This window comes from Mucilaginibacter sp. (assembly GCF_965225845.1).
Classification (GTDB): domain Bacteria; phylum Bacteroidota; class Bacteroidia; order Sphingobacteriales; family Sphingobacteriaceae; genus Mucilaginibacter.
This window is the reverse complement of sequence record NZ_CBDDBL010000001.1, coordinates 287,949-403,291: the sequence shown is the minus strand read 5'-3', so window position 1 is coordinate 403,291 and position 115,343 is coordinate 287,949. Positions and strand designations below refer to the sequence as shown.

The following is a 115,343-nucleotide window of genomic DNA, read 5'->3' as shown; positions in this document are numbered from 1 at the left end:
ATACATGAGACTCGAGGCCAACCGCGTTTAGCTTGTCGTTGCAGCTTTTAATTTCTTTTTCAAGGGCTGCAATCTCTGTTTCCAGTGTCTCCAGCTCCTTTGTTTCCTTAAAGCTTAGCTTACTTTTTTTAGGTTGAGTTGAAGTGTTTGTCGCGACAGGAGCCGGGTTTAGTCTTTGCTTACGTGCTTCTTCCTGTTCAATTCTGTAGGAAGAGTAGTTGCCGTTATATATAACCACATGACCTTTTTCCTCCACAATAAATAATTGATCAGTTAATTTATCCAACAAATACCTATCGTGAGAAACCATCATTAATACCCCGCCATAGTTGGTTAAAAATTCTTCGAGCACATTTAGGGTGTCAATATCTAAATCATTGGTGGGCTCATCCAGGATCAGGAAGTTAGGGTTCTTCATCAGGATGCTCATTAACTGAAGTCGCTTTTTCTCCCCGCCGCTTAAATTGGCAATAAACCCATATTGTTTTGCAGGTGGAAATAAGAATAATGTAAGCAGGGCAGAGGCAGAGATCATTTTGCCATCGGCCATAGTGATAAATTCAGCAACATCTTTTACTACATCAATAACTCGTTGATCATCCTTAAATACAATTCCTGCCTGGTGAAAATAACCTAATACGGTTGTCTCGCCACGCTCTATGATGCCCGAATCCGGTTGCAGGCTATCTGTGATCATGTTTAGCAGGGTAGATTTTCCGCTTCCGTTTTTACCGGCAAGGCCTATACGATCACCTTTTTTAAACACATAACTAAAATCGTCAGTATAAGTAATGCCATTAAAAGCTTTGCTTATATGATGCAGTTCCATGATCTTATTGCCTTGTCGGGCTGTTTTAACGCTTAGTTCTACTTTTTCTTTAGCGCCACCACCTTTGGTTTTCTCTTCCAAATCATAAAAAGCGTCAATCCTCGCCTTTGATTTAGTTCCGCGAGCTTGCGGCTGACGACGCATCCATTCCAGTTCTTTCTTTAAAAGATTTGAATTCTTTTGAAATTGTTGCTCATCAACAGCTTCACGCTCGGCTTTCTTTTCCAGGTAATAGCCATAATTACCTACATAGGGTATCATCTTTCCGCGGTCAATCTCAATAATCTCGTTACAAACGTTATCCAGGAAATACCTGTCGTGCGTAACCATGAGAATTGTTTTTGCGCCATCGGTCAGTAACTTTTCCAGCCATTCGATAGTATCAATATCCAGGTGATTGGTTGGCTCATCTAATACATAGATATCCGGATCTTCAATTAACAATCTTGCTAATGCAAGCCGCTTTTTCTGTCCGCCCGATAAAGTATTAATATGTTGGTTTAAATGATGGATATCCAGTCTGCCCAAAATAGTCTTGATCTTATATTCATATTCCCAGGCATCAACGTCTCCTAATTCTTCCATTGCTTTATCAATCGCTTTGGCATTATTAGGGTGGTTTTCTAAAAGCTCTTCGTATTTACGGATAGCCTGCTGTTGCACATTATCCGCATGAAAGATATAATCGCTTATAGTAACGGCATTCTTAAAATGGGGATCTTGCTCCAGGTAGCCTAAACGAAGGTCGCGGCTGCGCACAACTTTACCTTCGGTAGGCGAAAATTCGCCAGCCAGTAATTTTAAAAGCGTTGATTTCCCGGCGCCATTTATGCCAACCAAGGCTACACGGCGACCGCGGTTTATGCCTATGGTTACATTTTTAAATAACCATTTATCATGAAAAGAATGGCCAAGATTTTCGGCAGATATATAAGTGCTCACGCTATTTGTTTTATTTGATCGGAGGCGTGTATGAAAATACCCTCGTCACTATTAATTGATTGTTTGTACATGGCCATAGCCACGGTTTTTGCAGGTATGCTCCTGTACTTTTTAAGGCTGCCAATAAGCAGGGGATTGATGAGATACATTAATCCATTCACAAATTTCTCCATTGGCCTGTGATCTTTTCTGTCGCCTGATAATATTGATGGGCGATAGATGTGGAGAGTCGCCAAATGCAGCTGTTGTAAATTATATTCTGTTTGACCTTTAAACTTAGTATAGTAAGCAGAAGAATTTTTATCAGCACCAATAGACGAAACATAATGATATTGTTTAACGCCATTTTTATCAGCTAATTGTCCTAACGTAACCGGGTAATCGTGCTCTATTTTAAAGTAATCAGTTAGATCAGGTGTTTTGTTTTTGGTGGTACCGATGCAACAAAATAAGGCATGTCCATTAATGTCTCCGGTATAATCATCAAGCTTATCAAAATCAACCAAAATCTCGGTTAACTTTGGGTGTGTGATCCCGGTTTTCTTTCTGACTAAAACAGTAATTTCAGCATAGGAAGGCTCATTTAGCAGGATAGTTAATAAACTACTGCCAATAAGTCCGCTTGCGCCCGCTATTATTGCTTTATATTCCATTATACCTTAAGAATTTGCAAAAATACGCATAATTAATTTGTGGAATAAAAATTGAATGTTTAAACACATAAATTTAGATAAATGTTTATGAAAAGTATTATTCAGCAGAAGACCGCGGAAAGAATGACATCGGCTGGTTAAAAGCTAATTTCTCCTTCAGTTTTGGGCCCTATTATAACCCGGAGAAAATTCACTTCGGTGCGCTTAGGGTAAATGATGATATTATTAAAGGAAATACTGGCTTTGGTACGCATCCTCATGATAATATGGAAATCATTACCATTCCGATTAAAGGTGCTTTGGAACATAAAGACAGCATGGGGAGTGTAGGTGTTATACATGCAGGAGAGGTTCAGATCATGTCGGCAGGGACAGGCGTTACTCACTCAGAGTACAATCACTCTAAAACAGAGGATGCGAATACTTTGCGGATATGGTTGTTCCCAAAGGAAAGGAACATTAAACCAAGGTATGATCAGAAGAACTTTAATGAGGTTTTGAAACCGAATCAATTAGCAACTTTGATATCGCCGGATAAAGATGCGGATACGTTGTGGATAAACCATGATGCTGTATTTCAATGGGTGATTTTGAGCCGGGACATACCATAAATTATGATGTAAGAATATCCGGCAACGGCTTATACATTTTTGTAATTGAAGGCGCTGTCAAAATAGACGGGCACACATTAAACAAAAGAGATGCTTTAGGTGTTTATGATTTAAGTTCACTTACAATTGAAACCAAAGCGCAGTCCCGATTGCTTTTGATGGAAGTACCGATGATGTAAACAGGCTTTAGCCTCGGCGATATTTATTTGAACTTACTTAAACAAATAGTTAATTATTTGTTTTACAACCAATTAGTAAACATGTTTTATGGCAGAGCAGGAATTAGAACTAACCGGCTGGAAAAAATGGTTTGCCGAAATAGGCGACCAGTGTTTATTTTTCACCGGATTTATAAGAAATATATTTAGAGGTGGCTTCGAATGGTCGGAATTTGTGCGCCAGTGTTACGAGATCGGTTACCGGTCGATGATGCTGGTGGGTATAACTTCTTTCATTATGGGAGCCGTTTTAATTTTACAGCTAAGGCCCAACCTTGCATCTTTTGGCCAGGAGGGTATGCTGCCTAAAACACTGGCGGTTTCATTAATAAGAGAAATAGGCCCTGTAATTACTGCCTTAATATGTGCCGGAAAAATAGCATCAGGTATAGGGGCAGAGCTTGGTAGTATGAAAGTTACCGAGCAAATTGATGCCATGGAGGTATCGGGCGCTAACCCGGTGCAATATTTAGTGGTAACAAGGATACTGGCGGTAACAATTATGGTTCCTTTGCTAACATTAATAGGCGATGTGATCGGGCTAATTGGTGGTTTTATCGCGCTTAATATTACTGACAGTGTGAGCTGGGCGCTATATTTTAACAAGGTAGTAGCTTCGATAGATTATTCCGACTTTTTACCGGCGTTTGTTAAAACTATATTCTTTGGATTCGCGATAGGGTTTGTAGGATGTTATAAAGGCTTTAAATCAAACAAGGGTACCGAAAGTGTAGGTATAGCGGCAAACTCGGCTGTGGTAACAGCCTCGCTTTGGATTTTTGTAATAGATGCCTTCGCCGTTCAGTTAACCAGTATTTTATTCTACAGATAATGGAAAAGGTTGAGGAACGTAAACAGGTGCCTGAAAAATCAAAAGAAGAGATAGTTATCAATATCAAGCACCTTAAAAAATCCTTTGGAAAAAAAGAGGTCCTTAAAGATATAGACCTTGAAGTGCATAAAGGCGAAAACGTAGTGATTTTAGGTAAATCAGGCCAGGGAAAATCGGTGACGATACAATGCCTTGTTGGGTTGCTTACGCCTGATTCGGGATCAATAAAGGTTTTTGGTGCCGAGGTTACCGATATGAAAGAGGATGAGTTAAAACAACTCCGAATGAAGATTGGCTTTTTGTTTCAAAGCGGAGCGCTATTTGACTCGATGACCGTCCGCGAGAATCTGGAGTTTCCACTTACGCGGATCTTAAAAATGAAAGACCAGCATGAGATTGATGAGCGAATTAGCGAGGTGTTGGAGGGCGTAGGGCTTCCCGATGCTATAGATAAACTACCGTCAGATCTTTCGGGCGGGATGCGCAAACGCATCGGGCTGGCAAGAACATTGATTATAAAGCCTGAAATAATGCTTTATGACGAGCCTACAACAGGCTTAGATCCCATTACATCGCGGGAGATAAGCGAGCTGATCCTGAATATGCAAAAGAAATACAAAACCACATCAATCATCATTACGCATGACATGGAATGCGCCCGCATAACATCGGACAGGATAATGATCATGAACGATGGCATATATGTAGATGAGGGGACATTTCAATCGCTTCACGAATCAACCAACGAATTAGCAAAAGAATTTTTTAAAGATATATCATGAAAACAACGGCATCACAAAAAATAAAAATAGGCCTTTTCACCTTTTTGGGGGTGTTGGTACTTGCGCTTATGGTCTTTTTTATAGGGAATAAAAGAAACTTGTTTAGTTCAACATTTAACCTTTATGGCACATTTAAAAATGTTAACGGGCTTAACGTTGGCAACAATGTTCGTTTTGCAGGTATAAACGAGGGCGTGGTAGAGGCAATTACCATTTTAAACGATACAACAGTTCGTGTTGATCTTACTATGAATGACGATGTTAAAAAGTTCATTAAAACAGATGCAAAAATAAGTATAGGTAGTGATGGATTGGTGGGAGACAAGCTGATCATTATTTCTCCGGGAGGCGTAACCAGCACTCAAACTGTAAAAAATGGTGATAAATTAGAAACAGTGGCCCCTTTTGATGCCGACAAATTAATAGCCAAATTAACCGGCATAGCAGATAATGCCGGCACACTAATCCAAAATTTAGCTTCAATTACCGGCAAAGTCAATAGTGGTAAGGGTAGCCTTGGGCGGTTGTTAAATAATGATAGAATGGCAAATGATTTAGATGCTACTGTTAAACAAGCTCAAACCACAATGGCCAATGTTCATAAAACAACGTCGACGCTTAATGAGGACTTAACCGCAGCGCAACATAACTTTTTGCTTAAAGGCTTTTTTAATAAAAAGAAGAAAGCAGAAAGAGCCAAACGGGATTCAATTAAAAAAGCACAGCAGGCAGCCGGGCAACAATAACAGGCATAAAAAGAGCCGCAAATAATTTGCGGCTCTTTTTTATGTAAATAAATTATAAATATTTAGTCAGTTCCGGAGACATTGGGGTTACCGGTGAACGGAAACGGTGAATCAATTTACCATTCTCATCAATCAGGAATTTTTCAAAATTCCATTTGATTTCGCCTGTAAAATCAGGGTTTGGTGCTTCTGTTAAATATTTAAATATCGGTGCGATATCATCACCCTTAACACTTACCTTTTCGCTAAGCGGGAAGGTAACGCCAAAACGTTTCTGACAAAAGGTTTTAATCTCTGAATTTGTACCAGGATCCTGTTGCGCGAAATTATTTGCGGGGAAACCAATGACAACAACTTTGTCTTTATAGGTATCAGCCAATTTTTGTAATTCAGCATACTGTGGGGTGTAGCCACATTTTGAAGCTGTATTAACGATCAGGATCTTTTTGCCTCTATATTGAGCCAAATCAAAATTCTGGCCGTCGATATCTTTAAGTTTAAACTTGTAAAGCTCGCTGCTTGAGGTAACGAACATTAATGCGAATATTAATGTTAATGTTTTCATAATAATAATAAAGGGTTAAGAGATTCAACAGCAGTAAAATTAGCTAATAAAAGCGCGCTTGCTTAAGTAGAAATCTTCTTTTTGTGTCATTTTTTGCTTGTCGGCAGGCAACTTGTCTTTGTAGCCTAACAAATGTAACGCGCCATGGATAATTACCCGGTGAAGCTCATCTGTTTCAGATACATGAAACTTTAAGGCATTTTCGCGAATGCGCTCTATAGAGATGAAAATATCGCTGATGATCTTACTTTCTTCTTCGGAATTGTCAAAGGTTACAATATCGGTATAGGTATCGTGATCCAGGTATTGCTGGTTGATCTGCAATAAATAAGCGTCGGAACAAAAAATATAATTAAGCTCCTTAAGTTTAAAACCCTCGGCAATAATGGTATCCGTGATCCACTGTCGCACAAGGGTTTTATTTTTTAGTTTGAAGTTAATGTCTTCTTCAAAGAAACTAATTGCAGGCATTATAGTTTAAAATGCAGTTCAACTTCGTTACCTGATGTATTAAATATACACTGATCAGCAAGGTGTTTCATAATAAATACACCACGGCCTGTCTCTAATTCCAAATTTTCAGGTGCTGTTGGGTCAGCCAGGTGAACATAATCGAACCCATCACCCTCATCGGTTACAGTCCAAATGATTCTTTTAGTGTCAACCTCGGCATTAACAATAACTTTTTTATCGGGAGAAAATTTATTACCGTGCTTAATCGCATTAATTAATGCTTCGTTAAGGCAAGTCATCATATTGGCAAAGGTATCCTCGCCTACATTATAGGCATCAGATAAATTTTCTATCAATAACTCCAACTGCGTTATACTTTCCTCTTTTGAAGGCAGCTGTAACGTGTAAAGTTTTGTTTCCTGAACATTTGCCTCTTCCATACTATTTGGCATTGATTTGATCAAAGTAAATATCAATTTTTTGTTTGTAATATAAATTAAGCGCCGGTGTTTCAGTTTTGATCTGCTCTGTTTGTTTTGCCTTCACTTGCTGATAGTCCTGTAACGCTTTTATATATCCGGGAGGCATGTCCTTGCCAGTGTTACTTTCCCTTTTCTGATCCTGGTCTCGTTGTTGCTCAGCTTTTTCTGCTTCTAACAATCGTGACTGGATCTGCTCCTGCCGCTTTAACGCCTCGTCGGTAATATGCTTGTTTACGAGATCGCGCTCGTTTTGTTCCATTTGTTGCGAAATTTTATCAAGGTTGCCCAAATTATTGGTACCATCTTTATTATCCTCCGCGTTTATCTGCTGTAATGTTTCACGTATCAATTGCTGTTCTCGGGCCATGCGGGCTAATTGCTCACTCATCGGGTTTTGCTCGCTTTGTTTTTGCCCGTTCCCATCTTGCTTGCCCTGTTTCTGCATTTGGTCACGGGCCTTTTGCATATTTTGGTTTAGCTGCTCCTGCATTTTGGCCAACTCGCTTAACGATTGTTGTTTGGATTTGCCATTGCCTGAACCATTTTTTGATTTTTGTAATTGATCAAGCGCATCAATCAACATTAGTGCCAAATTATTCATTGCCGTCATGGCGTATTGCTGATTACTGGTTGCTTGTGGTGTTTGCCTGTCGCCAAGGTTTTGCAAGGCTTCATCAATATGATCATTTATACCACTGATTTCTTTGTTAACAGTCGACTGTATTTGTGGGATGCGTTTACTTAAAGCATAGAGGGTATCTTCCGCTGTTTTTAAGTTATCTTTTATATCTTTTTGCTTTTGCGCCAGCGCGATATAGTTAGGGTCAGTCGTATTGGTTGTTTTTAAAGTCTGCATTACTTTTTCTTCATCAAAAGAGCTGTTAACCAGGTTTTTAAGCAAAGCGCGTAATTGTTGGGTATCAATACTAGTTTGATTATCTTCCCCCTCTTGGTTTTGCTGCTTCATTTTGTTGGCCATTTGCTGCATTTGCTGCGCGGCCTGCTGTTGTGATTGAGAAGCTTTTGAGCTGTTGTTATTTTGCAACTCATCGCTGCTTTGCTGCATTTGCTGATCTATGTTTTTTTCTTCCTTCTCCGGATTTTCAAAATCCATCTTACGGTCATTCTGGTCGTTCTCTTTATTAAGTTCGTCCAATGATTTTTTTACTTCTTTAAAATCATCGCTCAACTTTTTTTGTTGCTTCTGTGCTGATTTTGGGTCGATTGCCGAAGTTTTTGTCTGATCCGACAGCTTTTGCTGTTGTTTTGCCAACTGATCCAGCTGCTTTACATTTTGATCCAGTTTTTGATCGAACGCCAGTTTTTTGTACAGATCCAACATTCGATCTAACTCTTTTTTGAGCGATTTGTTGTCTGATTGCATCTTTGACAAATCCTGGCGGGTTGCATCTTTCTGGTCTTGCTGTAACAATTGCTGCAGATTTTGAAGTAATTGCTGTGTTTTCGGATCGAGTACACTATTGAACAGTTTCTCCATTTCCTTTTGCTTTTCGGTTATGGATGGATCCTGCTGCAGGTTTTCCTGGCGGTTAAATTCGTTTTTATGGTTCTCGTCCTGTATTTGTTTTACCAAATCGTCCAAATCCTTTTTCTTTTGCATCAGGTCCTCAATCTGCTTTTTTTCATCAAAAGATAGTTCAGCTTTATTAAGCAGCAGCTCATCCAGTTTTTGCGATTCTTTTTCAACCTGCCCTGCCAGCTTAATTGCCGATTGCATTTTTTGCTTTACAACCTCGGTGCCGGTGTTTAGTTGCTTGTTGAGTTCTATAGCATCCGGGACATTTAAGGTGTGCTCCTGGGAGCGTACTTTTTTATAACCATTTATCGCATCATTATCGGCAACCTCAAAATAGTAGGTTACCTGGTCGCCGGGTTTTATGGCTAATTCTTTTAAATTCCAGTAGTAAAAAAAGTCCGATTGTGTTTGGTTCAAATCGGCTTTAACCTGTTTAGAAAAAACATGCGCCTGCTTATCATTCCCTATTTTATAAAAAAATTGTAATGAAGAAAAGCCATGATCATCCTGGATCTTGCCATTAAAATAGATGGCCTTCATGCTCACCGAATCCGGCTTTTCAGCCACGCTAATCAATGGAGGCTCATCGGCAATCACATTGATGCGATAGCTAGCTGAATCCGTGTTTTTTACTAATATGTTTTGCGGTTTTATTTTGTAGGCAGAAGTTTTAACAACTCTTGTGCTATGCTCAAAAAGATCTGGTGTTATTGGCTTAAGCAAATCGCTTTTATCACCCAGAGAAAAATATAAGCCATTAGCGTTTTGTGTATGAAAAGACCATTTTACGACAGTCCCAGCCGGGATGGTCAAATCGCCTGCGTTATCAATGGTTTCATTCTTTTTATGCAGATAGGCCGGATAGCTCAAGCTCACATCAAAATGCAATAATGACGGACGTAGGTTTACTTTGATCTCGTAAGGTGCCGAGCTAAAGCCATTTGCTGTTAACCTGAATGAGGTGTTTTGTTGCAGGTTGCTGAGTAAATAATTAAACTTACTGATGTTTTCTTTAGTTAATTTAAACGTATTGCCGCCGGTTTCTAAATAAACATCTGCCGGTAACTTGTCACCGGTTAATTTTACATCGAGTTTAAAGTCCTGGCCCTGTATAGTTGATAATGTTTGATTTTGAAGCACAAATTGAAATGGCGCAACAGGCGCAAAATATTCATTATGCTTGATCAGTCTTTTGGTGCTTTCCGTAAGTACCGATGGTGCTGCTAATGCAATTACACAAATAAGGGCAACCGGTGTAATTATCCATTTTAGGTACTTGCTGTTTTCGCGAATGTTAATTGCTGACGGAAAGCTAACCGGTTTTAAAAGCGCAATTTTTTGATCAATACTCGCTTCAATCAACGCGCGGTGCCTTTCATCCTGTACAGCCTGTTTTTTTAACTGGAGCGTATTCAGCAATTTATCATTAACGCTGCTGAAATGTTTGCCGATGATCTCGGCTGCTTCATCATGCGTTAACGTTTTACTAAGCTTTAACCAGGCTAACAGCGATGGGATGATCAACCAAACAATTAATCCTATGTTGAGTAAGATGAAAGCGTAAAACAGGATCGTTCTGAACGCAGTATTGAAATTGCCGAAATATTCACAGAGGGCAATGACGACATACGCTGAAAATAAGCCCGCACCTAAAAATATCAATCCCCGCAAAAGATTGTTTAAATAATATTTGCGGATAAAGACATTGATCTTGCTGATTAAAAGCTCGTAATTTTCAGAAGCATTCATTTGGCAGCGTTATTCCAGTGAAACATATACGGAAATACTCCGTGTGTGTTATAAGGACGTTCAAGATAGAGAAATATTGGCGTTAGCTAAAAACATTTTAAAATTATATAACATTAAGATGATAAGTGCTTATTGTAAAATAATCCAAACATGTATACCTTTATAAGGTAAACTTATTAGTTTAAATTACTAAAATGATCAATAAAGAAATTCAGTTTGTTTCGGACCTGCGCACTGTAGTTACCCGGCTGGTAAAAAAGCTGCGAAACCAGGTTGTTACAGGGCAGCAGTTATCGCTTACAGAGCGCTCTACGCTAGCGCTGCTATTAAACAGTGGCAAGAGCTGGTTACCGAGTGAACTTGCTTCGGCAGAAAAGATCACTAATCAATCCATGTCGCAAATACTAAACAAGTTTTTAGCGATAGGTTATATTACGCGTACCGCATCAGAAACAGATAAGCGAAAAGTACTGATAGCTATTACCGAAGCAGGTATAGAGATGGTTTCACAGGCAAGAAATGAAAGAGACGAGTGGTTAGGTAAAGCGATTTTACACAGTTGTTCTGCCGAAGAAAAAGAGATATTAAAAAAAGCTATTGGGCCATTGACCAAACTGGTGGACTTTGAATAATTATTTTGGGGTTTAAGAGAAAAGGATTAGATGAATATCAGCACATTCAGAGCATTTAAAAGCAGGAATTATAGGTTATATTTTAGCGGTCAATCGGTATCTTTAATTGGTACCTGGATGCAAAAAACCGCGGTAAGCTGGGTTATTTATACCCTTACACATTCTACATTAATGTTAGGAGTTACGCTTTTTGCTAGTCAGTTCCCATCATTTTTATTGTCACTTTACGGCGGCGTCGTTTCCGATAGGTACAACCGTTACAAGGTGTTGCTTACAACGCAGGTACTATCACTAATACAAGCGGTTTTGTTGGCAGTGCTAATATTGCTTAAACATTATGAAGTTTGGGAAATACTGGCACTGAGTGTTTTTTTAGGTGTGATCAATGCTTTTGATGTGCCGGCAAGGCAATCATTGGTTTATGAAATGATAGATGATAAGGATGACTTGCCAAATGCCCTGGCTTTGAATTCATCTATGGTGAACCTGTCCCGGTTGATAGGCCCCGGTATTGCCGGAATTATACTGGAAAAGGTTGGCGATGGCGCTTGTTTTTTATTAAACGCGCTAAGCTTTGTTGCCGTTATTACCTCATTACTCATGATGAGGTTGCCTAAATACATAAGTAAACCGCATACAAAAAACGCTTTTGGTGAATTAAAAGAAGGTTATGCTTACATAAAGCGGACGCCCGAAATTATGTTTGTTATTATTATGCTGATGTTTATCAGTTTGTTTGTATTGCCTTACAGTACTTTGATCCCATTTTATGCACGTGATGTATTTCATGGTACGGCATCAACCTTTGGGATAATTGATAGCTTTATTGGTTTAGGCGCTTTTTCAGGAGCGATCTTTTTAGCTTCTATTAAACCGGGGCATAACCTGAAAAAGATCCTTGCCATAAATACTTTAGTTTTTGGTGCCGGGTTGGTGCTGTTCTCGCACGAAAATCATTACGTGCTTGCATTGGCATTCTCGGCGCTCGCCGGTTTTGGTATGATGTCGCAGATCACCATAAGTAACACCATTTTGCAAACAACAGCCGAAGCCAGCATGCGCGGGCGTGTGATCAGTTTTTATGCGATGGCATTTTTTGGGATGCAACCTTTAGGCGGATTGGTTATTGGATGGGTTTCCAAATGGATCGGCACAAAAGATACCATGTTGGGCGAAGGCCTTGTTGCGTTGATAATTGGTGTGATACATATTGTATTTTTACGAAAGGCCAAACAAAAAGCGAAACAACCCCCAATAATTGAACCTGTAGGTGTTGATGCCGCGCACGCGACCGCATAATTATAGATTAATACATTGGCGGCAGTACGTAGCTGTAAAAATGCTGTTAGTAATGATGCTAAAATGTACTAACTATAATTATATTGCATGCCAATTATAGCCTATAATTAATTAGCCGAAAATTAACCCATCATGCAAAACATTAAAACCAATAAACTTTTTGTTGCGAGCTGTTTATCCCTATTGGTAACGTCACTGTCTTTTGGCATTCGTGCCGGAATAATGGGGCAGTTAGGCACCGACTTTAATTTAAATGCCTCCGAATTATCAACTATAACAGCCACTGCATTTTGGGGGTTTCCGTTGGCGGTTGTGATCGGTGGATTTATTGTAGACCTTATTGGTATGAAAAGGTTGCTGGTTATGGCCTTTGTATTTCATCTGCTGGGTATTGTACTAACTATTTTTGCGCAGGGCTATTGGACGTTGTTTTTCTCAACTTTACTCATCGGCATAGCTAATGGAACTGTTGAGGCTTCTTGTAATCCATTGGTTACAGCATTATATCCCGAAAATAAAACAACGCGCTTAAATTATTTTCATTTGTGGTTTCCGGGAGGTATAGTGATAGGTTCTTTGTTAGTTTTGTTATTCACCCATCTCGGTTTAAACTGGCAAATACAGGTTGGTGTAATGATCGTCCCGACATTGATTTACGGCTATTTATTTTCTAAACTCGATTTCCCGGTTACAGAGCGTGTTGCTGCCGGCTTTACTACAGCGGATATGTATAAAGGTGTTCTAAACCCGCTTTACATTTTTATGTTTGTTTGTATGTGCGGCACGGCTATTACGGAATTATTTACCAACCAATGGACAGGGGTTTTATTTAAGGCCGTTACCAATAATGCTATTTTGATATTGACTTTTGTAGCTACCATACAAGTAATTTGCAGGGCATTTGCGGGACCAATAGTTCATCGCCTGGCGCCACAGGGTGTTTTATTGATCTCCACTATCCTATCGGCATTAGGGATTTTTCTTTTAGTTACACTACAGGGAAATGCCATCTTTTTCGCGGCAACGGTGTTCGGACTTGGTGTGGCGTTCTTTTGGCCTTGTATGATTGGTTTTGTGGCCGAAAATATTCCGCAATCAGGTGCATTGGGTATAAACCTATTGGGCGGCGGTGGTATGCTGGCTGTATCGTTCTACACCATTTTTATGGGTGGATTTTATGATAACCATACCGTAAAACATTTAGCTGCCGGGGCAAGTTTAACCGATTACCAAAAAGCGGCGGCGGATACGCCAATGGCAAATGAATTAGCTCGCGCGCAAAGCCTTGCCGGGTTTGACGTTTTGCATACTACACTGCTTATTCCAATAGTGCTGATAGTTGCATTTGGAGGGCTTGTATTTTATATGAATACACAGCGTAAAAAAGCTGCAGTGGCTAATTAATTGTAATAATATTGCGATAACTGGCAAAAATACCCGTTTAAACAGGTAATGGTATAATTTACAGAAAACAAGATCGTTATACAAGCGTTGTTGGGATATTGTTATAGGAAAATTTGTTTCTTAAAAAAGATATCTATAATTTCACATACTACTTGTGTAACATGAATAAATCTACGAAAAAGATTGTCATATTTGATGACGATGAGGACATTCTTTCAATATGTGTTTACATTTTAGAAGAACAGGATTGGGAAGTACATACCTTTACTAATTGCAACAATATTATTGAACGTATTAATGATATAAAACCCGATGTTATTTTAATGGATAACTGGATACCGGATGAGGGTGGAATTATTGCTACTCAAACATTAAAAAAAGACGCCGAACTACAAAATATACCTGTGATTTACTTTTCTGCAAATAGCGATATTCAAATACTTGCTGAACATGCCGGAGCTGATGGCTATCTGGCAAAACCATTTGATCTTGAAGAACTTGACAGGGTAATTGGTACAGTATTAGTTAAATAGAATTTATTTATTCAAAAATAAAAAGAGGCTCAACAATTAGTTGAGCCTCTTTTGTTATGTAGCTTTTACAGTATTAAAAACCTGGGCCGCCACCCGGTCCGCCACCGCCCCCGGGCCCGCCACCACCAGGCCCGCCACCACCAGGGCCTCCGCCATTATTTCTTCTGAAATTACGCATTGATGGGTCTTGCGTTGGTGCTTTGCCGGCAAACTTTTGAAGGCGTATTGTAAGCGTTGCCAAGTAATAACGGGCCAGTCTGTTTACGTGAGTTTCTGTATTTGAACTTGCTGTTGAAACGTCAGTAAAGCCAGTATTTTGATTAAATAAGTCAAACGCTGATAAGCGTATGGTTGCGCGGTTTTGCTTTAAAAACCTGCGCTCAACATATACGTTTAAAATATTAGGGTTGGTAGCATCTACAGATGTTGCGTAGCCATAATTTATTGTTTTGGTATAATCATAGCTGAAGGTCCAGTCGCCAAAATAGTTTTTACCAACAAGTTCCAAGGTCCAGGTACGAATGTTTGATGTTCCCTCAGTAAGTGCATTATTTACTGAGTTGTCTGTACGATTGATAGCATAATTGGTTAAAAACTGGGCATCAATTACATCAGTAATGTCAGTTCTAAATTTCATTCCCGGTGTAAACTGTAAGTTTTTGGAAATGTTTTTTTGCATATCCTGTTTATAAGTGGTTGAATCTACGCTGGTTAAATAACCAATGTTATTAGCATAAGTAATGTTACCAATTAATGATAACGTATATTTTCTATTATCCCACGGTTTTGCGTAAACAATGCCGGCCGATGCGGTATAATAGCCGTTAGTGTTTAAATATTGTGTTAAAATAGTGTTTTGCAAACTAGGGTCAAGCGTATATACTTTTGGATAGGTAATGGTATTGGTTACCACATCATTTTGTATGGATGAGAAACTAAAATTAGTAAATAACACATTTCCCGTTTCAAAACTGAATGCATTATATCTAATAGAAAGATTGTTGGTAAATTCCGGTTTTAAATTAGGGTTACCTTGTACAGGATATAAAGCGTTTGAAAAGTCAGTAACAGGCTGTAGTTGCTGGAATGTTGGCTGGCTGCTTGAGCCGTTATAATTTATACTTAAGTTATGGCTACGCGAAAAATTGTAAACATAACGAGCCGTTGGAACGATATCAAATGTACTTACGTGGGTATGATATCCTGTTATTGGATCATTTCCATCTAAAACAGCGGGCTGCACTCCAATACCTAAAGTATAGTTATATTTTTTCTCAACAACGCGGTAATTAACACTAAAAAGATTGGTTGTAAATGTATAATTGTACTGGTTGCTTAAAGCAGAGTCACGGTGAAACTGATCATAATAGGTTAAAGAGTCTGTTTCCTTATTATTGTCAGTAATGGAATAATTATAAGTATAATTAAATTGCAAATACGATACGCTGCCTACTGGTAAAAGGTAAGAGAACGTTGCCCCATAGCTATTTGTGCGGCTATTGGTATTAATTACTTGGTTTATAGGTGCAGTTGGTGTTCCCGCAGTATAGTTATAAACCGGGTTTTGATATTGATAACTTGGCGCAGATGAAAAAGTTAGATTAACACTTAAATTGTGGCGATGGGCAAATTTGTGATTGTATAACGCAGTTAATCCATATGTAGGTGCTGAAGAAAAGGCATAAGTACTATCCGTATAAGCAGAATATATTGATCCATTTCTGCGGGCAACGTTACTTTCATTATCATAAGTATTTACGCTGGCATAAGAAAAGGTTGGAGTAACTTTTAAATAATTAATGGTATCCGGCGTATACTCCATATTCCATGTAACACGGTGATTAATATTTCTGTCGCTTTCAGTGCTTGTTTGGTTATTGGTTGTAGGAGAGCCAACAGAATTGTTGGTCTGCTGAATAATATTATTAGTTACAACAGTATTATCCGCAACGGAATAGCTTCCGTAAACGGCAAGGTGTTTTCCCCATTGATCGCGAAAGTTAAAACCTAACGAGTGGGCATCACTAATACCATTTTGCGGCGTTATTAAACTGCTGTTGCCGCCACCCCCTCGTGCTGCATTACCACGGCCGCCCCCGCTAAAACCCCCGCCCCCGCCGCCACCAGAGGTTGAGCCAAACGAAAATGTGTTGACGTTTGTGTTATTGATACTTCCCAGTATTGCCGTTTGCTGGTCGCCGTTAAAAGTAAATCCATTAATTGTACCAAGGTATCGATTCGCATCAGGTATACCCTGGCTTGCGGGTAACAGATCCGCGCCGTCGCCGCCTGTTGCTTGAAGTGTATAACCATAGTTCTTATCCTTACGGATAGTTATATTCATGATTTTGTTTGGCTCACCAGTTTTTACCCCATCTAAATTGGCCTGATCGCCATAATCATCAATCATTTGAATATTCTCCACTACGTCTGCAGGCAGGTTTTTAGTAACGCTTTGCACATCACCGCCCATAAAGTCCTTTCCGTTTATACGAACTTTGGTAACCTGTTTGCCTTGTGTGGTAATATTTCCATTTACGTCAACATCTACTCCGGGAAGCTTTTTAATCACATCCTCAACAGCAGCATTGTCGCGTACTTTATAATCGCTGGCCCTGTATTCAGTTGTATCTTCTTTAAAAGTTACCGATTGGGTTGCCACAATATTAACGGTAGCCAATGTATTGGATTCAGCTTTTAATATAATTGGCGCCAATACTACAGGTGTGGTTCCGGCATCAAAAGAATAGTGCCTTTTTATAGCCTGAAATCCTATAGACGAAATGCTTAAAGTGAATTTGGTGCCTGTAACGGATGGAAAATTAAATTTTCCGTTGGGATCGGCGGCGGTTAATGAGCTATCTCCTTTATCGGATATCACCTTAACCAAAGCACCGGGAATAGAAAGTTTAGTGGAATCTAAAATTGTTCCGCTTACCGCCCGGCCATTTTGAGCGAATACGCATTGTGCGGAAAGTAAGATTACAGAGAGTGCGAGTAAAAACTGTTTCATAAGTTTAATTAAGTATTATTCAATGGTATTACTACAATTTTAAACTACAAAGGTTGTATTTTAAACTTATAATTGGTTAATAATCATAGTATTGTTACAGGCAAAACAAAAAAGGGCCGGATATTATCCGGCCCTTAAATAAATTCATTACTGACTATTAGTTACTTAAACCAAGGTATGATGTTACGCTGCTTAAGCTGTTAACGTTAATTCCGGGGTGTGTTAACTCAAGATTAGTGAGCGAAGTTCCTGGTATTACAACCACTCTGAACTGCGCGCTGTTGTTTGTAATATTTTGATTAGCTTCAAGTATTACATATCCGACACCATAAGAGTCAAATGATATTGAAAGGCCGGAATTGTTGGTGAAAGGCAGAGAAGAGTAAGCAGCACCACCCATTGGCCTGTAATATACTAACACTACACCCTCGTCAACAATTGCTTGTGTTATACCCGGAATCGAATATGGGGCAGACACAGTAGAAATATTTTGATTGGAAAGTACATAGCTTGCGGCTCCTGCACCGGTAGCACCTGTTGCTCCAACAGCACCCGTTGCGCCTGTTGCGCCAGCAGCGCCTGTTGCACCTGTCGCTCCCGCTGCGCCATTTGATCCGTTGCTGCCGTTAGCGCCGGCAGCACCTGTTGCGCCGGTAGCTCCATTTGTCCCAGCAGCACCTGTTGCGCCGGTAGCTCCAGCGGCACCATTTGATCCGTTGCTGCCATTAGCCCCATTAGCACCTGTTGCGCCGGTAGCACCCGCAGCGCCATTTGATCCATTAGATCCGTTTGCACCTGTTGCGCCGGTAGCACCTGTTGTTCCATTAGTGCCGTTTGCACCAGTAGCACCTGTTGCGCCCGTTGCGCCGGTAGCACCTGTTGTTCCAGCGCCGGTAGCACCTGTAGCACCAGTAGCGCCCGTTGCTCCTGTACTACCAGTCGCACCGGTATTCCCGGTAAATCCAGTATCAGCGCCGGTCGCACCTGTAGCGCCAGTAGCTCCTGTGTCTCCCTGTGGTCCGGGAGTTTTGTCTTTACGGCATGCACCCACGGTGAATGCAATTACACATAAAATTGATAAAGTAAGTCTTAGTTTTTTCATAGCTCTAATTATGGCTTAATAGCGTGTTTTACGACGCGCGCTTATAATTAGTTACAATTTTTTAATATTGATTAAATTTAAATCAAAGTTTTCAACAACTTGCTTCACAATTGTTTGTAATTGGCTTGCCAATAGATTAAAACTATTCTGTATAAATTTCGTTTATGTAAATAAAAAATTAACCTATGAATAATGTACAAGCAAATTTGCACGCACGTGTGCATAACTGGGCTGATAGCATTGGCTTTAGGTTAAATGCATCGCAAACCAATAAAAAAAGTAAAATTATTACTAACCATTACTTTTTTGAGACATTTAATTTTTTTGAAAAGGCGCGAGAAAATGATCTCAATCATTCAAAATTTTTATGTTTTGATATGTATGGCGAAAAAGTAAATGTGAATTCATTATTAGATTTACAGGCAGCTTTCTTTGAAAATATAAGTCAGCTTAAGTAAATCTTACAAAGGGACTATATTAAATACGTCGCTTTAAGTTCAGCACACTTCATAGTATCTGCCATGGCAGAATATTTGTACTAATATTCCAATCCTGTCTTTTGATTTAAAAAGAGTATCAATTTGATCAAGATCCATTTGTGAAACAGGTCTATTACCGATAGCTTTAGAGGTTACAACGATTTAGAAAAAACTTTTGAGCATACCAAAGTAAAACATGTTGACGGAAACTACATTACAGAGGGTGATAAACACACTAATTCAATAGAGGGTTTTTGGAGCCAGTTGAAAAGAGTATTGTAGTCACGTTTCATCAGGTTAGCCCAAAACATTTACACCGCTATTGCCATGAGTTTGGCTACAAATACAATACCCGTAAAACTACTGATGTTATCCGTTTTGAGGACAGCATCAAAAATGTTAACGGCAAACGTTTAACTTATGCTAACTTAATTTCTTAACTTTATATTATGGCAAAGAAAAGAAACAGGCAGAACAAAAGACACGCCCTGAAAAGTACGAGAAAAGCGATCTCGCTATTAACGGCACGTTTGACGATGCTATGAAAGTGTTTTTTATTAAACCCGATAAAAAGGATAAGAAAATGAGGCCTATAAATGAGGCTTTTTTTTATATTCGTTCTTACTTACACCAAAGCGATGAAAAACTTAATTATTGTAACCTTTTTATTCATCTCTACTTATGTTTTATTTGAAAGTAAACAACAAAAAGCAGAACATACTGTCAAAGATTACATTCATTTAAATAATCCAAAAGCGAACTTAGATAGCATTAGGTTTACCGCATTAGATACTATTAAAAATGTAATAGCTGTTTTAAAAATGAAAATGATTCATGACAATCAGAATCGCCCTGTTTTTATCGGTTTGTTGTATTATCAATTAAATAAAGATTTAACAAAAATTGAAGCCGTTTACACTAATTAAGATAGTTTTATCCCAACTGGTATCTAGTTACCTAAAAAAAATTAAATACCAATCAAATGATAATAACCAGGAATTTGCAGGCTATAAATGGTTAAATGCTTATTCCGGCTTTTGTAAGTTTCCTTTAATATCCGGATTTTGCGGAGGCAGCTTCGTAACCACCATCTCAATTTCGGTTTGTTTCACAGCTACGGCATATTCAGCCGGCTCTATCTTGCTGCCGATTGCTTCGGCATAAACCTGGGTAAACTCGGCTCCGATATATAATATGGCCGATGTATAATAAATCCATGTTAATATTACAATAATTGAGCCCGCAGCGCCGTATGCAGAACTGTTTGCAAAATATTGGATGTATAAACCAATAAGATATTGGCCAAGCATAAAAAGTATTGCCGTGAATATTGAACCTGAGCGCACATCTTTCCAGCTTATCTTTACATCTGGTAACACCTTAAAAACTATAGTAAACAGCACGGTTATCACTACAAATGTGATGGCGAGATTAATTACAAAAATAATAACGGTAACTCCGGGAAAGAAATATTGTATTTTATCGCTAAGCGCAGAAACCAAAATGTTAACCACTAACGACACCAGTAATAGAAAACCAAGACTCGCTATCAACGAAAAAGATAGAAACCTGTTTTGTATTAACTTTAACCAACCTCTTTTAGGTTTAGCCTTAACCCGCCATATAATATTTAGCGAATCCTGTATTTCTACAAACATGCTGCTTGCGCCAATTAGTAATATAATTCCACCTGAAATTAATGCTGCGACACTTTTAGCATGCACCGCATAATTTTTTATAATATCCTTTATTTGTGTTGATGCCTGCATACCCATGTAATGCTGTATTTGTACATAAAGTAATTCGCGGTTTTGTGCATCCCGCAAAAACAAGCCAATTAGCGCTAAAATCAATACTAATAATGGGGCAATTGAAAATATGGTATAATAAGCAAGAGATGCGCTTAATTTAAGGCCATTATCATTTATAAAGCTCATAAATGTTGCCAGGATAATTTTCCACCAGCGGTTTAAATATTCTTTTTTAAAAATCTTCATACTTATCGAATATATTTGTAATAAAGGGGTTATGTGTTTAAAATAATCCACTAACCTTAATATCGTAATGAAAAAAGTTATTTATAATACTAAGCCATTATTCTTGTTAATGTTTGTTTTTTTAGCAAGCAATTTTAATGCCTTTGCGCAAAAAACTAATGTGTGGGTTGTATGTAATGCCGAAAAGGAGAGAGGAGCAGATGCTTTATCCGACACGGGAAGAGACAGGGCTATTGCTCTTTTTAAAGCATTAAGGCATGATGATATCCAGGTTATTTATATAACGCCTAAACATTTATCGGCCCAAACAGCTGAACCTTTGGCAACACACAAAAAGATATTGCCCCGCGTATATACAGACAGTGTTCGAAAATTTGCACAGATCATCAGATTAAATTTTATTGGAAAAAATGTACTGATCATAGCAAACTATGACACGGTTGTACCGTTGGTTGCTGAGCTTGGTGGTGAATCCCCTTTTGATGCTTTAGACAAAAATGACCACGACCAGTTATTTTGCCTTACATTAAAAACATCAGGCGATGTGGATTGCATTGTGCGTTATTACGGAAAAAAGCATCATGTGAACGATATTCCGCAGCAGGATATTTTAGATAATTATTCGCAGGGCGTGCCCGGGCGTTAATTAAAGAGCAGCAAACGGAACATCCAATAATTCATAATTTTTCCAGCCGTTATAATCAAAATGCCACCATTCGGTTGGGAGTTCGGTAAAACCATGCGCTTGCATAACACTTTTTAATAAAGCGCGATTGATTATTTCCTGTTTAGGCAAATCGATATAATTTGACGCGGCTTTTTTGCTGAAACTATCAAAACCTGTAGGCATATCCAGTTCTTTACCTGTTTTAAGGTATATGATGGTTAAATCGATAGCGCAACCGCGATTGTGTTTTGATCCTTTTTCCGGATCAGCAACAAAGTCAGTATCTCGGATCAGTTCATAAAATTTCACAGTTACAGCATACGGGCGATAGGCATCGTATATTTTCAAGCCCAAACCTTGTAATTTTAAAGCAGCTTCAACTTGTTTTAACGCCAAAACCACAGGTTGCCTGGCGAAACCTCTTGCTTGCGGATACATTTGATGATGCGCGAAATTATTAGTGGTCGCATAGCGGATATCAAGCGCGATTCCGGGTATAACCTTTTTTATTTCTACAAGTTTTTTATCGGGGTCTTGTTTTACCTCGTCATAATAAGCGGCAGTATTACTTACATCGGGCCTTTTGCTATTGTCTTGATAATTAATGCCTGAAAAAAGCAGGATTAATAACAAAACATGGCGTATCATATTACCGGTGTGAAACGATTAACAGATCAAGATCTTTTGTTGGGATAGAAAACCGTTCGCCGATATATTTACTGGTTAAATGCCCTTGGTAAATGTAAACAGCATTCCGAACACCTGCATTCTGCCATATCACATTTTTAAGGCCGCCATGCTCGCCGATATCTAATAAAATTGGGGCGAAGATATTGGTTAATGCATAGGTGGCTGTCCGGGCTACCCGCGAAGCGATGTTCGGGACACAATAATGTATCACATCGTACTTGCGAAACACGGGATGTGTATGGTTGGTTATTTCTGATGTTTCAAAACAGCCGCCCTGGTCAATACTTACGTCAATAATAACAGAGTCTTTTTTCATTTTGCTAACCGTAGTTTCGGATATGATGCATGGGCTGCGTCCATCTTCAGCACGCATGGCGCCAATGGCAACGTCGCAAGTGGTAACCGCTTTTTCCAACACGATAGGCTGAACCACCGAAGTAAACACCCGTGTACCTATATTATTCTGTAATCTGCGAAGTTTATAAATGGAAGGGTCAAAAACCTTTACCTGTGCACCCAGGGAAATGGCGGTTCGTGCGGCATATTCGCCTACAGTTCCGGCACCTAATATTACAATCTCTGTTGGGGGAACGCCAGTTATGCCTCCGAGCATTAAACCTTTACCCTCGAAAACGTTGCTCAAATATTCGGCTGCTATTAATATGGATGTAGCTCCCACAATTTCGCTCATGGCACGCACAACGGTTAATGAGCCGCCTTCATCCTGTAAATGTTCAAAGCAAAGTGCGGTGATCTTCTTATTAAGAAGCGCCTGAAGGCAATCATGCTTAAGCGTAGAAATTTGCAACGCAGATATTAATATCTGGCCCGGTTTCATCATTTCTATCTCGGCGAGTGTTGGCGGCGCTATTTTTATAATGATGTCAGCCTCGTAAACCTTTTGCGTATCGTAACAGATTAAGGCACCTTGTTCACTATAATCTTTGTCAGAAAAATTAGCAGCCTGGCCTGCATTGCTCTCCAGCATTACATTGTGTCCATTGTTTATTAACAAAGCCACTGATAAAGGTGTTAGTGGAATCCGGTTTTCCTGGAAGGAAACTTCTTTTGGAATACCTATGTATAATTGATTTTTTTGAGCCTTAACCTCAAGCATTGATTCCTGCGGTTGCATCATTGCCTGCTTGGCAACATCAGAAAACCCACTGTATTTCCCTGAACTCATTACGGTATAATTTCTGGATGATGAAGATAGGGAAAAAATTAGAAATATGTAAAGTTAAATGTGCTCAATAGTTATATAGCGTGAACCCCCGTCAACAACCTTTATGCTAACACTAATATAATGATCTGGTAGTAATTCCGGGATTCTTTCAGGCCATTCAATAAAGCAATAATTGCCTGAATAAATGTATTCTTCAAATCCCATATCCAGCGCTTCGGTTTCTTTCTTCAACCGATAAAAATCAAAATGATAAATAGTAATCGCGGGGGCCTGATACTCATTTACAATGGCAAATGTGGGGCTTGCTACATTATCGCTTGTCCCTAATGCTTTACACATCGATTTGATGAGTGTTGTTTTACCGACACCCATATCGCCATAAAAAAGAAAGAAACGGCTGTCAGATGCAAAGGATAGGATAGCTTCAGCTGTTGCATCCAGTTCATCAAGGTTATTTATAAGAAGTTCCATTTTTAGGTATCTCGTATAATATTAAGTCGAGATCATTAACTTTTTAAATCTTTTATCTGCAGTTATAATATTCAATTTTATTTCGGCCCGTAAGTTACAATAGGAATAATCATTTCTTCTAATGAGATACCACCATGCTGGAAAGTCTCGTTATAAAAATTAACAAAGTGATTGTAGTTATTCGGGTAAACAAAATAACCATCCTCCTTGGCAAACACAAAGCTTGAGCTTACGTGCAACTTAGGCAGCATGGCATCATGCGGGTTGCGGATATGGAAAACTTCTTTAGCGTTAAAATTTAAATTACGGCCTTGTTTGTAACGCAGGTTAGTATTGGTGTTCCTGTCGCCGATAATTTTGCTTGGTTTTCTGACGCGGATGGTACCATGATCAGTGGTAATAACCACACGTACTTGTTTTGACGCCAGGAATTTCAACAAATCAAATAATGGCGAATGCTCAAACCATGATAAGGTTAATGAGCGGTAAGCCGAATCATCGCTTGCCAGTTCGCGGATCATTTGCATGTCGGTACGGGCATGTGACAGCATATCCACAAAATTGTAAACCACCACATTCAAGTCATTGTTCATTAGGTTGTTTACTGATTCATTCAAGGCGCGGCCCTCATCAATATTCAGTATTTTGTGGTAGGATAGTTTTATATCCTTACGAACCACACGTTTTACCTGGTCGGCAATAAAGTCGGCTTCAAATAAATTCTTGCCGCCTTCGTCCTCGTCGTTTTGCCACATTTGCGGGTAACGGCGTTCCATTTCTAATGGCATTAAGCCGGAGAATATGGCATTACGCGCATATTGCGTAGCGGTTGGTAAAATGCTGTAGTAAGTATCTTCTTCTTCCAGCCTGAAATATTCTGAAATGATCGGGTTGATGATCTTAAATTGATCATAACGTAAATTATCGATCAGGATAAAAAACACAGGACCTTTGCCATCCAATTTAGGGAAAACCTTCTTTTTAAACAATTGTGGTGAACTGGTTGGCGCTGTATCCGGATTTTTAATCCAATCCAGGTAATTCTTCTCCACAAACTTGCAGAATTGGGTATTGGCTTCGGCTTTCTGTAAAGTCAGAATTTCGTGCATGCCGTTATCCTGCAATTGCTGTAGCTCAAGCTCCCAATAGATCAGCTTTTTGTAAACGTCCACCCATTCCTGGTGGCTCAGGTTGTCATTCAGGGACATCCCTAAATTGCGGAAGTCCTGCTGGTAAGCCATGGTTGTTTTTTCGGTAACCAGGCGCTTGTTATCCGTAAGCTTTTTTATGGTCAATAATATTTGCCTTGGGTTTACCGGCTTGATCAGGTAGTCATCAATTTTTGATCCGATGGCATCTTCCATCAAATATTCTTCCTCATTTTTAGTGATGAGGACAATAGGGACATCGTTATTAATATTTTTTATTTGTGATAAAGTTTCCAGCCCGGTTAAGCCCGGCATATTTTCATCTAAAAAAACAAGGTCGAAGAAGTTGTTTTTAAAGGATTCAACTGCATCCATACCGTTGGTAACGGTAGTCACTTTGTATCCTTTTTCGCTTAAAAACAGTACATGGGGTTTCAACAGATCAATCTCATCATCGGCCCACAATATGGTAGTATCCTGCATAATATTTTCGTAATAGGTACTTATAACCCCTAATAATCAGTTTTGTTACAGATATTAAAAGGATTAACAAAATTTTAACAAATATAAGACACGCATTGTACCTTTACTTCTCATTTTTGCAGGATATAAAAACAACCTTGAATAAAAAGAAAATTATAAATGACCCTGTTTATGGGTTTATCAGCATCCCGTCAGACCTCATATTCGACCTGATGCAACATCCTTACTTTCAGCGCTTACGTTACATTAAACAAGTTGGGATGACCCACCTGGTTTATCCGGGTGCGTTACACACCCGGTTTCACCACGCTTTAGGCGCATTACACTTAATGAGCCTTGCAGTTGAAACGCTGCGCTACAAAGGCCAGAAAATTACAGAAGCCGAAGAAGAAGCCGTTAGCGTGGCCATATTATTACATGACATTGGCCATGGTCCGTTTTCCCATGCGCTTGAGCAGATAATTGTTAAAGGGGTATGGCATGAGGATATATCTAAACTGCTGATGAATAAGCTTAACCAGGAATTTAATGGCCGTTTAAGTATGGCTATTGAGATATTCAACGGCACTTATCCTAAAAACTTTCTGCATCAATTGGTATCCAGCCAATTAGATATGGACCGAATGGATTACCTGAACCGGGACAGTTTTTTTACAGGTGTATCCGAAGGGGTGATCAGTTCTGACCGGATTATCAAAATGCTGAATGTGGTTGATGATCATATTGTGGTTGAAGAAAAAGGGATTTACTCAATAGAAAAATTTCTGATCGCCCGCCGGTTGATGTATTGGCAGGTATATCTGCATAAAACAGTAATTGCTGCTGAGTTTTTATTGTCTAACATTTTGAAACGCGCCCGCGCTGTAGCCATTGAAGGCGAAGAACTTAAATGTACCCCTGCGCTAAATCACTTCCTGATGAATAGTATAAACAGCGAAGAATTTTTAATGGAAGATACAAACCTGGAGATTTTTGCCGGGTTGGATGACACCGATATCATGGCAGCAGTTAAAATATGGGAAGGAAGTACAGATTTTGTGCTATCAAAACTTTGCCATGACCTGGTGCGCCGTAACCTTTACCATGTCGATATTACCAATGAATTACCAGATAAAGATAAGGTTGAAGATTTAAAGCAAAAGGCAGTAATTAAATATGGACTAAGCTATGAGGATGTATCATATTTCGTTTTCACTGATGATGTTCGCAATAATGCGTATAAACCGGGCGACGGCAGCATATTGATATTAATGAAGGATGGCAGCGTAAAAGATATTACCGCGGCAAGCGATAACTCAAACCTGGAAGCATTAGCAAAAACCGTAAAAAAATATATTCTGTGCTATCCGAAGGATTTGATTTAATAACATGATTGATATAGAGAAGTTGGCGGTGTTATAATAAATTATAATTAACGTTTAAACTTAATTTCCAGTTGTTTAGTCTTAAATATTCAGCCAATTATAAATTTGCTGCTTCAGTTTTAACATTTAAATTTGCCGGATGCAATTTACTGCACAACAGATAGCCGCTTTACTTAACGGAACAATTGAAGGAAACGCTTCAACTTCTGTTGGCAAGCTGGCTAAGATAGAAGAAGCTACCGAAGGTTCACTTTCATTTTTGGCTAACCCAAAGTATGAGCAGTACCTGTACACTACGGGTGCATCCATTGTAATAATCAATAACGACCAGCAATTGACAGATGCGGTAAAGGCAACACTCATCCGCGTTGAAAATGCTTACACGGCGATATCGGTATTATTAGAGATCTATAATAAATTCAAACTTGATAAATCAGGTATTGAAGATCCGCATTTTATACACCCAACAGCAAAAATTGGCAAGGATGTATATATAGGTGCATTTAGTTATATAGGCCCAAACGTTAAGGTGGGCAATAACTGCAAAATATATCCTAATAGCTATATAGGCGACGATGCGGTTTTGGGCGATAATGTTACGTTGTTTTCTGGCGTGAAGGTTTACTTCGACTCGAAATTAGGTAACAATGTAATCATTCATTCCGGTGCGGTAATTGGTAGTGATGGATTTGGGTTTGCACCTTCAGCCGACGGATCTTACAAAAAAATAAGCCAGATAGGGAATGTTGTGCTAGAGGATGACGTTGAAGTTGGCTCAAACACAACTATTGACAGGGCAACAATGGGGTCTACGATCATACGTAAGGGGGTGAAGTTAGACAACCTGGTACAAATAGCCCATAATGTAGAAATTGGTATAAATACCGTAATTGCTGCGCAAGCGGGCGTATCAGGTAGCACCAAAATAGGTGAACGTGTTATTTTGGGTGGCCAGGTGGGAATAGTAGGACATATTAATGTGCCTAATGGAACTCAAATGCAGGCGCAATCGGGCTTAAGCCGGTCAATCAAGGATGAAAATCAAAAGTGGGCAGGTTCGCCCGCTATGCAATATAGTCCGCATATGAGGTCTCAGGTTGCACTGGCCCGTTTACCGGAACTGGAAAAAAAGGTTTTAGAATTAGAAAAAGTTATTGCGGAACTGCAAAAAGCAAAGACTGATTAATTTTGCAGTTAATATTTAAGCTATGAATACAAAACAAAGAACGATAAAAGCCCCTGTTTCAGTTTCAGGCACGGGGTTACATACCGGACAAAAAGTAACTCTGACTTTTAATCCTGCAGAAGAAAATCATGGCTATAAGTTCAGAAGGGTCGATCTGCCCGGCTCACCTGTTATTGATGCGGATGTAGATAATGTGACCGATACTTCACGCGGAACAACCATCACTCAAAACGGTGCGAGTGTTAGCACTATTGAACACGTATTAGCTGCGTTAGTTGGCCTTGAGGTTGATAATGTATTGATAGATATGGATGGTCCTGAAACACCTATTATGGATGGCAGCTCGATCTTGTTTATTGACGCTATAACTAAAACCGGTTTTGTTGAACAGGAAGCTGACAGGGAATATTACCATATCCCATACAATATCCACTATACCGAGGCTGACCGCAAGGTTGAAATGGTGGCTATGCCTTTGGACGATGATTATCGTTTTACGTGTATGGTTGATTATAACTCTCAGGTACTGGGCAGCCAGCATGCGAGCATTTCAACCATATCGGAGTTTGTTAAGGAAATTGCGTCATGCCGTACATTCTGCTTTTTGCATGAGCTGGAAATGTTATTAAAGCATGACCTGATCAAAGGCGGCGACTTAAACAACGCCATTGTTGTTGTTGATAAAGACGTTGACGAAGAAGAATTAGCGCATTTAGCTAAAATATTTAACCGCAAGGATATTAAGGTAGCCCCGCAGGGGATATTGAACAATATAGATCTTCGATATCAAAACGAGCCGGCAAGGCACAAACTGCTGGATATGATTGGTGACCTTGCTTTGGTAGGTACACCGCTTAAGGGCCATATAATGGCAGCAAGGCCGGGTCACGCCGCTAATGTTGCCTTCGCTAAAAAGATCAAGGCGCTCATCAAAAAAGATAAGAGCAAGAAACGCTTTAAAGCTTACGACCCTAATGCAAAACCGGTTTATGATACTGTTGACATTATGGCTAAACTGCCGCACAGGCAACCGTTTTTGATGATCGATAAGATCATGGAAATTTCAAAAACTCATGTGGTTGGTGTTAAAAACGTGACCATGAACGAGGACCTGTTCCGTGGGCATTTCCCTGGTGCGCCTATCTTCCCGGGCGTATTGCAAATTGAAGGTATGGTACAAACCGGTGGAATATTGGTATTAAATACTGTTCCCGATCCGGAAAATTACCTTACCTTGTTTTTAAAGATAGAAAATGCCAGGTTTAAAAGTAAGGTGGTGCCGGGCGATACGATAGTTTATTATTGCGACTTGACTTCGCCTATCCGTCGTGGTATAGCACAGATGAAAGGCGTAGGCATGGTAGGCGACCGCGTGGTTGTGGAGGCCGAGCTGATGGCGCAAATAGTTAAAGTAAAAGAAACAGAAGCATAGCATGATACAACCGTTAGCATACATACATCCACAGGCTAAAATTGCCGATAATGTAGTGATTGAGCCATTTGTTACTATACATAAGGATGTTGAAATTGGCGAGGGTACCTGGGTAGGCTCCAATTCTGTAATTATGGATGGTGCCCGAATCGGCAAAAACTGTCGGATTTTCCCGGGCGCTGTTGTTTCTGCGCCGCCACAGGATTTAAAATATCGCGGCGAGCCAAGTACGGTAACTATTGGTGACAACACCGTTATACGTGAATGCGTTACCCTGAACCGCGGTACGGCGCTGGATAAAAACACAACTACAATAGGTAATAATTGTTTGTTAATGGCTTATGTACACGTAGCGCACGATTGTGTTATAGGCGATAATGTGATCATCGCCAACTCGGTGCAGCTTGCAGGCCACATTAATGTGTACGACCATGCTTTCATCGGCGGTACATCAGCTGTGCACCAATTTGTGGAGATAGGCGCGCATTGTATGGTGTCGGGTGGGTCATTGGTACGTAAGGACGTTCCGCCGTTTACCAAGGCAGGCCGCGAACCTTTATCTTATATCGGGATCAATTCTGTTGGCTTACGCCGGAGAGGGTTTTCTGCGGAAACCATCAACGAGATTCAGGAAATTTATCGTATCATCTTCCTGAAAAAATATAATATTACCAAAGCGTTAGATATTATTGAAGCTGAATTTAACCCAACCGTTGAGCGCGACGAGATCATCAATTTCGTATCCAACTCACAAAGGGGTATTATGAAGGGCTTTGGGAATAGTTAACTGAATTTGTCCATGGCCGATAGTCCATGGACGATAGATATAATATTTTGACTATCGACCATCATCTATGGTCTACGGACAATCCATGAACATAACCCTCCAAAATATAGGCCGAAGATTTAACCGAGAGTGGATATTCAGGAGGGTTGACTATACTTTTACCAGCGGTGAAAGCTACGCCATATTAGGATCTAACGGATCCGGAAAATCAACATTATTGCAGATATTAAATGGCAGTTTATCTCCATCGGCAGGTACAATCGGATATGAGCTTAATGGTAAAAATATAGCTGTTGAAGATGTGTTTGTACATCTTAGTCTTGCTGCACCATACCTGGAGTTGATTGAAGAATTTACTCTCACTGAGATGATAGACCTTCATTTTAAATTCAAAAGCTACAAAGCGGGGATGGATAACAAAGCGGTTATTGAGCTGTTGGCTATGGAGAATAATAAAAATAAACTGATCAAATACTTTTCCTCGGGTATGAAGCAGCGGCTTAAACTTGCGCTCGCTTTCTGCTCAGATACCGCTTTGCTAATGCTGGATGAACCAACAAGTAATCTTGATTCCCAAGGTGTAGACTGGTATTTAAACCTTGTTGAAAGATTTGCTGAAGATCGCCTAACTATAGTTTGCTCCAACCAGCCACATGAATATGGTTTTTGCGGAAAAAAACTGAACATTATAGACTATAAAAGTTAATTTATAATTAGATAGAGCAAAAAAGCCCGGTTGCTCTTGTTGATAAAACACAAATAAATCCTAATAAAAAACCAAGCAGAATAAAAAGTGTTATAAATAACATGAAAACACTACTGCTTGCAATCGCCATATTTACATCATCGCTAACTTTTGCGCAGCAAAAACCGCTGGCGCGTGGTACTGTCTACGGCTCAAAGCCGAACACTACTGAATTAATCCCAGCCGCAAAGCTGGATTCTTTCATGAATACAAAAACCCGGATCAGCACCGCTATAAGAGGCGTGGTGGTTAAGGTTACAAAAACAAAAGGTGGCTGGTTTGAGATAGCCGCAGGCAAAGGCAAAACCATCGCGGTGCATTTTTCTAAATATGATGTTACAATACCGATGGATTTAAAAGGCCGTACCGTGATTATTGAAGGTGTTGCGGCAAGGCAATTTTTAGCTGATGATAGTCAGCAGATCGCTGGTCAGAAAGCACAACATGCTAATAATCCAAAGCAATTAACTTTTGAAGCAACAGGGTTGATAGTGGATAAATAACCCCCATCCCCCAGAAGGGGGAGTAAATATCAAAGGCCGAAAGATCAATTCTTTCGGCCTTTTTATTTAAGAGTTTTTCGTTCCCTTTCAGGGGGGATTATTTACTCAAATACATCGATTTTTCTTTGTACAAATGCCTGAAGTACGGATCCTGTAGATTAGGGATAAAGCGGATCGCTTCACCAGTCGATTTCATTTCAGGGCCTAATTGTTTGTTAACCTCCGGGAATTTATCGAAAGAGAATACAGGCTCTTTGATCGCGTAACCTTCCAGCTTGCGGACAATATTGAAATCCTTCAATTTATTAGCCTCTAACATGATCTTTGCGGCTATATTGATGTAAGGTACATCATACGCTTTCGCAATAAATGGTACCGTACGTGATGCGCGCGGGTTAGCCTCGATAACGTAAACCTTTTCTTCTTTTATAGCAAATTGGATGTTGAGTAATCCACGAACATTCAATGCTATAGCGATCTTTTTGGTGTATTCTTCCATCTGGCTGATCACATTGTCCGACAAATCAAACGGTGGTAATACCGCGAATGAATCTCCAGAGTGGATGCCGGCAGGCTCTATGTGTTCCATTAAACCAATAATATGCACGTCATCGCCATCACTTATTGAATCCGATTCCGCTTCAGAGGCACGATCAAGGAAGTGGTCGATCAGTACGCGGTTCCCAGGAAGGTTTTTCAATAAGCTAACTACAGCTTTTTCCAGATCTTCATCGTTGATCACAATGCTCATGCCCTGTCCGCCTAATACATAGCTTGGGCGAACCAATACCGGGTAACCAACATGGTGTGCAACTTCTAATGCTTCTTCAGCGCTTTCAGCAACACCATATTTTGGATAAGGGATACCCAATTCTTTTAACAGGTCAGAGAAACGTCCGCGATCTTCGGCGATATCCATGTTATCAAAGGAAGTACCGATGATCTTGATACCATGCTGGTGCATTTTCTCAGCCATTTTCAAAGCTGTTTGCCCGCCCAGCTGAACGATCACCCCGTAAGGTTTTTCCAATTCTATGATCTCACGAACATGCTCCCAGTAAACCGGCTCAAAGTATAGCTTATCAGCCATATTAAAGTCGGTTGATACTGTTTCAGGATTACAGTTAACCATAATGGCCTCGAAACCAGCTTCCTTAGCAGCAAGCAGACCGTGAACGCAGCTGTAATCAAACTCGATACCCTGGCCTATACGGTTAGGACCAGAACCTAATACAATGATTTTCTTTTTATCAGATACTTTAGATTCGTTCTCACCCTCGTACGTTGAATAGTAGTATGGTGTTTTCGCGTTGAATTCCGCAGCGCAGGTATCCACCATTTTATAAACACGTTTAATACCCAGTTCCTTACGGCGCTGGTAAACGTCCTCTTCAGTCACATTACCTAATATATAGGCGATCTGTGTATCTGAGAAACCTTTTTGTTTAAGGGTGTATAAGAAATCTTCAGGGATGTTATTCAGGTTATAGCGGCGAAGCTCAGTTTCCAGGTTAACCACGTCAACAATCTGGTTCAGGAACCATCGGTCAATCTTGGTAGCTTTTCTAACAGATTCAACCGGTACACCTAAGCTTAGCGCATCATATATATGGAATAACCTGTCCCAGCTTGGATGCTCCAGGCTGTACATAATTTCGTCCAGGTTGCGACTTTGGCGACCGTCGGCACCTAATCCGGCGCGACCGATCTCCAAACTCTGGCAAGCCTTCTGTAATGCCTCGATAAAGCTACGGCCTATGCCCATAACTTCACCAACAGATTTCATTTGAAGGCCTAACTGGCGGTTAGCACCTTTAAATTTATCAAAGTTCCAGCGGGGGATCTTCACGATCACATAATCCAAAGTCGGCTCAAAATATGCTGAAGTTGTTTTGGTGATCTGGTTTTCTATTTCATCAAGGTTATAACCTATAGCTAATTTAGCGGCGATTTTCGCGATCGGGTAGCCAGTTGCTTTTGATGCCAATGCAGATGAACGCGATACACGCGGGTTGATCTCGATAGCGATGATCTCCTCATTCGCAGGGTTAACCGAGAACTGAACGTTACAACCACCAGCGAAGTTACCAATGGCGCGCATCATTTTGATCGCCTGGTTACGCATTTGCTGGTAACAGCGGTCGCTCAATGTCATTGCTGGTGCAACGGTGATGGAATCTCCGGTGTGGATACCCATCGGGTCAAAGTTCTCGATAGAGCAAATGATAATTACGTTGTCGTTGTTATCACGCAAAAGCTCTAACTCGTATTCCTTCCATCCTAAAACGGCCTGTTCAACCAAAACCTCGTGTGTGGGTGATGCCTGCAAGCCGCGGCTTAAAGCCTCATCAAATTCTTCTTTCTTGTGTACGAAACCGGCACCTTTACCGCCCAAAGTATAGCTTGGGCGTATAACCAATGGAAAACCAATAATTTGTGCCGCTTCTTTGCCCTCTAAAAACGAATTGGCGATTTTTGAAGTTGCAACGCCCACGCCAATATCCACCATTAGCTGGCGGAATGCTTCGCGGTTCTCAGTCTTTTCGATAGCAGCCAAATCTACACCAACTATTTTAACACCGTATTTTTCCCAGATGCCGCGTTCAGCAACCTCAATACAAAGGTTTAGCGCTGTTTGGCCGCCCATGGTAGGCAGCACCGCGTCAATGTGTTGTTCCTGTAGTATTTTCTCGATGCTGTCTGATGTCAGCGGCAAAAGGTACACATGATCAGCAATAACCTTGTCCGTCATGATGGTGGCGGGGTTGCTATTAATAATGGATACAGAAATACCTTCATCTTTTAATGAAAGTGCGGCCTGTGAACCGGCATAATCAAATTCGCAAGCCTGACCAATAATAATGGGGCCTGAACCGATAATCAGTACTGATTTAATGGAGGTATCTTTGGGCATAGGGCTTTTATATAAGTTAAAAGTTCTAAGTCAAAAGTTAAATGTCATAAGAGCAGACAATAACCGTTTTCCTACGCGCTGAAAGCGGAAATCCCGACCCCAGCGTTCGGGGTGCAAAGATAGAAAATAAGAACTATTACGGGGCTAATTTTTTCAATTTTAATGTCATGTAATAAAAAAAAATTTTTAAGCTATTTTAAAAATTTTATATCTGATATTTACCTAACCAATAAACTTAGTACAATGATCAAAAAGCCCTTACCTATATTAATCGTTTTGTTATTTGTTTTTTGCGGATGCGGCGTATTCGAGTCGGTTGTAAAATCAACATTTCCGTACACTACTAATCTAACAATCCCCGCCTCATCCGAACCGGGGAAGCAGTATACCGCATTAAGTATGGCGACCAGCTATGATCAAAACTTCAGCAGGGATGGGAATAATGCCAACCACATCGGGCAGGTGATGGTGGTATCGGCGAAACTAAGATCAACCGAACCAGCCGGATTTAACATCGGCAACCTGGAATATGTGAAATTATATATGGCAAAACATGATGGAAGCGATGAAATACTGGTAGCCTCAAGAACAGACATTACCAAAGAGGTAGGCAACAGCATTATACTGGATATAGATAATTCTAATTTTTTAGACCAGATGGTGCGCCAGCCCGATGTAAGGATCCGCATGGTGTATAAACTGCGTAACGCAATTAGTACAGATGTTACCGTAAAATTTGTTTTGGGGATAAGCGCTTATTCTAAGGATTAAGCGCTTATTTTATCAAATGATTATCAATATCCGGGAAGATAGCGATCGGCTGGTATGCGCGCGCCTCGTCCATTTCCATGTACCCGTATGACATAATGATCACCACATCGCCAACCTGCGCCAAACGTGCAGTGGCGCCATTAAGGCATATAGTACCCGAGCCGCGTTCGCCTTTAATTACATAGGTTTCAAAGCGGGCGCCGTTGTTGTTATTTACAATCTGAACCTTCTCATTGGCAATAATATTTGCCGCATCCATCAAATCTTCGTCAATCGTAATACTGCCTACGTAATTCAGTTCTGCCTGGGTTACGCGAGCACGATGGATCTTAGATTTTAACACCTCAATTATCATGGCGCAAAGTTAATGTATTATAATTCATACTTCATAATTCAAGCTTCATGCCAATGTAAAACCATCGGCAAGTCGCTCATAATCAGTTTATCAATATATTATCGATCAGTCTGGTTTTGCCAACGCGCGCTGCTACCAAAGCAACAATATTTTTAGTGTTTTGATTGGCCGGCTGCAAAGTTTCGCTATCAGCAAATTCAAAATATTCCAGCGAAACACCCGTCTCTGCATTTATAAACGCGGCAGCTTCATCCAGCAGGGCGGGGATATTGTTAGCATCAAATTCATCCCTGATGCGAAATAAAGTTTTTGATAATACAAGCGAATGCTGCCTGTCCTCAGCTGTTAAATGAATATTCCTTGAACTCATCGCCAGTCCGTCATCCTCTCGCAAAATAGGGCACATAACCAGTTTAACAGGCAAATGCATTAATACTACCAATTTACTGATCACCATAAACTGCTGGTAATCCTTTTGGCCGAAGTATGCAGCATCAGGTTTAATAATATTAAATAGTTTATAAACCACTTGCGTAACGCCCTGGTAATGCCCCGGGCGAAACTTGCCTTCCAGCAAATGCTCAATTTCACCGAGCTGTAAATGCCAATGCTCATGAGCAGCATACATCTCGTTAACAGGCGGGTTGAATAAAATATCACAGCCTGCATCAATCAGCATTTGGGTGTCCTTTTCAATCGGGCGGGGATATTTTTCCAGGTCCGAGGGGTCATTAAACTGTGTGGGGTTTACAAAAATGCTGCAGATAACCACGTTATTATGCTGCTTAGCTTGCGCGATAAGTGAGAGGTGGCCGCGGTGCAGCGCACCCATTGTTGCTACAAAGCCTGTTGTTTTGCCGTTGTTTCGCAAATCAGCTAAATAGTCTTGTACCTCGCGGGTGGTTGTAAATATCTTCAAGGCGTTAAAAATCTTAAAATAACGGGCGAAAGTAATTAACTAATTGAGAATAGGCGAATTTACTTGCATAATACGTTGATACTTCATATAATATTGATTATATTTGCAAACTCAAATTTTTTTGACTGCTTATATAATTTAATACTGATTTAAAGATGGGTAAAGCTAAGCTTTTGTTCATAACTCATGAAATGTCGCCTTTTCTGGAACTCTCAAAAATTTCTGAAATCACACGTCAACTCCCGCAGGCAATGCAGGAGAAAGGTTACGAGATCCGTATCCTGATGCCGCGTTTTGGAAATATTAACGAGCGCAGGAATCGCCTTCATGAAGTTATTAGGTTATCGGGGATGAATATCATTATTAATGACAATGATAATCCATTAATTATTAAAGTTGCGTCTATTCCGGCGGCGCGTATGCAGGTTTATTTTTTAGATAATGAAGAATACTTCCAGCGTAAACATGTGTTTAATGACAAAGACGGGAAGTTTTATGCCGACAATGACGAGAGAATGATCTTCTTTTGCAAAGGCGCGTTAGAAACTGTTAAAAAATTAGGCTGGGCTCCTGATGTTATCCATTGCCATGGCTGGATGAGCGCATTGGTGCCGGCTTACTTAAAAACGACTTACAAAGACGACCCAACATTTAAAAACTCAAAAATTGTTTATTCAATTTACGAGAATGAATTTACCGAGCAATTAGGCGCTGATTTTGCCAATAAGGCTGTAATGAACGACATGACCGAAAAACATGTAGAAGCTTACAAACCAGGTACAAACGCTGCTTTATATGCCGGTGCTATTCAGTACTCGGACGCTTTGGTTTTAGGTAGTGAAAACATTGATCAGGATGTGTTAAATAATGTTAAAAACAGCCACAAATCGGTTTTGGAATTTAATTCTACATCAGATTTGGAAAATTATTACAATTTTTACGACGAAATTGCTAGTGAGGAATTAGCACAAGTTGTATAAAGCATTGAGATCATATATGAAATTTTTCCGGATAGACTTATTGACACTGTTGATAAGTCTTTTTATTTTGAATAGCTGTAAAAACCAAGATACTACAGGCTTAACGCTGGGTACTAAAGGCACTTTGAGCGGCTCTGTAACTGATACAGCTACAGTATTTACCAATACTGTGCTTGATGACTCTGTATCTACAACCAGCATTACTAAATGCCCGCTTGGCTACATTAATGATCCTATTTTCGGCACATCATCTTCCAACCTGGTTACCGATCTTAACTTACCTGGGTCAACTGCTTACACATTGCCAGTTGGTACTGTTTTTATTGATTCTGCAAGGTTGGTTTTATCTTACGCTGACGGTTTCTATGGCGATTCATTAGCCAATTATACCATTAATGTTTACCAGTTAAGCCAAAGGCCCGCTACTGGAAATAATTATTTTAGTAACGCTAAATGGAGCTATAATACAGGCAACGTGATTGGTACAACTACATTTCAACCTCGGCCGTTAGATAGTATTAAAATCTATCGGATTATACAGGGAGCTCCGGATACACTTTATAAAGTACCACCACAAATAAGAATACCAATTAACCCAACCTTTATTAGCCAATATTTGTTTAACGCCGGATCAACAGCGGTAAGCTCAAATAATATATTTAAAAATAATATTAAAGGGCTTTTCATAACGCTTGATCCTACCAAAACAACAGGTGTTGGCGGAACAATGATGATAAAAGCGCCAGGCGACTCAACGTTAGCTGTATACATCAGGGCTTCTAATGGATCGGTAATTGACACATCTGTTGTTTACCTTGATGTAACCCAACATGCCTCGCAAGTAAAACACAGTTTTTCTCAGCAGGTGCAAACTGCATTAAATAACAAAACAACATCGGCTAACCAGGTTTATTTAGAAGGGCTTTCTGCCACACGTGTGAAAGTTAGCTTTCCATACCTTCAAAAATTGTTTACTACTGTTGGAGGTTCTGGTAGTGTTGTTATAAACCGTGCCGAGCTGGTCGTGTCTCCTGTAGCTGGTTCAAATATTCCTGCTTATTTGGTCCCATTGCCTAAGTTAACTATGTATCGTTATGACATAGCGCATTCGCGAATTGATGTAGAAGATGCATATGACCTTGCAAATGCAACATCCGTTGCGGAATTTGGCGGATATTATCAATTGGCGACACCGCACTCTCCGGCTGCATATCACTTTTTGGTAACCAATTATTTGCAAGATTTAATAAGTAACCAAACAATTGATTACGGCACTTATATAGCGCCGGTTGATACCACAAATACAACAAGTGTTGATATTGGCCCAACAATTTCAGTTGGAGCAAGAACTACTGCTGTTGGCGGTTATATAAACAGTGCAGGTGCGGCAAACAGTCCTTATGCGATGAAGCTGAACGTGATATACACTAAAACAAAGTAATAAATAAACAGCACCTGTTAGCGTTAAGCTTCAGGTGCTTTTATATTTATATATTGTGTTGGTTATTATATAGTAGCTCCTTACTTTTACCTCTCAAAAACTAATACAGTATGTGCGGAATTGTTGGCTATATAGGCTTTAGGGACGCTTACCCCATTATAATTAAAGGTTTACAACGTTTGGAGTACCGCGGCTATGATAGCGCTGGTATTGCCTTGTTGGATACAGAACTTAAGGTTTATAAAAAAGCCGGGAAAGTGAGCGACCTGCAAAACTTTGTTAAAGATCTTAACCTTAAGGGAACCATTGGTATGGGCCATACCCGTTGGGCTACACATGGCGCGCCAAGCGACCGCAACTCGCACCCGCATTCATCAGGCAACCGTAAGCTTACCATAATCCATAATGGCATTATTGAGAATTACGGGATTATTAAAGAAACCCTGGTTGCAAAAGGCCATGTTTTTTTAAGCGATACCGATACCGAAGTTTTAATTCACCTGGTTGAAGATATTATTAACGAAACGGGCCTCGATCTGCAGGAAGCCGTACGCGTTGCCCTGAATAAAGTGATCGGTGCTTACGCGATAGTAATCATGAGCGCCGATGAGCCAGATATGCTAATCGCCGCCCGTAAAGGCAGCCCGATGGTTATAGGCGTTGGCGAAGGCGAGTATTTTATTGCTTCGGATGCTACGCCAATTGTTGAATATACCAAGAATGTAATTTACCTGAATGATAACGAGATCGCCTACGTGCATCGCGACAGCTTACTGGTAAAAAATATAGACAATACCGTACAAACCCCATATATCCAGGAGCTTGACCTGAAGCTGGAAATGCTTGAGAAAGGTGGTTTCGACCACTTTATGCTTAAGGAGATCTACGAGCAGCCAAGGTCGATCCGTGATTGTATGCGTGGCCGTATCTACCCGCAGAAAGGCAAAGTTCAATTAGGGGGTATAAAAGAGTATGCTGAAAAGCTGAAAAATGTTGACCGTATTATCATCGTGGCGTGCGGAACATCATGGCATGCCGGTTTAGTTGGTGAGTATTTGATCGAGGAGTATGCGCGCGTATCTGTAGAAGTGGAATATGCCTCAGAATTCAGGTATCGTAACCCTATCATTACCGAAAAAGACTTGGTTATCGCTATTTCACAATCAGGCGAAACTGCTGATACCATGGCAGCGCTTGAACTAGCGAAAGAAAAAGGAGCTACCATATTTGGTGTGTGTAATGTAGTTGGTGCATCCATCCCTCGGACTACTGACGCCGGTGTGTATACACATGCCGGTCCGGAAATTGGTGTTGCATCAACCAAAGCATTTACCGCGCAAGTAACCGTTTTAACACTGATGGCATTTTATATCGCCCAGCAACGCGGTACCATCACTCAAAGTAAACTGGTTGAATATTTAACTGAGCTTGACCAGGTGCCTGAATTAGTAGAAAAAGCGCTTAAATCAAACGAGCACGTTAAGGAAATAGCAGCAAGGTTTAAAGACTCGAGCAATTGCTTGTTCCTTGGTCGCGGAAGTTCATTTCCTGTAGCTTTGGAAGGTGCTTTAAAACTGAAAGAGATCTCCTACATCCACGCCGAAGGTTACCCTGCAGCTGAAATGAAACACGGCCCTATCGCTTTGATAGATGATGCGATGCCGGTGGTATTCATCGCCACACAAAATTCATCGTATGAAAAAGTGGTAAGCAATATTCAGGAAGTTAAGGCACGTGGCGGGCATGTGATCGCCATTGTATCTGAAGGTGATACACAGGTTCGCGATATGGCAGAATACGTAATCGAGATACCACAAACAAGTGAAGCATTTGTGCCTTTGCTGGCTACCATACCATTACAATTATTGGCTTACCATATAGCGGTAATGCGTGGCTGTAATGTGGATCAGCCGCGTAACCTGGCAAAATCGGTAACAGTAGAGTAAGAAATAATCATAAATAGATTAACCAATAACGGCAAAGGCAACCAAAAGCGTACCTTTGCCGTTTATTATTTAAATACATTTTGGACGCTCAGCACCTCAAACATAAAAACTTCGATTTTGCAACCGGCGAACTGCTGCTGGTTGACAAACCGGTTGGCTGGACAAGCTTTGATGTGGTAGGCAAGCTGCGCAATTCGTTTAAACCGCTAAAACTTAAGGTTGGCCACGCGGGCACACTTGATCCGCTGGCTACAGGCCTGCTGATTATCTGCACCGGTAAAATGACCAAGCAGATAGATACTTTCCAGGCTGAAGAAAAAGAATACACAGGTACGATGATCTTAGGCGCAACCACGCCATCGTACGATATGGAAACCGAGCCGGATACCCAATTCGACATCAGCCATATTACCGAAGGGCAAATAAAAGCAGCCTGCGTGCAATTTACAGGCGATATCCAGCAATACCCGCCCGCGCATTCCGCCATTAAAATTAATGGTGAGCGCTTGTACGAAAAAGCCCGCCGTGGCGAGGATGTTGAATTGCGTTTACGTAACGTAACCATCTCCGAGTTTGAAATTACCCGTATTGAATTACCCGAAATTGATTTCAGGGTGGTATGCAGCAAGGGAACTTATATCCGCTCATTGGTGCATGATTTTGGCAAAGCTTTAAATAATGGTGCCTACCTATCGAAATTGCGCCGCACACGCAGCGGCAATTATAAAGTGAGCGATGCCTGGGAGGTGATGGCGTTAGTTGATATTATCCGTGAACAAAAAATCAGAGCAATCGATACCGAATCGGTGAAATCATAGCAATGAAGATCTATCATAACATTAATGAGTTTAAGGCGATCAATAACGCCGTTGTTACCATCGGTACTTTTGATGGTGTGCACTTAGGTCACCGTAAAATTATTGAGAGACTAAAGGAGCTGGCTGATGAGTGCGGCGGCGAAACGGTCATCCTTACCTTTTTTCCACATCCTCGGATGATCTTGCATCCGGAAGATGAAAGCCTTAAACTGATCAATACCATTAATGAAAAGGCTGCGCTACTGGAAAAATTAGGTATTGACCATTTGATCATCACGCCGTTTTCACGCGATTTCTCAAACCAAACCCCTGAAGCATACATTCGCGATGTACTGGTAAACACCATCGGTACCAAAAAGATTGTGATTGGCTACGACCACCGTTTTGGTAAAGACAGGCAAGGCAGCTTTGACGACCTGCTAAAGCTCTCAGCCATTTATGGCTATGATGTTGTAGAGATCCCCGAGCAGGACCTGAATGACGTTGCAGTAAGCTCAACCCTTATTCGTGAGGCATTACTTAATGGCGCTATCGAATTAGCCAATAACTTTTTAGGCTACCCATTTTTTATTACCGGCAAAGTTGGCCGCGGCGACCAGATCGGGCGCACCATCGGGTATCCAACTGCCAATATCATTATCGAAGAAACGTATAAACTGATCCCGGATGATGGCATCTTCTCAGCCAAAGTCATAGTACGCGGCAAAAGTTATAAAGGCATGGCTTACATCGGCTCACGGCCAACTATTAATGGTATTACCCGAAATATAGAGGTAAATATTTTTGATTTCAAAACTGAGATCTACGGTGAAGAGATCCGCATGGAGTTTTACAACTACGTACGCGGCGATGTAAAATTTGACGGGCTTGAAGGTTTAAAGATCCAGCTGGCTAAGGATAAAGATGATGTGCTTGCCCTGTTGCGCGAGTTATAGCTACTAATGGTGCTTGAAAAATACCAGGTAAATTTGTTTAACGATGTGATATGCCGCAAAGGCAAAAAATAAGATCGCGATACCGGTATTTACAATTTTGTTGCTTAGCGCAAACTTGCTTTTAATATAATCCGCGAATTTAGCATATAAAAATAGAGCTAAAAATGCGCCGCCTGCCGCGCCGATGCTGAAGATCACCAAATTAAGCCGACCGGTATCTATCCACTCATGGGTGATGAGGTAAGTGCCGGTTATCAGCCAGAATGGGATTTGCATCGGGTTTAAAAATCCCAGAAGTATGCCATATTTAATACTGTCGTGCTCGGAGTACTTAGTTTCGGGTGGCTTATTGCGGTTCATCCAGGTGATCGTACCCAAAACGCTGAATAAGACCACCATCACCCAATCGATTATGACATCCAGTTTTACTTGTGCCGAAAGCCACTCGGCGGCATTCATCACAAAATAAGTGAAGAAAAATTCAACGCATGAAAAGGCGATAATAAACTGCAGCGCTTGTTTCAAACCACGGTTTATAGTGATCTGCACTAGGGTCAGGTTAATGTTTCCGGGTGGTATATACCCTACAAAGTTGGCTATCACCCCAATAAAAAACGTTAAAAATATCATTACCGTAAAGATAGCTTAGATATGCAGATGTGCAAATAAGCCGCCATTTAGATGGGGTTAATAAATTATTAAGTTAATGTGGTGTAGTGAAAACACCGACCACAAGCTGAATGGGATAGATAATATTTCAAAGAACAAATTTTATGCTTTCGCAAGCATAGTCACCGGTACATACAAATTTCGGGAAAGCATTTTGAAAAAGTACTGACACTATTTTGTCAGTACCTCCAATTTCCATAGCATTAGCCCATAACACTTTTATTACCTTTGCACCGTACCCATGAATAAACGAATAATATCCTTACTTCCCTCCGCTACCGAAATTGTTTGCGCGCTCGGGCTTGAACAAAACCTGGTTGGCCGATCGCATGAATGTGATTTCCCGGAATCGGTTAAAAACCTGCCGGTTTGTTCCGAAGCCAATTTTTCCTATGGTTTAAGCAGCGCGGATGTTGATGTTAAAGTAAAAGAGATTTTAGCTGATGCCCTATCTGTTTATACTGTAAAGCGCGAGGTAGTTAAGGAACTTGCCCCCGATGTGGTGATCACGCAGGACCAGTGCGATGTTTGCGCCGTATCGTTAAAAGAAGTGGAAGAAGCGCTGGAAAATTACCTGGATAAATCAGCCAGGATCATATCCTTACAGCCAAATAAGCTGGATGATGTTTTTACAGATATTCAAACCGTAGCCGATGCGCTGGATGTATTTCAAACCGGAGCTGCTTTGATTGAAGACCTGCAGGAGCGCGTTGATATCATCCGCCACAAACTAAAATATGTGGAAAGCCGCCCAACGGTTACTTGTATAGAATGGTTAGAGCCGTTAATGGTATCAGGCAACTGGATCCCTGAATTGGTGAGCATTGCAGGTGGCAAAAGCATTTTAGCCGAAGCGGGTAAACACTCGCCTTTTGTGCAGTGGGATGACATCCGCTTAGCCGATCCGGATATTATGGTGGTGATGCCTTGTGGATTCTCCATAGAGCGGACGATGAAGGAAATGAACATTCTGCTGGAGCTACCCGGCTTTGCAGAATTATCCGCCGTAAAGAATAACCGGCTGTATATAACCGATGGCAATCAATATTTTAACCGCCCTGGTCCACGCATTGTTGATTCGGTAGAGATCATTGCGGAAATCATTCATCCCAAACTTTTCAATTTCGGGTACGAAGGTAACGGATGGATTAAATTTTCTTTTTAAAATATTTTAATAAGTATTGTATCTATTCTAAAAATTGTAAATTAGTTTTTTAATAAACTAACCTACAATTCAATGCGCCGCTTACTTACCCTGTTTTTTGCTGTTGTAATAAACCTGCAGGCATTCGCTCAGGCTGATCTTTCAAAATTTGATGCCCACGCTTTAAGTATCACCTGGGACGTAGTGCAGAACAATTACCAGGGCAAAAACCAATCGTTAAGCGCATTGATCATCACCAATAACAGCAAGCAAACTTTGCCTGCATCAGGATGGAAATTATATTTTAACTCGGCCCGGGACATCACGCCGAACACTGTTAGCGGTAATGCCACCTTTAGGCAATTAAACGGCGATTTATTCACCCTAACGCCAACCGCAACTTTTACGGAAATAAAACCCGGCGCATTCGAAAAAATTGAATTCGCCGCAGACCCGGTAGTCAATTTTACTGATTCGCCTGATGGCTTTTACCTGGTTTGGGATGCGCAGCCCGAAAAAGGTTATGCTTTACAGGACATCAGGATTAACCCATTCTCGCCATCATACAAAGGCTTGGTTACTCCGGCTATTATCTATGATCAGAATAAAACTATTGCCGATATACCCGAAGCCCAACTTACTAAAGTGTTCCCAACGCCGATTAGTTATAAAGAAACAGGAGGTTATTTCATTCTTAATGATAAAGTAAATATCAAATATAATGTCGTGTTTAATAAGGAGTATAATTATTTTGATGAAACACTTGAAAAATTTTGTGGTAAACTAAAAAGAGATTTTCCGTATTCAAAAGATGGAAAAAATATTATTTTCCATCAAATTGACAGTTTAGGCAAAGAGGCATATTTATTAAATATTACGACTGACAGCATCAGCATCAGCGCTTCAACTTCGGCAGGCATATTTTATGGTATTCAATCCTTAAAAACCTTGATCCCGGCATCAGCATACGCCCATCCGCAAAAAACAATACAAATACCTTGCGTTGAGGTAAAGGATGAGCCACGTTTTCCGTACCGCGCTTTTGTGCTGGATGTTGCCCGTAATTTTCAAACTAAACAACAGGTATTGAAATTTTTAGATGCGATGGCGCTTTATAAGCTAAACACATTGCATTTCCACTTAACTGATGACGAAGGCTGGCGCATCGAATTACCATCACTTCCAGAACTAACCGAAGTAAGCTCGCAACGCGGCCATACCCTGGATAATAAGCACTTTTTACAGCCATCGCATGGCTCTGGTGCTGATACCGGCAAACTGGCAGGCAGCGGATATTACACCCGTGCCGATTATATCGAAATTTTAAAATATGCCACAGCCCGCCACATTGTGGTGATGCCGGAGATTGAAACCCCGGGCCACGCGCGATCAGCCGTAAAAGCGATGGATGCGCGCTATAACCGCCTGATGGCTGAAGGTAAGCCTGCCGAAGCTGCAAAATACTTGCTGCGCGATTTGAATGATAAGTCGGTTTACAGCTCTGTACAATCATGGACGGATAATGTGATCGACGTATCGCTGCCATCAACCTATACTTTTTTTGAAACGGTGATCAGCGATATCCAGGGAATTTACAAAGAAGCAGGTGCGCCACTAATTACCATCCATTTTGGTGGCGACGAAGTACCCCCGCATGTTTGGGAGCAGTCGCCGGCTTACTTTGCCTTAAAAGCTACCCATCCCGAAATAAAAAACACCGGCGACCTTTGGTATTACTTCTACGGCAACATCAACCAGCTACTTAAAAACCACGGCTTATTGCTTGCAGGCTGGGAAGAAATGGGGCTGCGCAAAACCTTAACTGACGGTAAGCCTGATTATGTGCCAAATCCTGATTTTACACCGTTCCACTTGCAAACAGAAGTTTGGAATAACTCCATTGGCAGCGGTCAGGAAGATCTGGCATTTAAACTGGCAAATGCGGGCTACCGGGTGGTACTATCATCGGTTACCAACCTGTATTTTGATATGGCGCATTACAAATCATTTGATGAGCCGGGTTATTACTGGGGCGCTTTTGTAGATATTGATAAACCGTTCTCTTTTATTCCTTACGATTACTTTAAAAATACCAAAGTTGATGGTAACGGATTGCCGATAAGCAAGAGCATTTTCATTGGCAAGCAACGTTTAACGGATTATGGCAAAACCAATATAGCGGGGTTACAAGGTTGTTTATGGGGCGAGAATATTAAGACTCCTGAGCGTATGGAGTATATGATCTTCCCGTCGATTTTAGGCCTGGCAGAACGTGCATGGGCACAAAACCCAACATGGGCAACCGAGCCTGATACCACCAAAAGTGAAGCTATGTACCAGCAAGCCTGGTCGGCTTTCCTGAATGTGGTGGGTAAAAGAGAGCTGCCGCGTTTAACTTATTTAAATGGTGGCTATGCTTACCGCATCCCGAAACCGGGCGTTGTGTTGCAAAACGGCAAATATTTGGTTAATGAGCAAATCCCCGGATTTGTGATCCGCTACACCACTAACGGCAAGGATCCGGATGAGAAAAGTAAAGTTTATACGGATAATGTAACATTACCGTTAAGCGGCGTTAAGTTTAGAGCATTTGATACTAAAGGCCGCGGCAGCAACGTTTCAGAAACAGTTTTAGCCAACTAAAACTATAAAGCACTAAGCACAGCTTTGTCGTGAGCTGTGCTTAGTGCTTGTCTAAAAAACGCATTACATATGTCAATTACCTCGTTATGCTGTCCGGCAATTTGACGGATCAGCATCTCTAACGACAGATTATCATCATACTTTACGCTTAGCATGTGAGATGCCGAAATAAATTCGGCATGACGATTATCTTAATTAAGAACTTTTCTGGGTTTAGTCTTCTTGTTATTCGTAGACTGTAGTCATAGTCGTCTGAAGTTTAAAACTTCGGACATCGCGTTTCTGGAGCAAAGCTCAGGCTTTGTTTGTTTCTTTCTTTAAACGGATAACGTCGAGTAAAGGAAAATGTGCGATTAAGGAACACTAAGCTTTTTTGAATTTAATCGTTTATTTTTGCAGTGGATAATTATCAGGTAAAATTTTAATGTCGGATATAAAAATCAATATGGTGGTAGACGCAGCAAACGATGAGAAATTCATATCCGTCATGTTTAACTTAAGCAATGCGATAAAAAGTGAGGCCGAACTTTGCGGCAAGATTTGCGGCGGTCTAAATGAAAAAGAATTATTTATTATCGCTTTTGTTGGGGAAAACAAAAGTGTTAAAATGAGTGCTATAGCTGATTATATACAAGCGCCCTTGAGTACATTGACGACCATTGTTGATAAGCTTGTCGCCAATAAATTTCTTTTACGATACAATTCTAACGATGACCGGCGTGTTGTAAAAGTTGAACTTGACCGAAAAGGGAAGGCATCTTATAAAGAGTTCAAAAATCGCAGAGAAATTATGGCAAAAAAAGTATTAGGCTCACTTAACCAAGCAGACCAACATAGCCTGATTAATACACTTGCCCAGCTCGTAGCTTTAATGCAGCGATAAATATTTTTTTTGTTTATTTATTTCGATATTCGTACTATTGCATTATCGAAATAAATTTAACATATATAAAATGAACGAAATTATATTGATTACCGGAGCAAACGCCGGCTTAGGAAAAGAGGCCGCTCGACAGTTAGCATTAAAAAAAGAAACAAAAAAGGTGATTCTTTTTTGTAGAAACCAAGTAAAGGCCGAGACTGCAAAAAAAGACCTTGAGAAGCAAACGGGAAAAAAGATTTTTGAAATTATTATTGGGGACGTTGCTGACGCAAATTCAGTTAGAAAAGCAGTAGAAAAAATAAATGAACCCATAGATGCAATAATTTTAAATGCAGGTGGAGTAATAGGGAAAACGGCTGAAAAAATTACGCCTTCAGGTATGAATTTGTTAGCTGCTACGAATATTTTAGGTAATGTGATATTGGTGGAAGAATTACTAAAACGCGATTTATTAAAAAAAGTAGTACTGTCAGTAAGTGCGGAAGCGGTACCGGGCGTAAAGACTCTTGGAATGAAGCCCGTTGCCATGAAAACTTCTTCTGTAGAGGAATTTGCTGCTGTCCTTGACGGATCATATTTTGGCCATAAGTTCGAAGCAATTCAAGCATATGGATATGTAAAATATGCGGTAGCAATGTGGACCTTATCAATGGCAAGAAAACACCCAAATATCAAATTCATCGTTATGAGCCCGGGTAACACGGGTGGAACTAATGCACCTGATAGTTTGCCACCGGCAATGAAATTTATGCTGAAGTATTTGATGATGCCTATTGTGTTTCCATTGATGGGAGAAATGGTGCATACTTTAGCAGTAGGTGCAAAACGCTTTGTAGATGGAATTTCGGACGAGCGATTTAAAAGTGGGATTTTTTACGCAAGTGCAGCAGGAAAATTATCAGGAAACGTAGTTGACCAAAGCACTTTTTACACCAGTCTAAAAAACACTTCATTTCAGGATAACGCCAATGAAGCAATTCACCGATTCATAAAATAAGTTTTAAAAACACATCTCATCAGCTTTATTTTAGTTTTAATCTTTGGTACCTGGCTCGAGCCCAAGTGGGCGTACAAGAAAATAGAAGTAGAATATATTTCCTTTTCTGAGTAAAACTCCGCTTTCTGAAAGAATAAGTGGGTTTGGGGTTTACACAATTGGATGCGCTTGGCGTTGTTTTTTAAGGTTTATCCTTTTGTAGATAAACCTAACATCGCTATCAGTAAAAAATCAAAAGAGGTTCTCATAAATGTTTTATATCGTAACCTTCATCCCCACATAATAATTTCGCAAAGCAGCAGCATTATAATACCGTCCGCCTACTGCGTTCAAGTCATCACCGAGGCTGTATTTTTCATTCAGGATATTATCAACCCCGCCGTAGATTTCAAAATTCGATTTACGCGATAAGGCGTGTTTCCAGCCAACTTTAGCAGCTAATAAATTATACGCAGGGGCATAGGCGGTATTCGCATCATTCAGCGGGATGCGGGCGGTATAGTTATGCTCTACATAAAAAAACACCTGCTGCGGAAATTTAACCTGCACACTGCTTACATAAACCTGCTCCGGTACGCCGGTAAGCTGGTTATGGTTGGTACGGAAAGTAAACTTATCAATGGTAGCAGACTCATTAACCTGCACGCCGCGAATAAAGGAACTGGTGTTTTGGCGGATGATCCAATCGGTAAAATATAATTCAAAACCGGGCTGGTTGGTACCGCCGGAGTTGGTGTAGTATTGCTCGCCATTGGCATCGGTATTACTCACGATGGCATTGTTCAACCTGTAGTAAAATACCGAGGCATCCAGATACATGGTTTCATCGATATTGCGCAGGCGGAAACCGGTTTCGTAGTTCCAGCCATCTTCGGGCTCTAAGCCAGTGTTAATCGTATGGTCAGTTGGCCGGATTTCGGCAGTTGTTGGCGTAGAATAACCGCGGCTAACCGATGCCCGCCATGCAAAATCATTGGTAAATTGATACGACAAAGCTATCCTCGGCATTAATTCCGGCGTGAATGGTCGGTTAGTAAATGCTGTTTCATCATTCGGGAATAAGTTTTTGAACTTGTAATCATAGAAATTCAAGCTGAGGGCAGTTTCAATGTGCAGCTTTTGGTTGATGTTAGCCAGGTAACGTGCGAACACAAAATGCTGGTTTGTATTTATCCGGTCGAATGTTTGGGCAGTATCCCTTACGCCACCATTATTGCCGTAGTTATTAATGTCCGAATTGGTTTGCTGCCATTCGATGCCCGCATCGGCTTTCCAGTTATAATTTGTATGTTTCTCTCCACTATATTCAAAATAAGTACGAAAGCCATAGGTGCCCTCATAACGTTGCTCGTAATCAGTTAAGAAAGGGTTGGCAAAATTTACATAAGTGCCATAAACAGAAAGCACGTTGCGCAAATTATCGCTGATCTGCACTTCATTAACCAAGCCACCAAAAAGCATTTTCTGGATGATACCGCTATGCTGTTCCACCGCTCCGGGAACTGTTGCCGTTGGCGGTCGGGCTGATGATGGATCAGCTTCGTACTGGCTTAACGTTAAGCCACCGGGTGTTTCATAATTCAGGTCGGAGTAGAAACCTAATATCTTCAGGTCATCATGTTTGGCGTAGGTCCACTTATCATTCAGCTGGAAATAATTGCGGTACATGCTGCTTTGCTGCCGGTATCCTCCATCGGTTTCATAAGCTTGCGCGATATTAAGCTGGTTATTAGCCTGGTGATCCTGTAACGCCACCGTTTCGTGAAAAAGCGAGTAGGAGCCACCGTCGATAGTCGCGGAAACATGCGTGCTGTCGGCATAATTGGCTATCGGGCTTATTAGCACCACCCCACCGGAATTGGCGCCGAACAAGCTGCCATCCGGACCTTTAAGTACTTCAATATGCTGGATGGTATTTACGTCGATGGCATTCAGGTAGGTATTGCCACCCGCATCGGTAAGCGGGATGTCGTCATAATAGATTTTTACATCCCTTATCCCAAATGGCGAGCGCAAAAGGCTGCCACGAATAGACAAGCGGTAGCTACCCGGCGAGCGTTCCTCCATCCGCACACCCGGAATGGTGTTTAATGCCGATACCAACGAATTATCAGGCTGCAAGGCAAGTTGTGCCGAGCCCAGAACATTAACCGACGCCGGCACATTCAATATCGGCTGATCTGAAAGATAACCCCGGATCACAACGGGATTTAATCGGCGAATAGTGTCTGAAACGGTATCTTTTTTAGCCAGAATCGTACTTTGTTGGGCGAAAACGGGCTCAAAAAGGGCTAAAAAAACACTAAAAGCAAGGTAAAATTTCTTCATTTAAGCCGGATATTGCCCTAAATTAACCCTTTTTTGCCCGATAATTGGTATTAATTCGCCAAATATTACAAGGATTTTACGCGCCAAATTCTGTTGCCGGAATCATCAGCAACCAAAATTGATCCGTCATTGGCAACGGCAATACTAACCGGGCGGCCGTGTACTTCCCGCTTGTTGATATCTGAGATAAATCCTGTTAAAAAATCTTCCATCTTATTGCCCGGTTTTCCATTTACAAATGGGATAAAGGTTACCTTATAACCCACCAGTTTCGAGCTGTTCCATGAGCCATGCTGACCAATGAACGCGCCACCCCAATAACGTTGCGGGAATGTTTTACCGTTGTAAAATATTAAGCCCAAAGAGGCGGTATGGCTGCCCAATGCAAAATCAGGAACAATAGATCTTTTAACAAGGTCAGGCCTTTGCCCGCGATGCTTGGGATCCTCATGCTGGCCGAAGTAGGCATAGGGCCATCCATAAAACCCGCCTTGCTGTACGCTGGTAAAATAATCCGGTACCAATTCGTCTCCGAAGGTATCGCGTTCGTTAACAGCTGCATACAACATATGTGTATCCGGTTGAAAATCGATACCCGCCGGATTACGTAGCCCGGTTGCATAAATCTTTTCGCCGGCGCCATCGGGATTGATCTCTAAAATATCTGCACGCCGAACTTCATTCTCTAAGCCATGCTCGGCATCGTTGGTACCTGATCCAACCGAAACAAAGATCTTCGTGCTGTCCGGGCTAAGGCGTAAGTTTCTCGTCCAGTGATTATTATACCCGCCTGCAGGCAGGTTTAATATTTTTTGTCCTTTAGCTGTTATTTGCACCTGCCCGGTTTTGTAAGGGTACCGCCAAACACCATCGGTATTGGCAACATAAAACCAGTTCCCCAAAATCAGCATACCGAAAGGTTGGTTCAACCCGCTTAAAAATACAGTTTTACTATCCGGAATGCCGTCGCCGTTGGTATCGCGGAATAGTATAATATTGTTAGCGCTCTTATCCAGATCTTCCGACTTTGTAGCGCCGATAATAGCGGCACCTATTTTTTTCAATCCTGTAATCTCTGTATTTGCTTCAGATACGAAAACATCGCCGTTGAGGGCAACATAAATATTGCGGGGATTGTCCAATCCGCCTGCGAATAAATTTACTTTAAAGCCTGCCGGCGCTTTTGGCAGCTCACCCGGGGCCCAGCCTATCACCTTGCAATAAGTAGTAACCGATTTTGTGGCATATGGCGGCGGCAGGTTAACAACCTGCTTGCTGGAATCCGTAATTATAGCGGCATCATTCCAGTTTACATGCTTTTCATCACAGGCGGAAAGCGACAGTATAGCAAAGATTATACACGCAGGCAATACTTTACCGGTAAAATGTTTATAGGTCAGCATGTTAAAATAACTCAATGGTAATTAATTTGTTTTTGAGTTAAATTAGTATTTGCGAAATAAACACGTTATTATCAACTAAATATATCAAGCATCAGGTAAATATTTTACTTTTGGATACCAATTATTTTAACACGCTACTAATTTGATCCGATCCTTTACTATCATTATATTTTCATCGGTATTTATAATAATAAATGCATACCGGTGTAATGCGCAATCACAGGTGTGTAATGGTAGTTTAGGCGATCCGGTAATTAACCAGGATTTCGGTTCAGGTCAAAATCCCGGGCCACCTTTGGCGGCGGGGATTACCAATATGCAATACACATCAAATAATTGCCCCGACGATGGTCAGTACACCATTTCAAACAGCCTTACAGGTACCGGGAATTGCCACCAAGATACCTGGCATAACGTAACATCTGACCATACCGGTAACCCAAATGGCTATATGATGATTGTTAATGCATCATTAGCTCCCAGTATTTTTTTTACACAAACCGCACCGACATTGTGCCCGGGGACTAAATATCAATTCTCGGCATATATACTTAACCTGATCACACTGGCAGCAAGCGGGCCAAATGTAAGTGAGCCCAATATTACTTTTTCTGTTGAGACCACTGACGGGCAGGTTTTAGCCACCAATACGACAGGAACTATTCCCCCGACCGCCAACCCAACCTGGGTACAAAAAACATTGTTTTTTACCACACCCAACAATGCAACAACCGTAGTGGTTAAAATGACCAACAATGCCCCGGGTGGCAATGGGAACGACCTTATTTTGGATGATATAACTTTTAGGGCATGCGGGCCGGTTATCGAAAGCGGTTTTGGCTCGGGCATGGGGTCTGCAACCGAAGCTTTGTGCCAGGGGCAAAGTGCCAGTTATACCTTAAAAGCAGTGGTTGACACAACAAATAGTTCGGCATTAATGTACCAATGGCAATCCTACAATGCCAATACAGGTTGGGTTGATACAGCCGGACAAACAGCCGATACATTAAATGTTGCATTTGTAAATGCCATACCCGGAACTTACCAATACAGGCTGGGCGTAGCTAACGGTACCAGCACACTGGCAAGCTGCCGCGTATATTCGCAGGCTTTAGTTATTAATGTATCGCCTAATCCGGTCATAACGGGTGTAAATGCAACTATGCAGCAGTGTGTTGGTGATACCGTAATACTAAGCGCATCCGGCGGAACAAGTTACCAATGGTCGGGCCCAAATTTACCTGTTACAACCAGTAATCCCGTGGTTATAAATGGCATTAGCCAGGCAGGTGCAGGTACTTATACAGTGGTTGCCTATAACCAGTACGATTGCTCCTCTACAACATCTGCACAAATAACAGTCAATCCCGTACCTGTAGCAACGGCGTCCGGCAGCACAACTATTTGCGCGGGCGAAAGTACCCGTTTAATGGCAACTGGCGGCACCGCCTATTTATGGTCGCCGGGAGAAACCTTGTCAGATTCTACCATAGCTAACCCGGTTGCAACGCCTGCGGATACTACTGTTTACCGGGTTAAGGTAAGCAACGCGAGCGGCTGTTTTACTATGCAAAACGTAACCGTTAACATACTCAGAAAGGCAATTGCAAACGCAGGTAGTAACAAAGTGATATTCGAAGGGCAGTCGGTAAGGCTTAGTGCCAGCGAAAAATATGGGAATTTATTTTACTGGACACCAACTACAGGACTAAACGATCCGACGTTGCTAAACCCAATTGCCAGTCCGGACAATGATATTACTTATACCCTGCATGTAACATCCACAACTAATTGTGGTATAGATAGCAGCAGTGTTTTTATAAAAGTTTATAAAAAAATCACTATACCTAATACCTTTTCGCCCAATGGCGATGGCATTAACGATTACTGGGAAATAGACGCGCTGATCACTTACCCGCAAAGCATATTACAGGTTTTTGACCGTTATGGGCAGCAGGTTTTCCGTAGCGAAGGATATAGTACACCTTGGGATGGCCGCTATAATGGGCAGCCGGTTCCAGCGGGAACTTATTACTATGTACTCGACCTGAAAAACAATACCCCTAAAGTATCAGGTTGGGTGTTGGTAGTTAGATAACCTGTTTATTTACCGAAGACATAATTAACACCAATGATAAACGATGTTTCGTTTATTGCAAAATTTGAGTCGTTATTCAAACTCGTTTTAGCATTGTAGGCAGCATATATATTAATATGCTTTGCTGCTACTACACCAACCTTAGCAGGAATACAAAAGGTAGCCGATTTAAAATCAGGCTCCGGATCAGCGCCGGTACTGGTAGTTCCGCTAACCGAATAGGTTGTAGTTGTTGTAAAGCTTTTATCTTTATAACTGCGTATATCAATAATTATCCCGGTAGATACATAAACATCTATTTCGCTGCTTTTCAAAATATTAAACATTACTTGCGGCGAAATATTAATGATCGTCTGCTTAAAACTTAATGACTCATTTATTTGAGTAACAGAACCGGTTGTATAATCGTCATTAAAACTATTTTTATCAGAAGTAAAACCTGCTTCGCCCCTGAAAACCCACATGTAATTTTGATCAAGCGGAACGTCCGCTCCTAAGATAAATCCAGGCTTAGCGGATTTTGAAGATTTAGCATTATTCAATTCATCGCTAGTACTGGAAATGCTCGTTGAAAAACTATTAAGCAAAACACCTGCAAAGAAATGTACAGGTGCTGTTATAGCAGGACTTTTTGAAGTGTCACGAATGCTCTGGGCTGATAAAAATAAAGGAAACAGGATTATTACTAATAATGACAGGTAAAAATATTTCATGTATTGTGATAAGTATAAATTGCAACGTAAATATATAAATCCTTTAATTCAGACTAATAACAAATTGCATATAAATACATTAAATAGCTTAATTTGGTGGTATTTTTAACCATGCACCATGAACATCATTTAAAAAGCTCTGACACTATTCGCGATATTGTAATTGGCATGTCTGACGGGTTAACTGTACCCTTTGCGTTGGCGGCAGGATTAAGTGGCGCGGTAAATTCATCAGGAATTGTGGTGACTGCGGGAATTGCCGAAATTGTTGCCGGGTCGATAGCAATGGGCCTCGGTGGTTTTTTGGCTGGCCGCACTGAAGCCGACCACTACGCTGCTGAATTGAAACGGGAATATGAGGAAGTAGAACGTGTACCTGAGCAGGAAAAAAAAGAAGTGATGGAAGTTTTTGCTGATTTTGGGCTATCTGAGCATTTGCAAAAACAGGTTGCCGATGAAATGGCAAAGGACAAAGACAAATGGGTTGATTTTATGATGCGCTACGAACTGGGCCTTGAAGAGCCGCATGCAAACCGCGCAACACAAAGCGCGATTACTATTGGTATTTCTTATATTATTGGAGGCATCATCCCGCTTTCGCCATACTTTTTTATCAATGATTCCCGGATGGCGCTTTATTACTCTTGCGGAATCACCATGATATGCCTTTTCATTTTCGGATACTTTAAAAGCAAGGTTACCGGTCAGCCAGCATTTGCCGGTGCTATAAAGGTACTGGTTATAGGCGCGCTTGCAGCAGCGGCAGCATTTGGAATGGCCAGGTTAATTAACGGAAAGTAGATTAAAAGGCTATAAACTTATCTATCTGTTCCTCAACAAATTTAACCGTATCTTCCTTATACAGATCCTCGGTTTCATTAAGTTCGGTTTTTATGTTGGCGATGTGCAGTTTAAGTGGCAGTACATGCAGGTTAAAATAATGGCAAACCCCGGTAAAGTGGTCCACCCCGCGGATGTTGCCATACTTGCCGGATGATATGCCAACCAATGCGGCTTTCTTCTCATAAAAACTTTCCGGGAAATCACAGGCATCAACAAATAATTTCAAAATACCCGGGTAGCTGCCATTGTATTCCGGTATAACAAACAGGAATTTATCCGACTGGTTGATCACATTCAAGATCAGCTTAAAAGCCTCGCTTCGTTTACCGTACAAGTCAGTCGCCATAAGGGTGTCAGGCAATTCAGCCAATGACAATACGTTGGCCTCTTGGCCTTTTTGCAGTAATTGTTTTTGATAATACTTAGCCACTTTAAGCGTATTGCTCCCCGGCCTGTTGGTTGATGAAACTATGGTAATCATTTTTTATATGCGATGCCGCTTGGCTGGTTTTTAAATTTTATACTTGAGATTGTGTGTAAGTGGGCTAAAAATGTGAGTAAAATTATACCTCAAAAACCAGCATTGGCATTACACAAATGGCAGCAATTATTAACTTTGTATATTAGCACCGTGTTAACTATACGAAGGTAGAAATTTATGTTTCTGTTTTAAGTATTGTACAAACCCAACAACAAATTTTAATATACAATGTGTAAAATAATTGCTTTAGCCAACCAAAAGGGCGGCGTAGGAAAAACTACATCATCCATAAACCTGGCCGCAAGTTTAGCCGTATTAGAATACAGAACCTTACTGGTTGATGCCGATCCGCAGGCTAACTCTACGTCTGGTATTGGTTTCGATCCGCGTAACATAAAAAACAGTATTTACGAGTGTATCATTAATGATATTAACCCGCATGATGCTATCCAAAAAACAGATACCCCAAATCTTGACCTGCTGCCGGCTCACATAGACCTGGTTGGTGCTGAGATCGAGATGATCAACCTGGAAAACCGCGAATTTAAAATGAAGCATGTACTTAACAGCATCCGCGATGAGTACGATTTTATTATTATTGACTGCTCGCCATCATTAGGTTTGATCACCATAAATGCGCTAAGCGCCGCAGATTCGGTTATTATCCCGGTACAGTGCGAGTATTTCGCGTTAGAGGGTTTGGGTAAATTATTAAACACCATCAAAATTGTTCAAACCCGTTTAAATACCGACCTTAAAATTGAAGGAATATTATTAACCATGTATGATGTGCGCCTGCGCCTGAGCAACCAGGTGGTTGAAGAGGTTCGCAGCCATTTTGAGGATATGGTTTTTGATACCATAATACAGCGGAACACGCGCTTAAGCGAAGCGCCGAGCTTTGGAATATCGGTAATTATGCACGATGCAACCTGTAAAGGCGCAATAAACTATTTGAACCTTGCCCGCGAGATCGTACAAAAAAATGGTTTGGTTGAAAACGCTGCCGAGGCAACCACAGTAACAGCTTAATAAATGAGTGCAGAAAAAAGAAATGCCCTGGGTAAAGGATTAAGCGCTTTGCTGAATGATTCGCCCAGTGTAAATCCGGATAAAAAGAATTCAGGGATAGCTTCATCGCCGGAAGTGAATAGTATGGGCTCTGTTAACGAGATCAGGATAGCTGAGATCGAAGTTAACCCATTTCAGCCGCGTACTGACTTTGATGAGGTTGCTCTGCAGGAATTATCCGACTCCATTAAATTACAAGGCCTTATACAGCCAATAACGGTTAGGCGTGTTAATGCGCACAGTTACCAGTTAATATCAGGTGAGCGTCGTTTGCGCGCATCCAAATTGGCTGGTTTAACGCAGATCCCCGCTTACGTACGTACCGCCAACGATCAGCAGATGCTGGAAATGGCACTGATTGAGAACATCCAGCGTGAAAACCTGAACGCTATTGAGGTGGCTTTAAGCTTTCAGCGGATGATTGATGAGTGCAGCCTGAAACAGGAGGAATTAGGCGACCGTGTAAGCAAAAACCGTTCTACAGTTACTAATTACCTGCGGTTACTAAAATTGCCGCCTGCTATACAGGCATCCATTCGTGACGGGCAATTGAGCATGGGCCATGCTCGCGCATTGATCAGTATTGATGACCCTGCCAAACAATTATTTATACATCAACATATTATAAAGGAAGGTTTATCCGTTCGTAAGGTTGAAGAACTGGTTCGCGAGATGCAACGGTCGCCTTTAAAAAAAGAAGGCAAACAACCTGAGCCTATTCCATATCATTTACAAAAGATAGAGGACGACCTGGCTTCGAAGTTTAGCACAAGGGTTAAGCTTAAAGTTAACGGAAAAGGAAATGGTAGTATTGAAATACCATTTTTATCAGAGGATGACCTTGGCCGCATCCTCGAAATGTTGGATTGGTAAAAAAATGTATAAAATTCTGCTTGTAATTTTATTGGTAAGTGGCTTTACTTTAGCTGCCCGGGCACAAAACCCTACACTAAGGGATAATGACACTAAAAAAGACAGTATAAACCGTCATCGCGATTCTGTTTCGTCAAAACCTTTTGTGCCTAAAATAAAGCACGACGAGCAAAAATATCATCCGGATAGCACCCATAGCCCGCATAAAGCAGTGATCCGTTCGCTTATTGTACCGGGTTTAGGCCAATTGTATAACCATCAATGGTGGAAATTACCATTAATTTACACCGCATTAGGTTTAATAGGCGACGCCTATGTATTTAATGAAGGCTATTACCAGGAGTTCTTGGCCTTATCCAAATACAGGGAACATGGCACGGCACCTGCCCCCGGCGATAAATATTATGTTGATTATAACTTATACGCAAGTCAGCCCGATCAAACCATATATGATGCTAACAACAGTTACCGCCGCGACCGTGATCTGAGCATTATGGGCTTTGTGGCTTTTTGGGGTATACAAGTGGTTGATGCTTACATAGCTGCCAAGTTTCAGCATTCCTATACAATGGATACTGATTTTTCATTACGGGTGGATCCTGTTATTTTAAATCAAAACCTGGTGGCGCAAGGCTTTAACGGGCCTATGGTACCCGGACTGAAACTCAGCCTGACTTTCTGATAAATCCGGCTATAAAACCTATCTTTACCCTTCATAGATAATAAAGGGTTACAATAAATAAATCACTCCTGATGAAAATTGCGCTTATAGGCTACGGCAAAATGGGTAAGATCATTGAAAAGATCGCTACCGACCGTAAACATGAAATCGTATTAAAAATTGATCATGAAAACGTGCACGAGCTAACTGCAGAAAACCTGCAAAAGGCAGATGTAGCTATTGAATTTACTATGCCGGCATCAGTTTTAGGTAATATAAATACTTGTTTTAATGCCGGAACCCCTGTAGTTGTGGGGACAACCGGTTGGTATGATAACCTTGAACAAATTAAGCAGGAGTGCCAGGCAAGTAACGGTACATTATTATATGCCACAAACTTTAGCGTGGGCGTGAATATCTTTTTCCACGTTAATAAATTACTGGCAAAACTGATGAATAATTACCCGTACTATGATGTACAGGTAGAGGAGATCCATCATACCCAAAAACTTGATTCGCCAAGCGGAACGGCAATAACCATTGCCGAAGGTATTATTGAAAATATTGATTCGAAGGATAAATGGTCAAATTTTTTGGTATCTGATGATAATGACAGTGATGCCAATATTAAGCAAAACGTATTGCTGATAGAATCGCTACGTATTGACAGCGTACCCGGTACGCATACAGTAATTTATGATTCAGAAGTTGATTCCATCGAATTTAAACATACCGCCCATAACCGCAATGGGTTTGCATTAGGCGCTGTACTGGCTGCTGAATGGGTACACGATAAAAAGGGCTTTTACTCGGTACAAGAGATGTTTAACTTCACGTCATAACGGTCCCGGTTCAAATAAAACAGCATGAACTGGAGATTCTGGCAAAAAAGAAAATCGAAATTCAAAAAGAAAAAAAGCGCATTTCGCGAATGGCGGGATGCTGTTATTTTTGCCATCATTGCCGCAACGCTGATCCGTGCTTTGTTTCTTGAGGCTTTCGTTATCCCCAGCGGATCGATGGAGGGCACGCTGTTGGTAGGCGATTTTTTGTTTGTAAGCAAACTTAATTATGGTCCACGGTTGCCAATCACTCCGGTCTCATTTCCTTTTTCGCAACATAATTTGCCAATCCTCGGCACAAAATCATACTGGGATGGCATCCAACTACCTTACTTTCGGTTGCCCGGCTTTAGCGAGGTTAAAAAGGGAGACGTGATCGTTTTTAACTATCCGATGGAAATAGACTCGCCGCTATGTCGCCCTGTAGATAAGCAGGAAAATTATATTAAACGTTGCGTGGGCACAGCCGGCGACACGCTTTCCATTCGCGACGCGAAGATTTACATCAATGGCAAGCTTGAGGTTGATCCGGAGTTTAGTCAGCCCTCGTTCCTGGTGCATACCGATAGCACGGGTATTAATCCGAGATTGATGAGCCAATTAGCTATAACACAACGCCAACAATTTACTGAGCATGATTTTGAATTGCTGATGACCCGGCAAGCGGCGCAAAAGCTAAGATCATCGGCAGATATTGTTTTGGTTAGGGAATATAACCAGTTAAAAGGCGTGCATGATCCGGACGTATTTCCACAAGACCCGCGCCTAAACTGGAATGTTGATAATTACGGTCCGATCATCATACCAAAAAAAGGCTGGATGGTTAAATTAACGAACCAGAATTTGCCGGTATACCGCAGGGTAATTGCCGTGTATGAGCATAATAAACTACTTGTTTTGGGTAACGATATACTGATCAACGGTAAAAAAACGGATACTTACACCTTTAAAATGAATTATTACTGGATGATGGGCGATAACCGCCACAATTCAGAAGATTCGCGCTTTTGGGGCTTTGTACCTGAAGACCATATTGTAGGCAAAGCCATTTTAACCTGGATGAGCCTTGATAGCAGTGCTACTTTTTTAGGCAAGGTGAGGTGGAGCAGGGTTTTAAGGCCGATCAATTAATTGGGGATGCTAATCGCAGCAGTAGTGCCGGGTCAGGAATGTTTTTAAGGTAAATCTCTTTATCAGCTTTTTTGCAGGCGCCGGGATAATCACCAATCCAACCCTCCATGTCCAGCATCAGCTGAAAATGCAAGTGAGGCGGCCAGCCACCGTTAACTTCCGCTATGCCGAAATTGGCTATATGCACCCCGCTTTTTATGGATTTTCCAACGGTCAATCCAAATAAACATTCACGGTTTAAATGCCCATAGAGACTGTAAAGTGTTAGGTCGCCAATTTGGTGTTGTAATATGATCGTTGGTCCATAATCCCCAAAATTCGCATTATCCTGAAAGCTGTGGACAATGCCATCCAGCGGCGCATAAACCGGTGTTCCGGCATCCGCCCAAATGTCAACCCCCAAATGCAGCTGCCGTTGTTCGCCTTTGTTATCAAACTGCACGCGGTTATCATAAATGGTACGCAGTTCCATGTAGCCTCCAATGCCATAGCGGCAATGGTTATCAACCAGTTTTTGATCAACCCAATGGCTAAACTTAGCCACATCATTCACCACATCAAAGCTTAACTCGCTATTGTTTTTAGTGAGATCGAACTGATATAGACGGTCGCTCTTAACATCAAAATCAACTACATTACTAAGGCTTTGCGGGTGAGCCTTTAATGCGGTTGCCAGGCGCGATGTTGCATCCATAAAAGGTAATTATTCTTCCTCTTTCTGGCGTTCCTCTTTACTGATCTTATCGAAGATCTTATCCATACGATCTACATATTCGCTGGTATCATCAATAAAAAACTCCAGTTGTGGTATTACACGTACCTGGTCTTTTATCCTCGATCCCAATTTATACCTGATTTCCGAAGCATGCAATTTGATGGTTTGCAACGCAAGTTGATTGTTGGCAGTATTAAAAAAGCTTAAAAAAACACGAGCTATAGCCAAATCTGGCGTTACACGTACTTTGGTAATGGTAATCATGGTATTGGGCAGGTAGTTAGCACTCTCGCGCTGTAAAATAGCGGCAAGGTCTTCTTGTATAACTCCGGCGAATTTTTGCTGACGTTTTGATTCCATGTTTTTTATTTTAAGTAGAAAGTGGAAAGCCTAGAGTTAAAAGGAACGCTGTAATCCACTATTTTATTTATGTTAAAGGTAGTTAAAATCCACTTTAAACTTTAACCCTGTACTTTAAACTTACTAAAGGTCGCCCTTAATATCATCCAAGTTTTTAATACTTAATCTCGAACTGATCCAGGAGGCCATAACTGCTATAAACCCAACGGTTAACAGCACCAGGAAAAAATCCCGCAGCCTGATCTCGATCGGGTAAGCATCAATAGCCGAGTTGCTGGTACCCATCTTAATAAATCCATAATGCTGCTGAAATAAGCAAAAAACCAATCCCAGCAATATACCGGCAATGCAACCGATACCCGAGATCATCATCCCCTCGAAAAAGAAAATGCCCTGCACCAACTTTTTACCTGCACCCAGGCTGCTGAGTATGGCGATATCTTTCCGCTTGTCTATCACCAGCATCGTTAACGAGCCGATGATGTTAAATATGGCAATAATGAGCACAAAAACCAGTATCATGAATATAAACCAACGTTCGTAGTTTAAAGTTTTGTATAATTCGGTATTTTGCTGGATGCGGTTCCTCACCGTGTATTTAGCGCCTGCACGATCGATGATCTCATCCTGGAAACGATCAATATTAGTCCCGTGCTTGCAGTTGATCTCTATTGACGATACATTCACCGGCTCATTCAGCAGATCGCGGGCGAAGCTTAGCGGCGTTACGGCAATATCATCAAAATCCTGTTGAATGCTGAACACGCCCGAGGGGTAAATATTTCGCACCACAAACTCGTTCATTGGGTCGGCGCTGTTTGTGTCGGTGCGGTTGGGTGCATAAATACGCAAGGCTTCAGGGTCGTTTATATTAACGGATAAGCTGCCCGCTACCGTACCGCCGATCACCGCATACTCCTGGTTGCCGGTTTGCAGGGTGAACGAACCTTCCTCAATGGTGCTATCTATCTGCTTATTTTTCAGGAAGTCGCTGCTTACGCCTTTAATATTACCGATGAACTGCTTGTTGCTGTACATGATGAGCGCTTTCTCCTGTAGTACCTGGGTATAGGAAAATACCCTTGGATCCTTCTTCAGTTGCAGGAAGTAGTCGGTATTGGGATCAAAGGTTTTGCCGATGCGCGGCTCTATCTTCAGCTCGGGGGTGAAGTTGCTGTACAGGCCCAGGATCACCTTTTCAAAGCCGTTGAATACCGACAGGATAATGATGAGCGCGGCGCTGCCAATAAACACCCCAAGCATGCTGATGCCCGAAATGATGTTGATGGCATGCATTTTCTTACGCGAAAACAGGTATCGCTTAGCTATGTAGACCGATGTATTCAAACCCGATGATTAAACGCCTAAGTTAAAAAAGGGATTGGTATCTTTCTCGTAACCGATGGTAGTTTCCGGGCCGTGGCCGGGATATACCGTGCAATCGTTTGGCAGGGTGAAAAGTTTCTCCTGTATGTTGCTGATCAGCTGGGCATGGTTGCCGCCGGGCAGGTCGCTGCGGCCTACGCTGCCGCGGAAAAGCACATCGCCGCCTACCAGTATGTTGTCCTTGCGGTTATAAAAGCACAGCGAGGCCGGCGAATGGCCCGGCGCGAAGATCAGCTCCAGCTCGGTATTGCCGAAGCTAACTGTGCCTGTTTCAGGCAGGTAGACCTCCGGTTGGGGCGACAGCTCATACTGGAAACCCATGCTTGGCGCATAGGCCGAAACCGCGTCCAGGATATCCTGCTCGCCGATGTTGAACCGGGGTTTGAGGCCATACTGGTCGAACACGAATTTGTTGCCCAGCACATGGTCTATATGGCAATGGGTGTTGAGCAGCAGCACCGGTGTAAGCCGGTTATCGCGGATGAAGTTGACCACCGCGTTCTGCTCCTGGCTGGTGTACATGCCCGGGTCGATGATGGCGCACTGGCGGCTGTCATCATATAAAACGATGGTGTTTTCCTGGTATGGGTTGTTAGGGAATACTTGGATCATGGTAAATACCCGGTATTGTTAAGCAAAACCGGGCGCAAACAAATGTACACAAAGCAGCCGTACCAATCAAAAATTGAACCCGCCGCAAGCAACGGGAAACGCCACCGTAACACGCCGGAACTAACCGGTACAACACCCGAACATACCGAAACACACCTAAACATACAGGTGCACCAAGCAACAAGCCCGAACACTTAAGCCACTCATTATGATTTGCTTAAATAAAACAGGCTGTTTCATGCCTGAAACAAATTTAGTTTATAAACCGCTGGTTTACAGATGATATTGAATTTGGTGTTTCAGGGTGTGAAACAAGAATGGCAGCGGTAAAATAATTTGGGCGTTTCCCGCCGGTAGAAGCGGGCCGGGCTGTTCGTTCATACGCCTGCAGGCATTAGGCGCGAGGGCGGGTATCCACTTCCATCCCTAACGCGAGAACCAAGTAGTGTCAAGTAATAATTATTTTGGTTTTGAAGGCTTTGGTTGAGGCGGAGGTGACTGACTAGGTTGTCTCGGCGGAGGTGTCGTTGTATAGCCTCTTTGTTGATCAGGTGTTGGTTTGATTTCTTTTGCCATGATTACTTTTTAGGAGAGGTGTTGGGAACAACCGGATTAATTACTGGCGGCGGTGAGGGTACTTGACCTGTTTGTGGTTCAGGTACTTTTATATCATTTGTATCGTTTTTCATACTGTATAAATTAATTGTAACGAATAAAATTAAAGATAAAACACCTAACAATAAAGTGCCTACACTACAAATATTTAATTTGCTAATAAACCTATCTCTCTTTAATGATTTTTCTGATTCAAACTCATTGTTATTAATTTCTTCCATTGTTTTATACACAGACTTTGCTGCAAGTAGATGAGAAATTAAATTTACGACAAGCGTTAAGGCCAATAATAACCAACTAACTACCAATATCCATTTACATTCAGCTTGATTAAGATTCTTTACTATTTTTTCAATAAATATCATAGATAAACCCAGTCCACCAGCGGCGATATATGACAGCTGACGCTCAAAGCTATCCTGACTTTTTTCTAAAGTTTTAACTAGTTCTGTTCTATAATTTTCTAATTGTTCAATCTCATGTTTAGTCATTTAATTAATCTTTGGCTAATTGCTCGGTAACGTTTTGAATTTTTTTTCTTGCATCGTCTATCTTTTTCTTTTTGTTATAATCATCTACTTTTTCATCTAATATTAACTCAATTCCAGCTTTTACAACTTCAAAATATTGCAGACATTCATTTTCTTCAAGTTCGTGTATACCTTTACTTAGGATAGAATATAAAATTTTATTCTCTACTAAAAATCCGGGTAGATGGTGTTTTAATTGCTCGATTCTTTCATTCATTTTACTGCTCTTGTATTTCATTTCATCCCAATCCTTGTCTTGCTGTGAAAGCAAATGCGCTTGTTCAATTAAATCTTCAAAAACTCTACGTAAATAAACAAATGAACCTATTCCAACGCCATTTGCCGCCAATCCAACTGCTTTAGTAAACTCTTTCAATTTATCTTTAGAAAGAACTTTATGGTATTCTCTAATTTTACTAATATGTAAATCAGCTATAGATGGGTTTTGACCGATTTTAGTTAAAATATATGTTACGTTATCCTTGTCATCATAAATTTTATAAATATCAAAATATGTCGTTATGGTAAATCCATTCCTTGCGCATACTATTACTATTGACTTTAATCCTTCATATGCAAATATTTTTTCCTTTTGTTGATACGATACTCCATCTGATGGTTTTGTGCGTATATGATAAGTTGTTTCTTGTTTTAATATAGGATTATATCCTTCAATAGATTGTGAGACTTGCATCAATGAAAAAAAATCCCGCGCATTGTTTTCATTAATCACAATTTTAGAATACAATGGCAACTCAAACATGAAATTATATGGTTCTAATAGATTCATACATAAACTTTTTATAAATATAATTATATTAATTTTCTGAAATGGCTAATTTCTATATCTTCATCAATCAACCCACAACCTGCCCCATCTGCGGAGCAAGAGCCGATATGATTTCCAATCTTTATCACACCAACCTTAAACTTCAAATCAGCGAATGTTTAAATTTCCAATGTAAACACGTAGTTTTAGAGGTAGAAGATTAACAAATGAAAGAAGGCCAAACCTTATGGACTAAAGAACAATTGATTCTAACCATCAATCTCTACTCAAAAATAACTTTCGGCCAAATGAATAGCAGCAATCCACAGGTTAAGGAATTGGCTGCTTTTATTGGTAGAAGTGTTGGCGCAGTAGTACGTAAGCTGGGCAACTTTGCCAGTTTCGACCCCATGTTGCAAGCGAGAGGTATTGGCGGTTTACCCAACGCCAGTAAATTAGACCGTGAAGTTTGGAATGAATACATGCAGGACTGGGGAGACTTATTTTTCGAGGGCGAAAAGCTTCTCGCCCAAAAAAGAGATACCACGGTAGAAAAGCTTTATGATATTAACTTAGAAGATTTCAAGGTTACCGACGGTTTGGAAAAAGAACGCTTGGTAAAAGTGCGTGTTAATCAATCCGCTTTCAGGGGCGCGGTACTTACTAACTTTAATAACAAATGCTGTATAACAGGCATCGACTTGCTCGATCTGCTTGTCGCCAGTCACATTGTTCCCTGGAGTCAAGATAAAAGTAATCGCCTGAGTCCTACAAACGGCTTGGCATTGAATAGCCTTCACGATAAGGCATTCGACAAGCATCTGATCACGATAACTGACGATCTAACTATTAAAATATCCTCAAAATTCTATCAGCATAAAGAAGTGGAAAGCATCCAACAAAACTTCATAGCCTATGATGGCAAGCAACTCATCGAACCCAGAAAATTCTTTCCGGACATTGAATTTCTAAAAATTCACAACGACAGCTTTAAAGGCTAAAGTTCACTTATAGCCGATTGACAATTAACTCAGAATGCAATACTTTGGCAAATGCCAAATATTAAATTCAATTACCGCTATCGTGACGGTTCTAATTATAAAAACTTCGGGTTCGTAATATTTGATAATCCAGATGGTGTAAGCATTGAAGTAGTGGATAGTATTATTAAATCAAAACTCATTGATGAAACATGGTTTTATGCAGATCAATGGCATTTACCTAATTTGTATTTAGCAACATTTGATTTTGAGCTTGATCCTACTTGGCATGAGTTTGAAAGTATCCAAGTCACAAATGAAGCATTGAATACAGCAATGACATTATCTAAGTTTATTAAGAATTTAGAAACAATTAAAGCGAGTTACTAATACAACTTCCCTGTACAGCTATAAGTTTTCCGTACCATCGCTCGCAAGGACAATAGTGAAAAGATAGTTTAAGAATAAACTTATTTTTTCGGTTTAAAAGCAATTTTATCGCCCGGTTTGGCCTCTTTTAAAAGGCTACCATCCAATACAATATCTGGGTCAACCCTGCTAACTGAATATTGATAGTTTGCATTATTAAACTTGAGTTTAATAATTGGCTCGTCTCCATCAATCCAATACAACCATGTGCCTGATTGTGAAACTAAAAATGGTGCATTCTCATTAAGCAAGAATGTGTAATCACCTTTCAGTTTAAGTGTTATGGATTTAAATTTCGACAGGTCGATCCGATGATAGTTTGAATTGGTGATATCCAATTGGTAAACGCCAACCCGATATTTTGCTTCCTTATCCGTCCAATACCCATTATATGGCACTATTATAAAAAGAAATAAAGCTAAAAATGCGGCAATAACCCAGGATACATATTTAATTACTCTTAATTTCCGCGATAGAAAAAAGGGAGTTCCGAGAGCAATAATTAATAGTAATGCACAAATAACTAAGGTTTCGGTTAGATCTTCCATATCCAAATTTAAAAATATTCAAGAATACTTTTGCCGTATAGGATAGAGATTGCTTAGTTCCCCAAATGACATTTGGATTAACATACGTTTCGAGGGAGAATCGTTACAAACAATCTCACGCGAATTTCCTTAAATTAGCATCAAAGTATCATTAATGAAAACAGTCCTCCATAATATAAAGTCACCTTTTGCCTTTTACCTTTTACCTTTCGCTTTGTTCATAGCGTCGTGCTCGCCTAAGGTGGTGCAGCCTTATGCGGCTACCAACAAGGTTTATCTAACGCGTACCGACTCTATAACATCGGTTATAGCGCAGGAGCAGCCTGTTGCCTTAACTGATAGCACGGGCGCGCCCATCCCTTCCAGCTTTGTGGGTACGGTAAACTTTAACGCCCGCAAGCCTAATTATGTGATCATCCACTTCACCGCGCAGGATAGCGCCGCGCAAACCCTTAAAACCTTTACCATTGTAAAAACGCAGGTGAGCGCGCATTATGTGATCGGCCGCGACGGGCACGTTTACCACATGCTAAACGATTACCTGCGCGCCTGGCATGCCGGCGTGAGCAAATGGGGCAGTATAACGGATATGAACAGCTGTTCAATCGGTATCGAGCTGGACAATAATGGCAGCGAGCCTTTCGCCCCGGCGCAGATCAACAGTTTGCTGAGTTTGCTGGCGGTGCTGAAGAAAAACTATAACATCCCGGCAAGTAATTTTATCGGCCACCAGGACATAGCCCCCGGCCGCAAACCCGACCCGGGACCACTCTTCCCCTGGCAGATCCTCGCCCGGCACGGTTTCGGCCACTGGAGCGATGATGTACTGGAGCTTGCCCCGGATAATTTCGACCCGCAAACCGCGCTTCGCCTGATCGGTTATGACACCCGCGATTTGAACGCCGCCATTGTTGCCTTTAAACGCCATTTTATCCAAACGGACCAGGCGCCGCAGCTTACGCAGCTGGATTTGAATGTGCTGTATAATGTGTATAAGAAGTATTGAGCGTAGAATCAAGAAGTAAGAGTCAGAATCAAGATTGGCTGCATATGCCGCTTGCAGATTGACTCACCCGGTTGACCAGCGTAGCGCCGTCGGGTGAGTTAACGGGTGGGTAAAATTCACTACTTTTGATCATGAACAATCCAATCAAACGCTGCCACTGGCCCGGAACCGACGAACTCTACGTAAAATATCACGACGAGGAGTGGGGTAAACCCACGCATGATGATGCGGTGCTGTTCGAGTTTTTAATACTGGAAGCGGCGCAGGCGGGTTTAAGCTGGATAACTATTTTACGCAGGCGCGAGAATTACCGGAAGGCTTTTGCGGGTTTCGACTACAAAAAGATCGCCCAGTTTGATGATGGAGATGTACAGCGATTACTGAATGATGCAGGGATCATCCGCAACCGCTTAAAAATCGCGGCAGCCATCAGCAGTGCCAAATTGTTTATGGAGCTGCAAAAGGAATTCGGCTCGTTTAATAAATACCTGTACAGTTTTATGCCGGAGGGTAAGCCTGTTAATAATACCTCGGGTTCAACGCCGGTTAGCACGCCAATCTCGGATGCCATCAGCAAGGACATGAAAAAGCGTGGCTTTAAATTTTTCGGTACCGTAATTTGCTATGCCTTTATGCAGGCAGTAGGTATGGTGAATGACCATATCCCGGAGTGCAGCTTTAAATGAATTGCCTGATAGGTTTTAGTAAATTTCCCTACTTTTATAGCAATGAAAAAATTATTTCTTTTGGATGGCATGGCCCTTATTTACCGGGCGCATTTTGCTTTGAGTAAAAGCCCGCGATTTACTTCGGGTGGTTTTAATACGTCGGCTGTTATGGGTTTTACCAATACGTTGCTTGATGTAATCAAAAAAGAAAAGCCAACCCACATGGCCGTGGTTTTTGATACCGACGCGCCAACCGACCGCCATATAGAATACGAAAAATATAAAGCGCACCGCGAGGCAATGCCAGAGGACTTGTCCAAAGCGATGCCGTACATATTTAAACTGGTACTTGGGTTTAATATCCCGCTGATCACTTCGGATGGTTACGAGGCTGATGATATCATCGGCACCCTTGCCAAAAAAGCGGAGCTGCAGGGTTTCCAGGTTTATTGCATGACGCCGGACAAGGATTTCGGCCAGCTGGTGTCGCCTAATATCCACATCTACAAACCGGCCCGCATGGGTAACGATATGGAGATTTTGGGTGTAAAGGAAATTTTAGCCAAGTGGGAGATCGAGCGTGTTGATCAGGTGATAGACATTTTAGGTTTGTGGGGCGATGCGGTCGATGGCATCCCCGGCATTCCCGGCATTGGCGAAAAAACGGCTAAGGCGCTGATCAAGCAATATGGTTCGGTTGAGGAAATTATCGCGCATAGCCATGAGCTGAAGGGCAAGATGCGCGAGAATGTGGAAGCATTTGCCGAGCAGGGCTTAATGTCGAAACGCCTGGCTACCATCAACCTGAATGTACCTGTGGAACTGGATGAAGCAGGACTTGAAATGTGCGCACCAAGCAAAGATCTGTTAGAGCCATTGTTTGCAGAATTAGAATTCAGGACTTTAGGCAGGCGAGTATTTGGCGATGATTTCAGCGTTACGGAAATGCGGGCGGTGTCTATCCAAACAGATCTTTTCGGACAGGAAGTAGCTTCCGGCCGTACCACGATGACGGTGGATATCGCCGATATTGGTGAGCCGGAAATACCGGCTGCGCCAGCTAAAAATATTGATACCGTTCCGCATGAATACCATTTGGCGGATACCTTTGAAAAACGTGCAGAGCTGATCAATTTATTGAAACAACAAAAAGAGATCTGCTTTGATACCGAAACTACCGGCACCGATGCAAATTTCTGCGAGTTGGTGGGCTTATCATTCGCGATAAAGGCAAATGAGGGTTGGTATGTTCCCGTTCCGCATGAGCAGGAAGAAACGAAAAAGATCGTTGCTGAGTTTAAGGAGCTGTTCGAGGACGAATCTATCCTGAAAACCGGGCAAAACCTGAAATTTGATATCCTGATGCTGAAATGGTATGGCGTTGAAGTAAAAGGCAAATTGTTTGATACCATGATGGCGCACTATGTGCTTGACCCGGATACAAGGCACGGGATGGATATTTTATCAGAGAATTATTTGGGCTACAAGCCGGTTTCTATTACTTCGTTGATTGGTGCCAAGGGCAAAAACCAGGGCAATATGCGTGATGTGGAGATCGAGAAGATCAAGGAATATGCCGCCGAGGATGCCGATGTTACCCTGCAGCTGAAGCATGTTTTCGAGCCAAAAATAAAAGAGGTTGAAGCTGAAAAACTCATCCATGAGATTGAGCACCCGTTGATTTATGTTTTGGCGGATATTGAATACGAGGGTGTAAAAATAGACCATGATACGCTGAAGGAATTCTCCAAAGAATTGGAAACAGATATAGCTAAACTGGAAAAAGTTGTGTTTGAAAAAGCGGGAGTGCGTTTCAATATCGCGTCGCCTAAGCAGCTGGGAGAGGTGCTGTTCGAGAAACTGATGCTCGACCCAAAGGCTAAAAAAACAAAGACCGGCCAATACCAAACCGGTGAGGATGTGTTAACTGCTTTAGCGGCCAAGAGTGATATTGTACGTGATATTTTGGATTACCGCCAACTTCAAAAGTTAAAATCGACTTATGTGGATGCCTTGCCGCAAATGGTGAACGCTAAAACCGGGCGGGTGCATACCTCCTATAACCAGGCCGTGGCGGCAACCGGGCGTTTAAGTTCAACCAATCCTAACCTGCAGAATATACCGATCCGTACTGAGCGCGGGCGCGAGGTGCGTAAGGCGTTCATACCGAGGGATAGCGGGCACGTGATCGTATCTGCGGATTATTCACAGATAGAATTACGCATCATTGCCGAGATCAGCAAGGACCCTAACATGATGGAGGCTTTTGTGCAAAATTTGGATATCCACACCGCTACCGCGGCCAACGTTTATGGTATTGGTTTAGATGAGGTAACCAGCACCCAGCGGCGTAATGCCAAGGCGGTAAACTTTGGGATCATTTACGGGCAGTCGGCGTTTGGCTTGTCGCAAAATTTGGGTATTCCGCGTAAGGAAGCTGCAGATATTATCGACAATTATTTCGCGCAATATCCCGGCATTAAAAATTATATGAGCGATACCATGAACTTCGCCCGCGAGAATGGCTATGTAACCACGCTAATGGGACGCCGCAGGTATTTGAGGGATATTAACTCCGCCAATGCAACCGTACGTGGTTTTGCAGAGCGAAATGCCATCAACGCGCCGATACAGGGTTCTGCGGCGGATATGATCAAGATCGCGATGATCAATATCCACAAGGAATTCCTCGCCCAAAAACTGGATGCCCGTATGACTATGCAGGTGCATGATGAGTTGGTTTTTGATGTTCCGCACCATGAGGTGGAGATTGTGAAACCGATCATTTTGCATAATATGAAAAATGCTATTAAAACTACGGTGCCGATAATGGTGGAGATTGGGACTGGGTCTAATTGGCTAGAGGCGCATTAGGAATTAGAATTCGATAAGTCATTATAAAGCCAGTCGGTTAGACTGGCTTTATTGTTTATATTCGCTTATACTTAACCTTGAATTATGCCTTCAAATCTTCACTCCGAAACTACAACGCAAAATTTACAGATGGATATTAAACTACGTTTATTAATAAGGTGTTTTTTTATATTTTTTTTACTATTCTTTAACGCTGGTTTGACATTTAGTCAGAGCAATTATAAGCTTGATTCGCTTTTCACTACTTTGTATAAAAATGGAGATTTTAACGGATGTGTAATGGTTGCTGAAAATGGAAAACCAATCTATGAAAAAGCGCTTGGCTTTGCAAATTTCGAGAATAATAAGCCACTTGACAATCAAACCATGTTTGAACTGGCTTCGGTATCCAAACAGTTTACTGCAATGGCGATAATGCAGTTACATCAGATCCACAAATTAGATTACCATGATAATTTAACGAAATACTTTCCTCAGATTCCGTATTACGATATTACAATTGACAATTTATTGCACCATACCTCAGGAATCCCTGAGTTTTTAGGATGGAATAGTAAACAAATAGATACAAGTCGAATTAATGGCAATCAAGATGTCTTGAACTCTTTGATTAAAAATAAACCAGCATTAAATTTTAATCCGGGGGAGCAATTATCTTATTCCAATACTAATTATGTACTACTGGCATTAATTGTTGAGAAAGTTTCCGGCGTTCCGTTTGATAAGTATATGGACGAACATATTTTTAACCCACTTGGAATGAGTCACACCAAAATTTATCATCAACGATCCTCAAATAAAAAAATAAAAGACTACGCTTTTGGAAATATCTATGACCCCTCTAAAGGTAAATTTGTTATCAATGACAGCATTGCAGGAAACAAATACGAATATTATTTTGATGGTATTGCCGGCCCGTACGGCATTAGTAGTACTACTGAAGATATGTTGAAGTGGGACCAGGCTCTTTACACAGATAAATTGGTAACAAAAGCAGAGCAGAAACTGGCGTATGTACCCGCAACACTTAAAGATGGAGAACAGGCGACATTCTCTGGTATACCCTATGGGTTTGGATGGCTCATTTTTCCGGAAAAGGACTATACTGGAAAAAGATATATACACACAGGCGGCTACCCCGGATATATGAGTATAATTGCGCGTTATCCTGATAGAGGCAAAACAATTATCATTTTGACAAACATATGGAATGTGGTTAATATATTTCAACTGAATACGGCGGTAGAAAATATACTTTTTGATAAACCATTTAGCATCCCTGCCGCGACCCCGTTTAAGAAAAGCGTTGTGTTAAATCCTGCGCAGTTAAAAGCTATTGAAGGAACTTATGCATTGAAGGTTGCCCCGAATGTAAAAATTACGATTTCCTCGGATGCTACCCAAGCTTATGCACAAGTAACCGGACAAACGAAAGCCCAAATTTATCCCGAATCTGAACTGGACTTTTTCTATACTATAGTAGAAGCAAAAATCAAATTTGTTAAGGACACTACTGGGGATATTGACAAACTGATTTTAACCCAGAGTGGCCGACAACTCGAAGCTATTAAAGAAAAATAGAACGACATTCAGCATGCGGTTGGTGTTCGGAAGAGTAATTAACACCCTCCTTGGGGGGCATTAACATACAAATTTACACTGAAATGGGTTAAATTATTAATAATCAATTAGTTATATGGGTAAAAAATTATATTCAGACCATAAGTTTATTTTCCCGTCTATAGATTCAGAGGCCATTGAACTATCTATAAAAGAAAGCAATGTGTCTGAAACAGATAGGAAATCATATATAGCAGGTTGGGTTGCCGCTATAATGAGTTTAGGTCATTATGAAACTTATCCAAGGTGTCATCATCCGCAATAAGTTTACCGTTTTTAATGTTTTTGCCATCCTGTGAAAGTTCTATTTCAATATATCCATTGCATTTATTTATATCGCTTATGTATTTAGCGTACCTAAGGTGCATTTTATCTTTAAATGCAGTTAAAATATCATCCGAAATTTGAGGTATCTGTGCAATGTTATCGGCTATATTCATTCTTTTTGCGTATTCAAATCTTAATTTTTCCATTCACAAAGATGTGTAAACTAATGCTTAAAAATATAGATGTACCGCACTTTTGTGTGCACACATTTTTTGTTTAGTGTAAATTTGTATGTTAGCGCCCCTTGGGGAGGGGTTTCTGCATGTGACATGTAAGGAAAAACCCTTTTCTATACCCCCCAGGGGAGTGTATCATAGGACGCCGCTTTTTGGCTATCTTCAGGGCAGCTGAGGTAACAACAACGGCCATCGTCATAATTACATCTTTTTCAAGGTTATTTCCATCATCTTAATTTCCTTTCCGCCGGTGATGTCATACATCGCGGTTACCTGGGTATGGGCATCTACCATTTTAAGGGTCTCGCGCATTTTCATTTCTTTTCCGGTCATCGGGTCCTGCTCTGTGCCTGTAAGGGTAATCGTTTTCGTAGCGGCATCGTATGTCCCCTCCATGTTCAATACACCTGTGCCCATGTTATCTACATAAGAGCTAAAAAATAGCTTCTTCATATTATCGTAGCCTGTTATGGATACCGCTTCATAAGGCATACCACCGAAAGACGCGGTAATGTTGCCTTGCTGATAACGCCCGCCAAGTATCATTTTATATTCCACTGTGCCGGTGCTTTTAGACGGCTGGCCGGGAGCCATCCACAAACTTATATCCTCCGACCACTTGCCATCAGCTGCCGCGAGAATTTTCTGCATGTCGCCCGGTGTCATGAAATCCATCGCTTTCTTCATCGCGCTTGTATCCTGGGCCAGGGCATGGCCTGTTATAGCAATCAGGCATATACAGGTGAATAATAAGCAGGCTATCTTTTTCATATATATTAGTTTTTACTAAAATATAAAAAAATCAGCAGCAAATTATCTTTGGGTCATCTTTACGTTACCTAACCTAACATCGGTTTACTTTAATTAACTTTGTTTCAATCATGTCTGAAAATGAAATCATTAGCTGGCTTACCAAGCAATTACGCTTTTACATCCCCATAACAGATGAGGAAGCCGTTCATATTTGCAGCCGTTTCAGCTTTCGAAAGGTAAATAAAGGCGAGTATTTGCTGAAGGAAGGCCAGTACGGCGATTGGTGGGGATTTGTATACCAGGGGCTGTTCCGGTCTTTTTCTTATGATGCCGAAAAGATAGAATACACCAATGGCTTTTTCAGGGAAGGCTCTTTTACCTGCGAACTGGTGAGTTTTTCCGGTGCGGCGGTAAGCCAGACCAATGTGGTGGCATTAGAAGATTCGCTTATCCTTTATGTAAACAGCCAAACTTTAAATTCTTTATACAAAGACTCTGCTCAATTTGAGCATTTTGCCCGCTTATTATATGAAAAGGTACTGGTTAGCTACAAACAGCGTAATCTTTTCAGGGTGAGGCTTAACGCCCGTGAGCGTTATTTTCATTTTTTGAAACACGAGCCTGAACTGATCAAAAGGGTGCCACTGAAATATATCGCCTCTTATTTAAGTGTAACAGATACCAGCCTGAGCCGGATCCGCCGGAACATGAAAGAAATGTTGAGCTAATTTCTTGTCTTTAGGCAAGCGTAAACCGCTCTTATCCGGTCTATCTTGCATAAAAAACACAAGATGGAAACTCGAAAAAAAATAGCCCTGATTACCGGGGCCAACAGGGGATTGGGGCTGGAGATTGCCCGCCAGTTAGGTAAAAGACACATCAAAGTTTTAGTAGGTGCCAGGAATGCCGAAGCCGGCCAGGCAGCCGCCGATAAATTGATAGCCGAAGGGATTGATTCATTATTTGTATTGATCGATATAACCGACCGGGATAGCATTGTCAATGCGGTGCATCTCGTTACTGAAAAATTCGGTTATTTGGATATTTTGGTTAATAACGCGGCCCGCTTACCAAAGGCAACAGACGAGGGCACACCAAGCCTGGCAAGCCATAATTTATTACTCGAGTTTTTAGAAACTAACTTTTTGGCGCAGGTAAACGTAACGCAGGCATTTTTACCATTGATCAGGAAAAGCACGGCAGGGCGTATAGTCAATATGTCGTCTACAATTGGATCGGTTACACTTTCCAGTGAACACCTGCATCAAAATGGGCCTAAACCGCCACGGCTGCCTTATGCTGTTTCAAAAGCCGCGTTAAATATGTTTACCGTAACGCTGGCTAAAGAGTTAAGGCCGGAGGGCATTAAAGTTAACAGCGCCGACCCCGGCCTTACCCAAACCGAAACCGTTGGACCAAATGCCCCTTATACCGTTGAACAGGGTGCCCGGCCGGCAGTATGGTTAGCCTGCATTGATGATGACGGCCCTACCGGCTGCTTTTTTACCCATGTAGATGAGCATGTTGTTAATAATCCCTGGTAATATTTAAAATTTGGAGTTTGCGGTCGCTATCCGAAAATTTTAAGTTCTTATAGTTTCTTTTAAAGGGATATGAATTGACTAATAAATATTTATCATGTCCTTGCGGGGAACGAAGTAATCGCAGGAGAAATGCGGCTCTACAAAGTTCGCGATCGCTTCATTCCTCGCAATGACATTTTTTTTAGCTCCCGGGCGGTCAAAGCTACAAACGCTCTCTCCACAGCTTTCAGTCGGCGTTGTCACCGTACCGCTTAATTCTTTTATTTACAATACCGCGCGAGCAACTCATCCAAACGGCCCCTTTTAATTGCGGCTTTCGCTACCATATTAAATAGCGGCGCGGCTATTTTTTGGATGCCGACCATTTTTGAATTGTTGAGGTAGACGAACAGTGCTAAGTCTGCCAGGCTTTTTGGCGTTCCGGCTTTACTGGCCAGGCCATCGTTGGCGAGTCCTTTTAAAATGAACAGGGCGTTTTCAAAGTTTTTGTTGCCGGGATCAAGGGTTGTTTTTACAATACATTCTTCGGCAGAAATATTGTTAAAATAATGCTTTTCGTTCGGCTTTATGGTAGCCGATCCTCCCTGCTTTAAATGGTGTATCTCGTTGCCTTTGCCTATTTCAAGCGTGCCTTTTAACACCTCGAATGTTTCTGAAAACAAAGTGTGGTAATGCCAGGGTGTGTTTTCACCCGGCAGAATGCTCATTTCTACAACGCTCTTTTTGCTGTTATCTACCGAACTGACCAGTTTAATATATGCCTGGGTTTTCATGATGCTTTTTGAGTGTGTTTAGTGGTTAATAAAATGAGCCCGATGGCGGAGCAAATGATGATGGCGACGATGTGCGGCATTGCTTGCGGGATACCGTTATAGCTTTTGCTGAGCACAATCAGCATATCGTTAACCGGTATTATTGTCGCCGCTAATAAGGTTATGCCCAGTGCACGCCTTTCGTTCAGAAGCACTAAAGCGCAAACCACCAGCCCGGAAAATATATCCCGGATGCCTTTAATATGGTCAAAAGAATAATCGCCGTTTGCATTGAAGCGGATGCCGAAAGCGGCTGTTGCTACCTCCGGAGATGTAAAAAAGCGGACCCCTAAAAAAATTATTCCCAACCCGGTTAAGAATGCGATCGCATAAGAAATTTTTGTTGTCATGATATTTTGTTTTTAAATGATGACACAAAATTATCAGGACGGCAACCGCGATTAATGCACCTCGGTTAACAAATCAAAACTGGGTGAAAATTCTTTTCCGGATGCGGCTTAACGACTGTGGTTTAACACCAACAAAGGAAGCAACGTGGTACTGTGAGATCCTTTGTTGCAGGTCGGCGTGATTTTTTAAAAACCTTTCATAACGAACCTCGGGTGTTTCAGTGTAAAAGGAACTGAGATCCTGCAGTACTTGTAAAAAGACGTATTCAATGGCTATACGACCAAAGCGCTCACCTTCACGCACATTTGTATAGAGCAATTGCAGGTCGGCATGCGAAATAATCAGCACATCGCTATCCTCTAAAGCCTGGATATTTTTGGCAGATGGTTTTTGAGGCAGAAAACTTTCGTAATTACACACATATTCATTTTCCTGGGAGAAGTCGTATATTTTTTCCTCGCCATCGTGATTGATATAATAGCGCATTAACCCCTTGGCCACAAAGCCGACATTCTTGCAGATCCGTCCCTCTTCTAAAAAGAATTCTCCTTTTTTATAGGTTTTTTCTTTGAATAAAGATTTTACGATATCTATTTCCGCCGGGCTTAGTTTAATTATACTTTGAATGCTGTAAAGTAGGCTGTCTATCATTGTGAGATAAAAGTTTATGAAGATTGTGTTTGTTATTATTCAACAACCGGCACGTATTCAATAAATATATAGAATTAACACCCTAATGTTGTTTTTTATTAAAATTTCGTAGTATTTCAAACACATTTTTTAAAATATGTGTTTGCTTATTGAGCTAAATGTTTCCTAACTTATGCCAATAAATCTAGTATGAGAATCTATCATCTTGCCGCCGAATGTTATCCAGTTGCTAAAGTGGGCGGCCTTGCCGATGTTGTGGGCGCTTTGCCCAAATATCAGAACCTGGCAGGAATGGATGCCGCGGTGGTTATCCCTTATTATGATCGCAAGTTTACCCGCGAAAACGAATTCGATGTTATTTTTAAAGCGGTTACACTGTTGGATACCAAAAGGCTATACTTTGAGGTGCTGAAAGAAAAAACCAACAAATTGGGTTTTGAACTTTACCTGATCAGGATACCGGGTTTGCTGGATCGTAAGGAGGTTTATATGTACCCTGATGAGCGTGAACAGTTTATCGCGTTCCAACTGGCTTTTCTGGATTGGATCAGCTATTCCCAACAAAGCCCGGATATTATTCACTGCCATGATCATCATGTCGGGCTGATACCGTTTTTGCTACAACACTCCAAATTATATACGGCGCTTTCGCATACGCCAACAGTGTTTACTATTCATAACGGGCAGTACCACGGCGTTTTAAGCTGGAGCAAGTTTTCTTATTTACCGGAGGTGGACATGACCCAAACCGGCTTGCTGGATTGGGCAAATGCTATAAACCCGCTTGCCGCGGCAGTAAAATGCTGTACTAAGTTCACTACGGTATCGCCAAGCTATTTAGAGGAGCTTTCTGTTAGTTCAAACGGATTGGAATATTTGTTTTACCTGGAGCACGCTAAAGGGTCGGGTATTATTAACGGGATTGATACCGAGGTTTGGAACCCGAAAACAGACCCGATGATATCGGCCAAATTCACTACAACAAAGCTGGCACAAGGAAAGCAGAAAAATAAAGAGGAACTATGCGCCCGGTTTAACCTGGCGCCTGAGTTACCGCTGATTTCATTCATTGGCCGCCTGGTAATGGAAAAGGGCGCGGACCTGCTGGCTGAGTCCATTTCAAGAAGCATCGCGGAACACCCGGGTAAAGTCAACTTCCTGATCTTAGGCGCTGGTGACCCCGGCATGGAGCAGGGGTTAAGAGAGTTAAAAACGATGCTGCCCGGGCAATGCAATATATTTATTGGTTATGATGAGGCGCTGGCCCACCAGGTTTACGCCGGATCAGACTTTTTACTGATGCCTTCGCGGGTTGAACCTTGCGGGTTGAACCAATTGTACGCTTTGCGCTATGGCACAGTGCCGGTAGTGCGTAGTACCGGCGGACTAAAAGACACCGTTATTGATTTTGGCGACGAAGGCGGTTACGGCATCCGTTTTAACCAGGCTTCGGTTAATGATATTTGTTATTCTGTTAGCCGAGCTTTAATATTATATGAAAACCAGCAGCACCTCCAGTTGTTACGTAAACGGATGATGGCGCTTGATTTTTCATGGGACCGGTCTGCCAAAGAATATATAACCCTTTATGAAAGCTTAAAAACCATTATATGACCTCTAAAGTAATCTGCATTGTACTTGGCGGTGGCCAGGGAAGTCGCCTTTCTCCGCTTACAGCAACACGTTCAAAACCTGCGGTACCAATTGCCGGCAAATATCGTTTGGTTGATATCCCTATTTCCAACTGTTTGCACTCGGGCATTACACGTATTTACGTGTTAACGCAATTTAACTCTGCATCGTTAAATAAGCACATTAAAAACACCTATCATTTTAGCAGTTTTAGTGAGGCTTTTGTAGATATTTTGGCGGCAGAGCAAACCCCAACCAGCGGGTCATGGTTCCAGGGAACGGCAGACGCGGTTAGGCAAAGCTTACACCACCTGGCGGTACATGATTTTGATTATGTATTGATCCTTTCGGGCGACCAGCTATACCAGATGGATTTTGAGGAAATGATCGACAACCACATCAATTCTGATGCAGAAATATCTATAGCAACTATCCCTGTACATGCCAATGATGTTCCGGGTTTTGGTATCCTGAAGACAAATGAGGACAAGCTGGTTACCGCTTTTATTGAAAAACCTAAAAAGGATTTTGAAAGCTGGGCATCAGAAGTAAGCGATGACATGAAAGCGCAGGGACGGTTATACCTGGCATCAATGGGTATTTACCTGTTTAACCGCTCTTTATTATATGATCTGTTGCAGGGTAACGAGCGCACCGATTTTGGTAAAGAGATTATACCCCAATCAATTGATAACCATAAAGTGTTAAGCTATCAGTATGAAGGTTATTGGACAGATATTGGTACAATCCCATCGTTTTTTGATGCCAATTTGGGCTTAACTGACGATATACCTCAGTTTAACCTGTTTGATAAAAACTTCATATTTACCCGTGCAAGGATGTTGCCGCCATCAAAAATGAGCGGAACCCAGGTTGATAAAGCCATTATTTCTGATGGTTGTATTATAAACGCAAGCCACATCACCCGATCAATAATTGGGATACGCAGCCGCGTTGGGTTTAATACGGTTATTGAAAATTGCTATGTAATGGGTAGCGATAACTATCAAACATTAGAGCAGATAGAAGAATCGAAATTAAGCAACTCACCAATTATGGGTATTGGTGACAGGTGCACTATTAAAAATGCCATTATTGATAAAAACACTTTCATTGGCAACGATGTAAGTATAAATTGCGGCGAAAAACTGCCTGATGGTGATTATGAAACGCATACCGTTCAGGACGGTATTGTAGTAGTTAAAAAGCGTGCCGTTATACCTCACGGCACTGTTATTTAACCAAAAAGAAAATTATATGATTTTTGGTTTAATTATTGTGTTGCTAGTGCAAACAATAAAAAAACTAAAAACTATCATCATGAAAAAAGCAATTTGTATTATCGCTTTAGCAGCGATCTCATTTGGAAGCGCATTTGCGGCTGCGCCGGTTAAAGTTACAAACCATGCCATGCAAATGGACACCACTAAAATGAAAAAGAAAAAAATGAAAATGAAGAAGGGAGATACTTCTCCGATGAAAATGAAGAAGGATACTTCTAAGATGTAATAAAACAAACGCCCCCGGCAATTACCGGGGGCGTTTTTTTTACAATGCTAATGTTTCGCCAATTGCAGGCAGCTTAAGATTAAGCCCTGCCTTAACAAATTTATCGAGAGCCTCCTCGGTATCTATTGCGATTACCGGAAAAGTATTGTAGTGCACACCGATCACATTGGTGCAATTAACAAAAGCGCTGGCTTTAATGGCATCATCAACACCCATGGTATAGTTATCACCAATTGGTAATATCGACCAGTCAATATTTTCATCAGCCAGCAACTTCATATCGTAAGTAAGCGCGGTATCGCCTGCAAAATAAATAACCTTGCCTTCGCTGTAAATAACAAAGCCTGCAGGGTTGCCGCCGTAGCTGCCATCGGGCATAGAGCTGGAGTGAATAGCATTTACCATTTTCACACGGCCAAAATCGAAGTTATAGCCACCGCCAATGTTCATGCCGTGGGCCTCAATGCCTTTATTACCTAACCAGCTTGCTATTTCGGCAATGCAGATAATTTTTGCACCACTGCTTTTCTCAATTTCCAACAGGTCGGCAACGTGGTCGCCGTGCCCGTGTGAGACCAGGATATAATCCGGTTTTATCGCGCCCGCATCAACATGTTTCGCGTTCGGGTTAGACATGATGAACGGATCAAATAAAAGTTTTTTACCAGCCGTTTCAATTAGAACGCATGACTGGCCATAATAAGTGATTTTCATAGTTTTTTGTAGTTTTTGCTAAAGTAACAACGCAATGGCATAAGTTTTCTTTCAGGCAGGTTTATGACCGAAATTTTACGTTACGAATTATCATTTAGAACGAGGAACGAGAGAGAAACTATCTCTTGAGCGATAGCGAAAAATCTTCTTCGCTTCGCTTATAATGACAAGTGGTGATTACTTCCCAAACAAACCACCCAAACCGCCAAACATTTGCTGCGTCATGGCGGCCATTTCGCTGGCGCTTACGTTTTCAGCCTGCTCAATAGCTTTGTTAATTGCTACTAAAAGCAACTCCTCTAATTCCTCTTTGTCAGCATCAACAAAAAAGTCATCCGCAATATTGATGGACTGGATTACTTTATTGCCGTTGGCAACTACGGTAATTTTGCCGCCTTCGGCAGTGCCGGATACGCTAATGGCATCCAGACGTTTTTTTACTTCGCCAGCCTTCTGCTGGGCTTCCATTATTTTATCGAACATATCTTTTTTTTGTTGTCTGAACTCGAATTTATGGATTTACGAAATTTTAGAATTCTGTTCATTCTTTAATTCCATAAATTCAGGTTCAGACAGTTATTGATCCTCTTCCTCAGCTCCGTTACCGGTATAAGCACCTTTACGCACTATTGGCATGCCGGTCATTTTATACAGGTCATCCAAATGGAGCAGGCTTCCGTTAACCATATTACCTAACAATACAATGGTTACATCGTTTTTCATATCGCGCAAAAATATGTGCCTGAACCCATGCCACCAGCCGGTGTGGTAAACCACTTTTTGTCCGGGCGCTTCAAATAAGCGCCAGCCATAGCCATAGTTAAAGTGCCCGCGGAGCATTGGGTTATGGTCTGTATAGGCAGAGTCCTGGGTTGCCGGTTTCAACAAACGGCCTGCACGTAATGCGCGGTCGAACAGAAACAGATCGCTAACGGTGCTGTAAACGCCATAAGCGCCAACCGGGCCATCCAAAAAGTTGGGCGCAACAGAATATCTCCAGCTGTTGCGGTCGTGGCCCAAAACATCGGTTGGGATCTTGTCATAAACCGCTTTAGAGTAAACCGCGGTATTCGCCATCCCCGCAGGGATAAAAATATTTTGCTTTACATATTCGGCATAGCTCATGCCGGAGACTTTTTCGATGATCGACCCCAAAACCATAAAGTTGGAGTTGTTATACAAAAAGCTTTTGTCGGGTTTGTTAAACCGTGCCGGTTTATACTGGGCGATCATGTCCATCGTTTGCTGGTTGGTAATGCCCTTGCGCTGGTCGCGGTGCTCGGCGCGGTAAATGCCATCTACAAAATAAACATAGTTCATCATGCCAGAGCGGTGTGTTAACAACAAACGGATGGTTACGCCCTCGTATGGAAAATTCGGAAAAAAATCACGCACATCCTGGTTCAATTTCAACTTGCCGCGCTCCATCAGCTGCAAAATAGCGGTCGAAGTAATGGTTTTTGATACCGATGCCAGCTGAAATTTTGAATCAACAGTCAAGGGGTGCATGTTAGGGTAATCAGCCCAGCCGAAGGCGCCTTCGTAAATGATCTTTCCCTTTTTGGCTACCAGCACATCGCCATTAAAATTGGCTACCTGGTGCAGGTGTTTCATGTAGGCGTCGATGTTTTTATCGGCATGTTTTGGGTCGTATTGGAGGTACTGTTTGGCGTTGAAAGGTTTATCGATATCAGGCGTGGAGGAAACCTGTGATTTTGATTTTTTATCTTGAGAACACGAGGCCAGGCATAGCAACAAAAGCGGAACAGTAAGAATATTTTTATATAGAATCATAAGCAGAAGAAGTCAATCAGTTAACGATTGCGAAATTCAGAAATTATACAATCGCTAACTATTTTAAGTTTTAAACATTTGGATAATATTATGAACGTTTTGAAGCCTCAGCTGTTAAAAGAGTAGAAATTATTAATTATGGGTTTATTAAAATTGATGAAGATACAGGCATTAGCTATCATGGCGATAATACTTTTTACAACATCGTGCGCGGAAAAAAAGCAGGTGGTTGATGATAGCCAGCCGCAAACTGAGGGGCAAATCATATCCACCATAAATAACCTGCCCGAGGTGGTTAAGGCCAATGCGCAGATCAGAAAAACGTCGCACGGCAAGCAGCATTTGATTGTTTATGTCAGCGGGCGGCCGTCACCATCACAAAGTTTTTATTCGGTTAAGGTGGCGAAATATGATAGTAACGCCGGCGATTTGGTTTACAGCTTTATCCTATACCCAAAAACTAATAAGATCTATTATTTAGATCCTAAACATGCAAAATATATTGCCCTGGCCGACTGGCGCAAGCAAAAGAATTATACCGCTGTGAATAATTAGGTTGAAACGTTGATCTCAACCGTTTTAATTTCTGGATCGGTATGGTGGGGAAACATTTGTAAAGCTACTTCCTTGCAGGCCTTAATGGCTTCCGATAGCTCCTCCTCCTTAAAATTCTTCCCGCTGAACATCAGGTTTTCCTGCCCGGTTTTTTCCAGTTTGGTTAGCTCGGAGCCATCCCAAAGGTAGGGGTGGTTATTTGGTGCGGTGTAGATGATGTTGTATTTGGGCATGTGTGCAAGAATGTTAAGTAATAACACAGCTGGATTACTTTAGTTTTTGTACCAAAAAGATTACCGTTTTCAGTTTATATCATCTATATAAAATATAACTTTGCGCATCAAAATATAATACAATGAGTTTCAGAACTGAACATGATACCATGGGCGAGGTACAGGTACCTGCCGACAAATATTGGGGTGCGCAAACCGAAAGATCACGTAATAACTTTAAGATCGGGCCGGAGGCATCAATGCCTAAAGAAATTATAGCAGCTTTTGCTTATTTAAAGAAAGCAGCAGCTTATACTAATACTGATTGCGGCGTATTGCCTGCCGAAAAACGCGACCTGATTTCACAGGTTTGTGATGAGATATTAGCAGGTGGTTTAGCCAGCGAGTTTCCGCTGGTAATTTGGCAAACAGGCTCGGGCACACAATCAAACATGAACGTGAACGAAGTGGTTGCTAACCGCTCGCACGTTTTGCAGGGTAATAAATTGGGCGAAGGCAAAACCTTTATCCACCCGAATGATGACGTGAATAAATCACAATCATCAAACGATACTTACCCTACTGCTATGCACATCGCGGCCTATAAAATGGTGATCGATGTGACCATCCCCGGCGTTGAAAAACTACGCGATACGCTGAAAGCAAAATCAGAAGAATTTAAAACTGTTGTGAAGATTGGCCGTACCCATTTAATGGATGCTACACCACTTACTTTAGGTCAGGAATTTTCAGGCTATGTGTCACAATTGGACCACGGCTTAAAAGCATTAAAAAATACTTTAGACCACCTGGCTGAATTAGCATTGGGCGGTACAGCGGTTGGTACCGGCATCAACACCCCGAAAGGTTATGATGTTAAGGTTGCTGAATACATTGCCAAATTTACCGGCCTGCCATTCCGCACAGCGGATAATAAATTTGAGGCTTTGGCCGCTCATGATGCCATTGTGGAAAGTCACGGCGCTTTGAAACAGATCGCGGTTTCATTAATGAAGATCGCGAATGATATCAGGATGCTGGCTTCTGGTCCGCGTTCAGGTATTGGCGAGATTCATATCCCGGATAACGAGCCGGGATCATCCATTATGCCGGGCAAGGTTAACCCAACACAAAACGAGGCGGTTACCATGGTTGCCGCTCAGGTGATGGGTAACGATGTTGCCATTTCTGTAGGCGGTTCAATGGGCCACTACGAACTGAATGTATTTAAACCGGTTATGGCGGCTAACTTTTTACAGTCGGCACGTTTAATTGGCGATGCCTGCGTTTCCTTCACTGATCATTGTGCTGCCGGTATCGAGCCAAATTATGCCGGTATCAAAAAACACCTGGAAAATTCACTAATGCTGGTAACGGCTTTGAACCCGCACATAGGTTATGAGAATGCCGCTAAGATTGCCAAAAAAGCGCTAAAGGAAAATCTTTCATTACGCGAAGCCGCTTTAGGCCTGGGGCTGTTAACCAATGAGCAGTTTGACGAATGGGTTAGGCCGGAAGATATGATCGGCTCATTGAAGTAGAACTTTTTTAATTATGAGTAACGAAGAATCTGTAAAAGAATGCATCAGCGTCATGTATCATGGATAGATTCTTCATTCCATTCAGAATGACAAAAGGTTAAGATTTACGAAGTTTTTAAAGCTTCGTAAATCTGACAACAAATCAGATACATTAAATGCAAAAACTGACCCTCGCCATCTTTCTTATAATAACTTTAACCCTCGGCGCGTGCTGGATGAATCCCGACATGCAAAAGCCCGGCGCAAAGGAATTCCAGGGCGAATGGCAGCAGGATTCCGTACCGATGCAAAAAAAACTGCTCACTTACTCGCTGTACCATTTTAAATTCACCTGCGACTCCTTTTTTGTAACGGTAAAAACCTTTACCAAAGTAAATTACGGCACCGATAGCTGCATGAAAGCCGGCCACTGGACCGAGTATACCAAAGGCAACTATGGCCAACGGCACGATACCTTATTTTTAAAGGGCCAGTTTTGCAACCCTGATTTTTCGTTAAAGCTAAAACCGAACTGTTTCCGTTTCGGCATGTACGAGGAAGTGTTCAAGGTCAGCAAAAAAACAGATTCAGTTTATCAATTTTCAAGCACATCGGCAGTTATTCCCATAACCGCCCATTTAATAAAAAGCACTACCTGTACTCCAAAACCACTTTAGTATTGTTATGAAAAACACATTTAAAAAACTATTTATCGGTGCTGCAATAGTGTATGCGCCATTACAAAGCATGGCCTGGGGCACAACCGGCCACCGTGTTAGCGGCCAAATTGCCGAAGAACATTTAACGCCGAAGGCTCGCCTGGCGGTTCATGCCATTTTAGGTAACGAATCCATCGCCTTAGCCAGCAACTGGGCCGATTTTATCAAATCCGACCCGGCTTACAGCTATATGTCGCCGTGGCATTATATTGATTTGAACAAGGTTTATACCTATCCTGAACTGGTTATATTTTTAAAGGCAGATACTAATGTTGATGCCTATACCAAGTTAAACTACCTGGTGGCACAGTTGAAAAAGAAAAATCTGCCTAAAAAAGAACAGTTGCTTGATTTGCGCATGGTAATCCACATTACAGAGGATATACACCAGCCCATGCATGTTGCCCATGCTGACGACAAAGGCGGTAACGACTTTAAAGTGAACTGGTTTAACCAGCCAACCAACCTGCATTCTGTTTGGGATTCGCAACTGATCGATTTTCAGCAATTAAGTTATACAGAATATGCTGTAGCGGTTAATCACGCTACCCCCGCTGAAATAAAAGAATGGCAATCCGCTCCCATCAGCCAATGGATTTTTGAAACGAATCAAATAGCTGAAAAGCTTTATATCGAAATAAAACCGGGTGATACCCTGAACTACAAGTACAACTTTACCCATATTGATACACTGAACCGCCAGCTACTTAAAGGCGGCATCAGGTTAGCGGGTTTGTTGAACCAGATATTTGGATAGTTTTTTAAGGAGAAGGGTTAAAGGATAAAGGTGAAAGGTTTTTTTCTTTTCCTTTAACCTTTATCCTTACGCCTTTAACCTTCAGAAAAATGAAAATACTAATGGTTTGCCTGGGCAATATCTGCCGTTCGCCGCTGGCGGAGGGGATCATGCAGGACCTTTCGGATAAAAACAACCTGGGTTGGGAGATCGACTCAGCAGGTACCGGCAATTGGCATGTTGGCGAAGGACCCGACAGGCGATCTGTAAAAATTGCCCACAAGCGTGGTGTTCCTATTGGTCATCAAAAGTGCCGCCAGTTCAGGTTGAGTGATTTTGATGAATTTGATCATATTTATGTGATGGACAGGAGCAATTTAGGTGATGTACTTGCCCTTGCGCCCAACAAGCAAGCTGCCCAAAAAGTAAAATTGCTGTTAGGCGACAAGGAAGTACCGGACCCTTATTATGATGATATGCAATTCGCGCCTGTATTTGATTTGATTGAGGAAGGGTGTAAGAAAATTGTTAAGGAGTTAGTTCAATAGTTAACTCATCCGGTCAGCATAGCATCGCCGGTTAAGGAAAGCCACCAGTGCAACTAATCTTCAACCTTAATACCAAGCACTAATTTAGAACCTATCCAAATAACATTTACCGATTTATGCTCAGCATATTCCCTGCAATTTTTGTAAATTCGCCGCTCTGCATCAGTCGCTTGGCTTTTGCTGTGTTAAATTAATTATGTTACCTAAAAAGATCAGTACCATGGCTTTTGATTTAGATATGATCAAAAAGGTTTACGATCGCTACAGCACCCGTGTGGCTGCTGCCCGTAAAGCGACCGGTAAACACCTTACTTTAACCGAAAAAATATTATACGCTCACCTTTCTGAAGGCGATGCTGAAAAAGCATTTGGCCGCGGCGTTGACTATGTTGACTTTGCACCAGACCGTGTGGCGATGCAGGATGCTACCGCGCAAATGGCTTTATTGCAGTTTATGCAGGCTGGCCGTCCGCAGGTTGCTGTACCTTCAACCGTACATTGCGATCACCTGATCCAGGCTAAAATTGGCGCTGATGTGGATTTGCAAACAGCTAAAGATGTAAACTTAGAGGTTTATGATTTCCTGGCTTCAGTATCTGATAAATATGGCATCGGTTTTTGGAAACCGGGTGCAGGTATCATTCACCAGGTAGTATTGGAAAACTATGCTTTCCCGGGTGGTATGATGATCGGTACCGACTCACATACACCTAACGCAGGTGGTTTAGGTATGATTGCTATTGGTGTTGGTGGCGCTGATGCCTGTGACGTAATGGCCGGCTTACCCTGGGAGCTAAAATTCCCTAAACTGATCGGTGTTAAATTAACCGGTAAATTATCAGGCTGGACTTCAGCCAAAGACGTTATCCTTAAAGTTGCAGGTATCCTTACTGTAAAAGGTGGTACTGGCGCTATTGTTGAATATTTTGGCGAGGGTGCACGTTCACTTTCTGCAACAGGTAAAGGCACCATCTGTAACATGGGTGCTGAAATCGGTGCAACCACTTCTATCTTCGGTTACGATGAAAAATCAGCAGATTACCTGAAAGGCACCAAACGTGCTGATATTGCTGAACTGGCTGACGCTATCGCGGAACACTTAACCGGCGATGATGAAGTTTACGCTAACCCTGAGCAATATTTTGACCAGGTTATAGAGATCAACCTTGATGAATTAGAACCACATGTTAACGGTCCGTTTACTCCGGACTTGGCCTGGCCTATCTCCAAATTCGCGGCTGCTGTTAAAGAAAACGGCTGGCCTACTAAATTAGAGGTTGGCTTGATCGGTTCATGTACCAACTCATCTTACGAAGATATTACCCGTTCAGCATCTATCGCTAAACAGGCTACAGATAAACACTTAAAAACTAAAGCAGAATTTACCATCACACCGGGTTCGGAGCTGGTACGTTATACTGTTGAGCGCGATGGTTACTTAGGTACTTTTGAGGATATGGGCGGTGTTGTTTTGGCTAACGCTTGTGGCCCTTGTATCGGCCAGTGGGCGCGTCATACGGATGACCCTAACCGCAAAAACTCGATCATTACTTCATTCAACCGTAACTTTGCAAAACGCCAGGATGGTAACCCGAACACCCACGCTTTCGTGGCTTCGCCTGAAATTGTTACTGCATTTGTTATCGCCGGTGATCTTACTTTTAACCCGCTGACTGATTCGTTAACTAACGATAAAGGCGAGCAAGTTAAATTTGACGAGCCGCAAGGCATTGAAATGCCGATAAAAGGTTATGCTGTAGAAGATGCAGGTTATCAGGCACCGGCAGAAGATGGCAGCCAGGTTAGCGTTATTGTTGATCCTAAATCAGCACGTTTACAATTGCTGGAGCCATTTGCCGCATGGGAAGGTACTGATATTAACGGCTTAAAATTACTGATCAAAGCAAAAGGTAAATGTACTACGGATCATATCTCTATGGCTGGTCCATGGTTAAAATTCCGTGGCCACTTAGATAATATTTCTAACAACATGCTGATCGGCGCGATCAACTACTTTAATAACACTGCCGACAGCGTTAAAAACGAACTGACCGGCGAATATGGCCCTGTTCCGGCTACGCAGCGCGATTATAAAGCGCATGGCATCGGTTCAATCGTTGTGGGTGACGAGAACTATGGTGAAGGTTCATCGCGTGAGCACGCGGCTATGGAGCCACGTCACCTTGGCGTACGCGCCATCCTGGTAAAATCATTTGCCCGTATCCACGAAACCAACCTTAAAAAACAAGGTATGTTAGGCATCACTTTTGCCGACCCTGCTGATTACGATAAAATACAGGAAGACGATACTTTTGATATTACCGGTTTAACCACCTTTGCCCCCGGCAAACAGTTAACCGTTGTATTGCACCATAAAGATGGTTCATCTGAATCATTCCCGGTAAACCACACTTACAATGCGCAGCAAATTGAGTGGTTTAAAGCCGGCGGCGCTTTAAATATCATCAGGAAGCAAATGGCTTCTTAATTTCGGATTGCGGAATTTCGATTTCAGATTTTTACAGAGCCTCTCCAATTTTGGGAGGCTTTTTTTAGATGCAGGCAGCGATTGCCGCAGTATTTTTCATCATGAAATTTCTATTTGTGTTGATGAAAATTAATTATAGTATCGCAACATTAAATCAATTAATTTGAAAACTTTTTACCAGCAGGAGGGTTATTAAATTTACTTTTTCCCTGCGATCTAATACTAAATGGACTATACGGACTACCTTTTAAGTAACGAACAATTATTAGAGGTTTTATCTTTTTCAACTGATGCTACCGCTATTCACGTTTCCGAAGATGCGGTTATCCAATACGCCAACAAGGCGATGTTAAACATCTGGGGAAAAGGAGATGCAGTTTTAGGCAAATCACTTGAAGATGCCTTGCCAGAACTTAAAGGACAACCCTTTATTGAAATGTTCAAAAAGGTTTGGAACGAAGGCCTGACGATAAAGGGTAGTGAAACCGCTGCCGATTTGTTGGTTGACGGTAAATTACAAACGTTTTATTTTGATTTTGAATACCGTGCTATAAAAAATGCTAAAGGGAAAACTTATTGCATTTTGCACATGGCAAAAGATATTACTGACGCATACTTAGCAAAAAAACGTGAACAAGACCTTATAGAAGAACTACGTGCAGTAAATGAAGAATTACTAGCGGCTAATGAAGAAATACGTGCGGCTAATGAAGAAATAACGGCGTCTAACGAAGAGATGGCTGCTTCTAATGAAGAGCTAAGCGAGTCACAGCGGGAGCTGATGAAATTGTACAGTGACCTGTCAGAAAGCAATGCTTATTTCCGTAGTATGGTAAGGCAGGCGCCGGTAGGTATTTGTATCATCAATTCCGAGGGCCTGATAGTACAGGATGTAAATGCTGCCTACCTGGAAATTGTAGGCAAATCACGTGATGAATTTGAAGGAAGGCACATTTGGGATGCGATACCCGAAGCTGCCGCTACTTATGCGCCGATACTCAACAATGTTATAAAAACTAATATTACTTACGCAGCTAAAGAAAATGAATTGCTGTTAGTGCGGAACGGAATTGAAGAGCATGTTTTTTTTGACTTTGTTTACGAACCAATGTTAGCCAATGGCCAGGTACATGCTATTATGGTTTTAGCTATTGAAGTAACAGATAAGGTTGTTGCAAGGCGTGATATTGAAGATATAAATGAGCGGATAAGGCTGGCTGTTGAAGCAGCGGAGATTGGTACATTTGACCTCAACCTGCAAAATAATATAATGCTTACCTCCGAGAGGTTTGATACCATTTTTGGGTTTGACAAACATGTGGAATGGAAAAATTATACTGATGTTATACATCCCGATGATGAAGATATCCGCGAAGCGGCGCACGCTAGTGCTTTAATAACCGGCAAACTTTTTTATGAAGCAAGGGTAATTCATCCGGACCAATCTATACACTGGTTACGGGTACAAGGCAATGTATATTATGATAAAACCGGCCAGCCATTAAGGATATTAGGCACCTTGTTGGATATTACACAATTTAAACGACTTGAGCAGCAAAAGGATGACTTTATAAGCATCGCCAGCCATGAGCTTAAAACACCTATAACAAGCTTAAAAGCATCGTTGCAATTACTGGATAAGTTAAAGGAAAATCCAGCCTCTCCTATTGTTCCTAAGCTTATAGACCAATCCCTGCGCAGTATGGAGAAAATAAGTACTTTGGTTGAGGACTTGCTTAATGTAAGCCGTACACAGCAAAGCGCGCTTAAATTAAATAAAACAACTTTTATAGCAGCCGATTTGCTTAACGGGTGTTGTAGCCATATCCGTGTCGCCGGAAAATACACGTTAACATTTAAGGGTGATCCGCTTTTAAAGATCCATGCCGACGAACACGCGATAGACCAGGTAATTGTGAATTTGGTAAATAATGCTGTGAAATATGCGCCGGAATCATTAGAGATCATATTAATAGCTAAAAAAGTTGGGGATCATGCAAAAATAGCTGTACAAGACACCGGACCCGGTATAGCAGCCGATAAAATTCCGCATCTGTTTGATCGTTATTACCAGGCACAATCTGCCGGGTTTAACAATTCAGGCTTAGGTTTAGGATTATATATTTGTGCCGAAATTGTGCGAAAGCATGGCGGCCAAATTGGTGTTGAAAGCGAATTGGGCAAAGGCAGTACCTTTTGGTTTACAATACCATTAGACCAGCATTAGAAACCTGTTGTTTCCCTTTTAGTTAAAACTAAAGCGCAGAATGGGGCGTTATAATAATTTACCCCACAAAATGAAAACATCTCCAATTGTCCCGGCAAAGTATATAGCCCTTCTATCCAAAATTTTATGCTGTTTAGTTCTTATCTGCTTCGGTGTTTCCGCAAGCGCTACCGGCATTAAGTTCAAAATAAAAAACACAGCCAAAACTAATGTGGCAGTGTTTTACCGCATTAACAAAAAATCAGGAAGTTTTAAACTCAAAGCATTGTTGAACTTAAAGCCTGGTGAAGAAAAAATAAAGGATATCTCGATTGAAAAAGGTGACACGATCGCATTCTATGGCCAGGATGCCGAGGACGAGACATCTGTATTTGTAAAGCGTGATTTTAATATGCTTATCCAAAATAAAAACACCATTTACTACATCCCCATCATCATTCCCGAAAAGGAAACATCCAATTTTGAGTCGCTTGAGGCCTTAAGCGTTAAGCTGGAGCATAATAAAGTGCTCAATTTTTTATTAAAGATGGATACACTATCTATGAGCAGCTTATCCATGCTGGAGAACAACTTTCAGAATGTATACCCGTTAGGCACTTTTATCTTTGTTGATACCAAAACTAACCGTTTGCTATTACCGCCATTAGAGCCCTCGTTTTGGGCTAATAGCGATGAGTACTTAACCATACAGGATAGTTTATACGCTATGGTTGATAAAGGCAAGCAAGGCATGGCGAATGCACAGGTTGCCTATTTTGTGGCCAAGATGTTCGACTCGCTAAAGGTAAACAACACTGCCGAGCTGGAATTTAAAGCCAAGCTTTCGCTCATCAGGTGGAAACCATCGGCCAATGCAACCATATACCAGGTTTTTAATGATAAAGCGGTTGAGGATTTTTTACAGAACTGCTATGCCCAGATAGATAACCCCGATGTGGAATACCAGCGGTACCGGTTATATTTTCTCTCATCTTACGAAAGAATAGATGACCTGGAAATATTCGGGCGGCAATACTATAATTTTGGTAACGAGGCCGATCTGTCATTAAGCACACCAGCTCAAATAGTCAGTACTAACTTAGGGGTTATGTATACTAATAATAAAACTTTGGCCAATTACTACTCGGTTCAGGGAGCGGTATTGCGTACCAAGGCCTATGATTTTACCTCATTATTGTTCAATGGGTTCAAAAATAATATCAAAAATAAAATCATCGCGGATGCTTATGCTAACCAGCACCGTATTACTGATGCCATTGTTGATGAGTATAAAAGCCTTGTAGCCTACAATCCCGACCCGGTAAGGTTAAGTCTGCAGGCATTAGATCCGAAGGATGCTACGCCTTCCTTGGTTCCTATAGAAACGACCGTCAATAATTTATCGCCTTATACTAACATGGCTCCCGACACATCTAAAAAAACTGCTGCAATGGCTGATAATTATAAAATAGACAGCTATAACAATAAGGTGAGGTTTTTCAACTCGCATTTAAAGGAGATTAATGAATTGATCAAGGAGCTTGATCAAACCAATGCGGACTTGGTTAAAATATCGCAAAGCAATCCTGATAAAAGCTTTAGCAGCTCCGTTAAATCACCTGATCTGTTGAAGGAGATCGAGGTAAATAGCCAAATCGTTAGGAAGGAGTAATGTTTATGACATTAAATAAATAAGCTATGCCTGATATTTATCCGTATAAAATGTAATTTTGTATAAGCGCAATAAATATTGCTTTAAAACTAACATGCAATTCTCATTACTTAAAAGCCAGGGCTCCGGTAACGATTTCTTTTTGATTGACATCAGGCATTACAACGGTGCAATAACCAATGCCATGAAGAAGCAGCTGGCCATATATTTATGTGACCGCAATTCTGATTTTGGTGCCGATGGTATCTTGTACGTAGATAACAGTACAGCCGGCGACGGTAAAATGGTAATATTTAATGCTGATGGATCTGAAGCGGAAATGTGCGGCAACGGCATACGCATAGTTGCCCGCTATGTATCGGAACAGTTAGATAAACCGACGGTAATTATTGAGAATACTACAGGTATCCCATACACGCTTAATTTGATTGAAGATTTTTATCCCGAACTTACTGCTTTTGAGCTAACCTTTCCGCAAGCGAATTTTGATTCAGGTAATTTTCTTCTCCAGGAAAATGAAACCCAATTAATCAGCGGATTGATCCCGGGCTTATCATCAACTTTAAAATTTACAGCCATAGCATTACCAAACCCGCATATTGTTGCTTTTGTTGATGATATAAGTGAGGATGGACTACGTGAACTTGGGCGAAAAGCTAACTCAACGCCACAAATATTTCCACATGGCGTTAATGTTAATTTTGGCAAAATAATAAGCGATAATAGTATTTACGTATCCACCTACGAACGTGGTGTAGGTATTACTTATTCTTGCGGGACAGGTATGTTTGCTACCACAATATCAGCAGCTAAGACCGGACATGTAAAAAAAGACGAATGGGTAACGCTATTCAATAAAGGTGGCTACACCAAATGCCTTGTGAACGATGACCTGAGCGGCCGCATGATTGGTAATGCATCTTATGTATATGATGCAGATATTACCTTTGATTTTGAGAATAATACTATTATTTCGTTAATATCCGGTAAGTCATACGCTGTAGAATGCGAAGCTTATGAAAGGCTTTTGGCACATGTTAACGAACTTAGCTAACAATCATGTAACAATGACAATTATAGCGGTTAATATGCTATTTGTTAATATAAAATTTATATATTTAAAGCTCATACGGTGAGCGTTCTTGCTTGCCTATTGTGATAAGGTTTAGGTTTAAGCCTCCAAGCAGCGAGTGCAAGGAGGCTTTATTTTTTTGCCCTTATTGTAAGTATTAATAATATTATTAAATAGCAAACACTATTATATTATTTTATTAAAAATCGCTGTAAATTTGCCTGAATGAGCTTTTTATACCAAATAGCAGCAAAGGTGTTTTTTGGGTACCTTCAGCATTTTTTTCATTCCGGTACATGCCGCCCAGTTCAACGCGCAGGTTATATTTGGGGTTAACTATATAATCCACCTTTCCCTCGGCATAATAAAAATTGGTGCGAAGGCCCTGTCCAATATAATTTCCTAATGGGTTTGGTGCAGATGTATAGGGCTTAAATATATTTTGTCCGTAATCCAAACCATTAATATCTAAACCAAATAAAGCATAATCACCTTCTGCCTTAAAATCAAACCGGCCAACAGAGTAATTTAAAATACCAACCCATTCCCTAAAGTTTGCACCAAATGGATCTGCTAAAGGTTGGCCATCCTGGCTGTAATTACTGGTTTGATTAAATGAAGAATAGGTATAAGGCCGTGCCGTGTTAAATTCTGCAAGGTAATTTAATCCTTTAATGTTAAACATATCAGCACCGCGGAAACCAATTTGATAGCCTGATTTATTGTCAACCGCACCATCACTCGAATAAAAATCAGCGGCATGAAACTCATTTAAAACAAACTGCCCGTAAATTATTGCCTTATTAAATACTTTAAGTTTAGCGTTAAGCCCCAACAGGTTTTTGGCTGGATTGTTATCAATATTGTCCAAGGGGTCTAAAAACACAAACGGGCTTGCTAAAGATGGGTTAAAACCTTGCTTTTGCCCGTCAGCATCCTTGTCGGCCTCCATTACATTTTGAAACAAGCCTAAGGTAAAGCGCTTATTAATATTCCATTCTATATATTGAAAATAGGCCCATTTACCGGTTGTTGGCCCATAAGGCACACTTGGGTTAGTGGGGTTATCCATATAAGCGTACATACTCATGTACCTTACGTTGCCAATAGTGGCTGTAATTTTAAAAAATGGATAGTTAGACGCGAAATCAGACAGCATTAATGAACGGTAGCCATCGCCAATAAAAGTTTTATCTTTTCCTAAAGTAAAGTTGATGTATTTAATTGGCGTATATGATAAATCGAAAGTGGTGTAATCCCAATCCTTTATATAATGGTCCAGCGACCGGTCTTTACCCTGGCCGGGTATATATGCCGAAGTGTTAATATTATCCACCACATAATCGGGCAAAGCGGCGCGGTTTGCGTAAAAGCTGGCATAGTAAGTAAATTTCGACCCAATTGTTCCGCCAATCTGCGCGCCCAGGCTTGTTGTCCAAACCGATCTGCCTCCGGAAAAATCGCGCCCTATTTCAAAATCAGGCAGCACTTCGCCATAAAATGTATTTCCGTTACTTTTAACATCTATTAAGTGCTCATTTAACAACCTGTTCCTTCCTGAATTTACATTCATAATTGAGTCATAGGTATGTTTTAACAGGCTGTCATCAATAAAATTAGTTTTTACGGATGAAAGGATCCTTGTATGAGTGGAGTAAAGGTCAGCGCTGAATTTCTGGTTAAAATCAAAAGAATAAGGTTGGTACACCGACTGGCCGTAAGCGGTGCCATTGATTTTTAATATTAGCGTTATAACAATGAATAACGGAATATATATTGAAGACTTCGTTCTCATAGTTGTGGATTAAAAATCGGTATATAAATCTCTGAAGGTGCTTCGCAAGCCAAAGTTAATTAATGCTGTTTTTGAGTGATATTGGCTGTTATCTTCATCTCTGTAAGTTGCACCAAGCTCAAGCCTAAGGTTATATTTAGGATTTATTAAGTACGATACCGTGCCTTGGGCATACTTAAAGGTTGTGTTTTGGCCTTGCGTGGTAGTTGCAATCTGGGAAGTAAGGTCCGGGAAAAGAATACCATTACCAACATTCAATTCAGCCAGGTTGAGATAAAATTTAGCGTAATCAAGCTCCCCCCTAAAATCAAACCTGCCGATTGAATAACTTAATATGCCAATAGCTTCTTTAAAATTTGAACCGAATGGATGTGCAAGCGGCTCATCCAGATCGGTGTAATTAACAAGCGGGTATTGTGTAGCAGTGGTGTATGGCTTTGCCGTATTAAACTCAACCAAATAATTAAAAGAATTAACATTTAGCAGGTCTGCTCCTCTTAATCCTAATTGAAACCCATCTTTTGAATTTCCGCTTGATGCCAGTTGATCATAGATATATTGCGAGTAAAGTACGGTTTTATCAAAGATTTTATACTTGGCATTGAAACCTATCAAAGTATTATCAGGTATCGGCCCGGACGGACCAGCTGATTTAATGAATAATATTGGATTGATATAGTTAACATCAAACCCGTGCGAGCTGCCATAAGCATAATCCGCAGGAGCTATGAGGGCATTAAAAAACCCTAACGAAAACCTATTGGTCACATTCCAGTCTATGTAATGAAACACACCCCATTTTATTCGGTTAGGGGCATGTGCAAGCGAATCGAGTTTAGGTGCATTTTGATCCTGCATGTAGGCCCACATCACCATATACCTAACATTTTTAGCCAGATCGATTTTCAGGCGTATGAGTGGATAGTTTGATGCGAAATCTGATAATAGCATCGACCGGTAACCGTCGCCAATAAAAGTTTTATCAACACCTGCCTCAATATTAACTTTTGACGAAGGCGAGTATCCGATTATACTGGTCGCATAAGTCCAGTCCTTACTTCCTATCCCGTTATTGAAATCATAAGCCTGTCCCGGCACCATATCGGTTTCAAGTACATATTTATTTAAATAATTAGGAAATTTTCCCTGGTTTTCAAACCCGCTGGTGTAAAAATAAATCTTAGACCCGATTGTACCACCTGCCTGGTAACCTCTGGTATTTAAAGATGTGGTATAATGGTCTTTAAACTCCCTGCCGATAAGCAGATCAGGCAAATAATCAAAATAGAATGTATAATCAGGGTTTTTTACTTCTAATAAGTGCTCATTAAGCAATTTACGAATAACCAAACCTTTACGGGATGGATCTACACCTCTATTCATTATTGAATCGTATCCGGCCTTTAACGGGCTCGAGTCGGTTATCACATATGGTTTAAGCGACGTATGCAAATCTGTAGAAGTTGAATACAGGTCTTTACTTAGTTTGTCATTCAGTTGAAAAGAATAAGGCTGGTATTCCGTTTGCGCGATGGACCTTTTTCCGTAAAGTACGGAGGCGCCTATTAAACAGATTATACATAAGGTTTTTAATCGGTAGATATTATCCATATCGAAATTTAAAGTTTAATCCACTTATTGGCACTCATACACAAAAATACATTAATAAATACATACTGCCAGCTTTATGTATTTATTAAATATAAATATTTAAAGATATTAAAGGGAGGATTTTTAAAAATCAACAGGTAAATCTTGTATCGGGCAATTGCGGCTATTAAGCCGCAATGCCTTCAACAAACTCAATAGAGCTAGGGGTATTAAGTATTTTTATAAAGCATTTAAGCTTTGTTATTTATCGTGTCGTAGGGTCAGATTTACGGTATGCCCAACCAAAAATCAACGGAAAAACCCATAAGCTGAAAATCATGGCGCATAATATACCGCCGATTACCACCCTTGCCAATGGCCTTGAGCTTTCCGAACCGATGCCATGCGACAATGCAGCAGGACATAAGCCGATAGCCGCCATCATTGCCGTCATCATTACCGGCCTGATCCTGGAGTTTACCCCAAGCCTGATCGAGGTGTATAAAGACTGCCGCTGGCCTTTCATTTCTTCCAGGTTGTGTTTAAATACGGTAATCAGCAACACACCGTCCTGTATGCAAATACCAAATAATGCGATGAAACCAATACCTGCTGATATGCTAAAGTTTGTACCTGTGATATATAAGGCAGCGATACCGCCAACAATGGCGAATGGCACATTCAGGAATACCAGCGATGCATCTTTAAAATTGCCGAACATGACGAATAGCAGCATGAAGATGAGCGCCAAGCTAACCGGCACTACCTGGGTTAAGCGTTTCTCGGCACGTTGCTGGTTTTCGAAATCGCCCTGCCATGCCAGGTGATAACCGCGTTTAAGCTTAACCTTTGCATCAACTTTTTGCTGAGCTTCTTTAATGGTACTGCCCATATCGCGCCCGCGAATAGAGAATTTTAGTGTTGCGAATCGTTCATTTTCGTCGCGATAAATGAGGCATGGTCCTGTTTTTTCAATAATGTTGGCAATCTCTTTTATTGGCACTTTTGAGCCGCTTTGTGTTGGTACCAATAAGTTACCAATATCATCCGGTGTTTTACGGAAAGCTTCGGGGAAACGGATCCTTATATCAAATGTCCTGACACCCTCATATAAAGTTGAAGCCGCCTGCCCGCCTATTGCCATAGAAATAACAGAGTTCGCGTCAGCAGTAGCTACGCCGTATTGCGCCATTTTTTGTTGATCCAGGTTGATGTCAAGCTCGGGCAAGCCTATACTTTTAAGTACGCCCAAATCGGTTATGCCTCTAACACCCTTTAATATTTGGTAAATCTCATTAGTCTTACCCTCCATATAGTTTAGTGAGTCGCCATAAACCTTTACTACGATCGAGCCCTTAACTCCGGATACTGCTTCTTCAACGTTATCGCTTATCGGTTGCGAAAAGTTAAGGTCTACGCCCGGCAGGTTAGCCAGCTTGGCATTCATCTGGCTGATCAGTTCCTCTTTAGTGATCTTCGGTTTCCAGTCGTCCTCATTATACATAACAACATCAAACTCATTATTATAAAAGCCGGCAACATCGGTACCATCATCCGGCCGCCCGGTTTGTGACACCGTATATTTTACTTGCGGAAACGTCATTAGTATTTTACGTACCTGTGTAGCTGTTTGAATAGATTTTTCCAGCGAAACACTATATGGCAACTGTACCCTAAGCCATATCGCGCCTTCATCAAGTTCGGGCAAAAACTCACTGCCTAAAAACTTAAAGGAGAACAAACCCAAACACATTACAATAAGCGAAACCGTTACCACTAAAGTTTTTTGCTTAAAGGCCTGGGTAAAGCCAAACAGCATAAATTTGGTAAGGTTATGTACAAAAGGGTTATGCTTTTCATGTACGTCTTTACGTAATAGCATGCTTATTAAAACCGGCACCAGCGTTAGTGTAGTGATCAATGCGCCCAATAATGCAAAGCCAAGTGTATAAGCCAAAGGCGAAAACAACTTACCCTCAACTTTTTGGAACGCGAACACCGGCAGCAAACCTGTAATGATGATCAGTTTGGCAAAAAATATAGCCTTGCCCAATACAGCACCGTTATTTTTAATAAGCCCTAACTTGCTGATCTTGTTAAAACGGTCCATACCCAGCGCGATGGCCTTGTGATCCAGGATCACGAACATGCCTTCCACCATTACCACCGCACCATCTATAATGATCCCAAAATCCACAGCGCCTAATGAAAGCAAGTTGGCCGACATGCCCATTAAGTGCAGGCATATAAAAGCAAACAGCAAAGCCATTGGAATAATTATGGATACAATAAGTGTAGTTCGCCAGTTAAACATAAACAGCGATACCAGGAATGTAACCAGCAAAATACCCTCTATAAGGTTATGCAATACGGTGTGCGTAGCATAGCCTATCAGGTCTGAACGATCATAATAAGGTACAATCTTGGTATCAGCCGGCAGTATGTCGTTATTTAATTTATTTATTTCTGCTTTTAGCGAGGCTACAACCGCGGTCGGGTTTTCGCCTTTTCGCATCACAATAATAGCTTCTACGGCATCTTCATCATCAGTTACAGAACGTTTGCCATCTTTGTCAAAAATGGCATCGCTTCGCCCAACCCAACCCAGGCGCGGAACATTCGATATAGATACTGTTGCCACATCCTTAACCAAAACAGGCACGCCATTGTTATTGCTTACGATAATATTTTTGATCTCGTTAATATCATTGATCAAGCCAATACCCCGCACCGCGAAGGCCTGGTTATTTTGCACGATCATGTCGCCGCCAACGTTAATATTAGTTTTTTGAACGGCGGAGTAAACATCAAGCGGAGTTATCCCTAAACTGGCCAGTTTACCAGGATCTACTGTGATCTCGTATGTTTTTGTTTTGCCGCCAAAGCTGTTGATATCGCCAATGCCCGGGATGGCCCTTAAACGGCGGTCGATCACCCAATCCTGTATGGTTTTCAACTCCCTTACATCCCTGAAAGTGCTTTTAAGTGTGTAACGGAAGATCTCGCCGGTTGGCCCGGTTGGTGGCTGTACCGATGGGGTAATATTGTTAGGTAAATTGGCATTAGCCAGCAAAAACATTACCTGTTGCCTTGCCTCCTGGTCCTGTACCCCATCATCAAAAATAACCTTAACATAGCTTAAGCCAAATATGGTTGTGGAGCGCAGGCTTGTCTTTTTTTGTACCGGGTTTAATGCTATCTCGATAGGGATAGTTACCAGCTTTTCAACTTCTTCGGCACTTTGGCCCGGCCACTGGGTAATAATATCAATCTCGGTATTGGTTACATCCGGGAAAGCCTCAATAGGCATTTGCAGGAAAGTAATTACACCGCCTATAATCAATACGGCGGCCAAAAACAAAATCAGGTATTTGTTTTTAAGCGAAAATCCTATAACACCCTTCAGAAACTTGATCATTTATATATTTTTTGCTGGGTGATTAATTATTTAATGAACCGTAAATAAGCAAAGCATCCGACCCGATGATGCGTTCACCCGGCTTTACTCCGCTTTTGATATAGGTTGTTTTACCGTTCGCGCTTAATATTTCAACGGGGCGTATGGCAATATGCTTTTGGTCCTGGTAAATCACTACATAATATTGGCTGTTGTCAAAAACCAGGTCGCTGCTTGATATGGAAACTGCTGTCTTATTCTCATTATTATACATGGTGATGGTGGCAAACATCTGTGGCTTTAATAAATAACCGGGATTATTAAGCACCACGCGCATTTTCATTACCTTGCTGGTCGGGTCAAGCACATTTGTGATCTTATCAACCTTACCTTTAAATATTTTATCCGGATAAGCAATCGTGGTTACATCGGCTTCATCGCCCTCATGTACTTTGCTAATGCTTTCTTCGTATACATTAGCTTCTACCCAAACATTCTGGAGGTCGGAAACAGTGAATAATGCCGCATTATTATCGGGGCGGATAGCCATACCATTATTGGCATTTTTTTGCACTATAAAACCACTAACCGGGGTTTTAATGGCAAACTGCCCATTAGTGCTATTCCCGTTAATACTCAATATTTTTTCAGCGGCAATTTTTGCCGCAACTGCCTGCTGGTAGTTAACCTCGGCGCTGGTAACATCAACCTGCGACGCAAGGCCGCTTTTAAACATTTCCTGTTGCTGCGCCAGTTGTTTTGCTGTTAAGCGCACATTGGCTTCATCGCTCACCAGGTTTGAATTATAGTTGGCAACCTCTGCGCTTGATACAACAGCCAATACCTGGCCGGCATGCACATAGTCGCCCGGCATAACAGTTATACCCGATACATTACCACTCACCAACGGGAAAATATTAGCCACTTTATCGGCATTAAAATCAACAATACCATTAAACTTTATAGCGTCTGTTACCGGTGATACTTTCACTGTATCAACCCTTAACGTACGCATTAATGAATCCGGTATTACATAAGGCTGCCTTGTATCCTGCTGGTCATCAGCATCAGAATGGCAGGAGATGAAGCCCAGCATTAAGCAACCTGATAGTGTGTAGCATGTATATTTTATAAATTTTTTCATTCTATGTAGATGGCTTGCGGCCTTTATTGCTGATTAAAAAATGGTGTGCCTGTAACGTAATTCAATTGCTCAAGGGATAAAACCCGGTTAAGTTGCAGTGTGTTTATTTGCAGGGTATTAGTTTTGTATGAATCGTAGAAATCAAGAAAATCAAGCATGCTGATGTTACGCTGCTCATAATTCTTGTAAACTTCCTGTATCAGGTGTGTAAAGTCGTCTTTAAACTTGGGGTCAAAACTGTTGGCCATTTTTTCCAGCCTTAGCGCGATTTTGTAATTGGTGGTCACATCGCTTTCAACCTGGTCCTGCTGGCTTTGCAATTGAACTTTACTTTGGTCGATAGCAATCCGGGCTTGTTTAATAGCGCCCTGGTTACGGTTAAAGAACGGCAAACTAAAACCTACCCCGGCACTTACAAAATTTTGCCCGTATGAACCAAGTTTATCAAAGTTTACTGATAGGGACACATCAGGAACAGCGGTTGCTTTTTGCAATTGCAGGTTCATGTTGTTATAATCAACTGCAACTTTGCTGTTTTTCAGATCGTAACGGTTTACTTCTGCCGAATCGAGCAATTGCTGGTAGGTAACATCGGCTACAACATCTTTACCGGTAAGCGCATCAGTAACCTGCGGGTCAACTGCCGTATTCGCCGGGATGTGCAGCAGCATTTTCAAATCACTTTCCGATGTATCCACGCTGGTTTGCAGGCTCACGTATTCTGCTTGTAAAGAGTAAAGCTGTGATTGGATACGCAATAATTCCTTTTCGGCAATATTGCCTTTGGCATATTGTTCCTTAAAAGCTCCAAGCGTTTTGCTTAAAGAATTAATTTCCACATCATATACTTTGGCCGACTGGCGCTCATAATACACATTATAAAAATCACTTCTTAAACTAAATCTTAACGTGCGCAACAGGTCGAAAAACTGGTATCGGGCCTGGTCTACACTTATTTTTGCCAACCGGATGCCTTTATTACGTTTACCGGCAGTGGTAAACAATTGCGACACGCTGAATGATTGCTCATTAAATGCATCCGAAACCCCGGTAGCATGTATGCCGTTAGCAAAGCTAAAATCAGGGTTTGGGAAAACCTTGGCAGTTATAATAGCAGCCTGCGCGTTATCAATATTATAATGCTGAGCTATCACTTGTAAATTTTCTTTTAAAAAACGATCTTCAGCTTGTTTTGCGGTAAGTTTAATGGTATCGGTTTGCGCATACCCGGTTTGTACAGCCGCAACACCGATAACTCCGGCAATAAAAAAGCCTACTATACTATTTTTGAACATCCTAATTATATTAAGCTATCTAACAATTGCCATTTATTGCAAGATAGTACACAAAGGTAGGGAGCTTAAATTAAGCCTGACTTAATATCCGATTAGAATAACATTAGATTATCTTCCTTGATTTCAATAAAATATTGATTTTTTTACCAAAATGATAACGCTTTTGCAAAACGGGATGTAATTAAGATTTTGCAAACAAAATATATTTCATAATTTAATATAATTTTACAAGTCAATCATCAGCATAATATTAATGGAAATCAGCAAACTATCAATTATCATTCCCGCCTATAACGAAAGCAGGACCATCCATTTAATATTAAACAAAATAAAATCAGTTAAGCTTATCAATAATATCCAGAAGGAATTGATCATTGTTAATGATTGCTCAAGCGACGATACTGAAAAAACCATATTTGCTTATCAGCAGGAAAACCCCGACCTCAACCTTCAATACTATAAACACGAAGTTAACCAGGGCAAAGGCGCTGCGCTGCATACCGGCATTGCTAAAGCGACCGGGGATTACGTATTGATACAGGATGCCGACTTAGAATATGACCCCGATGAATACAACGACCTGTTAAAACCTGTAGTAAAGGGTTTTGCCAACGTGGTGTATGGCTCGCGTTTTATGGGCAATAACCCGCACCGGATATTATTTTTTTGGCATACCATAGGTAACCGCTGGCTAACGTTTTTTTCAAATGCGTTTGCTAACATGAACCTGACCGATATGGAAACCTGCTATAAACTTTTTGAAAGAACGCTGATCCAATCTATTCCGTTAACTGAAAAGCGCTTTGGATTTGAGCCTGAGGTTACCATTAAACTATCGCGCGTTGAGGATTTGCGCCTATACGAAGTAGGCATATCCTACTACGGCCGCACCTACCAGGAAGGCAAAAAGATAGGCTGGAAAGATGGTGTACGCGCTATTTATTGTATTTTGAAGTATGGATTATTTAAGGCAAAGTAGCATTGTTCCTTAAAGATATTTTGGCAGGCCTGATATATATATTTAATTAATGTAAACACAAGTGAAACATTAAGCTAAATGCCTTGTAATAAATATATTAAGCTAAACCGAAATGCCCTTGTCAAAAATCATAACGGATACCGAAAATAGTTTCAAAGTACTGTTTTACCATAATCCGCAGCCTATGTGGATTGTAGAAGTTGATACATTGAAATTTTTTGCTGTTAATGATGCAGCAATAAGGCACTATGGCTATTCCCGGTCAGAGTTTTTGAGTATCACCTTAGCTAAAATAAGGCCGCCTAAAGAACACGGCGAGATGATTGAGCTGATCAATAAAATTAAAGACAGGCAATCCGTAAAAAAAGAACTCACCCATGTAAAAAAGAATGGCGATATCATATTGGTTAATATTACATCATACACCGTTAATTACCAGGGCCACGAATGCCGTATGGTGATTATTAATGATGTTACCCGCCAAAGCGTAGTAAATGGGAAACTACAAACAGCTTGGGCCAAACTAAGGCAAACCCTGGAAACCATGACAGACGGGTTTATCACGCTTAATAAAAAACTGCAATTCACCTATATAAACAAGGAAGCATTAAGGATCCTTAGCACAAAAAAGAACATCTCATTAAATAAAAACATTTTTGATGTTTTTCCTGAAATAGAAAACACCCGGTTTGCTGAATTTATAAGAAAAGCGCTTGTTGACCCAAAGTCGGAGAGATTTGAGCAATACCTAAGTACACCTGATAAATGGATATGCCCAACAATTTACCCTAACTCATCAGGCATGGGCATATATATTACTGATATTACCCTGGAGAAAAAAAGCCAGATGCTTAACCAGGCCCACACCAAAACACTGGAAGAGCTTGCTTATCTTAATTCACACGTGATCAGGAAAGAAGTGGCCAATATAGTTGGCATTATACAATTGATGGAGCATTTAGACGATAAGGAAAAAATTACGGAGCTTATGCCGATTTTAAACAAAAGCGCTAAAAATCTGGATAATATTATAAAAGAAATAAATACAAAGATCGAAAACTAATTTATAGATACATTATTATGTTCTATATTAGTACTTTAGTAAAACCGCCTTATTTGCTAATTCCCGATGAACCCTAAAGTTGATTTTTATTTTCTTAAAGAAAAAAAATGGCAGAAAGAAATTGAACTGTTACGGTCAATTGTGCTTACAACAGGCCTTGATGAAGAATTAAAATGGGGCTGCCCTTGTTACACCTATCAAAACAACAATATCGTCCTGATTCACGTATTTAAAGGTTACTGCGCGCTTTTATTTATGAAAGGAGCCTTGTTGACCGACAACCATGGGATACTCGTACAGCAAACCGCAAATGTGCAATCGGCACGCCAAATAAGGTTCACTAATTTAAATGAAATAATAACGCTTGAGCCACTGTTGAAAGCCTACATTATGGAAGCCGTTGAGATTGAAAAAGCCGGTTTAAAAGTTGAATTTAAAACAGCTGCGCAGTTCACTATTGCCGAAGAGTTTCAAAAAAAGATAGACGAAAACCCTGCTCTAAAAACCGCTTTTGATGCATTAACCCCCGGCAGGCAAAAAGCTTATTACCTTTATTTTGCTGCGCCCAAGCAGGCAAAAACACGCGAGGCGAGAATTGAAAAATATATCCCGCTAATACTCAGCGGCAAGGGCCTGGATGATTAATTCAACAGGTAATCTTTAAAAGGATCTTACCAGGTCATTTTCGTTAGTTACTTCATAATACCCGCTTGTGTTGGTAGTCATCCATTTTAAACTGCTGTTAGTAAGCTGTAAAATAGTAAGCTTTGTTGTTACAGTTCCTACTTGGCCGGTTGACGACGTTGTATCAACCACAACGGTTAATGAAGATCCTGATAAGCTATAAGTAAAATTGTTATCCCCGCCTGGCCTTATAGTTTCGCCTGTGCCGTTACTATTAAAACTGATGGCATAACTACTACCGCTAACATTTGTAGTATCAGTATCATACACCCGCCCTGCATCATAGTATGTTAAAATTGTTTTAGCATAATACCACTTTCCGCTTATAGTTTTAACCTCATCTTTTTTACAACTGTAAAGGCAAAATGATAGCAGTATAAATATTAGGGCTCCGTTAATTAAAAGTTTCATAATCAGGTTTTAGATCTTATTGCTTACTATTGAAAATATGCCCTTTAAATTATTCTCAAAATGAAAGGTATTTGCTCCACTTCCTTTTCATCTTGATAATTGTATCAATATAAAAATATCAACAAAACGTACAATTTGTTGTGCGGATTGCTAAGTTTTTGGTTATTATAGGGTTACGAAAGTAATTTTTAAAATTTACAACTATTTGGCATGTTATTAGCGTATGTATTAAATACAAACATAATATTAATACAAAAGCAATGTCAACCTTTTACCTGGTGTTCGAGATTAGTGCGTTATTGGCAGTTGTAATACTTCCATTAGCTGCACCAAAACAAGTTAAAGCTAAAAAAGCTGCTGAAAAAAGCAATTTATATGTAAACGAAGATGGCGCGCTCGAATATCGCACCAAAGGCAAGGATGATCGTCATCCTGTACTATAATTATTCAATTTACAAATTACGAAGCCTGCTGGTTACAATCAGCGGGCTTTTTATGCATCATAAAATCACACCCGTAACAGGTTAAATAAATATGTACAAGCAATAAGGTTTACGTAAATAGCGTATATAGAAAAGCGAACGCCTAACATATGCAGGCGTTCGCTTTTTATATTTTGAGGTGTAAATCCTGTTTAAAGGATTACCAACGGCTACCGCCGCCGCCACCGCGGTTATCTTTTGAGTAACCACCGCCGCCACCGCCACGGTTTCCACCGCCGCCGTAGCCACCACCGCCGCCACGGTTTCCACCGCCGCCGCCGCCGAAGCTTTTGCGATCACTTGGTTTTCTTTCTTCAGCCTGGCTTACTGCAATAGTTCTGCCGCCAACTTCGCTGCCGTTCAAAGCTGTAATAGCTTGTTGCGCGCTTTCGTCGTCAGGCATTTCTACAAATCCGAAACCTTTGCTTCTGCCGGTTTCTCTGTCATTAATTAACTTAACGGAGCTTACTTCGCCATACGCTTCAAAAAGTTCTTTTAAATCAGCTTCCTCTAATTTAAAAGGAAGGCTTCCTACAAATATGTTCATCAATCTTAAATTTAAACGGCGGATTTATTTCGCCCTGTATTTTGTTTATACACCAAATATAATAAAGTTGTTTTATTATTAGCCTAATATGCAATTATTGTTCATCTTATTTTAATTACGCTTCGTTTTTTTATCTGCTAAAATGATATTGATACCCATTAATTACTATTGTTCTCTTTTTCAAGCTCCTTTTGTTGTTTTTTTAATGCGCGTTTTTCCTGCCTTATCTCTTTTTTTGTTTTACCGGCGGTATCTATTTGTATTCCATCGCCGTAATCCACCACGGTAGAATGCTTTTCTTTCTTAACAACTTTCTTATTTACCGTGGTATCCTTTTTACCAAATAAGCGTTGAAAGAAGTTTAATTTCTTCTCTGGCTCAACAACAGGGGTGGCATCGTTATCGTCATCATTACCCTGGCGAATTAAGCTATCAACCCTGGCTGTATCAACATTGCTTATGCCACGGCGCTGGCTTTCTTTTAACCTAACATCAAAAAAACCATAGGCATTACTATCGCGCTGGGCTTTGCCGTGCCCCGCCATTAAATTACCTATCAGGTTAAAGTAGCCATGTAACCCGGGCCGCAAAGTGCCATCAGGCTGAAAGGCATATAACCCGGCCTTGGGGTTTGGCAATATGCTGGCCAAAAATATACTTTCACCCAAAGTTAGCTGCGATGGTTTTTTGCCGAAATAATAGCGCGCTGCCGGTCCAATACCATAAATGTGGTAACCAAACTCCACAATATTAAAGTAAACCTCCAGCATACGGTCCTTGGTCATCAGGTGGTTATTCTCAATCATCCACACAATTAATATTTCTTCGGCCTTACGGGCGAGGTTTTTATTACGATCCAAAAATGTATTCCTGATCAGCTGCATGGATATGGTACTGCCGCCACGCGAAAATTTCTTTTTCTTGAAGTCTGTAGCAATCGATTTACGGATAGATTCCTCCACAAAACCGTTATTGGTGTAAAAGGTGGGGTCTTCCGATGTCATTACCGCGTTGCGCGTATCAATCGCGATATCGCTCAATGGCGTATAGTCAGGATTTTGCGGGCCCACCATAAACGGTGGCGGTTGAGATTTTACCTCGTAAGGCTGCTGCATAAACGGCCTGTTTAGCTTGGTAAGGTCTGTTTTTCCAAACTGGATGATGTGGAATTCCTTATCTTTATTTAGTTGTGAATTGAACTGTACGTTATCAGGGTCAGCAGTATTTAAGAAGAAATTCAGACTGTAATTTAATTTACCTGCGACTTTTATCCCTTGGAAGGTTTCAAACATCCCGGTTGGGAAAGAGTCGAAAAGGTCCTGCGCATTCAACCAACCCGTGTTAACCTTCAGCTCGTAAATTTTAACCGGGCTGAGCGTATATTTTATAAATGGATGAGCCGAAGCATTTTTTAAATGGATAAGCGACGAGCTATCTAACGATACATAATTTGGACCAACGAATACGTTGGCATCTATTGAAGCCGAAGGGATAATAATATTATTTTCAGACAATCGCGGATTATTGATCAGCAAATTACTCACCGACCATGAACCATAGATCTGTGTTTCATCACCATCGCGTTTAACTTTATCCAGACGGGTGGTTATGGTATCAAAGTTAAAGGTGGTTTTAAATTTCTTTTCAATAACGGGCAACTCTATTTTTTTACCGTTATCAGCATAAAGCTTAATGGCTATTTCTTTATCTGATGGATGCATTTTACCTGTAAAGTGCCAGGTAGCGGTACCGTTGTCAACGTTAATATTTGAGGTCAGGAAGCCATCTTTAATCGTAGCGGTTGTGGTAAGCAGGCTGATCTTGCTGCTATCACCCTTAAAAGTTACCAGGAAGTTTTTGAGGTCGAGGTTATCCGGAATTTTATATAAAAACTCGTTGATCAGGTTATTGGCAACCGTTGCCAGGTTAGTTTTAGGTGCGGTGCTGGTTGTATCCATTTTATGCCGGAATAAAAAATAGAAGTTTTTAACCTTGTTGCTGTCTGTCAGGTTTAAATGGCCTTGCTCCAGGTTTACATCCGCCAGTTTAACATCACCCAAAATTAGCGGCAATAATTTTACCGTGATGGATAGCTTTTTAATGTCGAGCAAACTATCGCGCCCGGCCGGTACAATGGTAATGTCAGAAAAAGCAACCGTGCTTAAGCCGCTAAAATTAGCAGAGCCTATTTTAATGTCGAGATTATACTCGCTTTTTGCTTTTTGCTCGGCTTTGGCAATCTCATGCTCTAAAATAGCCTCGCGTTTGGAATAAGCGATGTAACCACCTATTCCCAGCAGGATCACTAAAACAATAATAACAATAGCGGCAATACGGATATATTTAGGCTGGAAGCGGCGCATCTAAAAAAATTTACTCAAAACTAAACTAAATGTTGTAGGAGAGAAACGTGAAGATCAATAAAATGTTTCTTAAGGGCTGTTAATAGCAGGTTTTTGTAGCCGGTTTTTTACTTCGGGAGGCTTACCTACGTTACAGCTATTAGGGGCGAATCAAGATCGGGTTAGCGACTACTGACAAAATAGTGTCAGTATTTATCCCAAATACTTTCCCGAAATTTGTATGTACCGGTAAACATATGCTTGTGAAAGCGTATAAAATGTTCTTTGAAATACAAAAAATTTAATGCGCTCTTAACCAATCACTTTTATTTAGTTTATTGGTATCGACGGCTGTTTCCAATTTAAGTAAAGGAGTTATGGGCCTTAAAAAAACAGTTTCATATTCATTTGGTTCAGTGCCGACACCAAAATCACCTTCATTTAGATACCGCCTTACAATTTTTAAATCCGGGTTTTTTTTATTGATATAAATAATAGCTGAATCTGTCCAAATAGCTAAAGAACTTAAAATTACAAAGAAAAAGTGATGATAAACACACTCGCTCCGATAACAACAGATGAAATAGCCACATAAATCCCATTTTTTTTCTCAGGTTTATAATATCGGCCAAAACATGTAACTACAAGTGTGATAATAAATATTGCATAAATGCTTAGATGATAATTTTCTCTTAATTTATTATCTTGGAAATAAATGGGAATAATATGTCCAAATGTTAAACTGAACAGACAATACATCATCACCCAAAATGATATGCGATAAAACAAATTTGATTTAGGCTTAGTTTTTACCACCGCTCTAATTTAGCATTTCAATACAACACTCCAAACTCATACCCATTCCTTTTCCAAACCTCCATCGCCCTCGGCAAAACATATTCCAGCCTGTCAAACGCTTTCAAACTATCATGAAACACAACTATCGATCCGCTTTCGGTATGCTTCAAAATATTATGCAAACATTTCTCGGGCGAGAGGTTAATATCAAAGTCACCGCTCAGCACATCCCACATCACAATTTTAATTTCGGGCTTAACACTTTTTAACAACTTTATTTGCGACCTTTTGATGCGCCCATACGGCGGGCGAAACAGATCGGTGTGTAGCAGTTCATCTGCTTTTAAAGTGTTTTCAAGATATATGTCGTCAGGCGTTTTCCAGCCTTTAAGATGGTTAAAGGTATGGTTGCCGATGACATGGCCGGCGGATTTTACATGGTCGAAAATTTCGGGATGTTTGCTTACATTGTCGCCAATACAAAAAAATGTAGCTTTAGCGTGGTATTGCTGTAAAATATTTAACACAAACGGTGTAACAATGGGGATAGGTCCATCGTCAAAAGTGAGATAAATGCAAGGTTTGGCGGGTTTTACATCCCATATTAAAGCAGGATACAGTTTTTTTAACAGCCAGGGTGATTTAACCAGGTACATAACAACAAATATAACCTTATGACTTTATATAGTTTAAAATTTAAACGAGTGAGTATCCTCAGTGTCGCAATTGTAGCGATTATGAGTGTTACCGCCCATGCGCAGCAGGTCATCACCCTGCAAAAAGCCATCGACCTTACGCTGCAAAACAACCTTACTATTAAACAGGCCCAGATCACTGAGTCGCTTGCCAAGGCAGATGTTGACCAAAGCAGATTCAATTTATATCCAACTTTAAGTGCTAACCCATCTGCCGGTTATGGTTTTGGCCGCAGCCCGGTAGCAGGTGCTTACGCTTACGCCAATCAAACTATATTTAACGTTAACGCGCAGGCTACTTTTCAGGAAGTGCTTTTCCAGGGCGGGCAGTTGCGTAACCAGATCATCGAGAATAAAATTATTCTTGACGCTGATAAAACCAGCACTGCTAAAGTAAAAAACGACCTGGTATTAAACGTGGTGGTTGATTATTTGCAGATATTAACCAACCAGGACCTGATCGCGGCAGCAAAACAACAGATTGATATCGCCAAAATAACCCTCGACCGGTCACAAAAGAATTTTGATGCCGGGAACCAAACGCTGGCTGATCTTTCACAGGCTAAGGCAGGCTTGTCTACCGCTGATTTGAACCTAACTACTGCTGAAAATCAATATGCATCCTCCATTCTTACTTTAAAGCAGTATATGGAAATGAGCGCAGATTCGGATATTGTTGTAGAAAAACCGGACATAAGCAAAATGGATAACATCCAAACTTTGTTTAATGCTGACGATGTTATCAAAACCGCATTAGGCGTTAACCCGGATGTTAAATTAGCTGAGCTGCAACAAAAAAGCTACGAGCAGCAAATTAAAATAGCTAAGGGTAATTACTACCCGACGGTTGCTTTATACGGCGGTTTGGCTTCTTATTACTCAAGCGCGAATATTAAATACAGGGTTGTTGGCAGTACGCCGCTTGCTTTTGAAACTATTGGTACGGTTACAGGTACCAATCAAACGGTGCAAAGTGTTACCCAGGTTTCCGAACCTATCTATGGTCCATATTCATTTACACGCCAGTTCGACGATAACTTTAACCAGAGTTTCGGCATAACTTTGCAGATCCCGATATTTAACCACTTTACAGCGCACACATCAGTAAAAAAAGCTAAGCTGAATTACGAGTACGCCCGGGTTACTACCGATCTTGCACGTATAACGCTAAGCAAAACCATTTTACAGGCTTTGCTGGATGTGCAGGCCGCGCAAAAAAGTTACATATCGGCGCAACAAACATATCAGGCCAATAAGGAAGCCTTTAATGTTGTGCAACAACGCTATAATGTTGGGCTGGTAAACTCCCTGGATTACAATACATCGTTAACCAATTACGAAAAATCAGAGAATGATATGATACAAGCAAAGTATACGCTCATCTTCCGCAGTAAAGTAATTGATTACTATTTGGGTAACCCGATAGTATTATAAGGGCAACATAATATAAAGAAATTAATAAATCCGAAATCGAAAATCCGACATCTGAATAAAAATAATCATGGGAAAAACTACTAAATACATATTGATAGTGCTTGGCGTTTTGGCCGTGCTTTTAGTTGCGCTTGTGGTAACCGGCGTAATAGGCGGACCAAAAAAGACACAGGTTGCCACTGAAAAAGCAGCCGTGCGTGAAATT

General features: G+C 41.1%; 111 protein-coding genes (2 of these 111 cut by a window edge). 64 read left to right on the top strand and 47 right to left on the bottom strand.

Features of this window, described 5'->3' with window-relative positions; all coding sequences use genetic code 11:
• Both ACYZ0U_RS01870 and ACYZ0U_RS01865 read right to left on the bottom strand, forming a co-directional pair.
• Positions 1 to 1,771, bottom strand: the 5' portion of a protein-coding gene (locus ACYZ0U_RS01870; protein WP_461449225.1) for an ABC-F family ATP-binding cassette domain-containing protein. Its footprint begins 95 nt before the window's first position; 1,771 of the gene's 1,866 nt are visible here — the first part of the coding sequence; its start codon is at positions 1,769 to 1,771; its stop codon lies off the left edge, out of view.
• Positions 1,768 to 2,424: an NAD(P)H-binding protein gene (locus ACYZ0U_RS01865; RefSeq protein ID WP_461449223.1), complete on the bottom strand. Its 657-nt coding sequence runs from the start codon at positions 2,422 to 2,424 to the stop codon at positions 1,768 to 1,770. The genes ACYZ0U_RS01870 and ACYZ0U_RS01865 overlap by 4 nt, the downstream gene beginning before the upstream one ends.
• A gap of 77 nt (positions 2,425 to 2,501) precedes the next feature.
• Between ACYZ0U_RS01865 and ACYZ0U_RS01860 the strand changes: the two genes are divergently transcribed.
• From ACYZ0U_RS01860 to ACYZ0U_RS01840, 5 genes are all read left to right on the top strand, one after another.
• On the top strand, positions 2,502 to 3,035 hold the full coding sequence (locus tag ACYZ0U_RS01860) for a pirin family protein (RefSeq protein WP_461449992.1): 534 nt from the start codon (positions 2,502 to 2,504) through the stop codon (positions 3,033 to 3,035).
• Positions 3,005 to 3,214 carry a pirin family protein gene (locus ACYZ0U_RS01855; RefSeq protein WP_461449221.1) on the top strand — a complete coding sequence of 70 codons (210 nt, stop codon included), beginning with the start codon at positions 3,005 to 3,007 and terminating at the stop codon, positions 3,212 to 3,214. The genes ACYZ0U_RS01860 and ACYZ0U_RS01855 overlap by 31 nt, the downstream gene beginning before the upstream one ends.
• A gap of 88 nt (positions 3,215 to 3,302) precedes the next feature.
• Positions 3,303 to 4,085: an MlaE family ABC transporter permease gene (locus ACYZ0U_RS01850; protein ID WP_461449219.1), complete on the top strand. Its 783-nt coding sequence runs from the start codon at positions 3,303 to 3,305 to the stop codon at positions 4,083 to 4,085.
• Complete coding sequence (locus ACYZ0U_RS01845; RefSeq protein ID WP_461449217.1) at positions 4,085 to 4,867, top strand: ABC transporter ATP-binding protein; 783 nt, start codon at positions 4,085 to 4,087, stop codon at positions 4,865 to 4,867. The genes ACYZ0U_RS01850 and ACYZ0U_RS01845 overlap by 1 nt, the downstream gene beginning before the upstream one ends.
• Positions 4,864 to 5,613: an MlaD family protein gene (locus ACYZ0U_RS01840; RefSeq protein WP_461449215.1), complete on the top strand. Its 750-nt coding sequence runs from the start codon at positions 4,864 to 4,866 to the stop codon at positions 5,611 to 5,613. The genes ACYZ0U_RS01845 and ACYZ0U_RS01840 overlap by 4 nt, the downstream gene beginning before the upstream one ends.
• A 52-nt stretch (positions 5,614 to 5,665) precedes the next feature.
• Here the strand turns inward: ACYZ0U_RS01840 and ACYZ0U_RS01835 are convergent, their stop codons facing one another.
• The 4 genes from ACYZ0U_RS01835 to ACYZ0U_RS01820 are packed head-to-tail and all read right to left on the bottom strand — an operon-like array spanning position 5,666 to position 10,399.
• Positions 5,666 to 6,178 carry a glutathione peroxidase gene (locus ACYZ0U_RS01835; protein WP_461449213.1) on the bottom strand — a complete coding sequence of 171 codons (513 nt, stop codon included), beginning with the start codon at positions 6,176 to 6,178 and terminating at the stop codon, positions 5,666 to 5,668.
• 39 nt (positions 6,179 to 6,217) lie between these two features.
• Entirely contained in the window at positions 6,218 to 6,649 is a 432-nt protein-coding gene (ybeY, locus tag ACYZ0U_RS01830) for an rRNA maturation RNase YbeY (protein WP_461449211.1), read from the bottom strand.
• Positions 6,649 to 7,071, bottom strand: coding sequence for an ATP-binding protein (locus tag ACYZ0U_RS01825; protein ID WP_461449209.1), 423 nt, complete (start codon positions 7,069 to 7,071; stop codon positions 6,649 to 6,651). The genes ybeY and ACYZ0U_RS01825 overlap by 1 nt, the downstream gene beginning before the upstream one ends.
• A gap of 1 nt (position 7,072) precedes the next feature.
• Positions 7,073 to 10,399: a DUF4175 family protein gene (locus tag ACYZ0U_RS01820; protein WP_461449207.1), complete on the bottom strand. Its 3,327-nt coding sequence runs from the start codon at positions 10,397 to 10,399 to the stop codon at positions 7,073 to 7,075.
• A 194-nt stretch (positions 10,400 to 10,593) separates the two neighbouring features.
• Between ACYZ0U_RS01820 and ACYZ0U_RS01815 the strand changes: the two genes are divergently transcribed.
• From ACYZ0U_RS01815 to ACYZ0U_RS01800, 4 genes are all read left to right on the top strand, one after another.
• Positions 10,594 to 11,031, top strand: coding sequence for a MarR family winged helix-turn-helix transcriptional regulator (locus ACYZ0U_RS01815; protein ID WP_461449205.1), 438 nt, complete (start codon positions 10,594 to 10,596; stop codon positions 11,029 to 11,031).
• A gap of 30 nt (positions 11,032 to 11,061) precedes the next feature.
• Positions 11,062 to 12,330: an MFS transporter gene (locus ACYZ0U_RS01810; protein ID WP_461449203.1), complete on the top strand. Its 1,269-nt coding sequence runs from the start codon at positions 11,062 to 11,064 to the stop codon at positions 12,328 to 12,330.
• A gap of 132 nt (positions 12,331 to 12,462) precedes the next feature.
• On the top strand, positions 12,463 to 13,734 hold the full coding sequence (locus ACYZ0U_RS01805; protein WP_461449201.1) for an MFS transporter: 1,272 nt from the start codon (positions 12,463 to 12,465) through the stop codon (positions 13,732 to 13,734).
• Positions 13,735 to 13,895: 161 nt separating this feature from the next.
• Positions 13,896 to 14,267, top strand: a complete 372-nt coding sequence (locus tag ACYZ0U_RS01800) for a response regulator (RefSeq protein WP_461449199.1) — start codon at positions 13,896 to 13,898, stop codon at positions 14,265 to 14,267.
• Between the two features lie 73 nt (positions 14,268 to 14,340).
• Here the strand turns inward: ACYZ0U_RS01800 and ACYZ0U_RS01795 are convergent, their stop codons facing one another.
• Positions 14,341 to 17,280: a TonB-dependent receptor gene (locus ACYZ0U_RS01795; RefSeq protein ID WP_461449197.1), complete on the bottom strand. Its 2,940-nt coding sequence runs from the start codon at positions 17,278 to 17,280 to the stop codon at positions 14,341 to 14,343.
• Between the two features lie 157 nt (positions 17,281 to 17,437).
• Positions 17,438 to 18,382 (bottom strand): hypothetical protein, encoded by a 945-nt coding sequence (locus ACYZ0U_RS01790; RefSeq protein WP_461449195.1) that lies wholly within the window; start codon positions 18,380 to 18,382, stop codon positions 17,438 to 17,440.
• Positions 18,383 to 18,567: 185 nt separating this feature from the next.
• Here ACYZ0U_RS01790 and ACYZ0U_RS01785 point away from each other — a divergent pair, with 185 nt between their 5' ends.
• The 4 genes from ACYZ0U_RS01785 (at position 18,568) to ACYZ0U_RS01770 (ending at position 19,787) form a co-directional block, all read left to right on the top strand.
• A complete protein-coding gene (locus tag ACYZ0U_RS01785) occupies positions 18,568 to 18,840 on the top strand; it encodes a hypothetical protein (protein ID WP_461449193.1) in 273 nt (90 codons plus the stop codon).
• Positions 18,841 to 18,993: 153 nt separating this feature from the next.
• A complete protein-coding gene (locus ACYZ0U_RS01780; RefSeq protein ID WP_461449990.1) occupies positions 18,994 to 19,143 on the top strand; it encodes a transposase in 150 nt (49 codons plus the stop codon).
• Positions 19,116 to 19,301, top strand: coding sequence for a hypothetical protein (locus ACYZ0U_RS01775; RefSeq protein WP_461449191.1), 186 nt, complete (start codon positions 19,116 to 19,118; stop codon positions 19,299 to 19,301). Before ACYZ0U_RS01780 ends, ACYZ0U_RS01775 begins: the two co-directional genes overlap by 28 nt.
• 198 nt (positions 19,302 to 19,499) lie before the next feature.
• Positions 19,500 to 19,787, top strand: coding sequence for a hypothetical protein (locus ACYZ0U_RS01770; protein ID WP_461449189.1), 288 nt, complete (start codon positions 19,500 to 19,502; stop codon positions 19,785 to 19,787).
• Positions 19,788 to 19,886: 99 nt separating this feature from the next.
• On the opposite strand, the gene ACYZ0U_RS01765 is transcribed toward ACYZ0U_RS01770, so the two are convergent.
• Positions 19,887 to 20,858 (bottom strand): YihY/virulence factor BrkB family protein, encoded by a 972-nt coding sequence (locus ACYZ0U_RS01765; protein ID WP_461449187.1) that lies wholly within the window; start codon positions 20,856 to 20,858, stop codon positions 19,887 to 19,889.
• A 67-nt stretch (positions 20,859 to 20,925) separates the two neighbouring features.
• Here ACYZ0U_RS01765 and ACYZ0U_RS01760 point away from each other — a divergent pair, with 67 nt between their 5' ends.
• A complete protein-coding gene (locus ACYZ0U_RS01760) occupies positions 20,926 to 21,504 on the top strand; it encodes a hypothetical protein (protein ID WP_461449185.1) in 579 nt (192 codons plus the stop codon).
• Here ACYZ0U_RS01760 and ACYZ0U_RS01755 read toward each other — a convergent pair whose 3' ends face one another.
• From ACYZ0U_RS01755 to porX, 4 genes are all read right to left on the bottom strand, one after another.
• Positions 21,505 to 22,173 carry a M15 family metallopeptidase gene (locus ACYZ0U_RS01755; RefSeq protein ID WP_461449183.1) on the bottom strand — a complete coding sequence of 223 codons (669 nt, stop codon included), beginning with the start codon at positions 22,171 to 22,173 and terminating at the stop codon, positions 21,505 to 21,507.
• A gap of 1 nt (position 22,174) precedes the next feature.
• Positions 22,175 to 23,401: an alanine dehydrogenase gene (locus tag ACYZ0U_RS01750; protein WP_461449181.1), complete on the bottom strand. Its 1,227-nt coding sequence runs from the start codon at positions 23,399 to 23,401 to the stop codon at positions 22,175 to 22,177.
• Positions 23,402 to 23,455: 54 nt separating this feature from the next.
• The gene (gene tsaE, locus ACYZ0U_RS01745; RefSeq protein ID WP_461449179.1) at positions 23,456 to 23,872 is read right to left on the bottom strand and encodes a tRNA (adenosine(37)-N6)-threonylcarbamoyltransferase complex ATPase subunit type 1 TsaE; all 417 of its coding nucleotides are present in this window, start codon (positions 23,870 to 23,872) and stop codon (positions 23,456 to 23,458) included.
• Between the two features lie 77 nt (positions 23,873 to 23,949).
• The gene (gene porX / locus ACYZ0U_RS01740; protein WP_461449177.1) at positions 23,950 to 25,503 is read right to left on the bottom strand and encodes a T9SS response regulator signal transducer PorX; all 1,554 of its coding nucleotides are present in this window, start codon (positions 25,501 to 25,503) and stop codon (positions 23,950 to 23,952) included.
• A 137-nt stretch (positions 25,504 to 25,640) separates the two neighbouring features.
• Here porX and ACYZ0U_RS01735 point away from each other — a divergent pair, with 137 nt between their 5' ends.
• From ACYZ0U_RS01735 to ACYZ0U_RS01710, 6 genes are all read left to right on the top strand, one after another.
• Entirely contained in the window at positions 25,641 to 26,867 is a 1,227-nt protein-coding gene (locus ACYZ0U_RS01735) for an HD domain-containing protein (RefSeq protein ID WP_461449175.1), read from the top strand.
• A 139-nt stretch (positions 26,868 to 27,006) separates the two neighbouring features.
• Positions 27,007 to 28,053: a UDP-3-O-(3-hydroxymyristoyl)glucosamine N-acyltransferase gene (gene lpxD, locus ACYZ0U_RS01730; RefSeq protein ID WP_461449173.1), complete on the top strand. Its 1,047-nt coding sequence runs from the start codon at positions 27,007 to 27,009 to the stop codon at positions 28,051 to 28,053.
• A 22-nt stretch (positions 28,054 to 28,075) separates the two neighbouring features.
• Entirely contained in the window at positions 28,076 to 29,485 is a 1,410-nt protein-coding gene (locus tag ACYZ0U_RS01725) for a bifunctional UDP-3-O-[3-hydroxymyristoyl] N-acetylglucosamine deacetylase/3-hydroxyacyl-ACP dehydratase (protein WP_461449171.1), read from the top strand.
• A 1-nt stretch (position 29,486) separates the two neighbouring features.
• Positions 29,487 to 30,272: an acyl-ACP--UDP-N-acetylglucosamine O-acyltransferase gene (lpxA, locus tag ACYZ0U_RS01720; protein WP_461449169.1), complete on the top strand. Its 786-nt coding sequence runs from the start codon at positions 29,487 to 29,489 to the stop codon at positions 30,270 to 30,272.
• Between the two features lie 85 nt (positions 30,273 to 30,357).
• On the top strand, positions 30,358 to 30,978 hold the full coding sequence (locus ACYZ0U_RS01715) for an ABC transporter ATP-binding protein (protein ID WP_461449167.1): 621 nt from the start codon (positions 30,358 to 30,360) through the stop codon (positions 30,976 to 30,978).
• A gap of 101 nt (positions 30,979 to 31,079) precedes the next feature.
• Positions 31,080 to 31,520, top strand: a complete 441-nt coding sequence (locus ACYZ0U_RS01710; RefSeq protein ID WP_461449165.1) for a DUF4920 domain-containing protein — start codon at positions 31,080 to 31,082, stop codon at positions 31,518 to 31,520.
• A gap of 97 nt (positions 31,521 to 31,617) precedes the next feature.
• Here ACYZ0U_RS01710 and carB read toward each other — a convergent pair whose 3' ends face one another.
• Positions 31,618 to 34,434, bottom strand: a complete 2,817-nt coding sequence (carB, locus tag ACYZ0U_RS01705; protein WP_461449164.1) for a carbamoyl-phosphate synthase large subunit — start codon at positions 34,432 to 34,434, stop codon at positions 31,618 to 31,620.
• A 243-nt stretch (positions 34,435 to 34,677) separates the two neighbouring features.
• Here carB and ACYZ0U_RS01700 point away from each other — a divergent pair, with 243 nt between their 5' ends.
• Positions 34,678 to 35,205: a hypothetical protein gene (locus tag ACYZ0U_RS01700; RefSeq protein WP_461449162.1), complete on the top strand. Its 528-nt coding sequence runs from the start codon at positions 34,678 to 34,680 to the stop codon at positions 35,203 to 35,205.
• A gap of 4 nt (positions 35,206 to 35,209) precedes the next feature.
• Here the strand turns inward: ACYZ0U_RS01700 and panD are convergent, their stop codons facing one another.
• Complete coding sequence (gene panD, locus ACYZ0U_RS01695; protein WP_461449160.1) at positions 35,210 to 35,560, bottom strand: aspartate 1-decarboxylase; 351 nt, start codon at positions 35,558 to 35,560, stop codon at positions 35,210 to 35,212.
• An 82-nt stretch (positions 35,561 to 35,642) separates the two neighbouring features.
• The gene (gene panC, locus ACYZ0U_RS01690) at positions 35,643 to 36,479 is read right to left on the bottom strand and encodes a pantoate--beta-alanine ligase (protein ID WP_461449158.1); all 837 of its coding nucleotides are present in this window, start codon (positions 36,477 to 36,479) and stop codon (positions 35,643 to 35,645) included.
• A gap of 155 nt (positions 36,480 to 36,634) precedes the next feature.
• Here panC and ACYZ0U_RS01685 point away from each other — a divergent pair, with 155 nt between their 5' ends.
• The 5 genes from ACYZ0U_RS01685 (at position 36,635) to ACYZ0U_RS01665 (ending at position 42,599) form a co-directional block, all read left to right on the top strand.
• Positions 36,635 to 37,459, top strand: a complete 825-nt coding sequence (locus tag ACYZ0U_RS01685; RefSeq protein ID WP_461449156.1) for a glycogen/starch synthase — start codon at positions 36,635 to 36,637, stop codon at positions 37,457 to 37,459.
• Between the two features lie 16 nt (positions 37,460 to 37,475).
• On the top strand, positions 37,476 to 38,900 hold the full coding sequence (locus ACYZ0U_RS01680; RefSeq protein WP_461449154.1) for a DUF4270 domain-containing protein: 1,425 nt from the start codon (positions 37,476 to 37,478) through the stop codon (positions 38,898 to 38,900).
• A gap of 110 nt (positions 38,901 to 39,010) precedes the next feature.
• Positions 39,011 to 40,846, top strand: a complete 1,836-nt coding sequence (gene glmS / locus ACYZ0U_RS01675; RefSeq protein WP_461449152.1) for a glutamine--fructose-6-phosphate transaminase (isomerizing) — start codon at positions 39,011 to 39,013, stop codon at positions 40,844 to 40,846.
• Between the two features lie 80 nt (positions 40,847 to 40,926).
• Positions 40,927 to 41,664 (top strand): tRNA pseudouridine(55) synthase TruB, encoded by a 738-nt coding sequence (truB, locus tag ACYZ0U_RS01670; protein ID WP_461449150.1) that lies wholly within the window; start codon positions 40,927 to 40,929, stop codon positions 41,662 to 41,664.
• Between the two features lie 2 nt (positions 41,665 to 41,666).
• Positions 41,667 to 42,599 carry a bifunctional riboflavin kinase/FAD synthetase gene (locus ACYZ0U_RS01665; protein WP_461449148.1) on the top strand — a complete coding sequence of 311 codons (933 nt, stop codon included), beginning with the start codon at positions 41,667 to 41,669 and terminating at the stop codon, positions 42,597 to 42,599.
• A 3-nt stretch (positions 42,600 to 42,602) separates the two neighbouring features.
• Here the strand turns inward: ACYZ0U_RS01665 and ACYZ0U_RS01660 are convergent, their stop codons facing one another.
• On the bottom strand, positions 42,603 to 43,229 hold the full coding sequence (locus ACYZ0U_RS01660; RefSeq protein ID WP_461449146.1) for a LysE family translocator: 627 nt from the start codon (positions 43,227 to 43,229) through the stop codon (positions 42,603 to 42,605).
• A gap of 280 nt (positions 43,230 to 43,509) precedes the next feature.
• On the opposite strand from ACYZ0U_RS01660, the gene ACYZ0U_RS01655 reads away from it, so the two are divergent.
• Both ACYZ0U_RS01655 and ACYZ0U_RS01650 read left to right on the top strand, forming a co-directional pair.
• Positions 43,510 to 44,433 (top strand): cobalamin-binding protein, encoded by a 924-nt coding sequence (locus ACYZ0U_RS01655; protein ID WP_461449144.1) that lies wholly within the window; start codon positions 43,510 to 43,512, stop codon positions 44,431 to 44,433.
• 72 nt (positions 44,434 to 44,505) lie between these two features.
• A complete protein-coding gene (locus ACYZ0U_RS01650; RefSeq protein ID WP_461449142.1) occupies positions 44,506 to 47,055 on the top strand; it encodes a family 20 glycosylhydrolase in 2,550 nt (849 codons plus the stop codon).
• A 2-nt stretch (positions 47,056 to 47,057) separates the two neighbouring features.
• Here ACYZ0U_RS01650 and ACYZ0U_RS01645 read toward each other — a convergent pair whose 3' ends face one another.
• Positions 47,058 to 47,210, bottom strand: coding sequence for a hypothetical protein (locus ACYZ0U_RS01645; protein ID WP_461449140.1), 153 nt, complete (start codon positions 47,208 to 47,210; stop codon positions 47,058 to 47,060).
• A 269-nt stretch (positions 47,211 to 47,479) separates the two neighbouring features.
• Between ACYZ0U_RS01645 and ACYZ0U_RS01640 the strand changes: the two genes are divergently transcribed.
• The gene (locus tag ACYZ0U_RS01640; protein ID WP_461449138.1) at positions 47,480 to 47,938 is read left to right on the top strand and encodes a MarR family winged helix-turn-helix transcriptional regulator; all 459 of its coding nucleotides are present in this window, start codon (positions 47,480 to 47,482) and stop codon (positions 47,936 to 47,938) included.
• A gap of 70 nt (positions 47,939 to 48,008) precedes the next feature.
• Positions 48,009 to 48,935 carry an SDR family NAD(P)-dependent oxidoreductase gene (locus tag ACYZ0U_RS01635; RefSeq protein ID WP_461449136.1) on the top strand — a complete coding sequence of 309 codons (927 nt, stop codon included), beginning with the start codon at positions 48,009 to 48,011 and terminating at the stop codon, positions 48,933 to 48,935.
• A 255-nt stretch (positions 48,936 to 49,190) separates the two neighbouring features.
• Here the strand turns inward: ACYZ0U_RS01635 and ACYZ0U_RS01630 are convergent, their stop codons facing one another.
• Both ACYZ0U_RS01630 and ACYZ0U_RS01625 read right to left on the bottom strand, forming a co-directional pair.
• Complete coding sequence (locus tag ACYZ0U_RS01630) at positions 49,191 to 51,263, bottom strand: TonB-dependent receptor (RefSeq protein ID WP_461449134.1); 2,073 nt, start codon at positions 51,261 to 51,263, stop codon at positions 49,191 to 49,193.
• Positions 51,264 to 51,328: 65 nt separating this feature from the next.
• A complete protein-coding gene (locus ACYZ0U_RS01625) occupies positions 51,329 to 52,666 on the bottom strand; it encodes a PQQ-dependent sugar dehydrogenase (protein ID WP_461449132.1) in 1,338 nt (445 codons plus the stop codon).
• 142 nt (positions 52,667 to 52,808) lie between these two features.
• Here ACYZ0U_RS01625 and ACYZ0U_RS01620 point away from each other — a divergent pair, with 142 nt between their 5' ends.
• The gene (locus ACYZ0U_RS01620) at positions 52,809 to 54,764 is read left to right on the top strand and encodes a gliding motility-associated C-terminal domain-containing protein (RefSeq protein ID WP_461449130.1); all 1,956 of its coding nucleotides are present in this window, start codon (positions 52,809 to 52,811) and stop codon (positions 54,762 to 54,764) included.
• A 5-nt stretch (positions 54,765 to 54,769) separates the two neighbouring features.
• Here the strand turns inward: ACYZ0U_RS01620 and ACYZ0U_RS01615 are convergent, their stop codons facing one another.
• The gene (locus ACYZ0U_RS01615) at positions 54,770 to 55,477 is read right to left on the bottom strand and encodes an outer membrane beta-barrel protein (RefSeq protein ID WP_461449128.1); all 708 of its coding nucleotides are present in this window, start codon (positions 55,475 to 55,477) and stop codon (positions 54,770 to 54,772) included.
• Positions 55,478 to 55,588: 111 nt separating this feature from the next.
• Between ACYZ0U_RS01615 and ACYZ0U_RS01610 the strand changes: the two genes are divergently transcribed.
• Positions 55,589 to 56,278, top strand: coding sequence for a VIT1/CCC1 transporter family protein (locus ACYZ0U_RS01610; protein ID WP_461449126.1), 690 nt, complete (start codon positions 55,589 to 55,591; stop codon positions 56,276 to 56,278).
• Position 56,279: 1 nt separating this feature from the next.
• Here ACYZ0U_RS01610 and ACYZ0U_RS01605 read toward each other — a convergent pair whose 3' ends face one another.
• The gene (locus ACYZ0U_RS01605) at positions 56,280 to 56,801 is read right to left on the bottom strand and encodes an NADPH-dependent FMN reductase (RefSeq protein WP_461449124.1); all 522 of its coding nucleotides are present in this window, start codon (positions 56,799 to 56,801) and stop codon (positions 56,280 to 56,282) included.
• Between the two features lie 228 nt (positions 56,802 to 57,029).
• Between ACYZ0U_RS01605 and ACYZ0U_RS01600 the strand changes: the two genes are divergently transcribed.
• From ACYZ0U_RS01600 to lepB, 5 genes are all read left to right on the top strand, one after another.
• Complete coding sequence (locus tag ACYZ0U_RS01600) at positions 57,030 to 57,833, top strand: ParA family protein (RefSeq protein ID WP_461449122.1); 804 nt, start codon at positions 57,030 to 57,032, stop codon at positions 57,831 to 57,833.
• 3 nt (positions 57,834 to 57,836) lie between these two features.
• On the top strand, positions 57,837 to 58,745 hold the full coding sequence (locus tag ACYZ0U_RS01595; protein ID WP_461449120.1) for a ParB/RepB/Spo0J family partition protein: 909 nt from the start codon (positions 57,837 to 57,839) through the stop codon (positions 58,743 to 58,745).
• Positions 58,746 to 58,749: 4 nt separating this feature from the next.
• A complete protein-coding gene (locus ACYZ0U_RS01590) occupies positions 58,750 to 59,427 on the top strand; it encodes a DUF5683 domain-containing protein (RefSeq protein ID WP_461449118.1) in 678 nt (225 codons plus the stop codon).
• Positions 59,428 to 59,498: 71 nt separating this feature from the next.
• Entirely contained in the window at positions 59,499 to 60,248 is a 750-nt protein-coding gene (dapB, locus tag ACYZ0U_RS01585) for a 4-hydroxy-tetrahydrodipicolinate reductase (RefSeq protein ID WP_461449116.1), read from the top strand.
• Positions 60,249 to 60,272: 24 nt separating this feature from the next.
• The gene (lepB, locus tag ACYZ0U_RS01580; RefSeq protein ID WP_461449114.1) at positions 60,273 to 61,379 is read left to right on the top strand and encodes a signal peptidase I; all 1,107 of its coding nucleotides are present in this window, start codon (positions 60,273 to 60,275) and stop codon (positions 61,377 to 61,379) included.
• On the opposite strand, the gene ACYZ0U_RS01575 is transcribed toward lepB, so the two are convergent.
• From ACYZ0U_RS01575 to ACYZ0U_RS01560, 4 genes are all read right to left on the bottom strand, one after another.
• Complete coding sequence (locus ACYZ0U_RS01575; RefSeq protein WP_461449112.1) at positions 61,372 to 62,073, bottom strand: peptidoglycan DD-metalloendopeptidase family protein; 702 nt, start codon at positions 62,071 to 62,073, stop codon at positions 61,372 to 61,374. The two genes, lepB and ACYZ0U_RS01575, sit on opposite strands and share 8 nt — an antisense overlap.
• A 9-nt stretch (positions 62,074 to 62,082) precedes the next feature.
• Positions 62,083 to 62,454, bottom strand: a complete 372-nt coding sequence (gene rbfA / locus ACYZ0U_RS01570; protein ID WP_461449110.1) for a 30S ribosome-binding factor RbfA — start codon at positions 62,452 to 62,454, stop codon at positions 62,083 to 62,085.
• A gap of 123 nt (positions 62,455 to 62,577) precedes the next feature.
• The gene (locus ACYZ0U_RS01565) at positions 62,578 to 63,801 is read right to left on the bottom strand and encodes an ABC transporter permease (RefSeq protein WP_461449108.1); all 1,224 of its coding nucleotides are present in this window, start codon (positions 63,799 to 63,801) and stop codon (positions 62,578 to 62,580) included.
• 9 nt (positions 63,802 to 63,810) lie between these two features.
• Positions 63,811 to 64,452: an MBL fold metallo-hydrolase gene (locus tag ACYZ0U_RS01560; protein WP_461449106.1), complete on the bottom strand. Its 642-nt coding sequence runs from the start codon at positions 64,450 to 64,452 to the stop codon at positions 63,811 to 63,813.
• A gap of 42 nt (positions 64,453 to 64,494) precedes the next feature.
• On the opposite strand from ACYZ0U_RS01560, the gene ACYZ0U_RS01555 reads away from it, so the two are divergent.
• Complete coding sequence (locus tag ACYZ0U_RS01555; protein WP_461449104.1) at positions 64,495 to 64,650, top strand: hypothetical protein; 156 nt, start codon at positions 64,495 to 64,497, stop codon at positions 64,648 to 64,650.
• Positions 64,651 to 65,030: 380 nt separating this feature from the next.
• On the opposite strand, the gene ACYZ0U_RS01550 is transcribed toward ACYZ0U_RS01555, so the two are convergent.
• Both ACYZ0U_RS01550 and ACYZ0U_RS01545 read right to left on the bottom strand, forming a co-directional pair.
• On the bottom strand, positions 65,031 to 65,558 hold the full coding sequence (locus tag ACYZ0U_RS01550; protein WP_461449102.1) for a hypothetical protein: 528 nt from the start codon (positions 65,556 to 65,558) through the stop codon (positions 65,031 to 65,033).
• A 4-nt stretch (positions 65,559 to 65,562) separates the two neighbouring features.
• Entirely contained in the window at positions 65,563 to 66,387 is an 825-nt protein-coding gene (locus ACYZ0U_RS01545) for a hypothetical protein (RefSeq protein ID WP_461449100.1), read from the bottom strand.
• Between the two features lie 287 nt (positions 66,388 to 66,674).
• Between ACYZ0U_RS01545 and ACYZ0U_RS01540 the strand changes: the two genes are divergently transcribed.
• Both ACYZ0U_RS01540 and ACYZ0U_RS01535 read left to right on the top strand, forming a co-directional pair.
• Positions 66,675 to 67,367, top strand: a complete 693-nt coding sequence (locus ACYZ0U_RS01540) for an HNH endonuclease (RefSeq protein WP_461449098.1) — start codon at positions 66,675 to 66,677, stop codon at positions 67,365 to 67,367.
• A gap of 51 nt (positions 67,368 to 67,418) precedes the next feature.
• Positions 67,419 to 67,736, top strand: a complete 318-nt coding sequence (locus ACYZ0U_RS01535; RefSeq protein WP_461449096.1) for a hypothetical protein — start codon at positions 67,419 to 67,421, stop codon at positions 67,734 to 67,736.
• Positions 67,737 to 67,816: 80 nt separating this feature from the next.
• Here ACYZ0U_RS01535 and ACYZ0U_RS01530 read toward each other — a convergent pair whose 3' ends face one another.
• Complete coding sequence (locus ACYZ0U_RS01530; RefSeq protein WP_461449094.1) at positions 67,817 to 68,323, bottom strand: hypothetical protein; 507 nt, start codon at positions 68,321 to 68,323, stop codon at positions 67,817 to 67,819.
• Between the two features lie 154 nt (positions 68,324 to 68,477).
• On the opposite strand from ACYZ0U_RS01530, the gene ACYZ0U_RS01525 reads away from it, so the two are divergent.
• The 4 genes from ACYZ0U_RS01525 (at position 68,478) to ACYZ0U_RS01510 (ending at position 74,452) form a co-directional block, all read left to right on the top strand.
• Positions 68,478 to 69,329, top strand: a complete 852-nt coding sequence (locus ACYZ0U_RS01525; protein WP_461449092.1) for an N-acetylmuramoyl-L-alanine amidase — start codon at positions 68,478 to 68,480, stop codon at positions 69,327 to 69,329.
• 131 nt (positions 69,330 to 69,460) lie between these two features.
• Positions 69,461 to 70,015 (top strand): DNA-3-methyladenine glycosylase I, encoded by a 555-nt coding sequence (locus ACYZ0U_RS01520; protein WP_461449090.1) that lies wholly within the window; start codon positions 69,461 to 69,463, stop codon positions 70,013 to 70,015.
• 42 nt (positions 70,016 to 70,057) lie between these two features.
• Entirely contained in the window at positions 70,058 to 72,871 is a 2,814-nt protein-coding gene (polA, locus tag ACYZ0U_RS01515) for a DNA polymerase I (RefSeq protein ID WP_461449088.1), read from the top strand.
• Positions 72,872 to 72,955: 84 nt separating this feature from the next.
• Positions 72,956 to 74,452, top strand: coding sequence for a serine hydrolase domain-containing protein (locus ACYZ0U_RS01510; protein WP_461449086.1), 1,497 nt, complete (start codon positions 72,956 to 72,958; stop codon positions 74,450 to 74,452).
• 248 nt (positions 74,453 to 74,700) lie between these two features.
• On the opposite strand, the gene ACYZ0U_RS01505 is transcribed toward ACYZ0U_RS01510, so the two are convergent.
• Together ACYZ0U_RS01505 and ACYZ0U_RS01500 are read right to left on the bottom strand one after the other, a co-directional pair.
• Complete coding sequence (locus tag ACYZ0U_RS01505; RefSeq protein ID WP_461449084.1) at positions 74,701 to 74,964, bottom strand: hypothetical protein; 264 nt, start codon at positions 74,962 to 74,964, stop codon at positions 74,701 to 74,703.
• Positions 74,965 to 75,195: 231 nt separating this feature from the next.
• On the bottom strand, positions 75,196 to 75,765 hold the full coding sequence (locus ACYZ0U_RS01500) for a DUF1579 domain-containing protein (protein ID WP_461449082.1): 570 nt from the start codon (positions 75,763 to 75,765) through the stop codon (positions 75,196 to 75,198).
• A 110-nt stretch (positions 75,766 to 75,875) separates the two neighbouring features.
• Here ACYZ0U_RS01500 and ACYZ0U_RS01495 point away from each other — a divergent pair, with 110 nt between their 5' ends.
• Both ACYZ0U_RS01495 and ACYZ0U_RS01490 read left to right on the top strand, forming a co-directional pair.
• The gene (locus ACYZ0U_RS01495; protein ID WP_461449080.1) at positions 75,876 to 76,475 is read left to right on the top strand and encodes a Crp/Fnr family transcriptional regulator; all 600 of its coding nucleotides are present in this window, start codon (positions 75,876 to 75,878) and stop codon (positions 76,473 to 76,475) included.
• Between the two features lie 63 nt (positions 76,476 to 76,538).
• A complete protein-coding gene (locus ACYZ0U_RS01490) occupies positions 76,539 to 77,291 on the top strand; it encodes an SDR family oxidoreductase (protein WP_461449078.1) in 753 nt (250 codons plus the stop codon).
• Positions 77,292 to 77,551: 260 nt separating this feature from the next.
• Here ACYZ0U_RS01490 and ACYZ0U_RS01485 read toward each other — a convergent pair whose 3' ends face one another.
• From ACYZ0U_RS01485 to ACYZ0U_RS01475, 3 genes are all read right to left on the bottom strand, one after another.
• Positions 77,552 to 78,064 carry a cupin domain-containing protein gene (locus ACYZ0U_RS01485; RefSeq protein ID WP_461449076.1) on the bottom strand — a complete coding sequence of 171 codons (513 nt, stop codon included), beginning with the start codon at positions 78,062 to 78,064 and terminating at the stop codon, positions 77,552 to 77,554.
• On the bottom strand, positions 78,061 to 78,453 hold the full coding sequence (locus ACYZ0U_RS01480; RefSeq protein WP_461449074.1) for a DUF4267 domain-containing protein: 393 nt from the start codon (positions 78,451 to 78,453) through the stop codon (positions 78,061 to 78,063). The genes ACYZ0U_RS01485 and ACYZ0U_RS01480 overlap by 4 nt, the downstream gene beginning before the upstream one ends.
• A 73-nt stretch (positions 78,454 to 78,526) precedes the next feature.
• Complete coding sequence (locus tag ACYZ0U_RS01475; RefSeq protein ID WP_461449072.1) at positions 78,527 to 79,105, bottom strand: Crp/Fnr family transcriptional regulator; 579 nt, start codon at positions 79,103 to 79,105, stop codon at positions 78,527 to 78,529.
• 189 nt (positions 79,106 to 79,294) lie between these two features.
• Between ACYZ0U_RS01475 and ACYZ0U_RS01470 the strand changes: the two genes are divergently transcribed.
• The 3 genes from ACYZ0U_RS01470 to ACYZ0U_RS01460 all read left to right on the top strand — a co-directional run bounded on the left by ACYZ0U_RS01470 (position 79,295) and on the right by ACYZ0U_RS01460 (position 82,246).
• The gene (locus tag ACYZ0U_RS01470; RefSeq protein WP_461449070.1) at positions 79,295 to 80,719 is read left to right on the top strand and encodes a glycogen synthase; all 1,425 of its coding nucleotides are present in this window, start codon (positions 79,295 to 79,297) and stop codon (positions 80,717 to 80,719) included.
• On the top strand, positions 80,716 to 81,978 hold the full coding sequence (locus tag ACYZ0U_RS01465) for a glucose-1-phosphate adenylyltransferase (protein WP_461449068.1): 1,263 nt from the start codon (positions 80,716 to 80,718) through the stop codon (positions 81,976 to 81,978). The genes ACYZ0U_RS01470 and ACYZ0U_RS01465 overlap by 4 nt, the downstream gene beginning before the upstream one ends.
• A 79-nt stretch (positions 81,979 to 82,057) precedes the next feature.
• Positions 82,058 to 82,246, top strand: a complete 189-nt coding sequence (locus ACYZ0U_RS01460) for a hypothetical protein (RefSeq protein WP_461449066.1) — start codon at positions 82,058 to 82,060, stop codon at positions 82,244 to 82,246.
• A 39-nt stretch (positions 82,247 to 82,285) separates the two neighbouring features.
• On the opposite strand, the gene ACYZ0U_RS01455 is transcribed toward ACYZ0U_RS01460, so the two are convergent.
• From ACYZ0U_RS01455 to ACYZ0U_RS01445, 3 genes are all read right to left on the bottom strand, one after another.
• Positions 82,286 to 82,960: a metal-dependent hydrolase gene (locus ACYZ0U_RS01455; RefSeq protein ID WP_461449064.1), complete on the bottom strand. Its 675-nt coding sequence runs from the start codon at positions 82,958 to 82,960 to the stop codon at positions 82,286 to 82,288.
• Positions 82,961 to 83,137: 177 nt separating this feature from the next.
• Positions 83,138 to 83,479: a YbaB/EbfC family nucleoid-associated protein gene (locus tag ACYZ0U_RS01450; RefSeq protein ID WP_461449988.1), complete on the bottom strand. Its 342-nt coding sequence runs from the start codon at positions 83,477 to 83,479 to the stop codon at positions 83,138 to 83,140.
• Between the two features lie 57 nt (positions 83,480 to 83,536).
• Positions 83,537 to 84,754 carry a serine hydrolase domain-containing protein gene (locus ACYZ0U_RS01445; protein WP_461449062.1) on the bottom strand — a complete coding sequence of 406 codons (1,218 nt, stop codon included), beginning with the start codon at positions 84,752 to 84,754 and terminating at the stop codon, positions 83,537 to 83,539.
• Positions 84,755 to 84,892: 138 nt separating this feature from the next.
• Here ACYZ0U_RS01445 and ACYZ0U_RS01440 point away from each other — a divergent pair, with 138 nt between their 5' ends.
• Positions 84,893 to 85,309, top strand: coding sequence for a hypothetical protein (locus tag ACYZ0U_RS01440; RefSeq protein ID WP_461449060.1), 417 nt, complete (start codon positions 84,893 to 84,895; stop codon positions 85,307 to 85,309).
• Here the strand turns inward: ACYZ0U_RS01440 and ACYZ0U_RS01435 are convergent.
• The gene (locus tag ACYZ0U_RS01435) at positions 85,306 to 85,542 is read right to left on the bottom strand and encodes a hypothetical protein (RefSeq protein ID WP_461449058.1); all 237 of its coding nucleotides are present in this window, start codon (positions 85,540 to 85,542) and stop codon (positions 85,306 to 85,308) included. The two genes, ACYZ0U_RS01440 and ACYZ0U_RS01435, sit on opposite strands and share 4 nt — an antisense overlap.
• 122 nt (positions 85,543 to 85,664) lie before the next feature.
• On the opposite strand from ACYZ0U_RS01435, the gene fumC reads away from it, so the two are divergent.
• From fumC to dapF, 8 genes are all read left to right on the top strand, one after another.
• On the top strand, positions 85,665 to 87,062 hold the full coding sequence (gene fumC / locus ACYZ0U_RS01430; protein ID WP_461449056.1) for a class II fumarate hydratase: 1,398 nt from the start codon (positions 85,665 to 85,667) through the stop codon (positions 87,060 to 87,062).
• A 155-nt stretch (positions 87,063 to 87,217) separates the two neighbouring features.
• Positions 87,218 to 87,718 (top strand): fumarate hydratase, encoded by a 501-nt coding sequence (locus tag ACYZ0U_RS01425; protein ID WP_461449054.1) that lies wholly within the window; start codon positions 87,218 to 87,220, stop codon positions 87,716 to 87,718.
• A gap of 7 nt (positions 87,719 to 87,725) precedes the next feature.
• On the top strand, positions 87,726 to 88,517 hold the full coding sequence (locus ACYZ0U_RS01420) for a S1/P1 nuclease (protein WP_461449052.1): 792 nt from the start codon (positions 87,726 to 87,728) through the stop codon (positions 88,515 to 88,517).
• Between the two features lie 89 nt (positions 88,518 to 88,606).
• A complete protein-coding gene (locus ACYZ0U_RS01415; RefSeq protein WP_461449050.1) occupies positions 88,607 to 89,044 on the top strand; it encodes a low molecular weight protein-tyrosine-phosphatase in 438 nt (145 codons plus the stop codon).
• 220 nt (positions 89,045 to 89,264) lie between these two features.
• On the top strand, positions 89,265 to 91,532 hold the full coding sequence (locus ACYZ0U_RS01410) for an aconitate hydratase (protein ID WP_461449986.1): 2,268 nt from the start codon (positions 89,265 to 89,267) through the stop codon (positions 91,530 to 91,532).
• 226 nt (positions 91,533 to 91,758) lie between these two features.
• Entirely contained in the window at positions 91,759 to 93,759 is a 2,001-nt protein-coding gene (locus ACYZ0U_RS01405) for an ATP-binding protein (protein ID WP_461449048.1), read from the top strand.
• 70 nt (positions 93,760 to 93,829) lie between these two features.
• Complete coding sequence (locus tag ACYZ0U_RS01400) at positions 93,830 to 95,410, top strand: hypothetical protein (RefSeq protein WP_461449046.1); 1,581 nt, start codon at positions 93,830 to 93,832, stop codon at positions 95,408 to 95,410.
• Between the two features lie 94 nt (positions 95,411 to 95,504).
• A complete protein-coding gene (dapF, locus tag ACYZ0U_RS01395; protein ID WP_461449044.1) occupies positions 95,505 to 96,464 on the top strand; it encodes a diaminopimelate epimerase in 960 nt (319 codons plus the stop codon).
• 217 nt (positions 96,465 to 96,681) lie between these two features.
• On the opposite strand, the gene ACYZ0U_RS01390 is transcribed toward dapF, so the two are convergent.
• From ACYZ0U_RS01390 to ACYZ0U_RS01370, 5 genes are all read right to left on the bottom strand, one after another.
• Entirely contained in the window at positions 96,682 to 98,277 is a 1,596-nt protein-coding gene (locus ACYZ0U_RS01390) for a gliding motility protein RemB (RefSeq protein ID WP_461449042.1), read from the bottom strand.
• 9 nt (positions 98,278 to 98,286) lie between these two features.
• Positions 98,287 to 99,888 carry a gliding motility protein RemB gene (locus tag ACYZ0U_RS01385; RefSeq protein WP_461449040.1) on the bottom strand — a complete coding sequence of 534 codons (1,602 nt, stop codon included), beginning with the start codon at positions 99,886 to 99,888 and terminating at the stop codon, positions 98,287 to 98,289.
• Positions 99,889 to 100,132: 244 nt separating this feature from the next.
• On the bottom strand, positions 100,133 to 103,285 hold the full coding sequence (locus ACYZ0U_RS01380; RefSeq protein WP_461449038.1) for an efflux RND transporter permease subunit: 3,153 nt from the start codon (positions 103,283 to 103,285) through the stop codon (positions 100,133 to 100,135).
• Positions 103,286 to 103,307: 22 nt separating this feature from the next.
• Entirely contained in the window at positions 103,308 to 104,408 is a 1,101-nt protein-coding gene (locus ACYZ0U_RS01375) for an efflux RND transporter periplasmic adaptor subunit (RefSeq protein WP_461449036.1), read from the bottom strand.
• A 23-nt stretch (positions 104,409 to 104,431) separates the two neighbouring features.
• On the bottom strand, positions 104,432 to 105,703 hold the full coding sequence (locus ACYZ0U_RS01370; RefSeq protein WP_461449034.1) for a TolC family protein: 1,272 nt from the start codon (positions 105,701 to 105,703) through the stop codon (positions 104,432 to 104,434).
• A 253-nt stretch (positions 105,704 to 105,956) separates the two neighbouring features.
• On the opposite strand from ACYZ0U_RS01370, the gene ACYZ0U_RS01365 reads away from it, so the two are divergent.
• From ACYZ0U_RS01365 to ACYZ0U_RS01355, 3 genes are all read left to right on the top strand, one after another.
• Positions 105,957 to 106,682: a glycosyltransferase family 2 protein gene (locus ACYZ0U_RS01365; protein ID WP_461449032.1), complete on the top strand. Its 726-nt coding sequence runs from the start codon at positions 105,957 to 105,959 to the stop codon at positions 106,680 to 106,682.
• A gap of 118 nt (positions 106,683 to 106,800) precedes the next feature.
• Positions 106,801 to 107,745, top strand: a complete 945-nt coding sequence (locus tag ACYZ0U_RS01360; protein ID WP_461449030.1) for a PAS domain S-box protein — start codon at positions 106,801 to 106,803, stop codon at positions 107,743 to 107,745.
• A 66-nt stretch (positions 107,746 to 107,811) separates the two neighbouring features.
• Positions 107,812 to 108,390 carry a YdeI/OmpD-associated family protein gene (locus tag ACYZ0U_RS01355; protein ID WP_461449028.1) on the top strand — a complete coding sequence of 193 codons (579 nt, stop codon included), beginning with the start codon at positions 107,812 to 107,814 and terminating at the stop codon, positions 108,388 to 108,390.
• A gap of 15 nt (positions 108,391 to 108,405) precedes the next feature.
• Here the strand turns inward: ACYZ0U_RS01355 and ACYZ0U_RS01350 are convergent, their stop codons facing one another.
• Complete coding sequence (locus ACYZ0U_RS01350; protein ID WP_461449026.1) at positions 108,406 to 108,840, bottom strand: hypothetical protein; 435 nt, start codon at positions 108,838 to 108,840, stop codon at positions 108,406 to 108,408.
• Positions 108,841 to 109,100: 260 nt separating this feature from the next.
• Between ACYZ0U_RS01350 and ACYZ0U_RS01345 the strand changes: the two genes are divergently transcribed.
• A complete protein-coding gene (locus ACYZ0U_RS01345; RefSeq protein WP_461449024.1) occupies positions 109,101 to 109,283 on the top strand; it encodes a hypothetical protein in 183 nt (60 codons plus the stop codon).
• 199 nt (positions 109,284 to 109,482) lie between these two features.
• Here ACYZ0U_RS01345 and ACYZ0U_RS01340 read toward each other — a convergent pair whose 3' ends face one another.
• The 3 genes from ACYZ0U_RS01340 to ACYZ0U_RS01330 all read right to left on the bottom strand — a co-directional run bounded on the left by ACYZ0U_RS01340 (position 109,483) and on the right by ACYZ0U_RS01330 (position 113,665).
• A complete protein-coding gene (locus tag ACYZ0U_RS01340) occupies positions 109,483 to 109,869 on the bottom strand; it encodes an RNA recognition motif domain-containing protein (RefSeq protein ID WP_461449022.1) in 387 nt (128 codons plus the stop codon).
• A gap of 158 nt (positions 109,870 to 110,027) precedes the next feature.
• The gene (locus tag ACYZ0U_RS01335) at positions 110,028 to 112,232 is read right to left on the bottom strand and encodes a transglycosylase domain-containing protein (protein ID WP_461449020.1); all 2,205 of its coding nucleotides are present in this window, start codon (positions 112,230 to 112,232) and stop codon (positions 110,028 to 110,030) included.
• An 812-nt stretch (positions 112,233 to 113,044) separates the two neighbouring features.
• Complete coding sequence (locus ACYZ0U_RS01330) at positions 113,045 to 113,665, bottom strand: polysaccharide deacetylase family protein (RefSeq protein ID WP_461449018.1); 621 nt, start codon at positions 113,663 to 113,665, stop codon at positions 113,045 to 113,047.
• Positions 113,666 to 113,746: 81 nt separating this feature from the next.
• Here ACYZ0U_RS01330 and ACYZ0U_RS01325 point away from each other — a divergent pair, with 81 nt between their 5' ends.
• Together ACYZ0U_RS01325 and ACYZ0U_RS01320 are read left to right on the top strand one after the other, a co-directional pair.
• The gene (locus ACYZ0U_RS01325; protein WP_461449016.1) at positions 113,747 to 115,138 is read left to right on the top strand and encodes a TolC family protein; all 1,392 of its coding nucleotides are present in this window, start codon (positions 113,747 to 113,749) and stop codon (positions 115,136 to 115,138) included.
• A 67-nt stretch (positions 115,139 to 115,205) separates the two neighbouring features.
• On the top strand, positions 115,206 to 115,343 hold the start of the coding sequence (locus ACYZ0U_RS01320; RefSeq protein WP_461449014.1) for an efflux RND transporter periplasmic adaptor subunit. Its footprint extends 1,194 nt past the window's final position; the window shows 138 of its 1,332 coding nt (coding positions 1-138); it begins with the start codon at positions 115,206 to 115,208; its stop codon lies off the right edge, out of view.

Bases quoted from the DNA above. Each gene is read 5' to 3' on its own strand.
- ACYZ0U_RS01865 (WP_461449223.1), bottom strand. From the start codon at position 2,424: ATGGAATATAAAGCAATAATAGCGGGCGCAAGCGGACTTATTGGCAGT.
- ACYZ0U_RS01855 (WP_461449221.1), top strand. From the start codon at position 3,005: ATGGGTGATTTTGAGCCGGGACATACCATAAATTATGATGTAAGAATA.
- ACYZ0U_RS01850 (WP_461449219.1), top strand. From the start codon at position 3,303: ATGGCAGAGCAGGAATTAGAACTAACCGGCTGGAAAAAATGGTTTGCC.
- ACYZ0U_RS01845 (WP_461449217.1), top strand. From the start codon at position 4,085: ATGGAAAAGGTTGAGGAACGTAAACAGGTGCCTGAAAAATCAAAAGAA.
- ACYZ0U_RS01840 (WP_461449215.1), top strand. From the start codon at position 4,864: ATGAAAACAACGGCATCACAAAAAATAAAAATAGGCCTTTTCACCTTT.
- ACYZ0U_RS01835 (WP_461449213.1), bottom strand. From the start codon at position 6,178: ATGAAAACATTAACATTAATATTCGCATTAATGTTCGTTACCTCAAGC.
- ybeY (WP_461449211.1), bottom strand. From the start codon at position 6,649: ATGCCTGCAATTAGTTTCTTTGAAGAAGACATTAACTTCAAACTAAAA.
- ACYZ0U_RS01825 (WP_461449209.1), bottom strand. From the start codon at position 7,071: ATGGAAGAGGCAAATGTTCAGGAAACAAAACTTTACACGTTACAGCTG.
- ACYZ0U_RS01820 (WP_461449207.1), bottom strand. From the start codon at position 10,399: ATGAATGCTTCTGAAAATTACGAGCTTTTAATCAGCAAGATCAATGTC.
- ACYZ0U_RS01815 (WP_461449205.1), top strand. From the start codon at position 10,594: ATGATCAATAAAGAAATTCAGTTTGTTTCGGACCTGCGCACTGTAGTT.
- ACYZ0U_RS01810 (WP_461449203.1), top strand. From the start codon at position 11,062: ATGAATATCAGCACATTCAGAGCATTTAAAAGCAGGAATTATAGGTTA.
- ACYZ0U_RS01805 (WP_461449201.1), top strand. From the start codon at position 12,463: ATGCAAAACATTAAAACCAATAAACTTTTTGTTGCGAGCTGTTTATCC.
- ACYZ0U_RS01800 (WP_461449199.1), top strand. From the start codon at position 13,896: ATGAATAAATCTACGAAAAAGATTGTCATATTTGATGACGATGAGGAC.
- ACYZ0U_RS01795 (WP_461449197.1), bottom strand. From the start codon at position 17,280: ATGAAACAGTTTTTACTCGCACTCTCTGTAATCTTACTTTCCGCACAA.
- ACYZ0U_RS01790 (WP_461449195.1), bottom strand. From the start codon at position 18,382: ATGAAAAAACTAAGACTTACTTTATCAATTTTATGTGTAATTGCATTC.
- ACYZ0U_RS01785 (WP_461449193.1), top strand. From the start codon at position 18,568: ATGAATAATGTACAAGCAAATTTGCACGCACGTGTGCATAACTGGGCT.
- ACYZ0U_RS01770 (WP_461449189.1), top strand. From the start codon at position 19,500: ATGAAAAACTTAATTATTGTAACCTTTTTATTCATCTCTACTTATGTT.
- ACYZ0U_RS01765 (WP_461449187.1), bottom strand. From the start codon at position 20,858: ATGAAGATTTTTAAAAAAGAATATTTAAACCGCTGGTGGAAAATTATC.
- ACYZ0U_RS01760 (WP_461449185.1), top strand. From the start codon at position 20,926: ATGAAAAAAGTTATTTATAATACTAAGCCATTATTCTTGTTAATGTTT.
- ACYZ0U_RS01755 (WP_461449183.1), bottom strand. From the start codon at position 22,173: ATGATACGCCATGTTTTGTTATTAATCCTGCTTTTTTCAGGCATTAAT.
- ACYZ0U_RS01750 (WP_461449181.1), bottom strand. From the start codon at position 23,401: ATGAGTTCAGGGAAATACAGTGGGTTTTCTGATGTTGCCAAGCAGGCA.
- tsaE (WP_461449179.1), bottom strand. From the start codon at position 23,872: ATGGAACTTCTTATAAATAACCTTGATGAACTGGATGCAACAGCTGAA.
- porX (WP_461449177.1), bottom strand. From the start codon at position 25,503: ATGCAGGATACTACCATATTGTGGGCCGATGATGAGATTGATCTGTTG.
- lpxD (WP_461449173.1), top strand. From the start codon at position 27,007: ATGCAATTTACTGCACAACAGATAGCCGCTTTACTTAACGGAACAATT.
- ACYZ0U_RS01725 (WP_461449171.1), top strand. From the start codon at position 28,076: ATGAATACAAAACAAAGAACGATAAAAGCCCCTGTTTCAGTTTCAGGC.
- lpxA (WP_461449169.1), top strand. From the start codon at position 29,487: ATGATACAACCGTTAGCATACATACATCCACAGGCTAAAATTGCCGAT.
- ACYZ0U_RS01715 (WP_461449167.1), top strand. From the start codon at position 30,358: ATGAACATAACCCTCCAAAATATAGGCCGAAGATTTAACCGAGAGTGG.
- ACYZ0U_RS01710 (WP_461449165.1), top strand. From the start codon at position 31,080: ATGAAAACACTACTGCTTGCAATCGCCATATTTACATCATCGCTAACT.
- carB (WP_461449164.1), bottom strand. From the start codon at position 34,434: ATGCCCAAAGATACCTCCATTAAATCAGTACTGATTATCGGTTCAGGC.
- ACYZ0U_RS01700 (WP_461449162.1), top strand. From the start codon at position 34,678: ATGATCAAAAAGCCCTTACCTATATTAATCGTTTTGTTATTTGTTTTT.
- panD (WP_461449160.1), bottom strand. From the start codon at position 35,560: ATGATAATTGAGGTGTTAAAATCTAAGATCCATCGTGCTCGCGTAACC.
- ACYZ0U_RS01685 (WP_461449156.1), top strand. From the start codon at position 36,635: ATGGGTAAAGCTAAGCTTTTGTTCATAACTCATGAAATGTCGCCTTTT.
- ACYZ0U_RS01680 (WP_461449154.1), top strand. From the start codon at position 37,476: ATGAAATTTTTCCGGATAGACTTATTGACACTGTTGATAAGTCTTTTT.
- glmS (WP_461449152.1), top strand. From the start codon at position 39,011: ATGTGCGGAATTGTTGGCTATATAGGCTTTAGGGACGCTTACCCCATT.
- ACYZ0U_RS01665 (WP_461449148.1), top strand. From the start codon at position 41,667: ATGAAGATCTATCATAACATTAATGAGTTTAAGGCGATCAATAACGCC.
- ACYZ0U_RS01660 (WP_461449146.1), bottom strand. From the start codon at position 43,229: ATGATATTTTTAACGTTTTTTATTGGGGTGATAGCCAACTTTGTAGGG.
- ACYZ0U_RS01655 (WP_461449144.1), top strand. From the start codon at position 43,510: ATGAATAAACGAATAATATCCTTACTTCCCTCCGCTACCGAAATTGTT.
- ACYZ0U_RS01650 (WP_461449142.1), top strand. From the start codon at position 44,506: ATGCGCCGCTTACTTACCCTGTTTTTTGCTGTTGTAATAAACCTGCAG.
- ACYZ0U_RS01645 (WP_461449140.1), bottom strand. From the start codon at position 47,210: ATGCTAAGCGTAAAGTATGATGATAATCTGTCGTTAGAGATGCTGATC.
- ACYZ0U_RS01640 (WP_461449138.1), top strand. From the start codon at position 47,480: ATGTCGGATATAAAAATCAATATGGTGGTAGACGCAGCAAACGATGAG.
- ACYZ0U_RS01635 (WP_461449136.1), top strand. From the start codon at position 48,009: ATGAACGAAATTATATTGATTACCGGAGCAAACGCCGGCTTAGGAAAA.
- ACYZ0U_RS01630 (WP_461449134.1), bottom strand. From the start codon at position 51,263: ATGAAGAAATTTTACCTTGCTTTTAGTGTTTTTTTAGCCCTTTTTGAG.
- ACYZ0U_RS01625 (WP_461449132.1), bottom strand. From the start codon at position 52,666: ATGCTGACCTATAAACATTTTACCGGTAAAGTATTGCCTGCGTGTATA.
- ACYZ0U_RS01615 (WP_461449128.1), bottom strand. From the start codon at position 55,477: ATGAAATATTTTTACCTGTCATTATTAGTAATAATCCTGTTTCCTTTA.
- ACYZ0U_RS01610 (WP_461449126.1), top strand. From the start codon at position 55,589: ATGCACCATGAACATCATTTAAAAAGCTCTGACACTATTCGCGATATT.
- ACYZ0U_RS01605 (WP_461449124.1), bottom strand. From the start codon at position 56,801: ATGATTACCATAGTTTCATCAACCAACAGGCCGGGGAGCAATACGCTT.
- ACYZ0U_RS01600 (WP_461449122.1), top strand. From the start codon at position 57,030: ATGTGTAAAATAATTGCTTTAGCCAACCAAAAGGGCGGCGTAGGAAAA.
- ACYZ0U_RS01595 (WP_461449120.1), top strand. From the start codon at position 57,837: ATGAGTGCAGAAAAAAGAAATGCCCTGGGTAAAGGATTAAGCGCTTTG.
- ACYZ0U_RS01590 (WP_461449118.1), top strand. From the start codon at position 58,750: ATGTATAAAATTCTGCTTGTAATTTTATTGGTAAGTGGCTTTACTTTA.
- dapB (WP_461449116.1), top strand. From the start codon at position 59,499: ATGAAAATTGCGCTTATAGGCTACGGCAAAATGGGTAAGATCATTGAA.
- lepB (WP_461449114.1), top strand. From the start codon at position 60,273: ATGAACTGGAGATTCTGGCAAAAAAGAAAATCGAAATTCAAAAAGAAA.
- ACYZ0U_RS01575 (WP_461449112.1), bottom strand. From the start codon at position 62,073: ATGGATGCAACATCGCGCCTGGCAACCGCATTAAAGGCTCACCCGCAA.
- rbfA (WP_461449110.1), bottom strand. From the start codon at position 62,454: ATGGAATCAAAACGTCAGCAAAAATTCGCCGGAGTTATACAAGAAGAC.
- ACYZ0U_RS01560 (WP_461449106.1), bottom strand. From the start codon at position 64,452: ATGATCCAAGTATTCCCTAACAACCCATACCAGGAAAACACCATCGTT.
- ACYZ0U_RS01555 (WP_461449104.1), top strand. From the start codon at position 64,495: ATGTACACAAAGCAGCCGTACCAATCAAAAATTGAACCCGCCGCAAGC.
- ACYZ0U_RS01550 (WP_461449102.1), bottom strand. From the start codon at position 65,558: ATGACTAAACATGAGATTGAACAATTAGAAAATTATAGAACAGAACTA.
- ACYZ0U_RS01545 (WP_461449100.1), bottom strand. From the start codon at position 66,387: ATGAATCTATTAGAACCATATAATTTCATGTTTGAGTTGCCATTGTAT.
- ACYZ0U_RS01540 (WP_461449098.1), top strand. From the start codon at position 66,675: ATGAATAGCAGCAATCCACAGGTTAAGGAATTGGCTGCTTTTATTGGT.
- ACYZ0U_RS01535 (WP_461449096.1), top strand. From the start codon at position 67,419: ATGCCAAATATTAAATTCAATTACCGCTATCGTGACGGTTCTAATTAT.
- ACYZ0U_RS01530 (WP_461449094.1), bottom strand. From the start codon at position 68,323: ATGGAAGATCTAACCGAAACCTTAGTTATTTGTGCATTACTATTAATT.
- ACYZ0U_RS01525 (WP_461449092.1), top strand. From the start codon at position 68,478: ATGAAAACAGTCCTCCATAATATAAAGTCACCTTTTGCCTTTTACCTT.
- ACYZ0U_RS01520 (WP_461449090.1), top strand. From the start codon at position 69,461: ATGAACAATCCAATCAAACGCTGCCACTGGCCCGGAACCGACGAACTC.
- polA (WP_461449088.1), top strand. From the start codon at position 70,058: ATGAAAAAATTATTTCTTTTGGATGGCATGGCCCTTATTTACCGGGCG.
- ACYZ0U_RS01510 (WP_461449086.1), top strand. From the start codon at position 72,956: ATGCCTTCAAATCTTCACTCCGAAACTACAACGCAAAATTTACAGATG.
- ACYZ0U_RS01505 (WP_461449084.1), bottom strand. From the start codon at position 74,964: ATGGAAAAATTAAGATTTGAATACGCAAAAAGAATGAATATAGCCGAT.
- ACYZ0U_RS01500 (WP_461449082.1), bottom strand. From the start codon at position 75,765: ATGAAAAAGATAGCCTGCTTATTATTCACCTGTATATGCCTGATTGCT.
- ACYZ0U_RS01495 (WP_461449080.1), top strand. From the start codon at position 75,876: ATGTCTGAAAATGAAATCATTAGCTGGCTTACCAAGCAATTACGCTTT.
- ACYZ0U_RS01490 (WP_461449078.1), top strand. From the start codon at position 76,539: ATGGAAACTCGAAAAAAAATAGCCCTGATTACCGGGGCCAACAGGGGA.
- ACYZ0U_RS01485 (WP_461449076.1), bottom strand. From the start codon at position 78,064: ATGAAAACCCAGGCATATATTAAACTGGTCAGTTCGGTAGATAACAGC.
- ACYZ0U_RS01480 (WP_461449074.1), bottom strand. From the start codon at position 78,453: ATGACAACAAAAATTTCTTATGCGATCGCATTCTTAACCGGGTTGGGA.
- ACYZ0U_RS01475 (WP_461449072.1), bottom strand. From the start codon at position 79,105: ATGATAGACAGCCTACTTTACAGCATTCAAAGTATAATTAAACTAAGC.
- ACYZ0U_RS01470 (WP_461449070.1), top strand. From the start codon at position 79,295: ATGAGAATCTATCATCTTGCCGCCGAATGTTATCCAGTTGCTAAAGTG.
- ACYZ0U_RS01465 (WP_461449068.1), top strand. From the start codon at position 80,716: ATGACCTCTAAAGTAATCTGCATTGTACTTGGCGGTGGCCAGGGAAGT.
- ACYZ0U_RS01460 (WP_461449066.1), top strand. From the start codon at position 82,058: ATGAAAAAAGCAATTTGTATTATCGCTTTAGCAGCGATCTCATTTGGA.
- ACYZ0U_RS01455 (WP_461449064.1), bottom strand. From the start codon at position 82,960: ATGAAAATCACTTATTATGGCCAGTCATGCGTTCTAATTGAAACGGCT.
- ACYZ0U_RS01445 (WP_461449062.1), bottom strand. From the start codon at position 84,754: ATGATTCTATATAAAAATATTCTTACTGTTCCGCTTTTGTTGCTATGC.
- ACYZ0U_RS01440 (WP_461449060.1), top strand. From the start codon at position 84,893: ATGGGTTTATTAAAATTGATGAAGATACAGGCATTAGCTATCATGGCG.
- ACYZ0U_RS01435 (WP_461449058.1), bottom strand. From the start codon at position 85,542: ATGCCCAAATACAACATCATCTACACCGCACCAAATAACCACCCCTAC.
- fumC (WP_461449056.1), top strand. From the start codon at position 85,665: ATGAGTTTCAGAACTGAACATGATACCATGGGCGAGGTACAGGTACCT.
- ACYZ0U_RS01425 (WP_461449054.1), top strand. From the start codon at position 87,218: ATGCAAAAACTGACCCTCGCCATCTTTCTTATAATAACTTTAACCCTC.
- ACYZ0U_RS01420 (WP_461449052.1), top strand. From the start codon at position 87,726: ATGAAAAACACATTTAAAAAACTATTTATCGGTGCTGCAATAGTGTAT.
- ACYZ0U_RS01415 (WP_461449050.1), top strand. From the start codon at position 88,607: ATGAAAATACTAATGGTTTGCCTGGGCAATATCTGCCGTTCGCCGCTG.
- ACYZ0U_RS01410 (WP_461449986.1), top strand. From the start codon at position 89,265: ATGGCTTTTGATTTAGATATGATCAAAAAGGTTTACGATCGCTACAGC.
- ACYZ0U_RS01405 (WP_461449048.1), top strand. From the start codon at position 91,759: ATGGACTATACGGACTACCTTTTAAGTAACGAACAATTATTAGAGGTT.
- ACYZ0U_RS01400 (WP_461449046.1), top strand. From the start codon at position 93,830: ATGAAAACATCTCCAATTGTCCCGGCAAAGTATATAGCCCTTCTATCC.
- dapF (WP_461449044.1), top strand. From the start codon at position 95,505: ATGCAATTCTCATTACTTAAAAGCCAGGGCTCCGGTAACGATTTCTTT.
- ACYZ0U_RS01390 (WP_461449042.1), bottom strand. From the start codon at position 98,277: ATGAGAACGAAGTCTTCAATATATATTCCGTTATTCATTGTTATAACG.
- ACYZ0U_RS01385 (WP_461449040.1), bottom strand. From the start codon at position 99,888: ATGGATAATATCTACCGATTAAAAACCTTATGTATAATCTGTTTAATA.
- ACYZ0U_RS01380 (WP_461449038.1), bottom strand. From the start codon at position 103,285: ATGATCAAGTTTCTGAAGGGTGTTATAGGATTTTCGCTTAAAAACAAA.
- ACYZ0U_RS01375 (WP_461449036.1), bottom strand. From the start codon at position 104,408: ATGAAAAAATTTATAAAATATACATGCTACACACTATCAGGTTGCTTA.
- ACYZ0U_RS01370 (WP_461449034.1), bottom strand. From the start codon at position 105,703: ATGTTCAAAAATAGTATAGTAGGCTTTTTTATTGCCGGAGTTATCGGT.
- ACYZ0U_RS01365 (WP_461449032.1), top strand. From the start codon at position 105,957: ATGGAAATCAGCAAACTATCAATTATCATTCCCGCCTATAACGAAAGC.
- ACYZ0U_RS01355 (WP_461449028.1), top strand. From the start codon at position 107,812: ATGAACCCTAAAGTTGATTTTTATTTTCTTAAAGAAAAAAAATGGCAG.
- ACYZ0U_RS01350 (WP_461449026.1), bottom strand. From the start codon at position 108,840: ATGAAACTTTTAATTAACGGAGCCCTAATATTTATACTGCTATCATTT.
- ACYZ0U_RS01345 (WP_461449024.1), top strand. From the start codon at position 109,101: ATGTCAACCTTTTACCTGGTGTTCGAGATTAGTGCGTTATTGGCAGTT.
- ACYZ0U_RS01340 (WP_461449022.1), bottom strand. From the start codon at position 109,869: ATGAACATATTTGTAGGAAGCCTTCCTTTTAAATTAGAGGAAGCTGAT.
- ACYZ0U_RS01335 (WP_461449020.1), bottom strand. From the start codon at position 112,232: ATGCGCCGCTTCCAGCCTAAATATATCCGTATTGCCGCTATTGTTATT.
- ACYZ0U_RS01330 (WP_461449018.1), bottom strand. From the start codon at position 113,665: ATGTACCTGGTTAAATCACCCTGGCTGTTAAAAAAACTGTATCCTGCT.
- ACYZ0U_RS01325 (WP_461449016.1), top strand. From the start codon at position 113,747: ATGAGTGTTACCGCCCATGCGCAGCAGGTCATCACCCTGCAAAAAGCC.